Raw genomic sequence first — 115,343 nt, 5'->3', positions numbered from 1 at the left:
AGGTATCGACCACGCGGCCATCGGGCGCGACGAAGCGTCTGACGAAGGTCGCATATTCGCGCCGGTCTTCGACGGATGGAGTCGTGAGCGAGGCGAGGCGACGCACCGGCTCGCCTGCGCCCTGGGCCATCGAGGCGGCAAAGGTCGAGCCGGACAAGGAGGAGCCGGCACCGATACCGGCGAAGGCCGAGCCGATCCCGAGTCCGAACAGCGCACGCCGGTTGATGGTCGATGCTCGTGCAAACACGTGGAAGCCTCACCCCTGTCCGGCTCACGGAAAAATCGGAGACCCGCACCGCACTCTTCTTCCAGAGTGCCGCTCAATCGTAAAAATCCGGTTATGGCCGCGCCTCGTATTTGACCGGCGCCAGAGGAGCGTCGTGGTGCAGCGTGAAATCGGTGATCGCAGCGCATCGAGATCAATTCCGGCATGCGATCCGCCTCACGCCGCGCCAACCGAATTTAAGCAATTATTGCATAAAACGAAGAGTGGGAGCGAATGCAAGTCATCGGCGACAATCATAACAAGATCTCCATTGATCGCGACCCCTGAACGCCGAAGTTAGATCGTGAAAATTCTCGGATCTCCTGGTGGCGCCATCGATGCTGGAGATCCCGTCAGCAGGACGGATCTTCGTCTCTTGGAGCTTGGAGAGAACAGCGAGCCGTGGCGTCGGCCGGGCCGTCGGAAGCATGGCGTCGTCGCCGGGCGTCGGACGATGCGGGCGGCGTCCGGCCCGACGAGATCGTCATCGGCGGGTGCGCGACGCGTCCGGTTTTCGAGGAGCGTGCCGCGCCGATCTCGGCGGAGGCATCCGACCCGGGTCAAGGTGGCTCCGGACTGCGACGCGTCATCGGGGAAACGGTCGCCCGTCGTATCGCGCCGAGTTAGCCGTGCAGGACCGGCCGTGTCGCGTATGCGACAGGCGAGTCTCCCACGACCTCTCGACCCTGCGCGGCTGGCCCGGGCGGGAAGCCGGAAACCGCCCGGCCATGCTTCCGAGACGGATCTCCGGGCGACCCCCTCTCGCCGGGCCGGCGGAGCGCCTATCTGTTGCTTCGCAACATGGGAGAGCGCCCGATGAGCGATCGCACCGAGTACGTGCCCCCGAAGGTCTGGACCTGGGACAAGGAGAGCGGCGGCCGCTTCGCCAGCATCAACCGGCCGGTCGCGGGCGCGACGCACGAGAAGCCGCTGCCCGTCGGCCGGCATCCCCTCCAGCTCTACTCGCTCGGCACGCCGAACGGGCAGAAGGTCACGATCCTGCTGGAGGAGCTCCTGGCGCTCGGCCATGCGGGCGCCGAGTACGACGCCTGGCTCATCCGGATCGGCGACGGCGACCAGTTCGGTTCCGGCTTCGTCGAGGCCAACCCGAACTCGAAGATTCCCGCCCTCGTCGACCGGAGCGGCGCGACGCCGGTTCGCGTCTTCGAGTCGGGCGCCATCCTGACCTACCTCGCGGAAAAATTCGGCGCCTTCCTGCCGACCGAGCCGGCGGCCCGGGCCGAGACGCTGTCCTGGCTGTTCTGGCAGATGGGCTCGGCCCCGTTCCTCGGCGGCGGCTTCGGCCATTTCTATGCCTACGCACCGACGAAGTTCGAGTACCCGATCAACCGCTACGCCATGGAGGCGAAGCGCCAGCTCGACGTGCTCGACCGGCGCCTCGCCGAGCATGAATTCGTGGCGGGCAGCGCCTACACCATCGCCGACATGGCGATCTGGCCCTGGTACGGCGGCGTCGTGAAGGGCTGGCTCTACGAGGCGGCCGAGTTCCTCGACGTCCAGAGCTACCGCAACGTCCTGCGCTGGGCCGACCAGGTCCTCGCCCGGCCGGCGGTGCAGCGCGGGCGCAAGGTCAACCGCCTCACCGGCGACCCGGCCGACCAGCTCCACGAGCGCCACGACGCCGGCGACTTCGACACGAAGACGCAGGACAAGGTCGGCGGCACGCAGGGGTGATGCGGGACCGGGCCGATCCATCGTGAGATCGGTCCCGCAGGGCAATCGCCCTCTCCCCGGACGGCCCTGCCGGGCGGGGAGGGGGCCGGGCTCCCCGGACGGAGCGCCGGGGCATGGCCCGCGACGATCGGGAATCCGGTCAGGCGTGGAGGTCGGCGCCCTCGTCCTCCTCGTCGGCGGGGCCGGTCTCGATGCTCTCGCCGCGGAGGGCGCGGGCCTGCGCCTCGGCCACCCGCCGGGCGCCCTGCGCGTGCCGGCCCGACACGCCGCCGTGATCCTCCGCGCCGTGCTTGATGGCGACCAGCGCCGGATCGCCCCAGCGCGCGAGCAGGACCTGGAACGCTGCCAGGCGCGCCGGATCGAAGGCGATGCGCCGCCCCTGCATGTCCTTGCAGGGATGGGCCGGGTGCAGGGCGGCGCAGGGCACGAGGCCGGCGGGGATCGGCGTCGTCGCCGAATGGGTCCGGCCGCTTCGCAGGAGCTTCGGCAGGACGTGGGTGTGCGGCCCCTCCGGGCTGGTGCCGCCGGCAGGCGGGATCGGGGCATAGACCTCGATGCGGCCGAACCGCGCGAGGAAGACCCGGTGCGGGCTCAGGGCGACGAGGCGCGGCCCGATCGGGTTGCCGGGCGAGAAGAGCGGCTGCCCGGCCCCTTCCCGCAGGCAGGCGATGACCTCGGGGTCGCGGCTGCGCAGGCAGGCGTCGATGGCGAAGAGGTCGAGGCCGAGATCGAACAGCACCCCGTCGCGATCCTCGGGGCGGGCCGCCTCGTGGTCGGGGCCGAGCTCCGTCACGACGCCGCGCCGGTTCATGGCGCAGGCCCCTTCGGGCAGGCAGAGCGCCACGGCGTGGTTCCAGCCCGAGGCGCTCGCCGTCTCGTAGGCGACCGGGCGCAGGTCGGGATCGGGCCGCATCGCGATGGCGCCCCGGGCCGTCGCCATCCCGAGGCGATCGTCGGGCAGGGCCGAGACCGGTTCGTCGGGATCGCGCATGAACTCCGCGATCGCCCCGAAACTGCCGAGGCTCCAGGCGGTGCCGGGATCGCGCAGGGCGTCCCGCAGCAGCGCCGCGACGGCGTCGCGGTCAGGAACGGTCTGGCGCTCGAACGGGGTCTCGGCCGGATGGGTCATGGTCGTCCTCCCGGGGGTGCCCGGCGCGATGCCAGGGCAGGATGTAGGGTGAGCCGTCGGCATGGGTGCCGCGCAGGACCGCGATGCCGAAGGCCTGCCGCAGCAGCGGGTCCGTCAGGGCGAGGGCGGGCGCCGCGTCGGCGACGATCCGGCCCCCATGCAGCACCACGAGCCGGTCGCAGAAGCGGGCGGCCAGGGTGAGGTCGTGCAGGACCGCGACGATGCCGGTCCCGGTGCGGCTGGTCGCCCGCAGGAGGTCCATCGCGTCGAGCTGGTGGGCCGGGTCGAGGGCGGTGATCGGCTCGTCGGCGAGCAGGATCTCGGCCTCGACCGCGAGGGCGCGGGCGAGCAGCACCCGCATCCGCTCGCCCGACGACAGGCTCGGCTCCGTCCGCTCGCGCAGGTGGGTGACGTCGACCCGCGCCATCGCCCGGGCGACCGCCGCGTGATCGGCCTCGCTCAAGGGGGCGAAGGCCCGGCGATGCGGCAGGCGCCCGAGGGCGACGACCTCCGAGACCCGCATCGGCCAGCCGATCCCGGCCGACTGGACCAGGAGGGCGAGGCGGCGCGCCCGCTCGTCCCGGGAGACCGCGCAGAGGGGCCGGCCGTCGAGGAGAACCCGGCCGGCGGAGGGCGGCACGAGGCCGGCCAGCGCGCGCAGGAGCGTGGTCTTGCCCGCGCCGTTCGGGCCGACGAGCCCGACGAACTCGCCCTCTCCCACCGACAGCGACACCCCGTCGAGGATAGGGCGGCCCTGCACCCGGACCCGGAGATCGTCGGCGGACAACCTCATCGGCCGTCCCCCCGCCGGACCAGCAGCGCGATCAGGAACGGGGCCCCGACCAGGGCCGTGACGACGCCGAGCTTCAGCTCGGGCCGCGTCGGGACGAGGCGCACGAGGAGGTCGGCGCCGAGCACCAGGGCCGCGCCGAGGAGCCCGCTCGGCCACAGGCTCGGCGTCGGCCGGGCCCCGACCAGCGGCCGCACCAGATGGGGAACGACGAGGCCGACGAAGCCGATCGCCCCGCTCACGGCCACGCCGCTGCCCACCGCGAGCGCCGCCCCGGTGACGATGCGGAGGCGGACCGAGACGAGATCGAAGCCGAGGCTCGCGGCCGTGTCCTCGCCGAGCGCCAGGGCATCGAGGGCGCGGGCGGTGGAGAGCATCAGGACCCAGCCGATCGCCATCAGCGGCAGGCAGAGCCGGACGTGATCGAGGCTGCGGTCGGCGAGCGACCCCATCAGCCAGAACACGATCTCCAGGGCGGCGTAGGGGTTGGGCGCGAGGTTGAGGACGAGCGCCGTCAGGGCGCCGGCGAGGCTCGACAGGCCGATCCCGGCGAGGATCAGCCCCTGCGTGCCGGTGCCGCGGGCGGCCAGCACGACGATGCCGAGCGCCGCGAGGGCGGCCCCGGCGATGCCGCCGAGCGGCAGGGCCAGCGACAGGCTGCCGGCGAGCCCGCCATGGAACACCATCACCGCCCCGAGGGCGGCGGCCGAGGAGACGCCGAGGATGCCCGGATCGGCCAGCGGATTGCGCAGGTAGCCCTGCATCACCGCCCCGGTCAGGCCGAGGCTGAAGCCGACGAGCGCGCCGAGGAGGGCGCGGGGCAGGCGCAGCTCCATCAGCACCAGGGCGGGAAGGGTGGGCCGGCCGGCCCACGCATCGCCCAGGGCGGCCGGGAGATCGAGGGCGGCGTAGCCGACCGCGACCGAAGCGAGCGTGAGGAGGCCGACGAGGAGGCCCAAGCCCGCGACGAGGCGCCGGCTGCGGGTCTGCGGCGTCATGCGTGTCACGGGGGGCGTCATGGGGGGCGTCATGGGGCGCGCTCCCTCGCCGCCGCCGCGAGCCGGGCGACGAGTTCGGCGATCTGCGGTCCGGGACAGGTCCACAGGCGGTTGGGAATCGCAACCATGTGCCCCTGCCCGCGCAGCCTCTCGAGGATCGGGTGGTGCAGCAGGGCATCGGCGAGGGACGGCGTGCCCGTCTCATTGGCGTCGACCACGACGAGATCGGCATCGGCCAGGGCCGCGGCTTCGAGCGGCACCGATCCGGTCCGGTCCCGGCCGATCGCGGCGGCGACGTTGACGAGGCCGGCGGCCCGGATGATCGCGTCGCCGAGGGTCCCGGGCGAGACCGTGAAGGCGTTCGGGCGCAGGACCAGGACGCGCAAGGAGCGCGCCGCCGGCACGACCCGCGCGAGGCCGGCGTCGAGCGCCGCCACCATGGCCTCCCCACGATCCGGATGCCCGACGGCCGCCGCGACCTGGCGGATCTGGGCCCGCACGCCGTCGAGATCCGCCGGCACGCCGAGTTCGAGCGGCGGGATGCCGATCCGCTGGAGGAGCCCCACCGTGGTGCGGGTGGTGAAGGCCCCGGCGACGACGAGATCGGGTTTCAAGGCGACGATCTCCTCGGCGAGGCCCCGTGTGACCGGCACCCCGGCGGCCTCAGCCGCCACGGTCGAGCCGCGGGAATCGCCCGCGAAGGCGGTCACCGCCGCGACCTGCGCCCGGTCGGCGAGCCGCAGCACGAGCTCGTCCGCGCAGAGGTTCAGCGAGACGATCCGCATCGGCCGGACCGGCGCGGCCGGGTTCTCCCGGGCCACGACCGGAAAGGCGGCGAAGGCGGCGGCCAGTCCGGCCGCGGCCCCGAGGCGGCGCAAGGCCCGCATCCGCGCCCTCTAGAACGCGGTCACGCGCACGCCGCCATAGACGGCAAGGCCCGCGCCGAGGAAGCCGGTCGGGTTCTGGTAGCGCTGGTCGAACAGGTTATCGATGCGGGCAAACAGCGTCAGGGTGTCCGAGTAGGCGTAATTGGCCGAGAGGTTGACCAGGGTGAAGCCAGGGTTCTTCAGCCGGGGCACCGAGAAGTCGCGGTTACCGTCGACGAACGCGCCGATCGCCACCAGGGTGCCGGTGAGGGTGAGCTGCGGCACCGGGTTCCAGATCGCGGTGGCGCTGACCTTGTGCCGGGGCCGGCGCAGCAATTCCTGGTGGGTGATCTCGTCCTTGGTGACAGTGTTGGTGTAGTCGACCCGGCCGCTCAGGGTATCGGTGAGCGTGACCGCAACGAAGCTCTCCGCCCCGTACGCCACGGCGCGGCCGACATTCACGCTGGTCGAGAAGGTCGGGAAGTACGCGGTCTGGATCAGGTTGCGGAAATCGGTCTCGAAATAGGTCGCGCCGACGAGCACCCTCTCGCCGAGGGGCTGCTCGAAGCCGGCGTCGAACCCGAAGCTCTCCTCGGGCCGCAAGGCCGGGTTCCCGAAGAACCGAAAGTCCGGATAATCCTGGTAGAGCTGGCTCAGGGTCGGCGGCTTGAAGCCGGTGCCGACGCTGCCCTTCAGGCGTGTCTCCGTGGTGGGCAACGTGTAGCTCGGCGCGATCCGAAAGGTGGTCGCGCCGCCGAACTGGTCGTTCGCGTCGTGGCGGATGTTGGCGACCAGGAAGGCGCGGTCGGTGATCGCCGATTGCAGCTCGGCGAAGCCGCCGGTATTCCCGTTCGATCTGTCGATGCCGGTGGCCTGGAAGCGCTCGTCCTCGCGCTGGGCCCCGAACAGCAGCTGGTGGCCGGGGGCGAGCTGGACGTCGCCACGATAGTCGAAGCGGGTGCGCTCGCCGAGCGTGGTCGAGGACGTCGGCGGCGCGAGCGGGTCGAGCGGTCCGGCGAACAGGCGGTCGAACGTGGCGTAGTTGGCCCCGAAGACGTTGTGGAAGCCCGGCAGCGGCGTCCACTCGGCCTCGCCGCGCATCAGGAGCTGCTGCTGGTCGTTGAGGTTGCGGTAGGGCGTCGGCCGATAGGGAAAGCCGCCATCGGCCTGGTCGAGATAGGCGCTGTCGGAGAAGCGCAGCAAATAGTTCAGGCGGAAGGTGTCGGTGAGTTGCGCGCCGAGCTTGGTCGAGACGGATCTGATGTCGGTGAAGGCGGTGCGCAGCGGCACCCCGGGCGGCAGCACGTCGAACGGCGTGACCGGCAGAGCGGCTTGGCGCAGGTGCTGCACGGAGAACGCGTAGTCGACGATGCCCGACGCGCCCGACAGCCGGCCGCCCTGGTTGAACGTGCCGTACGATCCGGCCTCGGCAAACGCCGTGACCTTCGGCGGTCCCTCGCCGCGCCTGGTCACGAAGGAGATGACGCCGCCGATGGCGTCGGCGCCGTAGAGGCCGCTCTGCGGCCCGCGCAGCACCTCGAGGCGGGAGAGGTCCTCGGTCTGAAGCTGGCTGAAGTCGAAGGAGCGGTTCGGCGTCGAGGGGTCGTTGACGTCGATGCCGTCGATCAGGACCTTGACGTGGTTGGAGTTGGTGCCGCGGATGAACACGGAGGTCTGGCCGCCTGCACCGCCGGTCTGGACGACGGTGAGGCCCGGCACCTGCCGCAGGGCCTCCGGCGCGGTGCGGATCTGCTGGGCCTGGAGCACGTCCGAGGTGAGCACGGTGACGCTCGATCCCGTGGTGGCGATCGGCGTCGGCACACCCGTGGCCGAGACGGTGATTTCGGAGAGCGCGATCGTCCCGTCACGCGTAGGTGGGGCATCGGCGAAGGGAGCAGCGACCTGCTGCGCGAGGGCGGGCCTGCAGAGCAGGCCGGGGATCGCGCAGGACAGCGCGAGCGCACGCCAGAGGGCGGGGCGGACGGGACGGGACACGGGCTTCGAGCCTCGGGAGACGGCAGTGGCACGTCACCGCGAACGAGGCCTCGAACCGTCATCCCGCGACAGGATAACGGCCTTCGGACACCCATCAGAACACCCCGTCTGACGCGTTTCGCGTGTGACCACGGCTGACGGCAGGTCTCCTGGCTCGCGGGTCAGTGCCTGCCACCGTCTTCCCAGGTGTGAGTCACCCAGTGACGTAAGGTGGTGGAAGGCTCGCCGCTCACAGTTGCGGGGGCAGCCGCGGATTCGGCTCGCGCCTCACCGCATTCCCTTTCTCGTCCCCCGAAAGGGAACCGTCACCCTCGTCCTCCCATCTCGTCCTCGGGTGGTCAACCGTCATTCCGACAGAACCGTGCCGTTGTTGCGCACGGGGCGCATCGTGCATCCCCTGCGAGATTGCGTCGATTCCGATGTCATGTCGCAAGGTTCGTGGGACGACGTCAATCATGCCGGACATGCCCACGGTCGACACATGGCGGGTTCGGAGTGTCTGTCGGCAGGTTCGGGCTGTCGATTCGGGCTTGGATCCTATCGATCCTTGGAAATCGGGTGTCGCCGGCCCCGCTCGCGCACGGGGTACGCGGATCCTGCGGCAAGGCCCGGTGTCGACCGGGAGTCGCATCCGGCCGAGATGGATCGTCCGCGGCGCCCGTTATTGTCCGACAGGCACCTTTCCCGTATCGGACGTTCAGGCCGATGCCGGGCCAGGCGCATCGAGTTCCATAACCTACCTTATGCGAATGACCGATGGAGGGCGAGGCTGGAACGCTTCTGCTGACGCGATGAATGGCTTACGCTCCGGTTGTCCGGCGAGCGGGAGACCGTCATCGGCTGCTCAAACCCTCGGGCTCGGTGCTGCGGCCGGCTCGGGGCCCCCGCCCTTCCGTCGTGTTCCGGATCGCCGGTGCCGGGCCCGGCGTGCGGTCACGCCATGCCGAAGGCCGGCAGGAGCGCGTCCATCTCCGCCGCCCAGGCGGCGGCCAAGTCCTCGTTCGTGCGGCGGCGCAGGCCGAAGCGGCGGAGGGTATCGAAGCGGGCCGATCCTTCGCGGCCGAAGCTCGCGGCGATGCGCGGGCGCCAGAAGGCGACGCTCCGTCTCGCCTCCGCGCACCCGCTCTCGGTCGCCACGATCCGGATCAGGCCTTCCTCGCCGAGCCCGGCGTGCCGCGCCTCGCGCGGGGCGATCTGGCGGAAGACGTCAGCGAGCGGCGCGTAGGACAGGTGCGAGAATTCCTGCAGCTGGACGCCGACGGCCCGGCCCATCAGCACGTTCATGACCACGGCATCGACCCAGCCCTGCAAGGGATAGTGGAACACCGAGAGGCGCATGTCGGAGCCGTGACGCGCCGCCCCGAGATCGGCGTCGCGCGGGAGGCGGGCCGCCCAGGGATGGTGCACCGCGTAGCGGGCGGTGTCGGCCCCGAAGGTCCCCATCAGGGTCAGCACGCGCTCGGCGTGGTCGGTCTTCTCGAGCACGATCCGCGCGGCCGCGATCCGCGCCTTGAGGCCCGGTGCCTCGTTGATCATCGCGGCGAACCCGGCCGAGCCCGCGAGCTCGCTGTCGACGAAGGTCGCCATCAGCCGGAGCAGCTCGCCCCGGTAGCGCGGCGGGACGTTGGACGGGTTCGTCAGGACGCCGCCCTGCCGGAGATATTCCTCGATGTCCATCGTCTCCGGCACGCCGTCCTCCCGGCCCGTGATCTACTGGTCGAAGCTCACGACGAGCGTGTCCGTCGTCGGATAGCACTGGCAGGCCAGGACGTAGCCCTGACGCACCTCGTAATCCTCGAGGGCGTGGTTCGTGAGCATCTCGGCCTCGCCCTCCAGCACCTTGGCGCGGCAGGTCGAGCAGACGCCGGCCTTGCAGGCGTAGGGAGCGTCGATGGTGTTGGCGAGCGCGGCATCGAGCAGGCTCTCGCCCTGCTTCGGCATCCGGAACGTGCGCGTCGCCCCGTCGAGGGTCACCGTCGCTTCGCATTGCGCGTCGGCGGCCGAGGCCGTGCTCGACGCCGCGCGCGCCCGGGCCCGGCCGGGCTGGCCGGAGGCGAAGAGCTCGAACTTGATCTGCGCGTCCGACAGCCCGTGCTCGCGGAGCGACGCCGCGATCGCCAGCATCATCGGTTCGGGCCCGCAGATGAAGGCAGTGTCGACCGAGCCGATATCGATCCAGCGCGAGAACAAGGCGGCGCATTTTTCAGCGTCGACCCGCCCGGTGAACAGGTCGATCTCCTGGGTCTCGCTCTCGAGGACGTGGACGATCGAGAGCCGGCCGAGATAGGTGCTCTTCAGGTCGTCGAGCTCCTCCCGGAACATGATCGAGGAGATCTGCCGGTTGGCGTAGACCAGGGTGAAGCGCGCGTGCGGCTCCCGCGCCAGCACAGTCTTGAGGATCGACAGCAGGGGCGTGATGCCGCTGCCGCCGGCAAAGCCGAGGTAGTGGCGGGCCGTCTCCGGCTCGATCGGCGTGTGGAACGCCCCCATCGGGGGCATCGCCTCGATCACGTCGCCGGGCTTCAGCTCCTGGTTGGCCCAGGTCGAGAACGCCCCGCCCTCGACCCGCTTGATGCCGACCTTGAGGGCGCCCTCGTCCCGGCCGGCGCAGATCGAGTAGGAGCGGCGCAGCTCGATGCCGTCGAAGGCGCGCCGGAAGGTCAGGTACTGGCCCTGCGTGAACGCGAAGGCCTCGGCGTCGCCCTCGCGCGGCTTCAGGGTGAGGACCACCGCGTCCCGGGTGTCGCGCCGGATCTCGGCGACGTCGAGGGGAAAGAAGCGTGCCATGGCGGCCAGTACTCGTAGGTTGGATCGACCCCGGACGGGTCAGATGCACTTGAAGTAGTCGAACGGCTCGAGGCAGTCGGTGCAGCGCCAGCTCGCCTTGCAGGGGGTCGAGCCGAACTGGCTGACGCGTTCCGTCCGGTTCGAGCCGCAGCGCGGGCAGGCCACGGTGAGATTCGAGCCGCCGGTGAGCCGGCCGATCCGCCCCAGCAGCCGGCCGTCCGCCGCCGTCCCGTCGATCGGCGGGGCGATGCCGTAGGCCCGCAAGGCCTCCCGGGCCTCCGCGGCGATCCAGTCGCTGGTCCAGGGGGGCGTCAGCGACCGCTCGATGCGCAAGCGCTCGATCCCGCGGGCATGCAGGGCCTCCTCGATCGCCAGGTTGATGACCGCGGTGGCGGGACAGCCCGAATAGGTCGGCGTCACCGTGACCACCAGGGTGTCGTCCTCCCAGGCGAGGTCCCGCACGATCCCGAGATCGACGATCGAGATCACCGGAATCTCGGGATCCGGTACCTCGGCGAGCCAGTCCCGGATCGTGCCGATCTCCGGACGGGCCTGCGTCTGCGCGGGGGAAAGGGCTGTCACGGACACCACGACGGCCCCCTACCAGGTCGCGCCCGGATAGGCGCGCTGGAGGAACTGCATCTCGGCGAGCATGCGCCCGAGATGCTCGGTGTGGATGCCGCGCCGCCCGCCCTTGTGGGCGAAGGTCCCGTCCGGGACCCGCAGCGTCGCCTCGGCGAGGATCGGCCGCACCGTGGCATCCCAGGCGGCGCGCAGGCTTGCCGGATCGGGCGCGATACCGGCCTCGGCCAGGACGGCGTCCACGGCGTCGCCCAGGAAGAGCTCGCCCGCATAGGGCCACAACACGTCGAGGGCGGCCTGCATCCGTCGACGGCTCTCCTCGGTGCCGTCGCCGAGGCGCACGACGAGGTCGGCGGACTTCTCGAGGTGGTAATGCGCCTCCTTCACCGCCTTCGCGGCGATTCCCGCCACGCGCGCCTCGGTCGAGGCGGCGAGCGCCCGCAAGGCCTCGACGTGCCAGGCATCGAAGAGGAACTGGCGCATCAGCGTGTGGCCGTAATCGCCGTTCGGCAGCTCGACCAGGAGGACGTTGCGGAACTCCCAGACGTCGCGCAGGAAGGCGAGGTCGTCGGCCTTGCGCCCCCTGCCCTCGACCTCGCCGGCGAGCCCGAGCCAGAACTGGGTCTGCCCGATCAGGTCGAGGGCGATGTTGGCGACGCCGATATCTTCCTCGAGCGCCGGGCCGTGGCCGCACCATTCCGACAGGCGGTGCCCGAGGACGAGGGTGTTGTCGCCCATCCGGATCAGGAACTCGACCAGGGCGGCCCGGGTCGGTTCATGAACCGGCTCACGCCCCATCTCATGGGCCGGATCGTCGGGGGCCGGATCGTCGGGAGCCGGACGGGCCGCGGCCGCGGAGGCCGCGAGGGCGGCGGCGTCCCGGGTCATCACGTCGGGGAGGGACGGCATCACATGTGCCCCACGTCGCCCGGGATGTCGTAGAAGGTCGGGTGGCGGTAGACCTTGCTGTTCGAGGGCTCGAAGAGCGGGCCCTTGTCGCTCGGGCTCGACGCCACGATGTCGCTGGAGCGCACCGCCCAGATGCTCACCCCCTCGTTGCGGCGGGTATAGACGTCGCGGGCGTTCTTGATCGCCAGTTCCGCATCAGGGGCGTGCAGGCTGCCGACATGGCGGTGGTTCAGGCCGTGCTGGCCGCGGATGAAGATCTCCCATAACGGCCATTCGCTCGACATGTCCCGACTCCCCGATGCGTCTTGCTGGTTGGTGTACGCCCGTCGCGGTCACTCGGCCGCGACCGCCATCCTGGCGCGGGCCGCCTTGTCCGCATGCGCCTTCAGCCCGTCGCGGAACCAGGCGCCGTCCTCCCAGGCCTTCACCCGGGCGCCGAGCCGCTCGCGGTTGCACGGGCCGTTGCCGGCGATGACCTCGAAGAACTCGCTCCAGTCCGGCTCGGAGAAGTCGTAGCCGCCCTTGTCCTCGTTCCAGCGCAGCCCCTCGTCCGGGACCGTCAGTCCGAGGCGCTCGGCCTGCGGCACGGTCTGGTCGACGAACTTCTGGCGCAGCTCGTCGTTCGTGTTCATCTTGATCCTCCAGGCCATCGATTGGGCCGAATGGACCGAATCCTTGTCGGAGGGGCCGAACATCATCAGCGCCGGAAACCAGAAGCGGTTGAGCGCATCCTGCGCCATGTGCTTCTGGGCCGGGGTCCCGCCGGCCATCTTCGTCATGATGTCGTAGCCCTGGCGCTGGTGGAAGCTCTCCTCCTTGCAGATGCGGATCATCGCCCGGCTGTAGGGGCCGTAGGAGGTCCGCTGCAGCGGCACCTGGTTCATGATCGCCGCACCGTCGACCAGCCAGCCGACCGCGCCCATGTCGGCCCAGGTCAGGGTCGGGTAGTTGAAGATCGACGAATACTTCATCTTGCCGGCGTGGAGCAGCTCCATCAGCTCGTCGCGGCTGACGCCGAGCGTCTCGGCGGCGCAATAGAGGTAGAGGCCATGGCCCGCCTCGTCCTGCACCTTGGCCAGCAGGATCGCCTTGCGCTCCAGCGTCGGGGCGCGGGTGATCCAGTTGCCCTCGGGCAATTGCCCGACGATCTCGGAATGGGCGTGCTGGCCGATCTGGCGGATCAGGGTCTTGCGGTAGCCCTCGGGCATCCACTCCTTGGGCTCGATCTTCTCGCCGCGGTCGATCCGCTCCTGGAAGGCGCGCTCCTCGGGTGGCATCTCGTCGAGACCGCGGACCTGGGTGGCGTCGGTCTTCACCAGCTGCGCGTACATGCCGGGTCTCCTCCTGCCGCGTCGCGGGCCGGCCGGCGGGGCCGTACCCGGAGGATGCCGGCCCTCGCCCGGGCACGTCGCCCAGTCTGTTGGCACTAATCTGACAGGCGAAGCATCACACTTCAAGAGCCATTATCGGAAAATGTGTGATGCTTTGCGGCGCCGCTTCGCGACGGCCGTCCGATCGCGGGAAGTCAGGCGCCGTCGCGGATCCGGGCGAGGGAGGCCAGCCGGCCGAGCGTGTCGGGCGTCTCGGGCGGCAGCGCGTCGCTCCCGCTGAGGAAGTGCCGCCCGACGTGACGGTCGGCGGCGGGGGAGAGGCGCAGGTAGAGGTCCGCGAAGAGCCGGCGGGCGCGATGACCGCTCCAGGTCTCCGGCAGGGTGCCGGCCGGCAGGCGCGGGTCGCGCAGGGCGACCTGGCGATAGGCGTGAACGAGAAGGAGCCGCAGCTGCAGGGCTTCGGCATCGGCGAGGCGAAGCCCGGCATCGAGCGCGTCCGTGACGCCCCCGAAGGCCGCCAGGACGGCGTCGTAGCCCGCCGCCACCGCCGCGAGGTCCCAGTGCGCGGCGACGAGACGCTGCAGCATCGGGAGCGGTGCGGTGGTGCCGGCCTCGAACGTCACGTGGGCCGGGTCGGCGGGCCGGTCCCGGGCCGGGCCGAGCCACCAGTGGGGAGCGAGCCGCACGAACCCGTCCCGGTCCAGGGCCGGACTCGTCTCGCCGGCCTCCTCGGCCCCGAGCCAGACGAACCGCCAGCCGGCGTCGGGCTGCGGCTCGAACAGGGTCCGGGCGGCGGCCAGGAACTCGCGCCGCGCCGCCTCCGTGAGACGGTAGAAGCTGCGCCGTCCCTGGCGCTCGCCGGCGAGCTGCCCGGCGGCCACGAGCCGCGACACGGCGGTGCGCACCAGCGTCTCGCTGAGGCCGAGGGCCCCGCAGGTCTCGATGATGGAGCCCATCCACAGCTGGCCGCCGCGCGGCTCGACGACGTCGCCGTAGAGGGTGACGATGACGCTGCCGGCACGCAGGGGGATCGCGTCGACGAGGTGCGGGAGCAAGGCTTCCACTCGATCCTCTCCCCGGGCCTCTTCCCGCTTCTCCCGGTCGCGATCCGCCGAGGATCCGTGCGCGTCGCTCACGCCGCCTCTCCATCCCGGGCGAGCGCGGTGCCGCCATCCGTCCGCCGTCCCCGCCCGGCCGTCGACCGGACCGGAACGGGCATGGCGGCTTATGGCCAAACCCCCTGCCGCACAACCGGGCGGGGCGGAGCGCCCGATCCTGCTACCCGGGGCGGGACGCCGGCGTGGAAGAATGATCGGGTCCGGCCCCGAACGTCGGGCGTCGTCGTTCGTCCGCTGATCGGAACGAAGCCGAGGCGGTGACCGCGAGGGCGATCTCCCGGCCTGCCGGTCCTCCCGACCGAGGGGACGGGTCGCTCGCGCATCGGCCCGGGCCTACGAGTTCGGCTCGACGCCGCGCAGCCAGGTGACGTCGGGCGTCTACACCTCGACCGAGTCCCCGCCCTACCAGCACATCCCGCTTCACAACGAGCAGGCCTATGCCCGCGACTGCTGGCGCTGACGTCGCTGTCCTTCGACATCGCCGTGCTCGAACTCCTCCTGCCGCTCACCGTGGGCGCGCATCGTGCTCGCCTCGCGCGCGCAGGCCCGCGACCCGGACGCGATCGCGGCCCTGGTGCGGGACGAGACGTCGACGTGGTGCAGGCCACCCCCAACGACCCGGCGCCCGCTCGGCGGCGGGCGGGTCCTGCCGGCGTCGTGCCGGCGCTGGTGCGGCGGGGAGGCTCTGGCTCCCGACCTCGCCCGGAACCTCGCCGGATCGGCGGGGCCGGTGCGGGCCTGGACCCTGTAGGGCCCGACCGAGACCACCGTGTGGTCGGCCCGCGCGGATTTCGAGCCGCACGTCTACCTGCAGGGCGTCTCGGAGGCTTTGCCCGGGCTGAGCGACACCCTGGTGTCCGTCCTGGCGGTGCGGTCCGACGAGATCTCGCGCTCGCTCAGCGACAGGGTGCGGCGCGCCGACGCCAGAGATCAGGGCCCGGCGCGGCACAAACGCCCGGTCGCGCAGATGCCCCCGCGAGTCTCCTCGCGAGCGCTGTCACGCCGGTTCGCGACCGACAGGTGCATCGGCTTCCCGCGTCGGCAGCAGGACTTCCGATTGAAGTATAAATCCAAGGAGAGGCGGAGATTTTCTCCTCTCGCCGCGGGTGCAGGACTGTTAGGGGCAAAAATGGCGCGTCTCCCCTCTCCCGTGTGCGACAGGGGCCGGGGATCGAAGACCCCGCGTGAGGGTGATACGGTTCTCAATCAGAGCCTGCCTGATTTGCACGACAGTCTTGACGCCCTCCTTGTCATTCCGGGGCCGCGCAGCGGAGACCGGGATCCAGACGCGCAGGTGGAAAAAAACGAAGTGGTACGCCGTCGATCTTCCTGAAGAACGATCGGCGGTTCTGATTCCGGTCTCCGCTGCGCGGCGCCGTGATGACGATGAGGGTACGAAGACCGTCGATCAGGTCAAGCAGTCTCTCAGACTCGGAACGTCGTGCTCGCAGCAGACCGGCTCAGTCTTCTTGCGGTACCGTCTCCACCCTCTCCCTCTCCCTCTCCCTCTCCCTCTCCCACACGGGAGGAGGGATCCCGCGCTCTGATTTCAACTGGTTTTCCCCCGGACAGCCCTGCACCGATCGCGATCGATGCAGGGCGGAGGCCGCGATGCCTACCAGCGATAGGTCAGCGTCCCGAACACGCTCCGGCGGAAGCCCTCGAACACGTAGCCGGTGTAGAAGCCGGAGGTGTAGTAGCGCTTGTCGAACAGGTTCGTGGCGTTGACCGACAGGGTCGCGCCCTTCCAGTCCGGGTTGATCCGCGCGAGGTCGTAGCTGAGCGAGGCGTCGACGACGGCGTAGGACGGGATGGTGTCGACATTGGTCGAATCCGTCCGCGCGCTGAGGTAGCGCACGCCGGCCCCGGCCCGCAGCCCGCCGAACGGCGATCCGAGCGGGAAGGCGTAGTCGGCAAAGAGCGACACGGTGTTGGCCGGGGCATTGGGCAGGCGGTTGCCGATGAGCCTCGGATTCGTGTCCTTCGTCACCTTGGTGTCGAGATGGGCGTAGCCGAAGATGACGTTGAAGCCCTCGAACAGGCTGGCCTTGCCTTCGAGCTCGAAGCCCTTCGCCACCGCCTCGCCGGTCTGGACGAAGAAGCCGGGATTGAGCGGATCGGCGAGCGGGATGTTGGTCTGGGTGATGTCGAAGTAGGAGGCGGTGAAGAGCGCGTTGGTGCCGGTGGGCTGCCACTTCACGCCGCCTTCGATCTGCTTGGCCTCCCGCGGGTCGAGGGCCGCCCCGCTGGCGCGCTGCCCGGCGATCTGCGGGTTGAAGGAGGTCGAGTAGGACATGTAGGGCACCACGCCGCCGTCGAACTCGTAGCCGAGGGCGACGCGATAGCTGAGCGCCGAGAAGTCCTGCTTGCTGACGGTCGCCCGGTTCGCAGCGGCGAGCGGCAGGTTCGGGAAGCTGTTGACGGTGTCGATCTGCTGATCGACCCAATCGTTGCGCACGCTTCCAGTGAAGATGAAGCCGTTCCACTTCATCTGGTCCTGGAAATAGGCGCCGATCTGCCGTTGCGAAGCGCGCTTCGCGATGTTCGTCCGGTTAGGGAAGCTGAAACTGTCATTGTAGACTGGGATGTAGAGGTCGATCAGACGGGTTCCGGCGGCCAGCGGATAGCCGAGCGGGAAGGTCCGGGCATCGTCGCGGTGGTAATCCTGGACATCGATGCCGAAGACGACGCTGTGCGTGATGCCGAAAGTGCCGAACTGGCCCTCGACGTGGTTGTCGGCCAGGATGCCGTAGCTCGATTGCCGGCGCAGGTAGGGGACGACCGCTTCCGAGAGGAAGCCCGGCGGCGTGAAGCCCGGCACGGCACCGACGACGTCGGCCTTGGTCGAGGTCTCGTAGATCCGGAACGCCGAATGGACCAGCCAGCCGGGCGCGAAGGAGTGATCGAGGATGTACCCGATCTCCTTGTTTTCGAGCAGGAAGGTGTTGAAGTTCGGTTGGCCGACGAAGACGTTCGGTTGATAGAAGCCGCGGGCGCTCGGGATGATCGAGCCGATGATCGGCAGGCTCTGCTCGGAGCCGCCACCGCGGAACTCGGCGTACTTGGCCAGCACGGTGAGCGAGGTGTCGGCGTCCGGCCGCCAGGTGATCGCCGGGGCGAGGAAGGTGCGGTCGTCCGGCGTGTCGCGGACCTGGGTGTCGGAATTGCGCACCAGGCCGGTGATCCGGTAGGCGAAGTCCGGCGCTCCCTGGACCGGCCCGGACAGGTCGAAGCCGGCCTGGATCCGGTTGCGGTTGCCGCCCTGGATGAAGACCTCGTTGAACGGGGTGAAGCTCGGGCGCTTCGAGACCAGGTTGATGATGCCGCCGGGCTGGCCGGCGCCGTAGAGCACCGAGATCGGGCCCTTGATGACGTCGATGCGCTCGTAGGCGTAGGGCTCGACGTTCTGGTCGAACGAGTTGAAGCCGTAGCGCAGGCCGTCCTCGTAGACGTTGTCGAAGTTGTTGGCGCCGTAGCCGCGCAGCACGAAGGTCGGTCCGCCCTGGCCGGCCGGATAATCGACGCCCTGGACGTTCGGCGTGTAGGCCACCGCGGTGTTGAGGTCCTGCACGCCGCGGACGTCGAGCTCCTCCCGGGTGATGACGCTCACGGTCGCCGGCGTCTCGAGGATCGAGTCGTTGCCCTTCATGCCGGCCGTCGAGCGGGTCGCGACGAAGCCGTTGGTCCCGAAGGTCGGGTGCTGGGCCGCGACGGTGATCTCGTCGAGGGAAATGGCGCCCCCGTCGGCCGGCTGGGCCGGGGACGGCGTGTTCGATGCCCCGGGCGGTTTCGAAGCCTGGGCCTGGGCGTCGCGCAACCCGGCTGCGAGGCCCGCGATGGCAACTCCCGTCACGAGAGAGGCGCGCAGGCTCGCGCCTGCACGATCGGCCAACTGGGTCCAACGCATCGAATAGCCCCGGTAGAAGTGACGATGGGCCCCATCCTTCATGAACGTCAGGGAGAGGCATAGGATCGATTATGGGGCCACGTTTTCGACTGCAATCTCCTGAAAATTTGTAGATTTAATTTATTCTAGATGAGAATGAATCAAAATAACTGTCGATCCCCCCAAGCTTCGATAAAAGCATCGTCTTCGGCAAAAATTTTAAATTATCTAATTTGAATTAGAGCGTCGATCAAAGGGATTCGCCGTGGGAAAGTGTCCATTTTGCAACAATTTGCGAGGGTGTCTAACACGCGACTCAATCAGTCGCGATCATCTGTAGCGTGTGTCGCTCGTCACGCGGGGAGTCGTGACGTCCGCCGCGTCGGGCGCCGGCTGCGCCGGAAGCCCGAGAGAAACGGATGCCCCCTGTTCGTTCGGTCGGTCGATCAACCGGAACCTTCCCCAGCGAACCTCCGACAAAAATCTTACAATATGACTATTGCGTCCGGATGGGGGCTGCCGCATGTTCGAGTCACGCACGCAGATGCGCCGAAAAACATCGAGGGAGACGCCCATGCTCGCTGCCAGGATGCATCGCCTTCTTCTAGCCGCCACGGTCCTCACGGCCATGGCCGCCCCGGGCGCTTCGGCCGCCGGCCCGACGGTGGGGTTCTCGCAGATCGGGTCCGAATCCGGCTGGCGCGCCGCCGAGACCTCGGTCACCAAGTCCGAGGCGCAGAAGCGGGGCGTCACGCTCAAGATCGCCGACGCGCAGCAGAAGCAGGAGAACCAGATCAAGGCGATCCGGTCCTTCGTGGCGCAAGGCGTCGACGCGATCTTCCTGGCGCCCGTGGTGGCGACGGGCTGGGACGCGGTGCTGAAGGAGGCGCGGGAAGCTAAGATCCCGGTCGTGCTCCTCGACCGCGACATCGATCCCTCCGGCAAGGACCTTTATCTCACGGCCGTCACCTCCGACAGCGTCCACGAGGGCAAGGTCGCCGGCGAGTGGTTGGCGAAGACCGTGGGGTCGAAACCCTGCAACGTCGTCGAATTGCAGGGCACGGTGGGCGCCAGCGTCGCGACCAATCGCAAGAAGGGCTTCGAGCAGGCCATCGCAGGCACGCCCACCATCAAGATCGTGCGCAGCCAGACCGGCGACTTCACCCGTTCCAAGGGCAAGGAGGTGATGGAGAGCTTCATCAAGGCCGAGGGCGGCGGCAAGGCGATCTGCGCGGTCTACGCCCACAACGACGACATGATGGTCGGCGCGATCCAGGCCATGAAGGAAGCGGGCTTGAAGCCCGGCCAGGACATCCTCACCGTCTCGATCGACGGCGTGCCGGATATCTTCAAGGCGATGATGGCCGGCGACGCCAACGCCACCGTCGAGCTGACTCCCAACATGGCCGGCCCGGCCTTCGACGCCGTCATCGCCTACAAGACCAAGGGCACGGTCCCGCCGAAATGGATCCAGACGGAATCGAAGCTCTTCACCGCCGCCGATAACCCGCAGGCGGTGTATGATTCGAAGAAGGGGCTTGGGTATTGAGGCGAGTTTTGCTCGGGGCTCTCGATTAAAATTTAGGTTTATATCCGCCGTCCCGTTCGGGCAGAGCTGTCCAGAGACAAGGATGGCACGGGTTTCTCCCTCCCCCCCTCTGCGGGTGAGGGTGCCCGGCTGCGATTGCGAAGCACTCGTGCGCCGGGCGGGAGAGGGGGCGACGCTTCCGGAGAAGTCGCGACCGCGATGACGGGCGCCAAACCCGGCATCGTCGCGCTGCCCCTCTCCCGGCTCGCTGACGCTCGCCACCCTCCCCCCGCAGAGGGGGAGGGAGAAACCCGCGCTATACTTGTCGGGATCGACTGCATGTCTTCGGCACACAGTAACGATGCGCCGCTTCTCGCGATCCGCGGGCTCACGAAGAGCTTCGCGGGCTTCCCGGCCCTCCAAGGCGTGGATTTCACGCTGAGGGCCGGCGAGATCCACGCGCTGCTCGGCGAGAACGGCGCCGGCAAGTCGACGCTGATCAAGACCGTGACGGGGATCGTGACGCGCGATGCCGGGACGGTGACGCTCGACGGCATGCCGATCGCGCCGCGCTCCGGCGAGGCGGCGCAAGCGGCCGGCCTCGCCACCGTCTACCAAGAGGTGAACCTGCTGCCGAACCTCACGGTGGCGCAGAACCTCTTCCTGAACCGCGAGCCGACCCGGTTCGGCCTCGTGCGCCACGGCGAGATGCGGCGGCGCGCGGCCGCGATCCTCGCCGGGTTCGACCTCGCGATCGATCCCGGCACGCCGCTCGGCGACCATTCGGTCGCCGTGCAGCACCTCGTCGCCATCGCCCGCGCCGTCGACCTGTCGGCCCGGGTGCTGATCCTCGACGAGCCGACGGCGAGCCTCGACGCGCACGAGGTCGAGATCCTGTTCCGCGTCATGCGCCGCCTGGCCGCCAAGGGGCTGGGCATCGTCTTCGTCACCCACTTCCTCGATCAGGTCTACGCCGTCACCGACCGGATCACGGTTTTGCGCAACGGCCGACTCGTCGGTTCCTGGGCGACCGCAGACCTTCCGCGCATGAGGCTGATCCAGGCGATGCTCGGGCGCGAACTCGGCGAGGCCACGGCCGAGGCGGCGCCCGCCGACCGGCACCGATCCGGCGCCACCGAGGGAAGCGAGATCGCGGTCTACGAGCAATTCGGGAAGCCCGGCTATGTCGCGCCCTTCGACCTGACGCTCCGGCGCGGCGAGGTCGTGGGCCTCGCCGGCCTCCTCGGCTCGGGCCGCACCGAGACCGCCCGCCTCCTCTTCGGCGCCGAGATGGCGCAGACGGGCCTGGCCCGCATCGACGGCGCGCCCGTCCGGCTGCGCACGCCGCGCGACGCCATCCGCCACCGCTTCGGCTACTGCCCGGAGGAGCGCAAGACGGAGGGCATCATCGCCGAGCTGTCCGTTCGCGAAAACATCGTCCTGGCGCTCCAGGCCCGGCGCGGGCCGTTCCGCCCGATCCCGCGGCGGGAGCAGGACGCGCTGACGCGCCGCTACATCGCGATGCTCGACATCCGCCCGCCCGATCCCGAGCGCCCGATCGGGCTGCTCTCGGGCGGCAACCAGCAGAAGGCGCTGCTCGCCCGCTGGCTCGCCACCGAGCCGCAGGTGCTGATCCTCGACGAGCCGACCCGCGGCATCGATGTCGGGGCGCATGCGGAGATCATCCGGCTGATCCGGCAGCTCTGCGACGGTGGGCTCGCCCTCGTCGTCATCTCCTCGGAGCTCGAGGAGATCGTGACTTACGCCGACCGGGTCGTGGTGATGCGCGATCGGACCCAGATCGCCACGCTCGAGGGTGAGGCCGTCGACGTCACCGCCATCCTCAAGGCGATCGCCGGCGACGAGCCCGCGGAGGCCGCCTGACCGATGCAAGCCCTGTCCCGTCGCCTCCCCGCCCTTCGCCTGCCCCGGCGCGGTGCCCCGCAGCTCCTCGCCTTCGCGGCGATCCTGCTCGTCGACTGGCTCGTCTCGCCGCAGTTCTTTGACCTGCGGATGCAGGGCGGGCGGCTGTTCGGCAGCCTCATCGACGTGTTCAACCGGGGCGCGCCGGTGGCGCTCCTGTCGATCGGCATGGTCCTCGTCGTGGCGACCCGCGGCATCGACCTGTCGGTCGGCGCCGTCATGGCGATCGCCGGCGCGGTCGCGGCGAGCCTCGCCGACACCCACGCCCTGCCGGTGGTACTGGCGGCATCGCTCGGCGCAGGCATCCTGTGCGGGGCCTGGAACGGGTTCCTCGTCGCAGTGCTGGGCATCCAGCCGATCATCGCGACGCTGATCCTGATGGTGGCGGGGCGGGGCATCGCGCAGCTCCTGACCGAGGGGCGCATCGTCACCTTCAGCGCCCCGGGGCTCGCCGACGTCACCAACGGTGCCGTTGTCGGCCTGCCCGCCCCCGTCGTCCTGACCGTGGTCGTTCTCGCCGTCACGGTGCTGGTCGTGCGCGGTACGGCGCTCGGCCTCCTCATCGAGGCGACCGGCGCCAATGCGCGGGCGAGCGCGCTTGCCGGCGTCAGCACCCGCACGACGACGCTTTCGGTCTATGTCTGGAGCGGGTTCTGCGCAGGCCTCGCCGGCCTCGTCACCACCGCCGACATCCTGGGGGCGGATGCCAACAATGCCGGCCTGTGGCTCGAGCTCGACGCGATCCTGGCGGTGGTGATCGCCGGCACCTCGCTCATGGGCGGCCGTTTCAGCGTGCCGCTCGCGGTGCTCGGCGCCTTCATCATCCAGGCGATGAACACCGGCATCCTGCTCTCCGGCTACCCGCCGGAGCTCAACCTTCTCGTCAAGGCGGTCGTGGTCCTCGCCGTGCTCCTCGTCCAGTCGCCCCGGCTCGCCGGCCTGTCCCTGCTGGTCCGGCGGAGGACGGCGTGACCCGATACCTCCCCGTCCTCGCCACGGCCCTCGTCTTCGCGGCGGCCTACGCGCTCTGCGCCGTGCAGTTCCCGGCCTTCCTGTCGACGCGCGTCGTCGGCAACCTCCTCACCGACAGCGCCTTCCTCGGCATCGTCGCGGTCGGCATGACGGTGGTGATCGTGTCGGGCGGCATCGACCTGTCGATCGGCTCGGTGATCGCCTTCACGAGCGTCTTCCTCGCCCTCGCGATCGAGCGATGGGGCCTGCCACCGCTCGCCGCCTTCGCCCTGGCGCTCCTGATCGCCGCCGCCTTCGGGGCGGCGATGGGCTGGATCATCGCCGCCCTCGACCTGCCCCCCTTCATCGTGACCCTCGCCGGCATGTTCCTGGCGCGGGGAGCGAGCTTCCTCCTCTCCACGGAATCGATCCCGATCACCGCGCCGTTCTATGCGGCGGTGGGCGAGGCGAGCCTGCGCCTGCCCGGCGGGGGCCGGCTCACCGTGGTGGCGGCGATCATGCTGGCGGTCTTCGTCGGCGGCGGCCTCCTCCTCCACCTGACGCGCTTCGGCGCGGCGGCCTACGCGCTCGGCGGCAACCGCGTCTCGGCCCGTCTCATGGGTCTGCGGGTCGGCGCGACCACGATCGCGATCTACACCCTGTCGAGCGTGCTGGCGGGGCTCGCAGGGATCGTGTTCTCGCTCTATACCTCGTCGGGCAATTCGCTCTCCGCGGTCGGGGTCGAACTCGACACCATCGCGGCGGTGGTGATCGGCGGGACGCTGCTCACCGGCGGGCAGGGCCTGATGGTCGGCACCTTCCTCGGGGTGATGATCCAGGCCTTGATCGGCACCTACATCACCTTCGACGGCACCCTGTCGAGCTGGTGGGCGAAGATCGCCACCGGGGGCCTGCTGTTCGTCTTCATCGCGCTCCAGCAGGGCCTGTCCGCCCTGGCCCGGCGGCCCCGCTCCGCGGGCCGGGTCCCGCCCCGTCCGGCCTCGGCGCCGGCCCCGTCTCCCGCCCGCGCGCGGCGCTGAGCGGCGGCCGGATCGCCGCCCGCCGGGGGGATTCGGAAGAAAATGCCGAATCCGCACCCCTCTACGGTGACCCCTGTGGCCGACCGTCGATCATCCTGAGACGTGCCGGCGCGCCCATCCTCTCGCGCCGACCCTCTCTCGGGACACGGACGCTCTTGCCGAACCTGCGCGCAATCCCGTCGATCGCCGCCGCAGCGCGGGGCGGGCGAACCGAGCCGGATCGCTGTCCCGGACGTCGGTCGTCGAAGCAGGACGAGGGCGGGCACGGCGCCCTGCGGACCGATGCCGGGGCGGACGCCCTGCGCATGTCCGGCCGGCGCGGTCCGCCCCGGCTCCCTCCTGGCTCCCGTCGCCGGTCGGCACTCGCTTCCCCATGAAGGACCGTCTCCCATGACCGATCCCCTCCGGCACCTGACCGAAGCCGGCCGCCTCGGCCGCTTCTACATCGACGGCGCGTGGCGCGAGCCGGCGGGCGCCGAGCGCGTGGGCGTCGTCTCCCCGGCGAGCGAGACGGTGATCGCCGAGATCGCGATGGGGAGCGCGGCCGACGTCGAGCGGGCGGTCGCCGCCGCCCGGCGCGCCTTCCCGGCCTGGTCGCGCACGGCCCCGACCGAGCGCGCGGCCTTGCTCGACCGCGTCCACGGGCTCGTGCTCGCGCGGCTCGAGTTGTTCGCCCAGGCCCTGAGCGCCGAGATGGGCGCGCCCATCACCTATGCCCGCCAGGCCCAGGTGCCGCTCGCCGTCGCGCATATCCGAGTCGCGCGCGACCTGCTGGCGACCTTCCCGTTCCTGTCGCGGCGCGGCACCACCGCCATCGCCCGCGAGGCGATCGGCGTGTGCGGCCTCATCACGCCGTGGAACTGGCCGCTCTACCAGATCACCGCCAAGGTCGCCCCGGCCCTGGCGGCGGGCTGCACCGTCATCCTAAAGCCGAGCGAGCTCTCGCCCCTGAGCGCGCTCCTGTTCGCCGAGGTGATGGACGAGGCCGGCTGCCCGGCGGGCGTGTTCAACCTCGTCAACGGCACCGGGCCGGTGGTCGGCGAGGGCTTGTCCACGCATCCGGAGGTCGACATGATCTCGATCACCGGATCGACCCGGGCCGGCGTGCTGGTGGCGCAGGCCGCGGCGCCGACCGTCAAGCGCGTGGCCCAGGAGCTCGGCGGCAAGTCGCCCAACGTCGTGCTGCCGGATGCCGACCTCGCCCGCTGCGTCCCGCTCGGCGTCGCCGCCGCGATGCGCAACCTCGGGCAATCCTGCAGCGCGCCCACCCGGATGTTGGTGCCCCGCGCCCGTCTCGCCGAGGTCGAGGCCCTGGCGCGGACGACGGCCGCGGGCTTCGTGGTCGGCGATCCGCGCAACGAGGAGACGACCCACGGCGCGATCGCCAACCGGGCGCAGTACGACCGCATCCAGCGGATGATCGCGATCGGCATCGAGGAGGGCGCCAAGCTCGTCACCGGCGGAACCGGGCGGCCCGACGGCCTCACGGGCGGCCTCTACGCCCGGCCGACCGTCTTTTCCGAGGTGCGCCGCGACATGGTGATCGCCCAGGAGGAGATCTTCGGGCCGGTCCTGGCGATCCTGCCCTACGACGGCGTCGAGGAGGCGGTGGAGATCGCCAACGACTCGATCTACGGGCTGGGCGCCCACGTCCAGGGCACCGACATGGAGCAGGTGCGGGCGGTGGCCGGGCGGATCCGCGCCGGCCAGGTCCATCTCAACTCCCCGGCCTGGGACCCGGAGGCGCCGTTCGGCGGCTACAAGCGCTCGGGCAACGGCCGGGAATACGGCCGGGAGGGCCTGGAGGAGTATCTCGAGACCAAGTCGATCCTCGGCTACTACAGCTGAGGCAGGGCCGACGCCTCGACCCCGCCGGGCGATCCCGGCGGCCGGCCGGGGGCGGACGGCAGAAAATGCCGCCGCGTCCGGCCACTCCGGCACACTCGGCGCGGAGGTCCCCGCTAGGCTGTCCCGGTCACAGGGAGCCCACGGATGCCAGCGCCACTCCTCCATATCGACACGACCCCGGACCTGCCGGCGGCCGCCGATGTCGTGGTGATCGGCGGCGGGGTCGTGGGCACCTTCACGGCCTATTACCTCGCGCGCCGGGGCGTCAGCGTCGCGCTCGTCGAGAAGGGCCGCATCGGCGCCGAGCAGTCGAGCCGCAACTGGGGCTGGTGCCGGCAGCAGAACCGCGACGCCCGCGAACTGCCGATGGCGACGAAGGCCATCGCGTTGTGGGATCGGCTCAAGGCCGAGATCGGCGAGGATCCGGGCTTCCGGCGCTGCGGCCTGCTCTACCTCAGCAACGACGAGGCCGAGATCGCCCGCTGGGCCAAGTGGCGCGACTTCGCCGCCGGCGAGGGCGTCGTCACCCACGTGCTCGGCGCCGCCGAGGCGCGCGAGCACGGCCGGGCCACCGGACGGGAGTGGAAGGGCGGGGTGTTCTCGCCCACCGACGGCATCGCCGACACCTCCCGCGCCGTGCCGGTCGCCGCACGCGGCGTGATGAAGGCGGGCGGGACCGTGCACCAGTTCTGCGCCGCCCGCGGCCTCGAACTCGAGGGCGGCCGCGTCAGCGGCGTCGTGACCGAGAAGGGCACGATCCGCACCAAGACTGTGGTGATGGCCGGCGGCGCCTGGGCCTCGTCGTTCTGCCGCCAGCTCGGCATCCGCTTCCCGCAGGCGGCGGTGCGCCAGTCGATAATGGCGGTCGGCCCCAACGTCGCCGGCCTGCCGGACGCGCTCTACACCGCGGGCGTCTCGCTCACCCGCCGCGGCGAGAGCGGCGGCTACAACCTGGCGATCAGCGGGCGCGCCCGCGTCGATCCCACGCCCCAGCAGATCCTGTTCGCCCGCGAATTCGTGCCGATGTTCGCCAAGCGCTGGCGCGTCCTGTTGCCGGGCGGCACCGAGGCCTGGCGCAGCGGCCACGAGACCGCGAAGCGCTGGGCCCTCGACAAGCCGACGCCGATGGAGCGGGTGCGCATCCTCGACCCGAAGCCCGACGCGCGGCTCATCGCCGAGACCCGCCGGCGCGCGCTCGAGCTGCTGCCGGCGCTCCGCGACACCGCGGTCACCGCCTCCTGGGCCGGCTACGTCGATTCGACGCCCGACGGCGTGCCGGGGATCGGCGAGGTGACGGGCGTGCCCGGCCTCGTCCTGGCGGCGGGCTTTTCCGGCCACGGCTTCGGTATCGGCCCGGGTGCCGGGCATCTCATCGCCGACATCGTCACGGGCGCCGAGCCGATCGTCGATCCGCGGCCCTACCATCCCGACCGCTTCCACGCCTCGGCCTGGGGCAAGGTCGCGGACTTCTAGAGCACTTCACGATCGCGCTGCAATCGCGAAGCTCTCCAAGTCTTTGTTCCGGCGCATTTTCTTCGACGAACCGGTATCCGCTTCGTCGGAAAATGCTCCAGCACCGGTCGCGACCCGCGCCAGGGTCGCTCACCGCCTTTCGTTCGACCCGGGCGACCGTGCTTGCGCGACGACCGCCCCCGAGGAGTTTCGGCTCGACATGACGGCTACGACTGAGATGCGCTCGATGACCGAGCAGGATTTGGCGCGCGGTCACGCCCTGTCCCAGGCGGTGCGCTGGCCGCACCGTCTCGAGGACTGGCAGCTGTTTCACGCCGTCGGCCAGGGCCGGGTGGCGACCGAGGACGGCGCGATCACCGGCTGCGCCATGTCGTGGCATTACGGCGAGCGGCTGGCGACGATCGGCATGGTGATCGTCGATCCCGCCCTGCAGGGGCGCGGGACCGGCAAGCGGCTGATGAACGACCTGATCGAGCGGGCCGGTGCGCGCGCGATCCGGCTGACGGCGACCGCGGCGGGACGGCCGCTCTACGAGAAGCTCGGCTTCGTCGTCACGGGGTCGATCACGCAGCACCAGGGTCCGGCGAGCGCGGGCGCGACGGTCGACGACGAGGCGGTCCGCCCGGCCGCCGACGCGGACTGGGCCGCGATCCGCCAGCTCGACGCCGCCGCGACCGGCGGGGACCGGAGCGGGCTCCTGGACGCCCTGCGGGTGCAGGGCCGGACCGTCGTCCTGGAGCGCGACGGCCGGATCGCCGGCTACGCGGTATGCCGGCTCTTCGGCCGCGGTCACGTCGTCGGTCCGATCGTCGCCCAGTCGGACGGCGACGCGATCGCCCTCGCCTCGGCCCATATGCGGGAGCACGACGGCGCGTTCCTGCGCGTCGACACCCGCCGCGACGACGGCCCGTTCGCCGAGTTCCTCGCGGCGTCGGGCCTCCCCAACGTCGATCGCAGCGTCGAGATGACCCGGGGCGAGGATGGACGCAGCGGCCCCGCGCAGGTCTTCGGCCTCGCGAGCCAGGCCCTGGGCTGAGACGCGTTCGCCTGAGCGGTGAACACCGGTCCGGCGAGGAGAGCGATGAAGGAACGCTCCCGGCGGAGCTGCCTCGTGCAGCTCCGCCGGGAGCTTTTTTTTGGCGATGCGAGGGGCCGCTCGCCGTGCGGATCGGCGCAACTCTGACGAGCGCGGCGACCGGCATCCCGACAGACGCGCCATGCGCGAGACGCCATCGCCGTGCCCGGGCCTCGTGCAGGACATGCCCGTAATCCCGCCATCGACGGGCTTGCGCTCGGCATAAAAATATCGCCACTATCTCACTCATGAGATTTTTCGATCACCTGAGCGGCATCCCCGGTCGACGCGCGAGGGGGACGGCGTGAGCGCGCCGGCCGACGGCGCCTCCGTCGCCCAGCGGATCGCCCGCAGCTTCCCGAGCCTGAGCCAGTCGCACCGCGAGGTCGCGCGCTACGTGCTCGACCACCCGCTCAAGGCCGCGACCCTGCCGGTTGCCGAGCTGGCGGACCTCGTGGGCGTCTCGGTGGCGACCGCCAACCGCTTCGCCCGGGCGCTGGGGTTCGAGGGCTACGCCCAGTTCCGCGCCGCCCTGGTGCTGGGCTTCGAGGGCGCGCTGGCGCCGGTGGAGAAGCTGCGCGGCGACCTCGAGCAGCCGGCCGATCCGGCCAGCGTCTTCGAGGCGACCTTCGCGGCGATCGGGCGCAACCTGGAGGCGACGCGGGCCGGCCTCGATACCGGGGCCTGCGAGCGGGCGGTGGCGGCGATCCGCGGCGCGCGGCGGGTCTATGTCCTCGGCTTCGGCAGTTCGGCCTGGCCGGCGGGGTTGCTCGCCCGCAACCTCGACCTCACGCGCCAGGACGTCCACCTGCTCGCCACCGTCGAGGGACCGGCCTTTGCCGCCCGCGTCCTGCGGCGGCTGAGCGCCGACGACCTCGTCATCGTGCTCGCCACGCCGCGCTACTTCGCCGACACGGTGCGGCTCGCCGGCCAGGCGCGGGACGGCGGCGCGGCGGTCCTGGCCCTCACCGACGGCCCGCATTCGCCGGTCGCCGCGCGCGCCACGATCACGCTCTGCGTGCGCACCGACAGCCGCTACTTCGCCGCCTCGGAAGCCAGCCTCGCCGCCCTGGTCGAGGCCCTGTCGAGCGCGGTGACGCACGCCTCGGGCGGGCTCGTCGCCACGGCGACGCGGCTCACCGAATCGGTCCTGCCCTGGCTCGAGGGCGACTACGCGGCCTGGCCGCCGGCCGCCGCGATGACCGAGCCCGCCCCCCTCTCCGACCCGGATTCCGAGACATGACCGACCTCCGCCCCGTCCTCGTCATCCATGGCGGTGCCGGCACGATCGCGCGGCCGGAAGCCGGCAGCGCCGGCGAGGCGCCCTATCACGCGGCTTTGGCCGACATCCTGGCCGCCGGCGAACGCTGCCTGCGCGAGGGCGGCAGCGCCCTCGACGCCGTCGCCGTCGCGGTCGACCTCCTGGAGGAATGCCCGCTGTTCAATGCCGGGATCGGTGCGGTCTTCACCAGCGCCGGCACCCACGAGCTCGACGCCGCGATCATGGACGGCGCGACCCTGCGGGCCGGAGCGGTGGCGGGCCTCGCCCGGGTGCGCCGGCCGGGCCGGGCGGCCCGCGCGGTGATGGAGGACGGCACGCACGTCCTCCTGGCGGGGGCCGGCGCGGAGGAGTTCTGCCGCGCCAAGAGCCTGGAGATGGTCGCGCCGGATTTCTTCTCGACCGAGACGCGCCGCCGGCAACTCGAAGCGGCGCAGGCCGGCGGGCGGGTCAGCCTCGATCATGACGAGAGGACGCCCCTCGACGAGCGCCGGAAATTCGGCACCGTCGGCGCCGTGGCGCTCGACCGGAACGGCCACCTGGCCGCGCTCACCTCGACCGGCGGGATGACCAACAAGCGGCCCGGCCGCATCGGCGATACGCCGCTGATCGGCGCCGGGACCTACGCGGACGATCGCACGGCGGCGGTGTCGTGCACCGGCACCGGCGAGGTCTTCATCCGGGCGGCGGCCGCCTACGACGTCTGCGCCCGCATGGCCTATGCGGGCTTCGATCTCGACGCCGCGGCGCAGGCGACCGTGCGCGACGGGCTGACCCCGCTCGGCGGCCAGGGGGGGCTCATCGCGGTCGATGCCCGGGGCCGCGTCGCCATGCCGTTCAACACCGCGGGCATGTATCGCGGCCTCGTGCGGGCCGGCGACACGCCTTCGACCGCCATCTTCTGAGTGCCGACCGTGTCGCCATCCTCTTTCCCTGCCCCTGCCTCTCCCCCGTCGCTGATCCTGCCCGACCGGCGCATCCTGTCGGTCTCGGACCTGACCGTGCGCTTCGCCACCTCCGAGCGCAATGTCGAGGCGGTGCGCGACCTGTCCTTCCACGTCGAGGCCGGGGAGACCCTGGCGATCGTCGGTGAATCGGGCTCGGGCAAGTCCGTCACCTCGCTCGCGCTGATGCGCCTCGTCGAGCATGGCGGCGGCAAGATCGCGACCGGGCGGATGCTGTTTCGCCGCCGCACGGGCGCGATCCTCGATCTGGCGCATGCCTCCAGCGCCGAGATGCGGGAGATGCGGGGCGCCGAGATCGCGATGATCTTCCAGGAGCCGATGACCTCGCTCAACCCGGTCTTCACCGCGGGCGAGCAGATCGCGGAATCGATCCGGGTGCACCAGGGCAAGGGCCATGCGGCGGCCCGGGCCGAGGCCCTGCGGATGCTCGACCTCGTGCGCATCCCGGAGGCCCGCAACGTGCTGACGCGGTTCCCCCACCAGCTATCCGGCGGCATGCGCCAGCGGGTGATGATCGCGATGGCCCTTGCCTGCCGGCCGCAGCTCCTCATCGCCGACGAGCCGACCACGGCTTTGGACGTCACCATCCAGGCCCAGATCCTCGAGCTGATCCGCAGTCTCCAGGACGAGATGAAGATGGGCGTCGTCTTCATCACCCACGACATGGGGGTGGTGGCCGAGATCGCCGACCGGGTGCTGGTGATGTTCCGCGGCGACAAGGTCGAGGAGGGCAGCGCGGCACCCCTCTTCGCCGCCCCGCGCCACGCCTACACCAGGGCGCTGCTCGCCGCCGTGCCGCGGCTCGGCGCCATGGCGGGCAGCGACCTGCCGCGCCAATTCGATCTCCTGCGGCCCGAGGCGACCGAGACCCCGGCCGCGGAGGCGACGCATGACGCAGCCCAGGACACCCGCCGGCCCGGCCCCCCGATCCTGCGGGTGCGCGACCTCGTCACCCGCTTCGATATCCGCGGCGGCCTGCTCAACCGGGTGCGCCGGCGCGTCCACGCGGTCGAGCGGATCAGCTTCGACCTCCAGGCCGGCGAGACCCTGGCCCTCGTCGGAGAATCAGGCTGCGGCAAGTCGACGACCGGCCGCTCGCTGCTCCGCCTCGTCGAGAGCCAGAGGGGGCTGATCGAGTTTGCGGGCGAGAACATCCGCGACCTCGCTCCCAACAAGCTCCAGGCCCTGCGAAAGAACATTCAGTTCATCTTTCAGGATCCCTACGCCTCCCTCGATCCGCGGCTCACCGTCGGCTTCTCGATCATGGAGCCGCTGCTGGTGCACGGCACGCCCCGGCGCGAGGCCGAGGCGCGGGTGGCCTGGCTCTTGGAGCGGGTCGGCCTGACCCCGGCGCAAGGGTCGCGCTATCCGCACGAATTCTCCGGCGGCCAGCGCCAGCGCATCGCCATCGCGCGGGCGCTGGCGCTCAACCCGAAGGTCATCGTCGCCGACGAGGCGGTCTCGGCCCTCGACGTCTCGATCCAGGCCCAGATCGTCAACCTGATGCTCGACCTGCAGCGCGAATTGGGGCTCTCCTACCTGTTCATCTCGCACGACATGGCGGTGGTGGAGCGGGTGAGCCACCGGGTCGCCGTGATGTTCCTCGGCCAGATCGTCGAGATCGGCCCGCGCCGGGCGATCTTCGAGAACCCGCAGCACCCCTACACGAAGAAGCTGATGGCCGCGGTGCCGGTCGCCGATCCGGAACGGCGCCACGCCAGGCCCCGCGGCCTCCTCACCGGCGAGATCCCGAGCCCGGTCCGGGCGCTCGGCGACGAGCCGGAGGTAGCGCCGCTGGTCGAGGTCGGTCCGGGCCATTGGGCGGCCCGGCACGACGTCGGCGGCCTCGCGGCGTGAGACTGCGCGAGGTGAACACCCGATCATCCGAGCGCCTGTTTGAGTGGGCCGGCTGAATTCAAATCCTCCATCGTCATCCCGGGGCCGCGCAGCGGCACCCGGGATCCATAACCGCTCACGGTTCAGAAGAATTCGGCATGCATTCCGCCTCATTCAGTATCGTCAGCGGTTATGGATCCCGGGTTCTCGCCTGCGGCGAGCCCCGGGATGACGCGAAGGGTTTCAATATTCTTGAGCACGTCAAGCAGACTCAGAGACTTCAACACAGGACTTTTCCGATGACCCGAGGCACATCGATGATCGCGCGCTCCCTCCTCGCCACCGGCCTGCTCTGCGGGCTCCTCGCCAGCCCCGTGGCCTCCGCGCTCGCCGCCGGAGATCCGGTCCTCGTCATCGGCGTCCCGCCCGAGACGCTCGACCCCTACAACACCAACACCACGCTCACGACCGCCGTCACCAAGTCGTTCTACGAAGGCCTGTTCGAGTTCGACAAGGACCTGAAGGTCAGGAACGTGCTGGCCGAGAGCTACGAGGTCACGCCCGACGGTCTGACCTACACCTTCAAGCTGCGCGAGGGCGTGAAATTCCATGACGGCACGGCGTTCGACGCCAATGCCGTGAAGGCGAACCTGGAGCGGGTGCTGAACCCCGAGAACCGGCTCGCCCGCTACAACCAGTTCAACCGGGTCAAGACGGTCGAGGTCGTCTCGCCCTTCGTGGTGCGCATCACCCTGAAGGAGCCCTTCGGCCCGTTCATCAACTCGCTGGCGCATGCGTCTGCTGCGATGATCTCGCCGGCCGCGCTCCAGAAATGGGGTAAGGACATCGCCTTCCATCCGGTCGGCACCGGCCCGTTCACCTTCGTCGAGTGGAAGCAGACCGATTCGGTCAAGGGCGCCAAGTTCGCCGATTACTGGCAGGCCGGCCTGCCGAAGGTCGACGCCATCACCTGGAAGCCGGTGCCGGAGAACGGCACCCGGGCGGCGATGCTCCAGACCGGCGAGGCCGACTTCGCCTTCCCGCTCCCCTACGAGCAGGCCAAGAGCCTTGGTGAGAACAAGAAGCTGAAGGTCATCGCACAGGATTCGATCATCGAGCGCTATGTCAGCATGAACATGCTGCAGAAGCCGTTCGACGACCTGCGCGTGCGTCAGGCGATCAACTACGCGATCAACAAGGAGGCGCTGGCCAAGGTGGCGTTCAGCGGCTACGCCAGCCCGGCCAAGGGGATCGTGCCGGCCGGCGTTCTGTACGCTCACCCGATGAACGCCTGGCCCTACGACCCGGCCAAGGCGCGCCAGCTCCTGAAGGAGGCCGGCTACGCCAACGGCTTCGAGACCACGTTGTGGAGCGCCTACACCACCAGCACGGCCCAGAAGGCGATCCAGTTCGTGCAGCAGCAGCTCGCCCAGGTCGGCATCAAGGTGCAGACCCAGGCGCTCGAGCCCGGCCAGCGCGTCGAGTGGGTGCAGACCGCCCCCGACCCGAAGACCGCCCGCGTGCGCATGTACTATGCCGGCTGGTCGTCCTCGACCGGCGAGGCCGACTGGGCCCTGCGGCCGCTCTTCGCCACCGAGGCCTGGCCGCCCAAGCTCAACAACACCGCCTATTACAGCAACCCCGAGGTCGATGCGCTGCTCGCCAAGGCGCTCGTCTCGACGAAGGACGAGGAGAGGGCCGAGCTCTACGCCAAGGCCCAGGAGCTGATCGTCAAGGACGCGCCGTGGGCGCCGCTCGTCATCGAGCAGAACCTCTACGCCACCTCGTCGCGCCTATCGGGCGTGGTGGTCATGCCGGACGGCAACATCGACAGCCGTCAGGTCGCGGTCGCGCCGTAAGGCCCGTTCGGGGGCCGGGCCGCGGCATCGACCGCCGCAGCCCGGCCCACTTCCTCATTCCCTCCCCGTACCGGCGCCATGCTGACCTTCTTCCTCAAACGGCTCCTCGGCCTGCTGCCGACGCTCGCGATCGTCGCGGTCCTGGTCTTCCTGTTCGTCCACATGCTGCCGGGCGATCCGGCGCGGCTCGCCGCCGGCCAGGATGCCGACCAGCAGACCGTGGAACTGGTGCGCGCCGAGCTCGGCCTCGACCGCTCGCTGCCGGAGCAGTTCGGCCGCTACTTCCTCAACATGGCGCGGGGCGATGCCGGCCTCTCGATCCGCACCCGCCGCCCGGTCGCGACCGAGATCGGCGAGCGCTTCCTGCCGACCCTGCTGCTCACGCTCACCAGCATGGCCTGGGCGGTGGCGTTCGGGCTCGTCATCGGCATCGTCTCGGCGGTCTACCGCAACGAGTGGCCGGACCGGCTCGGGATGACGCTCGCGGTCTCCGGCATCTCGTTCCCGGCCTTCGCGCTGGGGATGCTCTTGATGCAGATCTTCTCCGTGAGCCTCGGCTGGCTGCCGACCGTCGGGGCCGGCTCGTGGCAGCACTACATCCTGCCCTCGCTGACCCTCGGGGCGGCGGTGGCCGCCGTGATGGCGCGCTTCACCCGCGCCTCCTTCGTCGAGGTGCTCGGCGAGGATTTCGTCCGTACCGCCCGGGCCAAGGGGCTCAAGGAACGGGTCGTCATCGCCAAGCACTGCCTGCGCAACGCGCTGATCCCCGTCGTCACCATGATGGGGCTGCAATTCGGCTTCCTTCTCGGCGGCTCGATCGTCGTCGAGGCTGTGTTCAACTGGCCCGGCGTCGGCCGCCTCCTCGTCGATGCCGTCAATCAGCGCGACTACCCGGTGATCCAGGCCCTGGTGCTGATGTTCTCGCTCGAATTCATCCTGATCAACCTGGTCGTCGACCTGCTCTACGGGCTGATCAACCCGACCATCCGCTACAAGTGAGCCGGCCGTGACCCAAACCGCTCTCACCGCCACGAAGGCCGTCGCCGCGATTCCGACCGGCGTGCGCACGCCCTGGTCCGAGTTCTGGCGCAAGTTCCGCCGCCAGCACGTCGCCGTCGTGGCGCTGGCCTTCGTGGTCCTGCTCGTCGCCGTGGCGATCCTGGCACCCTGGATCGCTCCCTACGACGCGGAGACCTTCTTCGATTACGACCGGATCAACGAAGGCCCGTCCCTCGCGCACTGGCTCGGGGTCGACCCGCTCGGGCGCGACATCCTGAGCCGCATCCTGGTCGGCGGGCGCATCTCGCTCGCCACCGGCTTCCTGTCGGTCGCGATTGGCGGGCTCATCGGCACGGTGCTGGGGCTGCTCGCCGGGTATTACGAGGGCTGGTGGGACCGCCTCGTCATGCGCCTGTCCGACGTGCTGTTCGCCTTCCCCGGAATCCTCCTCGCGCTCGGCGTCGTGGCGATCCTGGGCAGCAGCCTCGTCAACGTCGTGGTGGCGGTGTCGGTGTTCAGCGTGCCGGCCTTCGCGCGGTTGGTCCGCGGCAACACGCTGGTGCTCAAGCGCGCCACCTATGTCGAGGCCGCCCGCAGCATCGGGGCCTCGGACCGCACCATCCTCACGCGCCACATCCTGCCGGGCACGGTCTCGTCGATCGTCGTATACTTCACGATGCGGCTCGGTACCTCGATCATCACGGCGGCGAGCCTGTCCTTCCTCGGCATGGGCGCGCAGCCGCCGACGCCCGAATGGGGCGCGATGCTCAACGATGCGCGGGCCGACATGGTCTCCTCGCCCCACGTCGCGATCTTCCCGAGCCTCGCGATCTTCCTCACCGTGCTCGCCTTCAACCTCCTCGGCGACGGGTTGCGCGACGCCCTCGATCCCAAGCTCGATCGCGCATGAGCGACAGGGTTCCCCGCGTCGGCGCGCTCCCGAGCGGCCCGCGCGACGCGATCACCGACGTTTCCGGCGTGACCGTCGGCCACTGCACCCTCGCTGAGGGCGCGATCCAGACCGGCGTGACGGTGATCCGTCCGCATGCCGGCGACCTCTACCACGACCGGGTGCCGGCCGCGGCCGCGGTGCTGAACGGCTTCGGCAAGTCGATCGGCCTGATGCAGCTCGAGGAGCTCGGCGTCATCGAGACGCCGATCGCGCTCACCAACACCTTCGGGGTGCCGGCCGTGGCCGCCGCCCAGATCCGGGCGGCGCTCGCGGTCAATCCCGGCATCGGCCGCGAATTGCCGACCGTGAACCCGCTCGTCTTCGAGTGCAACGACGGCCACCTCAACGACATGGCCCGGATGGTCGTGGCCGAGGCGCATTACCGCCAGGCGCACGATGCCGCCGACGTCGCGGTGCCGGAGGGCGCCGTGGGAGCCGGGCGCGGCATGTCGAGCTTCGGGGTGAAGGGCGGCATCGGCACCGCCTCGCGGCGGGTCGAGGTGGGCGGGCGCATGGTCACGGTCGGCACCCTGGTGCTGGCGAATTTCGGCCGGCCGGCGCAGCTCCGGATCTGCGGCCGGGCGCTGGGCCCGGTCCTCGCCGAGCGGCTGGAGGAGCCCGGAACGGTCGCGAAGCCCGAGAAGGGCTCGATCATCCTCATCGCCGGCACCGACGCGCCCCTCGACGCGCGCCAGCTCCGCCGCCTGGCTCTGCGGGCGGGCGCGGGCCTTGCCCGCACCGGCTCGGTCTTCGGCCATGGCAGCGGCGACATCGCGCTCGCCTTCTCGACCGCCTACACGTTGCCGCAGGACCCAGGCACCCCGATGCCGGCGGTGGCGATGCTGCACGACGGCCATCTCGACCCGCTCTTCGAGGCGGTCGCCGACGGGATCGAGCAGGCGATCCTGAACGCGCTCTGGCGCGCCGAGACGGTCACCGGCCGCAACGGTCATCGCCGGCGGGCCCTCGCCGAGATCCTGCCCGACTGGCAGACCCTCGCCCCCGGAGCGATGCCGTGAAGGTCCTGATCTCCACCGATATCGAGGGCGTGGCCGGCGTCACGCATCCCGACCAGACCCGCCGCGGCGGGCCCGACTACGACCGGGCGCGCCTCTGGATGGTGCAGGAGGCGAATGCCGCCATCGCCGGCGCCTTCGCGGCGGGGGCCGAGATGGTCCTCGTCAACGATTCGCACGGCGATTTCCGCAACATGCCGGCGGACCTGCTCGATCCCCGGGCCCGCGCCATCCAGGGCAAGCCGCGCCCGCTGGGCATGATGGCGGGGGTCGATCTCGGGGTCGATGCGGTGTGCCTGATCGGCTACCATTCCCGCGCCCATGGCCGGGGCATCCTCGCTCACACGATCAACGGCTTCGCCTTCGCGTCGATCGCGCTGAACGGGCGGGAGATGGGCGAGGCCGGGATCTACGGCGCGCTCGCGGGCGCGTTCGGCGTGCCGGTCGCGATGGCGAGCGGCGACGACGTCTTCGTCGCCGAGAACCGGGAATTGTTTCCCGAGACCGTCTTCGTCGAGACGAAACGCGCGACCGGCTGCCACAGCGGCATCAGCCTCTCGCCCGAGGCGTCCCGCGACGCGATCCGGGCCGGCGTCGCCGCCGCGCTCGCCCGGCCGCTCCCGGCGCCGCTGCGGCTCCCCGTGCCGCTCGTCGTCGAGATCCGCGCCCAGACCCCGGCGCTCGCCGACCTGTTCTGCGGGTGGCCGAGCCTGCACCGCCTCGATGGCAGCGCCGTCCGCTTCGAGGCCGACAGCGTCGCGAGCGCGGTGCGGATGATCAACGCCCTGTCGGCGATGTCGAGTTTCTTGCGCTGACGGCGCGGTCGGCCACGGATCAGGCCGCGTCCGCGGGGTGGCGAACGAGCCGTCCCGGCGGCATCGTCACGCGCGACCCGTGACACCGAGGCCCGAGCTGCGACCATGAACCCGCTCCGACGCATGCTGCCGTCCAACCACGCCCTGTTCGTGTTCGAGGCCGTGGCCCGCAACCGGAGCTTCACCCGGGCGGCGGCCGAGCTGAACGTGACGCAGCCGGCGGTCAGCAAGGCGATGGCGCAGTTCGAGCGCCATCTCGGCGTGCGCCTGCTCGACCGCTCGGGCGACGGCATCGCGCTCACCGACGACGGCGCGATCCTGTTTCGTCGGGTGGCGGACGGCTTCCGGGGCATCGAGGCGGCGTTGCGCGAGATCGACATCCGCCGCACCGGCATCGACACCGTCACGCTGTCCCTATCCTCGGCCTTCACCACCCACTGGCTGATGCCGCGCATCAACACCCTGCAGGAGGCGTTCCCCTCCGTCGATTTCCGTTTCCAGCTCATCCCGGGCGCGCTCGCCGGCCCGGTCGACGACGTCGATCTCGGCATGCGGTTCGTCGAGGGGCCCGACCTCGACCATGAGGCCCTCTTCCTGATGAACGAGGTGATGCTGCCGGTCTGCAGCCCGGCCTATCGCGCCGGAAGGCAGGCCGATCCCGCCGGCCGCACCACCTTCGTCAACCTCACGGCCATCTCGCCGATGTGGACCGGCGGGGTCGATCCGGGGCCCGACTGGAACGGCTCGCGCGCCTCGCTCAACTTCTCCGACTATGCCGTGGTGCTGCAGGCCGCCCTCCTCGGCCAGGGCGTCGCGCTGGGCTGGGCGAGCGTGGTCTCGCACTGGCTCTCGACCGGCGACCTCGTGCCGGCGGCCTCCCGCGTCACCCGCACGGCACGGATGTGCCAGCTCATCCACTTGCGCTCGCGGCCCCTGCGCCGCTCGGTCGCCGCCGTGCGCGACTGGCTCGTCGCCGAGATGCGCGCCGACGTCGCCAAGGTCGACCGGCTCTATCCGGAGCTCGGCTTGAGCCGGGCGTGCTTCGAAGCCCCATAACCTGGAGTTATGGGGCTGCGGATTCTTTCGACATTGAACGGAGGCGCTACTTTTGTGAGCTTTCCCCTGTCGGCGGCACCGGACGGGAAGGCAGCCCCACGATGGCAGCAGCATCGAGCCCAGGATTGAATCGGACGCTGCTCGCAAGCGGCAGCGTCGGCGTGTCGATCCGCAACGCCACCCGGCGCTACGGCGCCTTCAAGGCCCTCGACGACGTCTCGCTCGACGTCGCACCCGGCGAGTTCCTGTCCCTTCTCGGGCCGTCGGGCTCGGGCAAGACGACGCTGCTCGGCATCCTCGGCGGCTTCACCGTGCCCTCCTCCGGCAGCGTGCATTTCGGCGAGACCGACGTGACGTTCCTGCCGCCGCACAAGCGCGACATCGGCGTGGTGTTCCAGAACTACGCGCTCTTCCCGCACCTGAGCGTGGCCGAGAACGTCGCCTTTCCGCTTCGGGCTCGGCGAGAGCCCAAGGCCAGCTGGGGCAAGCGGGTGGCGGAGGCCCTCGCGATGGTCGAGCTCGCCGGCTACGAGGATCGGGCGATCTCGCAGCTCTCCGGCGGCCAGCGCCAGCGCGTGGCACTCGCCCGCGCCATCGTCTTTCGGCCGCGGCTGATCCTGATGGACGAGCCGCTCTCGGCCCTCGACAAGCAGCTGCGCGAGTCGATGCAGATCGAGCTGCGGCGCCTGCATCGCCAGCTCGCCGCCACCATCATCTACGTCACGCATGACCAGCGCGAGGCGCTGACCATGAGCGACCGGATCGCGATCCTGCGCGGCGGGCGGCTCGCCCAGATCGATACGCCCGAGCGCCTGCACGACCGGCCGATGAGCGCCTTCGTGGCGAGCTTCATCGGCGAATCGACCCTCGTCCCCGTCACCCGCGCCGGCGCCGACACGATCGCGCTCGGAGCGACGGCCTTGCGCAGCGCTCGGCCCCTCCCGGCAGGCGAGGCCCTGCTGCTGGCGATCCAGACCGAGAAGCTGATCGTGGCCGGCGACGCGACCGCCGACGGATACAACCGCCTGACGGGGCGCGTCACCGACGTCGTCTACCAGGGCGAGAGCCTGCGGGTGTTCGTCGCCCTCGATGGCGGGCCGGAGATCTCCCTGCGCCAACCGGCCCACCATGCCGGGCGCCTCGCGATTCCCTCCCCCGGCGGCGCGATCACCGCTCTCCTCCACCCGCAGGACACGATCGTCGTCCCGGCGGAGCCCACCTGACCTTCCCCGCGTCGGTTGCGAAAAGGAAAACCCATGCCCGCTCCCTCCCTCGATACCTTCAAGGTTCTCACCTTCGACGTCGTCGGCACCCTGATCGACTTCGAGAAGGGCATCCTCGACCATCTGCGCGCGGTGTCCGGCCGCAGCCAGGCCGAATTGAGCGACGCGACGATCTTCGCCTCGTACCTCAAGGGCCGCGAGCTGAACTACGAGCGCTCGAGCGAGGTCTTCGCCGACGTCTATCGTCACGTCGCCCGTGACCTCGGCTTCCCCAACACGGACGCCGATGCCGACGCGTTCCAGCTCTCCGTGCTGCGCTGGCCGGCCTTCGCGGATTCGGTGGCGGCGCTCAAGCGCCTGCGCAAGCATTACCGCCTCGTCGCGATGACCAATGCCGACCGCTCGGCCTTCTCGTTCTATTCCCATACCCTCGGGAGCCCGTTCCACGACGGCGTGACCTACGACGATACCGGCGTCGCCAAGCCCAACCCGCAATTCTTCGCCTTCAACCGCGGCCGGCAATCGGCTCTCGGCTACAAGCAGAGCGACATACTCCACGTCGCCCAGAGCCAGTACCACGACATCGGCATCGCCCGGGACCTCGGCTACACCGTCTGCTGGATCGAGCGTCGCCAGGGGCTCGAAGGGTTCGGCGGCACGCCCGAGCCCGAGCGGCTGACGACGCCCGACTACCATTTCCCGACGCTGGAGAAGCTCGCCGACGCCGCCGACGCGGCCTTCGCCGCGGCCGCCCGGCAGGCGGCCTGACGATGAACGCCTTCCCGAAGCCTCCGGTCGCCTCGCTCTGGGCCGCCGGCGCGGTGCCGGCCGGACGCTTCGGGCCGCTCGACCGCGACGTCCAGGCCGACGTCGCGATCGTCGGCGGCGGCTATACCGGGCTCTCGGCGGCCCTGGCTCTCGCCGCGCGCGGCGAGCGCCCGGTGGTGCTGGAGGCCAGCACGATCGGCTGGGGCGCGAGCGGGCGCAACGGCGGCGTCGTCTCGGCGAAGTTCCGCCCCTCGTTCCAGGCCATCGCCAGCCGGCACGGGATCGCGGTCGCCAAGCGCATGCACGCCATCGCGTACGCCTCGGTCGAGACCCTGGAGCGGCTGATCGCCGAGCACGGCATCGTGGAGGCCAACTACGCCCGGGTCGGCCAGCTCAAATGCGCCCATACCCCCGCGACCCTGGCGGCGACGATCGCCGACAGCGAGTGGATGCGCCGGGAGATGGGCGACGGCTCCGTCTCGGTCCTGTCCCGCGAGGCCGTGGCGGCCGAGACCGGCTCGCAGGATTTCGTCGGCGGCGTGCTCTCGCAGAAGGCCGGGGGGCTGCACCCGCTCAACTATGCCCGCGGCCTCGCCCGGGCAGCCGCGGCGAAGGGCATCGCGATCCACGAGGAGAGCCCGGCCCTGCGCCTCCATCGCGAGGCCGGCGGCATCCGGGTCGAGACGCCGGGCGGCTCGGTGCGGGCGCGCCAGGTGATCGTGGCGACGAACGGCTATACCGACCTCACCGCGGCGGCCGCGCCCTTGCGCACCCGCCTGATTCCTTTTCGCAGCGCGATCCTGGCCACCGAGCCGTTGTCCGACAACCTGCGCGCCGCGATCCTGCCGAGCCGGCGGATCTACGTCGAGACGCGGCGGATGATGCGCTGGTTTCGCATGGTCGATGACCGGATGGTGTTCGGGGGGCGCGGCGCCTTCGGGCGCTCCGATTCCGAGGCCGCCTTCGCGGCTCTGCACCGGGCGATGGTGCGCACCTTCCCGGCGCTCGCCGATACGCCGGTCGCCTATCGCTGGTCGGGCCTCGTCGGGATGACGCTCGATGCGCTCCCGCATGTCGGCCGGCTCGACGACCGGGTCAGTTTCGCCATGGGCTACAACGGCGCCGGGGTCGCGATGTCGAGCCATCTCGGGGGACTCGCCGCCGCGTTCGCCGTCGGCGAGAGCCCCGACGTGGCGTTGCTCGGCGGCGACGGCTTCCAGCCCGTCCCGTTCTACGGCCTGCGCGAGCCGGCGATCCGTCTCATCGCCGGCTGGTACCAGTTCCTGGACGCGATCGGCCGCTAGAGCCCGTCACGGTCGCGCTGCGATCGCGAAGGGCTCTAAGTCTTTGTTAAATCGCATTTTCTGTGACGAACCGGCATCCGCTTCGTCGGAAAACGCTCCAGGGTTGCAGCCTTCACAAGCAGAGGAGAAGTCGAGATGGCGTCGCGCATCGGAAACACCGTCCTGGCCTGCCTCCTCGGCGCGGCCAGTCCGGCTCTCGCCGCCGAGCAGGTCACCTTCGTGTCGCAGGGCGGCGCCTACCAGCAGGCCCAGACGGTGGCGATCCTCGATCCCGCCGCCAAGGCGCTCGGCATCACCATCAACCAGGACAGCGCCCCCGATGCCTGGCCGGCGATCCGCACCCAGGGCGCGACCGGCAAGCCGACCTGGGACGTCGTCGACACCCCCACCCAGGATTGCGTGCGCGGTGGCAAGGCCGGGCTGATCGAGAAGCTCGACTTCTCCAAGATCCCCAACGCTGCCGCGATCCCGGCCATCTACAAGACCGACTACTCGGTTCCCTACGAGTTCTATTCGAGCGTTCTGGCCTACAACAAGACCAAGTACGGCAAGAATCCGCCGCAGAGCTGGGCCGATTTCTGGGACGTGAAGAAATTTCCGGGCGCCCGGGCCCTGCGCAACCATCCCTTCGCCACCCTGGAAGCCGCCCTGATGGCCGACGGCGTGGCGCCCGACAAGCTCTACCCCCTCGACGTCGACCGCGCCTTCCGCAAGCTCGAGGAGATCAAGCCGCATATCTCGGTCTGGTGGACCTCCGGCGGCCAGTCGGCCCTGCTGATCCAGGGCGGCGAGGTCGACATGGAGATGATCTGGAACGGCCGCGCCGCGGCGGTGATGGAGGCGGGGGCGGAGGCCGACTTCACCTACAACCAGGGCATCTTGCAGAATACCTCGCTCTGCATCCTGAAGAACGCCCCGAACCTCGCCACCGCCGTGAAGTTCGTGAACCAGGCCATCGACCCGAAGCTCCAGGCCAACCTGCCGCTCAACATCCCGTACGGCCCCGGCAACCCGGCCGCCTTCGACACCGGCATCATCCCGGCCGCCCTCGCCGCCAAACTGCCGAGCTCGCCGGACAACGCCAGGAAGCAGGCGGTGCTCTCGGCCGAATGGTGGACCTCGGAGGCCGGCGACGCGGCGCTGAAGCGCTGGGCGGACTTCGTCCAGAGGAAGTGAGCGCGACGCCGCCTCGAACCCTCCCCCCTCTGCGGGGGAGGGTTCGCGGTGGCAACCTCCCGCTCTTTCCGTGACCCAGCCGAGTCCATGCCAACGGACACCCCGCCATGATTCCATCCAGCTCCGCCCTGCGGCGGCACGAGCGGCGCGAGCGGATGCTCGTCCTCGCGCTGCTCGGCCCCGCCCTCGCGGTCGTCACGGCGCTCCTCGTGGTGCCGCTCGCCTGGCTCGCCGTGCAGTCGGTGACCACCGACGGGTCGCTCACCCTCGAGCATTACCGGCGCTTCCTCACCGAGGACATCTACTGGCGCAGCTTCCTGCTCACCTTCCGCATCGCGCTCACCGTCACCGTGCTGGCGGTGCTGCTCGGCTATCCGGTGGCGTATGCCGCCGCCACCCTGCCGCGGCGCTGGAGCGTCGTGGTGCTCGGCCTGGTGATCCTGCCGTTCTGGACCAGCGTGCTCGTGCGCGCCTATGCCTGGATGGTGCTGCTGCAGCGGCGCGGCCTCGTGAACGGCCTACTCCAAGGGCTCGGCCTCACCGACCAGCCGATCGCGCTCATCAACAACGAGTTCGGCACGGTGCTGGCCACCCTGCACATCCTCCTGCCCTTCATGGTGCTGCCGCTCTACGCCACGATGCAGCGCATCCCCCGCGACCTGATGCTCGCCGGGGCCAGCCTCGGCGGTTCTCCGCTCCACGTCTTCCTCCGGGTGTTCCTGCCGCTGTCGATGCCGGGCGTGGTCGCCGGGACGGTCCTGGTCTTCGTGCTGGCGCTCGGCTTCTACATCACGCCGGAGCTGCTCGGCGGCGGGCGCACCTTCATGGTGTCGATGCTGGTGAGCCGCAACGTCGAGATCTACAACCAGTGGGGTGCGGCGAGCGCCATCGCGGTCGTGCTGCTCGTGTGCGTGGCCGTCCTGTTCTGGCTCGCCTCCCGGGTGGTCCCCTTCGAGCGCATCATGGGAGCACGCTGATGCCGACCGCCCTCCCCGCGCGCCTCGCGCTCGGCCTCGTCGTCGCCCTGGTGCTGCTGTTCCTGGTGCTGCCGATCCTGATCGTGGTGCCGATGTCGTTCTCGAACGCGCGGTTCCTCACCTTCCCGCCCCCGGGCTGGTCGCTGCGCTGGTACGAGGCGTTCTTCGGCAGCCCGGCCTGGATGCAGGCGGCCCGGGTCAGCCTCGGCGTGGCGTTCGCCACCGCGATCGGCGCGACGCTGATCGGGACGGCGGCGGCCTACGCCCTCACCTTGAGCGGGTCGCGGCTCGCCCGCAGCCTGACGGTGATCCTGCTCCTGCCGCTGATCGTGCCGATCGTCATCACGGGCATCGGCGTGTTCTTCGTCTTCGCCAAGACCGGGCTGCTGGCCACGCTGCCGGGCCTCGTCCTCGCCAACGTGATGCTGGCGACCCCCTACGTCGTCACCTCGGTGCTGGCGGGACTGCGCGGCTTCGACCCGGCGCAGGAGATGGTGGCGCGCAGCCTCGGCATGAACCGCCTGCGCGCCTTCCTCGCCGTCACCCTGCCGCAGATCCGCCCGAGCGTGGTCTCGGGCGCGCTGTTCGCCTTCATCTCGGCCCTCGACGAGACCGTGGTGGCGATCTTCATCGCCGGCGGCCAGAACCAGACCCTCACGAAGCGGATGTTCACGGCGCTCCGCGACGAGATCGACCCGACCATCGCGGCGATCTCCTCGCTCCTCACCGCGGCTTCCCTGATCGTCGTGGTGCTGGCGAGCCTCGGCGCCCGTAAAGCCCGCACCGGCCCGTGACCGCGATCCTGATCCTCGGCGGCGGCTCGGCCGGCTGCGTGCTCGCCGCGCGGCTCTCGGAGGAGCCGTCGTTTCGCGTCACCCTGGTTGAGGCGGGCGACGACCTCACCGCGGCCACGATGCCGCCCGAGATCCGCAGCCGCTATCCCGGCCGGGCCTATCTCGACCCGCGCAACATCTGGCCGGCCCTGACCGCCCGGATGGGCGCCCCCGTCGGCAATCGTCCGGAGAGGCCGGCGCCGCGGCGCTACGAGCAGGCGCGCCGCCTCGGCGGCGGCTCGGCGATCAACGCCATGATGGCCAATCGCGGCGCGCCCGGCGATTACGACGAGTGGGGCGCGCTCGGCGCCGAGGGCTGGTCGTGGGAGACCTGCCTGCCCTACTTCCGCAAGCTCGAATCCGACCGGGATTGCGGCGGCGAGCTGCACGGCCGGGACGGTCCCCTGCCGATCCGCAGGGCCACCCCCGACCGGCTCTCCCCCTTCGTCGCCGCCACGATGCGGGCGCTCGCGGCCCAGGGCCATCCGGCCGGGGCCGACCAGAACGGGCCCTGGCGGGACGGCGTCTATGTCGGCACGACCGCGATCTCGGATGAGAGCGAGCGGGTGCCGGTCTCGGTCGCCTACCTGACGCCGTCCGTGCGGGCGCGGCGAAACCTGATCGTGCGCACCGGCCTGATCGCCGAGCGCGTCCTGTTCGAGGGACGGCGGGCTGTGGGCGCCGTGGTGGCGCCGCTCGGCGGCGGCCCCTCGGAGACGCTGCCCGCCGACCACGTCGTGGTGGCAGCAGGGGCGATCCACAGCCCCGTCCTTCTCATGCGCAGCGGCGTCGGCCCCGGGGCCGCTCTGCGCCGGCATGGCCTGGACGTGATCGCCGACCGGCCGGGCGTCGGGCGGAACCTGATGGAGCATCCCTCGATCGCGGTCTCGGCCTACCTGACCCGGGCCGGCCGGGTCCGCGATCCGGGCGAGCACCACGAGCAGGCGATTCTCCGCTACTCCTCCGGGCTGCCCGGTACGCCGGACGGGGACATGCACGGCGCGATCCTGTCGCGGACGGGCTGGCACAGCCTGGGGCGGCGGATCGGCGGGATCTTCTTCTGGGTCAACAAGTCGTATTCGCGCGGCGAGGTCACCCTCGCCGCACCCGATCCGCGGGCCGAGCCGCAGGTCGATTTCCGCATGCTGTCCGACCCCCGCGACCACGCCCGACTGATGGACGCGGTCCGCCTGGGCGCCCGGGCCTTGCGCGACCCGTCGCTCGCGCCCGTCCGCGGCCCGGTCTTCCCGGTGAGCTACTCGCCCCGGGTCGCCCGGGCGGCGGCGCCAGAACCCTGGCCGGCGGCGCAGCGCGGGATCCTGTCGGGCCTCCTCGATATCGCCGGCCCGGCCCGGTCGGCGCTGCTCCACGGCCTCGTGACGAAAGGAGTCACCCTCGACCGCCTGCTCCGCGACGAGCGGGCGCTCGGCGCCTTCGTGGCCGCCGAGGTCGGGGGGACCTGGCATCCGTCGGGCACCTGCCGCATGGGGGCGGCGCACGATCCGATGAGCGTCTGCGACGGCACCGGCCGCGTGCACGGCGTCGAGGGCTTGCGCGTCTGCGACGCCTCCCTGATGCCGACGATCCCGCGGGCCAACACCAACATCCCGACCGTGATGGTGGCCGAGCGTATCGCCGACTCGATCCGGCACGGCGATCTCGGGTCGGCGGACGGCTGATCGATCCCGGGATGGGCCGCCGCGCGCCTCGGCCGCCCGCGCACGGATGTCACGCTGCCGACGGACGCGATCCGCGCGGAAGAGGCGCGCCGGCGATCCCACGAGAAACGCTTCCGGGGATCGCTTCGGGGGATCGCTTCCGGGGATCGCTCGGCGCGAGCGCGGATCGCGTGTCATGCCGTCTCGGGAACGGCCGAAGCGGGCCGCCGCCTCAGGCGGCGATCTTCCGGCACTCCGCGGCGCAGGCGCGGCATGCGTCGCGGCAGGCGCGGCATTCGGCCATGTCGGGGAACTTGGCGCATTCCGTCTCGCAGGCTGTGCAGATCTGCGCCACGGCCCGGGCCATCGCCGGCGTGTGGGGCGAGTCGACGGCGGCGAGCGTCTGCAGGGCGGTGCATGAGTGCACGAGGTCGTAGGTCGCCTTCATGCAGGCCACCATGCGGGTGTCGTTCATGGCGAGCATGCCGAAGCAGTGCCGCAGGCAGTCGTTGCCGGTCGCGACGCAATGGGCGCTCGACGCGGCGAGGGCGGCGAATTGCGCCGGATGGTCGTGCCCGCCGGCCGGGGCCGCGGCCTGTCCGGAGCCATGGTCGTGCATCGGGCCGTGGTCGGCCGCCGCGGCCTTCGTCGCCGCGCTGCCCGCAAGACCTGCCAACACGCCCGCGGCGATGAACTGACGTCGTTCCATGTCGATCCCTTCTCCCGAGAACGCTGCGGCATCCCGCGGGATGATCCACCCGCGATGGTGCGGCGAGCTCCTCCTACACGGTCGGCCGTCGCGAGACGACGGGCCTCGGCGCCGGAGCCCTGCATCCTTCCGCCTCACGGCTTGTCGATGCCGAACGCCTTGATGCGCGAGGCCAGCGTCGTCGGCCGCAGGCCGAGCAGGGCGGCGGCGCCTCCCGGGCCGAACACCTTGCCGCCGCAGAGCGCCAGGGCCTCGACGATCTCGGCCCGGTCGCGGGCCCGCCGCTCGGCCTCGCTCAGGGGACCGGACGAGGGCGGCGCCGGACGATCGGACCGGGAATCCGGGCCCGACGGGACGGGGGCGGCCTCGGGCAGATCGAGGCGCAGCCGTCCGCGCTGGGCCAGGATCACCCCGCGCTCGATCACGTTCTCCAGTTCGCGCACGTTGCCCGGCCAGTCGTGGCGCGTCAGGCGGCGGACGTCGCCCTCGCTCAGCCGCGGCTCGGGCACGCCGAGGCGGCGCGCCGCGCCCGCCAGCATGTGCTGGGCGATGAGCGGAATGTCCTCCGGCCGCTCCCGCAGGGGGGTCGCGCCGATCGGAAAGACGTTGAGACGAAAATAGAGGTCGCCGCGAAAGCGCCCCCGCCGCACCTCCTCCTTCAGGTCGCGGTTCGTCGCCGCCACGAGGCGCACGTCGACGGCGCGGGTGCGCTCCTCGCCGACGCGCTCGAAGGAGCGCTCCTGGAGCACCCGCAGCAGCTTGCCCTGGAGATCGAGGGGGATCTCCCCGACCTCGTCGAGGAACAGGGTGCCGCCATCCGCCAGTTCGAAGCGGCCGACCCGGTCGCGCAAGGCCCCCGTGAAGGCCCCGCGGGCGTGGCCGAAGAACTCGCTCTCGAACAATTCGCGCGGGACCGCCGCGCAGTTCACCCGGATCAGCGGCCGGTCGCGGCGGCGACTCGCCTCGTGGATCGCCCGGGCGATCAGCTCCTTGCCGGTGCCGGATTCACCGGTGACCAGCACCGTGGCATCGGTGCCGGCCACGAGATCGATCTGGCGCCGGATCGCCTCGATGGCGGGGCTCCGTCCGATGATGCCCTGGTGGTGGCTGCCGGCCCGGATCTCCTCCCGCAGATAGGCGTTCTCGAGCTCCAGCCGCTCGCGCAGGCTCTCGACCTCGGCGAGCGCCTGGCGCAGGCGCTCGTCCGCCTCGCGGCGCTGGCTCACGTCCCGGAACACGATCACCGCCCCGACGAGGGCGCCGCGGTCGCGGATCGGCGTCGAGGTGTACTCGACCGGGAAGGCGGTGCCGTCCCGGCGCCAGAACACCTCGTCGTCGACCTGATGCACGATGCCGTCCCGGAACGCGGCGTAGATCGGGCAGTCCCGGTGCGGGTAGTGGCCGCCCCCCGCATGCGTATGGTGCACGGCGGCATGCATGTCCGTGCCGACGAGGTCGGCGGCGTTCCAGCCCAGCATCCGGGCGGCGGCCGGGTTGACGAAGGTCGTGATGCCCTCGGCATTGACCCCGTAGATGCCCTCCCCCGCGGCGCGCAGGATCAGCTGGTTCTCGCGCTCGATATCGCGAAAGATCCGCTCCATGCGCTGCCACTCGGAGAGCCCGGCGCGCATGTGGCGGTCGGCTTCCCGGTCGACCTGCCGCTGGCGGCGCTCGTCGAGATCGACCAGGGTCAGGAGGACGAGGCCGTCCGGCATCGCCGTGCCGACGGTCTCGATGGCGAGAGCGCGGCCCTCGCCGTGGCGGGGCGTGAGCGCGTGGGTCCACCAGCGGCCCTTGGCCTGCACGCCCTGGGTGAACACGATCAGGGCCGGGAGCTGGCCGGGATGCAGGGCGCTCACCGGCTCTCCCCGCAGGGCGTCCTGCTCGCGGCCGAGGAGGCGCGCGGCGGCGGCGTTGGCCGCCACGATCCGGTCGGCATCGGGATCGATCACCAGCATGGCCTCGGCCCCGACCTCGAAGACGGGCCCGAAATCGGCGTTCGGATCGGCGGCGCTGACCGGCATCACGAGATCTCGTGGTTGTGCGACGAAATCTCATGTTACACGATATTTCGTAATTTTGCTCTACTGCCCCAACATACTGAAAAAGCTGCATTATCCATGTTGTTCGAACCTGGCACGCCCCTTGCGGATCCCTTCGCGATCCGCATTCCGCGAGGCGCCCATGGCCCTGTTCGACAATCCCTTCGATGCCAAACGCCGCCTCGCCCGCGGCGGCTGCGCCTGCGGCGCCCATGCGAGCCAGGCGGCCCACGATGCCGCGCAGGACGCGACGCCCACCGGCGAGGCCGCGCTGGAGCGGGCGGTGGAGGGCGCGGTGATGCGCGCGCTCTTTCCTCACGACGCCGAGCGCCGTGCCTTCCTGCGCAGCGTCGGGGCCGCCACGGCACTCGCGGCGGTGAGCCAGTTCCTGCCCACGAAGCTCGTCGCGGACGCCTTCGCGCAAGGGGGAAAGCCCGAGAAGACCGACCTCAAGGTCGGCTTCATCCCGATTACCTGCGCCACGCCGATCATAATGGCCAAGCCCATGGGCTTCTACGAGAAGCAGGGCCTGAACGTCGAGGTGGTGAAGACCGCGGGCTGGGCGGTGATCCGCGACAAGACCCTGAACAAGGAATACGACGCCGCCCACATGCTGGCGCCGATGCCGATCGCGATCTCGCTCGGCCTCGGATCGACCCCGCAGGCCTACACGATGCCGGCGGTCGAGAACGTCAACGGCCAAGCGATCACCCTGGCGATGAAGCACAAGGACCGGCGCAACCCGAAGGACTGGAAGGGCTTCAAGCTCGCCGTTCCGTTCGACTACTCGATGCACAACTACCTGCTGCGCTACTACCTGGCGGAAGCGGGCGTCGATCCCGACACCGACGTGCAGATCCGCGCCGTGCCGCCGCCCGACATGGTGGCGAACCTGCGGGCCGACAACATCGACGGCTTCCTCGCCCCCGATCCGGTGAACCAGCGTGCGGTCTATGACGGCGTCGGCTTCATCCACATCCTGTCCAAGGAGATCTGGGACCGGCACCCGTGCTGCGCCTTCGCGGCCTCGGAGGCCTTCATCAAGGAGACGCCCAACACCTACGCGGCATTGCTGCGGGCGATCATCCAGGCGACGGCCTACGCCTCGAACAAGGACAACCGCAAGGAGATCGCCGCCGCGATCGCCCCGGCGAACTACCTCAACCAGCCGCTGACCGTGGTCGAGCAGGTGCTGACCGGCACCTTCGCGGACGGCCTGGGCCAGGTGCGCAAGGTGCCCGACCGGGTCGATTTCGACGCTTTCCCGTGGCAGTCCTTCGCGGTGTGGATCCTGACCCAGATGAAGCGCTGGGGTCAGATCAAGGGCGACGTCGATTACGCGGCGGTGGCGAAACAAGTCTACCTCGCCACCGATGCCGCCCGCCTGATGAAGCAGGACGGCTTCACGCCCCCTGAGACGACCACCAAGAGCTTCGTCGTGATGGGCAAGACCTTCGACCCGGCAAAACCGAAGGAATACATCGAGTCCTTCGCGATCAAGCGGGCGGGCTAGAGCCATGACGCGCTCCCTCACCCTTCGCGCCGCGGTGCTCTCGCTGACGCTGCTCGCCGCGATCCTGCTCGCCTGGCAGGTCGCGGTGAGCGGGACCGCCAAGACCGAGGCGATGGACCCCGAATACGCCGCCCTGATGGGCGCCACCGCCACCACCGGCAAGTCCGCGATGCCGGGGCCGCTCGATGTCGGCGCGACGCTCTGGCAGCACCTGAAGGACCCGTTCTACGACCGGGGGCCGAACGACAAGGGGCTCGGCATCCAGCTCGCCTACTCGATCGGGCGCGTCGCCCTCGGCTACGGGCTCGCGGTGCTGGTGGCGATTCCTGTCGGATTCCTCATCGGCATGTCGCCGCTGATGAGCCGGGCGCTCGATCCCTACATCCAGATCCTGAAACCGGTCTCGCCGCTCGCCTGGATGCCGCTCGCGCTCTACACGATCAAGGATTCGGGGCTCTCGGCGATCTTCGTGATCTTCATCTGCTCGCTCTGGCCGATGCTGATCAACACGGTGTTCGGGGTGTCGGGCACCCGCAAGGAATGGCTCAACGTCGCCCGTACCCTCGAGGTCGGTCCGCTGCGCCGCGCCTTCACGGTGATCCTGCCGGCCGCTGCGCCCACCATCCTCACGGGCATGCGCATCTCGATCGGCATCGCCTGGCTCGTCATCGTGGCGGCCGAGATGCTCGTGGGCGGCACCGGCATCGGCTACTTCGTCTGGAACGAGTGGAACAACCTCTCGATCACCAACGTGATCACCTCGATCCTGTTGATCGGGCTCGTCGGCATGGTCCTCGACCAGTTGCTCGCCCGCGCTCAGCGCCTTGTCACATTCCCCGAATGAGGCCGGGCGCATGAGCAAGCTCCTTCCCTTCCGGCGGCGCATGCAGGCCGCCGCCGCCGATCAAGGCGCCAGGACCGGCCGCATGGCGAACTCCGAAAAATTCATCTCGATCGAGGGGATCGCCCGCCGCTATCCGGCGCCCGGCGGCAAGACCACCACGATCTTCGAGAACCTGTGGCTGCCGATGCGCCGCGGCGAGTTCGTCTGCATGATCGGGCATTCGGGCTGCGGCAAGACCACGGTGCTGAACATCCTGGCGGGGCTCGAGGCGCCCTCCGAGGGCGCGGTGATCGTCGACGGGCAGGCGCTCCAGGGGACCAGCCTCGACCGGGCGGTGATCTTCCAGGGCCACGCCCTGCTGCCCTGGCGCAGCGTGCTCGGCAACGTCGCCTACGCGGTGTCGTCGCGGTGGCGCAAGGCGTCGAAGGCCGAGATCGCGGCGCGGGCCAGACGCGCCATCGCCACGGTCGGGCTCGCCGGGTCCGAGCACAAGAAGCCGTCCGAATTGTCGGGCGGCATGAAGCAGCGCGTCGGCATCGCCCGGGCGCTCTCGATCGAGCCCAAGATCCTGCTGATGGACGAGCCGTTCTCGGCCCTCGATGCGCTCACCCGCGGCACGCTGCAGGACGAGGTGCGGCGGATCTGCGTCGAGACCGGCCAGACCGTGTTCATGATCACCCACGACGTCGACGAGGCGATCTACCTCGCCGACCGGATCGTCCTGATGACGAACGGGCCGGAGGCGAAGGTCGCGGAGATCGTCGAGAATCCGCTGCCGAAGGATCGCGACCGCACCCAGCTCCACCACGCCCCGGGCTACTATGCCCTCCGCAACCACCTGATCGACTTCCTCGTGTCGCGCTCCAGAACCCTGCGCGACACGATGCCGGCCGGCTACGACCCGCGCCATCCGCCGGTCGTCCGCCCGTCGCTCAGCGAGGCCGATGCCGCAGCGATCGCGGCCGAGCCGCCCTCCCGCCGGGCCTGACCGGCTCCCTTTCCGGTCCCCGGGCACGGGCCGCGCCGCCTCGCGACGGCCGGCGCCCGGGACCGCGCCCAGCGGGACCGGGCGGGGCGGCCGCTTCGCCCCGTCCGATCCCGAGCTTCGAGCCCCACGCCGCCCCGCCGGGACGGCACGTAACCCACGGAGAGACCCCATGAAGCGCGAAGACCTCACCGAGAAGCTCCTCGACATCAAGCGCGAGAAGGGCTGGACCTGGAAGTACATCCAGGACGAGATCGGCGGCATCTCGCCGATCCTGATCACCGCCGCCTGCATGGGCCAGATGAAGCTGCCCAAGGCCCAGGCCGCCAAGGCCGCGGCCCTGTTCGGCCTGACCCAGGCCGAGGAGCGGATGCTGAACGAGGCGCCCTATCGCGGCTCGATCCCCGCGATGCCCCCGACCGACCCGCTGATCTACCGCTTCTACGAGCTGGTGATGGTCTACGGCACCACCTGGAAGGAGCTGATCCAGGAGGAGTTCGGCGACGGCATCATGTCGGCGATCGACTTCAACATGACGATGGAGCGCGAGCCCAACAACAAGGGCGACCGGGTCAAGATGAACCTGTCGGGCAAGTTCCTGCCCTACAAGTACTACGGCAACGAGGAGGGCGTGCCCGAATACGGCTTCAAGGAGAGCTGAGCCGGGGATGGCCGGCCCTGCGCCGGCCGGTCCGGATGGCAGGCCTGTGGGATCGTGCCCGGATTGTGGATTTTGAACGCGTCCTGGGCAGCGTGACGCGGGGTTGCCCGTCCACTGCCCAGGGATGCCGCAGCGGGGCGACATCCGCGAAACGACGTGGAAACCCGGCCCGGCGTGAGCCGGGCCGGGACGCGCACGGGATATCCGGGATCACCCGGTTCTGTGCGTTCTGTGGGATTTGTTGGCATCGAACTTGAATGCTGCGGACAGGCCGGTCCGGCGACAGCCGCCCGGACCGGGCCCGCAGGCAGACGAGAGGGATGCGGACATGACCAGAGGGGCGATGAACCGCCGCGAGGCGCTGAAGCTGGGGATGGCGGCGGCCGCCGGCACCGTGTCGGCGCCGTTCGTGTCCCGCGCCGGCCTCGCGGCGGAGCCGATCAAGCTCGGCAGCCTGCTCGACGGCTCCGGGGCGCTCGGCCTCGAGGGCAAGCGGATGATCGAGACGACCGAGTACGCGGTCGAGCTCCTCAACAAGGCCGGCGGGCTCCTCGGCCGACCGATCCAGCTCATCGCCTACGATACCCAGTCGACGATGCAGCTCTACACCCAGTACGCCCAGCAGCTCGCCCTCAAGGACAAGGTCGACGTCATCCAGGGCGGCATCACCTCGGCCTCGCGCGAGGCGATCCGCCCGATCTTCGGTCGCTCCAAGACCCTGTATTTCTACAACACGCAGTACGAGGGCGGCGTCTGCGACCGCAACGTGTTCTGCACCGGCTCGACCCCGGCCCAGACCGTCAACCACATCGTCGATTACGGCCTCAAGAACTGGGGCAAGAAGGCCTACATCGTCGCGGCGGACTACAATTACGGCCACATCACCGCGAGCTGGATGACGAAGTTCATGAAGGACGGCGGCGGCTCGGTCGCCGGCACCGACTTCTTCCCCCTCGACGTCACCAACTTCTCCTCGGCGATCAGCCGCATCCAGCAGGCCCAGCCGACCCTCGTGCTCTCGGCCCTCGTCGGGGCCAACCATTCGGGCTTCTACCGGCAATGGGATGCCGCCGGCATGAAGGCCAAGATCCCGCTCGCCTCCAGCGTCTTCGGGCTGGGCGACGAACTGACCACGATGGACCCCTCGACCACCGACGGCATCGTCACCTGCTACGGCTGGTACAACGACCTCGACACGCCGGCGAGCAAGGCCTTCGTCTCCGGCATGCAGGCGAAGTTCGGCGCCGACGTCACCGACCTCAGCGAGCTCGACACCGCCACCTACGAAGGCATCATGTTCTGGGCCGAGGCGGTGAAGAAGGCCGGCTCGGTCGAGCGCGACAAGGTGATCGCGGCGCTGGAGGGCGGCATCAGCATCGAGTCGCCCACCGGCACGGTGACGATGGACGGGGCGACCCACCACACCATCCGCAACACCTACCTCGCCCGGCCGAAGAACCGGAAGTGGGAGATCCTCGCCACCTTCCCGAACTCCTTCCCGGCCGATACCGGCGGCGCCTGCGACCTCCTCAAGAATCCGCGCATGAACAAGCAGTTCACGCCGGACCTGAAGGGCTGACGGCCGATGGATCTCGCCGGCCTCCTCGCCTTCAACGTCCTGACCGGCATCGCCACGCTCGTGCTGATCACCCTCGGCCTCGGGGTGATCTACGGGATGATGCGGATCATCAATCTCGCCCATGGCGAGTTCATGATGCTGGGCGCCTACACCGCCGTGATGGCGAGCGGGGCGGGCGTGAACATCTGGATCGCCATGCTGGTCCTGCCGCCCCTGGTGGTGGGAGTGATCGGCCTCGTCCTCGAGCGCACCGTCATCCGCTTCCTGTACGGGCGGATGATGGACACGATGCTGGCCACCTGGGGCGTCAGCCTCGGGCTGATCGGGCTCGTCACCACGCTCTACGGCAACGTGGTGCGGGGCGTCTCGACGCCGGTGGGCAGCTTCGACATCGGGCGCTACGGGGCGAGCCTCTACAGCCTCGTCATCATGGCGACGGCGCTCGGCGCGCTCGCGGCGATGTTCGGGCTCCTGCGCTTCACCAAGTTCGGCCTCATCCTGCGTGCCACCATGCAGAATCCCCGCATGGCGGCGGCGCTGGGCGTCCAGCCGAACCGGATCTACATGGCGACCTTCGCGCTCGGCGCGGCGCTCGCCGGGCTCGCCGGCGGGATCCTGGCGCCGATCTCGGGCGTCTCGCCCGCCATGGGGGCGGCCTACGTCGCCCGCGCCTTCATCACGGTGCTCGGCGGCGGGCCCGCCATCATCACCGGCACCGGCCTCGCCTCGGGGCTGTTCGGCACGATCAACGAGCTCGTCTCGTTCAAGACGACGCCCGTCATCGGCGACGTGGCCCTGCTCGCCGCCGCGATCCTGCTGATCCGCCTCCTGCCGCAAGGCATCACCGGCCGCTACCTGAGGCGCAGCCTATGACCCCGACCGTCTTCCGCCCCTCCGGCGTGGGCCTGCGCTCCGCCGCGGGCTTCCTCGCCACCCTGGCCCTCGGGCTGGCGCTGCTGTTCGGCGCGCCCCACACCCTCGACACGTTCGGCCTCGTCCAGTGCACGGGCTTTGCCGCGCTGGCGATGTTCGGCCTCTCGCAGGGCTTCGTCTGGGGCTTCGCCGGGGTGATGTCCTTCGGCCAGGCCGCCTTCCTGGGCCTCGGCGGCTACGCCTACGCGGTCGCGGTGCTCAACCTCGGCGACAGCACCCTGCCGGTCCTGTGCGCCATCGCGGTGCCGATGCTGTTTGCCGCGCTGCTCGGCTACTTCATGTTCTACGGGCGGATCAGCGACGCCTATATCGGCGTCATCACGCTCACCGTCTCGGTGATGCTGTTCCAGCTCGTCAACGCGACGTCGGGCAGCCAGTACCGGATCGGCGCGGCCGAGCTCGGCGGCTTCAACGGCATCCCGGCGATCCCCGCCCTCAACCTGCCGGGCCATCCCGACGAACCCCTCGACACCGACGGCATCTGGTACGCGGCGATGGGCGCCCTGATCCTCGTCTACGTCTTCCTGCGGGCGGTGCTGGCGAGCCGCTTCGGCCGCGTCGTGGTGGCGATCCGCGAGAACGAGACCCGGGCCCAGCTCATCGGCTACGACCCGCGCCTCTACAAGCTCCTCGCCTTCACGATCGCCGCCGGGGTCGCGGGGCTGGCCGGCTGCCTCTACGCCAACTGGGGCGGCTTCATCAGCCCGACCGTCTTCGGCCTCCCGATGTCGGCCCAGGTCATCATCTACGTGCTGGTCGGCGGGCTGGGCACCCTGGTCGGGCCGATGCTCGGCGCGGTCCTGATCCAGGCGCTGATCATCACGGCGGGCAGCCAGTCCGTGCTCGATTCCAATCTCGGCCTCGGCCTCGTGCTGGTCGGCTTCGTGCTCCTGGTGCCGCAAGGCCTCGTCCCGGTCCTGCGCGGCCTGTCCTGGCGCCTGATCGAGCGGCGCGCAGGCAAGGCCGCCCCCGGACCCCTCGCGACGGAGACCGCCCGATGACCCTCCCGGTTCCCACCGGCCTCAACGGCGCGCCCCTGCGCCCGCTGATCGAGGCGCGCGGCGTCACGATGCGGTTCGGCGGCGTCACCGCGGTCGCGGGCGTCGACTTCACCCTCGGCGAGGTCGAGCTGCGCTGCCTCATCGGCCCCAACGGGGCCGGCAAGAGCACCTTCTTCAAGATCCTGACCGGCCAGCTCAAGCCGACCGAGGGGCGGATCGCGCTGCGCGGCACCGACATCACCGGAGCCGAGCCCCACGCCATCGCGCGCCTCGGGGTCGGCATCAAGACGCAGGTGCCGAACGTCTTCAACGGCCTGTCGGTGCACGAGAACGTCTTCGTGGCGGCCTCGCGGCGCAAGTCGCTGGCGCGCACCCGCGCCATCGTCGACGAGACCCTGACCCGGCTCGGGCTCACCGGCATCGCCCGGCGCGAGGTCGGCCAGCTCGCCCACGGCCAGAGGCAGTGGGTCGAGATCGCCACCGTGCTCGCCCAGGAGCCGGAGCTGATCCTCCTCGACGAGCCGGCCGCCGGCATGACCCACGAGGAGGTCCACCGCACCGCCGCTTTGATCCGCGAGATCAACCGCACCCATGCCCTGATCGTGGTGGAGCACGACATGCCGTTCATCCGGATGATCGCCAAGACCGTGACGGTGTTCAACCAGGGCCGGATCCTGGTCGAGGACGAAGTCGATGCCGTGCTGGCCGACCGCCGCGTGCGCGACGTCTATCTCGGCAAGCAGGCGGCCTGAGCGATGGGTCAGTCTCCCGCTCTCCTGTCCGTCGAGGGCCTGCATTCCGGCTACGGCCGGATCCCGATCCTCGGCGGCGTGGCGCTCGCCGTCCGCGAGGGCGAGTTCGTCGGCATCCTCGGCCATAACGGCATGGGCAAGACGACGCTCCTGCGCACGCTGATGGGCTACCTGCCGGCCACCGCCGGGCAGGTGCGCTTCGACGGGCGGGACGTCACCCGCCTGAGCCCGACCGCCCGGGCCCGGGCCGGGATCGGCTACGTCCCGCAGGGCCGCGAGATCTTTCCGGCGCTGAGCGTGCGCGAGAACCTGCGCATGGGCTGCCTCCTCTCCGCCAGGGGCGAGGACGAGACCATCGCCGGCATCCTCGCCGACTTCCCGCGGCTCAACGCCTATCTCGACCGGCCCGGCGGCGCCCTGTCGGGGGGCGAGCAGCAGCTCCTGGCGCTCGCCCGCTGCCTGTGCGGCGGGCCGCGCATCCTGCTCCTCGACGAGCCGACCGAGGGCATCCAGCCCTCGATCATCGAGGAGATCATCGAGACCCTGCGGCGGATCGGGCGCGAGCGCGGCATCGCGCTCCTTCTCGTCGAGCAGAACCTGAACTGCATCGCCGGCCTCTCCGACCGGGTCCTGATCCTCCAGAAGGGCGTGATCACCCGCGAGGTCCCGCCCGAGATCGCCCGCGACCGGGCCCTGATCGACGAGTTCGTCGGCATGCATTGAGGCCGGCGCCCTCTCCCCAAACGATCTCCCACGTCCCGACGAGCCCTCCGGAGCCCGAACGATGGCCGCTGACCCGATCCCCGCCCCCGCCCTGTCCGACGCCGCCGTCGAGATGACGGTCGCCGATGCCCAGGCGGCCTTCGCCCACGGCGTCACCGCCGAGGCCCTGGCGGAGGCCTTCCTCGCCCGCATCGCGACCTACAACCCGCGCTACAATGCGCTGATCTTCCTCAACCCCCACGCCCTGGACGAGGCGCGGGCGATCGACCGGCGCCGCGCCGCCGGCGAGGTTCTGGGGCCGCTCGCCGGCGTTCCGGTGGTGGTCAAGGACACGATGGACATGGCGGGCCTGCCGACCACCGCCGGCTGGCACTTCCTCTGCGCCAAGGCCGGCGGCACCGACCTGATGCCGGGCACCGATTCCCCGGTCGTCGCCCGGATGCGGGCGGCCGGCTGCGTCATCCTCGGCAAGACCAACGTGCCGGTGCTCAGCGCCACCGGCAGCCACGCCAACGACAGCTGGGCCGGCCCGACCCTGAACGCCATGGTGCCCGAGAGCCTGCCCGGCGGGTCGAGCGCCGGCACCGCCACGGCGGTCGCCGCGAGCCTCGCGGTGCTCGGTCTCGCCGAGGAGACCGGCGGCTCGATCCAGAACCCGGCCTCGGCCCAGGGGCTCGTCGGCATCAAGCCGACCTTCGCCCTGGTGCCGAATGCCGGCGTGGTGCCCCTCGCCGGCAGCACCCGCGACGTGGTCGGGCCGATCGCCCGCTGCGTGAGGGACGCGGCGCTCACCCTCGACGCGCTCGCCGGCTACACCGCCGCCGACCCGAAGACCGTGGCGGCGATCGGCCGGCGGCCGAAGGGCGGCTACGCGGCCGGCCTCTCGACGACCGCGCTCCAGGGCAAGCGGCTCGGCCTCTACGGGCCGGGCTGGCGCGACCGGCCGCTCAGTCCGGAGACGGCCGACCTCTACGCGCGGGCGCAAGGCGAGATCGCCGCCCGCGGCGCCGCCCTGGTGGCGGATCCCTTCGCGGGGAGCGGGTTCGCCGCCCTCGGCCGGCCCGTCGCGGGCCTCGACCATTACGACGCCAGCGGCATCGAGAGCGTGGTCCACGACCTGCATCACTACCTGCAGCGGCTCGGGCCGGACGCCGCCTACCGCACCTTCGCCGAGTTCGCCGCGGCCACCAAGGCGGAGGACCCCTTCGCCCCGGGCGGCGTGCTCGACTGGATGAACCAGGTCCCGGCCTTCGCGCCCTGCCTCGCCGACCCGCTGGCGCCGCCCGACCTGTCGGACTTCCTGTCGCTCCGCGAGCGCTACCTCGCGATCTTCGACGCGGTGATGGCCGAGCACGGCCTCGACGCCCTGGTCTTCCCGCAGATGCGCGACGCGCTGCCGCCGCTCCACGGCCCGGAGACCATCCACGAGACCACGGTGTGCGAGATCAACATCGCGGGGCTGCCCGGCGTGGTGATGCCGGCCGGCTTCTACGCCTCGGGCGCGCCGTTCTGCCTGATCTTCGTCGGCAGGCTGTGGAGCGAGGCGGACCTGCTCGCCCTCGCCCACGACTACGAGGCCGCCACCCGCCACCGGCGGGCGCCCGCCCTCTCGGCGGCGTGAGGGGCATCCCCGGCATGATGCGGCGTCCGACGGCGACAGAGGCTCCGGGCCTCCCCTATGGTCCGCGCCACCGACGGGGAGGAACGGACGCCGATGCTGACCGATCACCGCTACCAGGAGATCCTGTCGCGCCTGAACGGCACCGGACGGGTCGGCGTCGCGGAGGTCGCCGCGCACCTGCACGTCTCCGAGGAGACGATCCGGCGCGACCTCAAGGTGCTGGAGGAGCGCGGCATCCTGCGGCGCATCCACGGTGGCGCGGTGCCCCTGCGCCTCGACGAGGAGCGGCCGCTCCAGGAGCGCGGCAAGACCAATGCCCGCGAGAAGGCGCGGGTCGCGGCGCTCGCCGAGGGGCTGGTCCGCGACGGCATGTCGGTCTTCCTCGACACCGGCACCACGACGCTGGCGCTCGCGCGCCGGCTCACCAGCCGCAGCCTCACCGTCACCACCAACTCGATCGACATCGCGCTGCTGCTCGGCTCCGGCCCGGCCCGGATCAACCTGACCCCCGGCACCCTGCGGGCGCGCGACAACGCCCTCGTCGGCTACGAGACCGTCGCGTATGCGCGCCGGTTCTTCTTCGACATCGCCTTCATGGGGATCGGTGCCTGCGACCTCGTCCACGGCTGGATGGACTACGAGGAGCACGAATCCGCCCTGCGCAAGGTGCTGCGGGGCCAGGCCCGCGAGGCCGTGCTCCTCGCCGATTCCCGCAAGTTCGGGCGGCAGGCCAATCTCTGCACCTTCGGGCTCGAGGAGCGCCTGCGCGTCGTCACCGACCGTCCGCCGCCGCAACCCTTCCAGGATCGTTTCGCCCAGCATGACATCGCGATCGTCAGCGCCTGACGCCGCCGCGGCGGCGTCCTTCGACCACGAAAACGCCGCTGCGGCGTTCCACGACCTCTTCTCCCGCCTCTCGGCCTGCGGAGCGACGCCCGGCGGCGGCGTGACCCGGCTGTGCGGCACGCCCGAGGACGGGGCCGCCCGGGCCATCCTGGCCGATTTCCTGCGCGAGGCCGGGGCGACGCTCCGCACCGACGCGGTCGGCAACCAGTTCGGGCTCTTCAGGCTCGCCGGGGTCGCGGATGCCCCGGTGGTGATGCTGGGCTCGCATCTCGACAGCCAGCCCCGGGCGGGGCGCTTCGACGGAACCTACGGGGTCGCGGCGGCGGCGGCCATCGGGGCGGCGCTGATGCGGGCCCGCCGGGCGGGCGCCGCCTTCGACGCCGATCTCTGCGCGGTGAACTGGACCAACGAGGAGGGAGCCCGGTTCCGGCCGAGCCTCCTTGGCAGCGGAGTCTATGCCGGCCACCACGACGCGGAGACCGCGCTCGGCTGCCGCGACGACGCGGGCGTCGCGCTCGGCGAGGCCCTGGCGGCGATCCGGGCGCTCGGATCCGACGCCGCGCCCCCGCTCCCCGCCTGCTACCTCGAACTCCATGTCGAGCAGGGCACGATCCTGGAGGAGGCCGGGGCCCGGATCGGTCTCGTCACCCGCAACTGGGGGGCGGCCAAGATCGAGGTCGTGTTCACCGGCGAGCAGGCCCATACCGGGCCGACCCGGATGGGCCGGCGCCGGGACGCGCTCTACGCGGCGGCCCTGCTCATCACCGCGTTGCGGACCGTGGCGGAGGCCTGGCCGGACCGGGTCCATACCTCGGTCGGCCGCATCCTGGTCGCGCCGAACTCCGCCAACGTGGTACCGGCGGAGACGGTCCTCTCCGTCGAGGTCCGCGCGGACGACGACGGCGTCCTGTCCGAGGCGACCGCCTGGGCCGAGCGCGCCATCGCGGCGGCGGCCGGCGAGGCCCGCGTCGGGGTGGCGCTGCGCAGCCGTTCCCGGCGCCCGGTCCGGCCGCTGCCCGCCGAGGTCTGCGACCTCGCCGAGGCCTGTGCCGAGGCCGAGAGCCTGCATGCCCTGCGGATGGACACGGTGGCGGGCCACGACGCGCTGAGCCTGCTCGGCCTGTGCCCGACCGGCCTGATCTTCGTGCCGAGCCGCGACGGCATCGCCCATGACGAGGCCGAGTTCACCGCCGACGCCGACCTGGAGGCCGGCCTGCGCGTCGCCCTGCGGGCGGCGACGCGCCTGTGCCGGGCCGGGGGCTCTCCGGTGCGGGCCTTGCATGACGCGGCCGACCCTTCCCGCGGAGCGACGCGATGAATGCCGACGGCCCCGCCCCCACCGCCCTCGACCCGCGCGTCGCGGCTCTGCTCGCCGGGCGGCCGGACTGGCGGGCCCGGCGCCCGGCCCGGACGGTGGCGGTCGCCCCCCTCGCCTCGCCGACGCACCGCGCCACCGCCTCCGATTGCCTGCGGGTGAGCTTCGAGACCGGTCCCGCCCTCTTCCTGAAGCTCCGTCACCCGGACATGGCGGCCGACATCCTGCCGCAGGCCGGCACCGCCGCGCGGCGGGCGGCGGATCTCGGGATCGGGCCCGACGTCGTGTTCGAGGACGAGGCGGCGCTCGCCCTCGCCGACCTGCCGGCGCCCTGGCGCGAGGCGCGGGTCGGGGATCTGCAGGACCCCGGCCTCGTCGGGCGGGTCCTCGACGCCAAGAAGCGTCTGCACGCGAGCGGTCCCCTCGGCGCCCGGTTCTGTCCCTTCGCCCGCATCGCGGCGCTGGCCGCCGAGGCCCGGGCCGCCGGGGCACCCCTGCCCGACGGGACCGAGCGCCTCCTCGCGACCACCGACCTCGTCCGCGAGGCGGTGCATGCGGCGGGGTTCGACCTCGCCTTCTGCCACAACGACGGCATCGCCTCGAACGTGATGATCCGGGAGGCGCAGGAGTGCGGGGCGGCGGATCTGCGCCTCGTCGACTTCGACCTCGCCGGCGACAACGATCCCTGGTTCGACGTCGGCGCCCTCCTCAACGAGGCCTGCCTGTTCGAGGACCAGCGCCGGGCCACCATCGAACATTATGCCGGCAGCTGCCCGGAGCACCTCTACGGCCGCTGCCGGCTCTACGGCGCCGTCGACGACGTGATGTGGGGGCTGTGGGGCGTCGTGCGCGCCGTGACCTCGGCCCGCACCGGCATCGAATTCTACAAGTACGGCACCTGGCGGCTCCTCCACGCCCGCACCACCCTCGGCGCGCGGGAATGCGAGGCGTGGCTGCGGCGGCTGTGAGGCAGCGCGGGAGATCCGGCATGACCCAGATCTGGACATCCTTCGGACAGGCGGGCAGCGAGAGCGAGCGGGCGCTGGAAGCCATCCTCGCCCGGGTCCCGGCCTGGCGCGGCAAGGCCCTGCGCTACCGCCCGGTGCCCGGGGGGATCAGCAACACCAACTGGCGCATCGGCATCCCCGGGGAGGCCGATTGCTTCCTCAAGGTGCCGGGTCGCGGCACCGAGATGTTCATCGCCCGCGACGCCGCCAACGACGCCAGCCGCCGGGCCCAGTCCTGCGGCTTCGGCGTGCCGGTGATCGACTACCTGCCGGACGAGGGTGTCGAGATCTTCGCCTTCGCGGAAGGGTTTCGCGCCTCCTCGAACCTCGACTTCCTGCGCCCGGCGGTGCGCGGCAACGCCGTGCGGGCCCTGCGGGCCTTCAACGATTCCGCTCCCCTCGGCCTCACCAAGACGATCTTCGACATGATCGAGGAGCATGTCGCGCAGGTGGCCCAGGTCGGCGGCCGCCTGCCGCCCGACCAGGGCCACCTGATGCGCGCCTTCGCCGAGGCCAAGGCGGCGCTGACCGCCTCGGGCCTCGACCTCGTGCCCTGCATGAACGACACGCTCGCCGGCAATTTCCTGATCGACGACGACGACCGGGTGCTGCTGGTCGATTTCGAGTACGCCTCGAACAACGAGCGCACCTACGAGCTCGCCCTGTGGTTCGACGAGATGGCGTTTCCGCAGGCCGTCGAGGACGAGATGATCGAGGCCTATTTCGGCCGCTGGGACCGCAGGATCGCCGCCCGCATCGCCGTGCTCAAGGCGCTCGGCGACCTCAAATGGGCGACCTGGGCGATGATCCAGGAGGCGGTCTCGACCCTCGATTTCGACTATTACAAGTACGGCTCCTGGAAGCACCAGCGGGCGCGCACGCTGTTCCACCATCCCGACTGGCCGCTCTGGCTGCGGCAGGTGTGAGGACCCGTCATACGAAATCCGGTCGATCGCTTCGCGATGCGGATTTCGGCCTCGCTCAAGCGTGTGGAGCCTGCGGCTCCACCGCGCGGGCTGGTGATACCGCTTCCGGAAGGAATCTTCCGGAAGCGGTATCAGACCCTCGCGCCTCGGCGACGACGCACGGTCGGGCTCGGCTCGGCGCCTTCGAGCGGATCCGTTCGAAGGCGCTGCGGTCTCAGGCGGGCTTCACGAACTTGGCCTTCCCCCGCAGCGACCAGGGGCCCGCGAGCCCGTGCTCGGCGCAGAAGGCGTCGACCGCCCGGGCGACGCCGGGAAACTTGCCCCCCTGGCTGTCGTAATCGTCGGCGATGAACAGGCCGCCGGGGCGCAGGACCGGCCACCAGGCCCGGAGGTCGGCCGCCACCGAGGATTCCTCGTGGCCGGCATCGAGATGGATCACGTCGGCGGACAGCCCGCGCAGGCGCATCAGCTCGGCGGCGTTCACCGAATCGAGGGGAAGCGGCACCACCCGCTCGGCCAGCCCCGAGCGCAGGACGTTGGCCAGGAAGGTGCGGTAGAGGCTCGGATAGCCGTGTTCCGGGCTCAGTTCCGCGAACAGCGCCGGATCGGCCCAGTGGTCGACGGCGCCGAGCCAGGTATCGACGGCGATCACCGTGCCGGACACGGCGTGCTCGGCCATGACCTGGGCGAGGTAGAGTACGCTCGCCCCCTTCCAGGCGCCGATCTCGACGACGGTGCCGGGACGCCACTCGCGCACCGCCTCCTCGAGATAGGGATGGATGCTGCGCCAGCCCTGGAGGTCGAGGGGGCGCAGGGCCTCGGGCGGGTTCGCGAAGGGATCGCGGCCGTGCCACAGCGCGTCGATGATCGTCTGGCGGGTCATGGTGCGGCTCGGGATTCGGGAGACGGGGGAAGCGTGGCGCCGGCACGAGGTGCGGCGCCGGCATGGAGCGCGGCGTAGAGCGCCTCGCAGCGGTCGAGCCAGAGGTCGCGGGTGAACAGGCGCAGCACCCGCTCGCGCGGGATTCGTCGCGGGATGGCGAGTGCCGCCGGGATCGCCCCGGCCAGCGCCGCGGCATCCTCGGATGGGACCAGGCAGCCGGCCTCGCCCACGACCTCCCGGGCCGCGCCGCGGGCAAAGCCGGCGACGGGCAGGCCGCAGGCCATCGCCTCGATCGCCGCCAGCCCGAACGGCTCGTCCCAGCACGGGGTGAACAGGAAGACGGATGCGCGGGCCGTCTCGGCGGCCAGCGCCGCTCCGGCCAGGTGGCCGCCGTAACGGATCGCCCCGCCGAGGAGCGGGCGGATGCCCGCCTCCCAGTAATCCGGTTCCTCGATCGGGCCGAACAGGGTCAGGGGCAGCCCGGCGCTCCTCGCCGCCGCGATCGCGTGGTGCGCGCCCTTCACGGGCGTCAGGCGCCCGCTCCAGGCGGCGCTGCCGTCGCCGTTCGCGCCGTAGGGCCAGGCGGCGGGATCGATGCCGTTGGGGAGAACGGACGCCTCGGGCGGCGGACCGTCCGGCCACCAGGCGGCGAGGTGGGCGGAGGAGGTCGCGGTGAGGCGGTGGGTCGGGCATGGGCTGTCGTGCACGAACCACCGGAGCGCGTCGTAGGGCGGCGCGTGCAGGGAGGTGAGGGTGGGAACGGTGCTCGTGCGCCGCCGCTCCAGCGGCAGCCGGCTGAGCGAGTTGTTGTGCACCACGTCGAAACCGCCGGCCGCGATCCGGTCGAGGGCGGCCGCGTAGGCGGCATCGACATGGGCGCGCAACCCGGCATCGCCCCGGTGCTCGAGGCCCGGAAAGCGCTTCTCGTGGTGGACCGGGCTCACCGGATCGAGGGAAAAGCGCGGGTCGCTGTCGCCGGAGGCGAACAGCACCACGTCGTGGCCCCGCGCGGTCAGCCCCTCGGCGAGGTGCCAGCAATAGGCTTCGAGCCCGCCCGCGAAGGGCGGCGCGATCGGATGGCGCAGATGGGCGAGGAGCGCGATCCTCACGCAGGCACCGCGTCCTGCACCGGCGCCTCGCGGGCCTCGATGGCGCGGATGACCGAGGCGGAGTTGGTGTAGGGCTGGTGGCCCTGCTGGCCGGTGAGGGCGAGGTCGTCGGCGTCGGGGCGGCGCAGGATGCGGATCGGCCGGTCGGGCGTGTCGTCGATCAGCCCCATCACCCGGAAGGCGTGGAGCCAGTGCCCCATGGTGCGGTAGCCCCACTTGGCCTCGAACAGTTCCGCGTTGCGCACCACGCTGTCGAGGTGATGGACCGGCGGCATGTGGTGGGGGTGGTACTGGTGATAGGCGAGCCCGCCCTTCATCCAGGCGATCGGCAGGCCGCGCCGGTCGAGCGCCTTGCCGAAATCGGTGTCCTCGCCGCCATAGCCGGTATAGCGCTCGTCGAAGCCGCCGGTGGCCAGGAAGGTGGCGCGGCGGATCGCGAAGTTGAGCGACCAGAAGCAACGGTAATCGTGGCAGATCTCGAGCCCCGTGGCCGGGGGGCCCCGGCGGTCGGAATGCTTCTCGGCGACCCGGGCCAGGTCCTCGTAGGTCCAGTGGCCCAGCGTGGCGGCCTCGGGCAGGTGCAGCACCTCGCCCATCAGCAGGCCGTCGAGGGTGCCGAGGCCCTTGGCGTAATCGGCGACGAGGTCGGGTGCGGGGATGCAGTCGACGTCGAGGAAGACCACGGCCTCCCCGGTGGCCGCCGCGACGCCGCGGTTGCGCGCGGCGGCGAGCGGCAGCTCGGTACCGGAAACCCGGATCTGGCGCACGGGGACCGACGACGCGGGCAGGTCGTAGAGGTCGTCCTGCATCACCGCGACGATGAACTCGACAGGTGCTTGGGTCTGGCGCTCCAGGCCGCGCAGAACATTGGCGAGATGCGCCGGCCGGCCCTTGGCCAGGGTCACGACGGAAACGGTGGACATGCGGGCTCTCGGCTCCGGCAAGAGGGAAGCGGGCAGGCTCAGCCGGCCGCGACGACGCGCAGTGGGGCGGTGGCGGCTTGCGAGGGCTCGGCGGCGCCTTGCATGGGCTCGGCGGCGCCTTGCATGGGCTCGGCGGCGCCTTGCCAAAGCTCGTCGGTCAGCCTTTCGAGCCAGCCCGCGGCGCGGGCGGCGGCGTCCGGCGCGTAGAGGCTGCGCAACGCCGCCCCGTCGAGGGCGCGGGCGCGGGCGAGGAGGTCGCGCCAGCCCTGGAGGTCGCCGGGCCAGAAAGGCGCCTGGACGGCGGCGCCGAGGCGCACCAGGGCTTCGGCCTTGCGGGTCTGCTCGCCGAAATAGCGCCATTCCGGCATCACGATCAGGCGGCCGCCGACGCGGGCGACCTCGTGCACCGTGTTGTCGCCGGCCGAGGCCACCACGATGTCGGCCGCCGCCAGGTAGTCGGTGACCGAGGGCACCCAGCCGAGTTCGCGCAAATTCGAAAAATCGGTCTCGTGGCCCTCGCGGTGGGTCGGCCCGAGGGTGAGCCACAGGGCGTCGGGCGCGGCGCGCGCCGCCACCGTGAGGGGGGCGTAGGGCGTACCGCTGCCCCCGCCGCCGGTCACCGCCACGACGATCTCGCGGTCGGGATCGAGCCCGAGCCTGGCCCGCGCCTCGGCCCGGTCCGGCACCCGGTCGACGCTGGTGCAGAGCCCGCCGCTGTAGAAGGTCTTGGCGCGTAAGTGCGCCGGATAGTCGTCCTGCTCCATCCGGGGATCGAACGGCGCCAGCATCCCGACGCAGGCCTCGTAGGACCCGACATGGCCGATATCCTGGCGGTCGCCATGCATGCGGATCTGCACCGCCGGCACGCTGGCGATACGGGCGAGCAGCGCGATCTCCGCCGAGACGTCGACGACGAACAGGCCGATCCCGCGCTCGTCGAGATGGTCGAGGATCTGGCGCATCGTCCGGCGCATCTCGGGCAGGCCGAGCGGCACGCAATGCATCACCTGCGGCGTCGGCTCGGCGTAGAGGCGCGGCGTCGGCACCGCGGCGCCGATCATGTTCGGCAGGGCCACGATCTCGATGTCGCGGGAGAACCCGTCGAACAGGTGGGGGCCGGCGGTCAGCACCGAGACCGGGCGGTCGCGGGCGAACTCGGCCGCCACCGCCATCGTGCGGTTGGCATGGCCCCGTCCCTGGTGGTGGACGAAGAACGCGATCGGCTTCTTCATGGTCTCTCGGTCGTCAGGAGAACAGGGCGTCGGGCCGCGAGGCGGCGGCGATCTCGGGCGCGGTCGGGGCGCGCAGCAGGCGGATGCTCTCCGCCTCCTCGTCCCAGGCGATCAGCCCGGCGTCGCGGAACTGGCCGAGCCAGTAGGTCATGCACCAGCGCCCGTGCCGGGCCCGGAAGCGCGCCGCGTTGGCGAGGATCGGCGCGAAGTGCTGCAGCGGCGGGACGTGGACCGGATGGTGCTGGTGGTAGGCCCGCGCGCCCCCGACCCAGAAGGTCGGCAGGCCGCTGCCCGCAAGGCGTGCCGCGAGGTCGGTCTCCTCGCCGCCATAGCCCGCGTAAGATTCGTCCATGCCGCCGACCGCGTGCCAGGCCCGGGCGGGCAGGGCGAAGGACAGGCCCCAGAGCTGGCCGGAATCCGGCTCGGGGTGGAGTCCCGCCTCCGGCACCGGCGGGCGCGCCGGGTGGGCGCGGCCGATCCGGTCGAGGGTCGCGTCGTCGCTGTCGGCAGGCAGGCCACCGGGCGGCAGGTACAGGACCTCGCCCAGAAACAGCCCGTCGGTGCGCGCCGCGGCCCCCGCATAGGCGGCGACGAGGGACCGTCCCGGGATGCAATCGACGTCGAGAAACACCAGGAGGTCGCCGCAAGCCGCCTCCGCCGCCCGGTTGCGGGCGGCGGCGAGCGGCATCGGCTCGCCCGGGACGTGCAGGTGGCGGACCGGGCAGCCGGGATCGGGCAGGTCCGGCTCGGCCTCGGGCTGCATCCAGGCGATGACGAGTTCGCGCGGCGATGCGGTCTGGCGGGCGAGGCCGCGCATCAGGTGGCGCAGCCGGTCGGCCCGGCCGCGCACCAGGGTCAGCACGCTGACGGCCGCGGCGGTCTCAGCCGGCATGGGACGCGAGCGCCTGGCTTTGGAGCGCCCGGCGGAAATGCCCCACGCCCTCGATGATGCCGCGGGCATGCGAGGCCCGGGCGACGTAGGAATGCTGGAGCGCCGCGTGGCCGGCGAGGTCGTCGGAATAGTTCGCCACGATGATCGACTGGGTGCGGGCGCGCAGCATCTCGATGTCGTTGCCCGAATCGCCGGCCACGAACACCGCCCGCTCGGGCAGGCGGTAGAGGGCGCGGACGTGGTCGACGGCGGTGCCCTTCGAGGCCCGTTCCGGCAGGACGTCGAGGTAGCGGCCGTGGCTGTGGATCACGCTGCCCCGCAACCCCGCCCGGGCGAGCCGGGCCCGGACGCGGGCCGCCGCCGCGGCGTCGCCGAAATAGCTGAGCTTGAACGCCCGCTGCTCCAGGGGCCCCTGGGGCACGAGGCCGTCGAGGCCGGCGAGCGCCGCGCGCAAGGCCTCCCGCTCCCAGCCGGCGGAGACCGTTTCGCGCCAGGCGGCATCGGCCGTGTAGGTCACGCCGTTCTCGTCGAGGTGGTAGATCTCGGAGCCGACCGAGGTGATCATCACCTGCGGTCGCGGGCTGTCCTGCTGCTCCAGGATCGCCATCGCGCTGTGGAACGAGCGCCCGGTCGCGACCCCGAAGGCGAGGGCTTCCTGCCGGCTGCGCCAGCGGCGGAAGGTGCTCAAGCCCGCCTGGCAGCCGACGAGCGTGTTGTCGATGTCGCTGATCAGGAGCTGGCGCGGCGCCCGCATCGGCGGCACGGGGGCGTGCAGCGCCCGCAGCAGGGCGTGGTAGCGCGCGGCGTGCCGGTCCCAGTCGTAGGCTGCCGCCGCCCGCGCCCCGCCGGCGACGCAAGTCGCGTAGAAGCTCGGATCGTCGAGGATCGTCACGCAGGCCGCCGCGATGGCGTCGGGCTGGCGCGGATCGACCAGGATCCCGTTGCCGCAGGTCTCGACGATGTCGTTGGGCCCGCCGCTGTCGGTCGCGACGAGGGGCAGGCCGGCGGCGGAGGCCTCGAGCAGCGTCAGGCCGAACGGCTCGTTCAGCGCCGGGTTGACGAACAGGCCGCCGCGCACGCGGGCATGGGCGTAGAGCGCCGGCACGTCCTCGGGCCGGTGGGTCTTGGGATAGGCGACCCGGCCGTAGAGGTCGTAGCGGTCGATCAGCACCAGGAGGTCGCGCATCGTCGCGGCCATGTCGCCGTCGAGCGCGTCGATGTCGTCGCGGGTGCCGGCGACGAGGACGAGGTTCGCCCGCGCCTGCAAATCCGCGCTCTCGCCGTAGGCCCGCACCAGGGCCGCGAGGTTCTTGCGCGCCACCGGGCGGGCGAGCGCCAGCAGCACCGGCTTGTCGGGCTCGTGCAGGAAGCGCGCGATCGTGGCGTCGACCCGCGGGTCGGGGCGGCTGTCGGCGAAGCGGGCGAGATCGCTGCCCGGCGGCAGCACCCTGATCCGGCCGGGATCGTAGGCGGCGTAGCCCGCATACTGCACCTCCGCCTCGTCGCGGGAGGACGCGACGACGAGGCTCGCGCGGGCGAGCGCCTGTTCCTCGGTGGCGATCCGGCGGGCGAGGTCGGGACGGGTCGCGGCCCCCTCCCCCAGCGTCGCGGCCTTGACCCGCCCGAGCGAATGGGCGGTGAACACGAACGGGAGGCCGAGGCGCTCCTCGACGATCGCCGCCACCGCGGCGGCATCGGCGTAATGGGCGTGAATCAGGTCCGGGGCCCGCGCCTGCAGGCCGATCCAGGCGATCAGGCTCTCGGCAAAGCTCGCGACCTCCGCGTGCATCTCCTCCTTGGTGCGGTAACCCGGGGACGTGCTCGCCAGCCGCACCAGCGCGACCTTGTCGCCGAGCCGCTCTTCGGGCACGGCGTAATCGGGGCCGGGCGGGCCGTCGAACAGCCGGGTCGCCACCACGATCCGGTCGATCCCGGGATCCTGGGCCGAGGCGGCGACGAGATCGAGCAGGTAGCGGATATGGCCGCCGGTATCGGCGGTGAGCCCATAGACGACATCCCGGCCGCGCAGGCAGCCCTGCAGGGCGACGTGCAGAACGAACATCAGGCCGCTGCCACAGCGGACAAGCCGCAAGCACAGGACGGTTCGAGTGAGGTGTCTTCTTTGATCCGCGTCGCGCAAGTCGCCCCGAACATCTTTCCCATCCCCCCGGACCATCACGGCGGCACGGAGCGGGTCATCCACGACCTCAGCACGGCGCTGCGAAGCTTGGGGGTGGAGGTAACGCTGTTCGCCCCCTCGGACAGTGCGACACACTTACCCCGTATCGGTAATTACCCGAGCCTCGCGGCCCTGGAACGCCGGCACGGCCCCGTCGCGCCGGGCGTCCCGGCCGCCCTCGACGCGCTGCAGCTCGACGCCCTGCGCCGGCATCTCGACGCCTTCGACATCGTCCATTGCCACGGCGAGTTCGCGCATGCCGCGCTGCTCGGCGAGCGCCGGTCCCACAGCCTGACGACGATCCACTGGCGGGTCGACGAGCTCGACCGGGCGTTGTTCTTCGAGGGGTTCCCGGATCTGCCGGTGGCGGCGATCTCGGCCGCGCAGGGCGCCGGCATCCCGGCCTCGAACCGCGCCGGGGTGATCCATCACGGCATCGACCGGGATCGCTACGCGGCCTCCCCGGCGCCGGGCCGCCACCTCGCCTTCGTCGGCCGGCTGACCGACCAGAAGCGGCCCGACACCGCGATCCGCGTCGCCCGCGCCGCCGGCCTGCCGATCCGGCTCGGCGGCACGATCGACGTCGGCAATCCGGGCTATTTCGACCGGGCGGTGCGGCCGCTGCTCGGCGAGGACGCGGTCTATCTCGGGCCGGTGGACGACGCGGCTAAGGGCGCGCTCCTGCGCGAGGCCGTCGCGCTCCTCTTTCCGATCGACTGGCCCGAGCCGTTCGGCCTCGTGATGATCGAGGCGATGGCCTGCGGCACCCCGGTGATCGCCTGGAACCGCGGCTCGGTGCCGGAGATCGTCGAGGACGGGGTGACGGGCTTCGTCGTCTCCTCCGAGGCCGAGGCCGTGGCGGCTTTGGCCCGGATCGGCACCATCGACCGGGCGGGGGTGCGCCGCCGCTTCGAGGAGCGGTTCACCGCCGAGCGCATGGCGCGGGACTACCTCGCCCTCTACCGGCGCCTGCTCGGCCGCTGATGCGCACCGCCCTCCTCGCCTGGGACTATCCGCCGGCCCCGAGCGGCCTCTCCACCGCCGCCCGGGAGATCGCCGAGAGCCTGGCCGGATCCGGTGCCGACGTGACGGTCTTCACCCTCGACCGCGCCGGGACCGCGTGGGCCGGGGGCGTCCGGATCGTCGGCCTCGCCCTGCCGCCGGGAGGCCCCCTCGCGCGGCTTCGGCTCTGGGGCTCGCTCGGCCATCTCGCGGCACCCCTCGCCTTCCGCCGCGCGGTGCTGGCGGCCCATCGTGACAGCCCCTTCGACGTCGTCGAGGCGACGAACTGGTACGCCCCGGCCGTCCTGCTCGCCGGGCGCCGGGATCTGCCGCTGGTGACACGCTCCTCGACGCCGGCCGCCTTCACCCGCGGCTCGGCGCCCACCCTGCGCGACCGCCTCGACGGGGCGAGCGCCGACGCCCTCGAACGGCGCCAGGCGCGGGGCAGCGCCGGCCTCATCGCCAACACCGCCGCGCACGCGGCGGTGATCGACGCGGCCTACCGGCTTTCGGGCGGGCAGCCGGCCGCGGTGATCGGGCTGAGCCTGCCGCCGGAGATCGTGGCCGGTGCGCGCGCGGCTCCCTATCCGGAGACGGAGGATCCGGTGCAGCTGCTCTTCGTCGGCCGGGCGGAGGCCCGCAAGGGCTTCGACGCGCTCATGGCCGCGCTGGCGATCCTTTCCGACGAGCAGGAGCGGGGCGCCCTGCCGCCGTTCCGGCTCGACCTCGTCGGGGTGCCGCAGGGGGACCTGCCCGCCGACCTGCCCGCCCCGGCCCGCGCCCGGCTCCAGCCCCGCGGCCGGATCGACGCGGCGGCGCTCGCGGAGGCCTATCGGCACGCCCACATCGTCCTCGCGCCCTCGCGCTACGAGAGCTTCGGGCTCGTCTACCAGGAGGCCATGGCGTATGGCCGCCCGGTGGTGGCCTGCGCGGAGGATGCCAGCGCCCGCGCCTTCGTGGGCGATCCCGGGGCGGGGCCTCTCGCCGCGGAGGCGACCGGCCCGGCGCTTGCCGACGCCCTGCGCCCGCTCCTGCGCGATCCGGCCTTGCGCCGCGCCTACCGCGCCCGGGCGCTGGCGGCGGCCGGACGGTTCGACCGGGCGAGCCTGGGGCGCGAGACGCTCGACCTGTACCGGCGGGCGATCGCGGCGGCGCGGAGCTGGCCTCAGGCCCGGTAGGGCCGCAGCAGCGCCGCCTCCTCCTCGGGCCGCCCCCGCCCCGGATCGAGGGTCTCGTAGGTCCGCGAGCGGGCCCGCACATGGGCGAGGCTCAGGGCGTGGTCGATCGCGCCGGTGAGGGCGAGGAGGCTGCGGGGCCAGCCGCCGTCGAGGACCGGCCGCTCGTGGACGCGGCCGGCATAGCGGGTCCCGGCCCGGTTCAGCCGGTACTGCACGTCCGGGTAGACGTCCGAGAGCATACCGTCGACCCGGTTGCGCCGGGGCAGCCCGACCGAGACGACGTCGCCGTCCTCGGCGAGCGCCGCGAGCGCGGGCAGGGCCCGGCCGAGTGCGGGGTCGATCGTTTCGTCGGTGTCGAGCTGCAGCATCCAGGGGTGTCGCGCCAGGTCCTGAAGGGCGTTGCGCTGGGCCGCGAAATCGCCCGAGAGCGGCCGGGCCGCGACCCGCACGGCCCCGTCGGAGAATCCCGGGACCGAGACCGGGCGGGGCGGAGACCGTTCGCCGTCGAGCAGCACCACCACGTCGTCGGTCCAGGCGGCATGAAGCGCGAGCGCGGCCAACACCGCGTCGCACTCGGCCGCCCGGCCGATCAACCCGAGGGAGACCGGGCGTCCCCCCGCGAGGTCGTACAGGACGGCCTGCGCGGCGCGGACCGCGTGGGGCCGCAAGAGGGCGGCGCGGTCCTCCGGCCCGAGGGGGTGCAGGCCGCGGCCGAGCCGGGTCGCGGCGCTGCGCAGGGTGTAGACGTCGAGGCCGTAAGCGGCGTCCGGATCAGGTACGAAGAGGTCTTGGCCGAGGCGCCGGGCGAGGTCGTCCCAGCAGCGGGCCGGATCTGCACCACGCTCCGTCAGAACGCCGCAGGACTCGCAGGCAATCGGAAAGGTGCGCCCGCGCCCGCCCGGATAGGCGAGGCGCCGCGCGCTCGGCGCCGGCATGGCGGCGGCACAGAGGAAGCAGCGGCGGGCAGGCCCGGTCTCGGCTGTCATCGCGGGGGGCTCCGGCATGTCGGGGCTGGTCGCCCGGGGCCGGGCGCCATACTTCCCCGTCCTATCCGCAAAAGCGTTGCCGCAAGACCCCGAACTTCGCCGCCTCGCGCGACCATCCTTGTCGAGAAGCCTCGTCCTCCATGCTCGCCCCCGATCCCCTCCGCGCCGCGTGGCCGGGTCCATCCCTCCACGGCCCGGTCGTGGTGGTGGGCAACGCGCCGGGCGTCGATGCGGCGGCGGCCATCGATGCGGGGGGAAGCGTCGTGCGCTTCAACAACGCGGCGGGCTTCGGGGGCCGAGCCGGCACGCGGGTCACGCATCTCGTCCTCGTCAACCGCGGCGGGCAGATGCGCGAGTGGCTGGACGATCCGGGCTTTCGCGACCGCCCGGTCGTGCGGCAGGCCGGGTGCTTCGTCCTGCCCTTCCCGATGCTGCCCGAGGCCCATAACCGCCCCGAGCCGATCTGCTTCACCCGCGAGGCGCTGGCGATGCTGCGCGCCCTCGGCAGGCCGGTCCACATCCTGCCCGAGGAGCTGCACGAGGCGGCGAGGGCCGATCTCGGGCCGCTCGCGGGCGAACGGCCGAACCCGAGCACCGGCTTCCTGACCGTGCTCGCCCTCCTCGCCGGGCGCCCCGCCGCGGCGGACCCGGTCGAGGCGTACGGCTTCGGCTTTGCCGGCTGGCCCGGCCACCCTTGGGCCGCCGAGCGGGCCTGGTGCAGCCGCGCCGCCGCCGCCGGACGGCTGCGCCTGCACCCTCCCCCGACCGACGCGTGAGATCCTGAATGGCGACCCTGATCACCGTCCTCAAGAGCGGCGGCCGCTACGACGCGGCCTGGGTCGAGCGCCTCGCCCGCGGCGTGCGCCGCCACGCGCCGGGCTTCACCCGGATCCTCTGCCTCACCGATACGCCGCTCGCCCTCGCCTCCCTCGCGGCGGCGGGCGTCGAGGCGGTGGGCCTTCGCCACGACTGGCCGGCCTGGTGGGCGAAGATGGAGGCGTTCCGGCCCGGCCTCGCGGTCGATGGCCCGACGCTGCTCTGCGACCTCGACACCGTCTTCACCGGGCCGGCCGATGCGCTCGCAGAGCCCGGCCTCGCCGCCATGGAGGACTATTTCCACAAGGGGCGCGTCTCGAGCGCGCTGCTGCGCTGGCAGGGCGACGAGCTCGCCTTCCTGTACGAGACCTTCGCGGCCGAGCCGGAACGCTGGATGACGGCCGGCGCCTGCGGCCCGGTGCCGAACGCGGTCCACGGCGACCAGGTCGTCATCGACCACCTGATGCGCCGCCGGGGCCTGCGGCCGGACTTCCTCCAGCACCGCGACCCGCACCTCCTCGACTTCTACGACCCCCGCCGCGACGCGCACGGCCCGGTCGTGATCTTCATCGGCGAGGCGAAGCCGGACACGGCCTCCGGCGCGGTCCACGCGGCCTGGACCGGAGCAGCGGCTTGAGGCCGGACGCCGGTTACGCGAGCGCGGCGCGGATCCGCGCGAGGCGGTCGGTGCGCTCGCGCCGCGCCGCGAGCGCGCCCGCCATGTCGGTGCGGGCGAACTGGACGGGCTGGTGCGGCTGGAGCTGTCCGATCAGGTCCATGTCGGCGGAGATCACCGTGCCGATCATGAAGTAGCCTCCGCCCGACACCGCGTCGCGGTGCAGGACGATCGGCTCGGTGCCGCCCGGCACCTGGATCGAGCCGTAAGGATAGCCGCTGTCGACGATGTTCGAGGGGTCGGAGCCGGCGCCGAAGGGCGGCTCGCGCGGCACGAAGGCGAGGGGCTGCCCGCCGCGGAAGCGGTAGCCGATCCGGTCGGCTTCCGGGGCGACCTTCCAGGTCTCGGCGAGGAACCGCTCGGCGGCCTCCGGCGTGACCCGGTGGTCGTAGAGGCCGGGCAGCATCCGCAGCACCGGCTCGGGGATGCGCCGCAGGTCCGCCGGCAGGGAGCGCCCCTCCGGCACCGGGCGCGCGGGTCCGAGGGGGAGACAGTCGCCGGCCTTGAGCGGCCGTCCCTCGTGGCCGCCGAGGGCGCCGAGCGCGTAGGTCGACCGCGAGCCCAGCACCACCGGCACGTCGAGGCCGCCCGCGACCGCGATGTAGGCCCGCGCGCCCGCCTTCAGGAAGCCGAAGGACAGGACCTGGCCGGCTCGGACCGGAAAGGCGGTCCATCCCGGCTGCTCGATCCCGTCGACCTTGGGCGGCATCTCGGCTCCCGTCACCGCCACCACGGCGTCGGCGGCGAACCGGATCTCCGGCCCGAGGAAGACCGCCTCCAGGGCGGCCGCGCCCTCGTCGTTGCCGACGAGGAGGTTGGCGGCGATCAGGGCCTCCCGGTCCATCGCTCCGGAGAGCGGGATGCCGAGATGGTAGTAGCCGGGCCGGCCGAGGTCCTGCACCGTCGTCGACAGGCCGGGCTTGACGATCTCGATCATGGATGCGGCCTCAGCCATGGAGCCCCTCCAGCAGCGCGGCGTTGGTGCCCGCCGGATCGGCCTGGAACGCGGCGAGCGAGAAATCGGCCGGTCGGATCACCGGGCTGAACCGCCCGGCCGCGACATCCTCGACCGTCGCGTCGTATTCGTCGCGCCCGATGGATCGGAATTTCACGATGTCGCCGGGCCGGAACAGGATCATGAACTCGCGCAGGTAGCTGATGATCTGCGCCGGATCGTAGATCGGCATCGGGGTGATGCCGAACATCTGGTAGCCGCCTGCCCCCCGCACCGAGTAGATCGCCCCGAAGCAGCCGCCGTGGCCGACCGTCAGCTTCGGCGTGTCGGTGCGCGGGCGCAGGTATTTCGGCACCTGGATCTGCTTGTCGCGCGCGACCATCTGGGTGAGGAACGGCAGCCCCGCCACGAAGCCGACCATCGAGACGAACCACGGCGAGCCGGCATGCGCCGCGACGAGGGCCGGCACGTCCGGGTAGCCGTTGATCCGCGCGGCGTATTCGAGGTCGGTGGCCTGCGGGTCCTGGTGGCGCTCGCGGAAGCGCATCAGGGTCTCGCGGGTCCAGGGGTCGTCGTAGAAGACCGGCATCTCGATGATCCGGGTCTTCAGGTCGGCCCCGCCGCCGCCGGCGCCCTCGAGGCTCCGCAGCTCCCTGAGCAGGTCGTCCGGGGCGATGACGTCGGGATCGAACCGGATCTGGAACGAGGCGTTGGCCGGGCAGATCTCGGTGACGCCGCGGATGCGGCTGTCGCGCACCGCGTTGGTGATCGAGAGGCTGCGGAAGAAGGCGTCGAGGGACATCGCCTCGTCGACCTCGACGAAGACGTGCTCGTCGCCACCGAACGTGTAGCGCATGATCGCGGGGCCCCCTTTGTCAGGTGTCGAGCGGATGGGCGTCGAGCCAGGCTTCGAGCCAGCGGGTATGGGTGTCGCCCGCCCGCACGGCCGGGTCGGCGAGGAGCGCCCGGTGCAGCGCGAGGGTGGTCGGCAGACCCTCGACGGCGCATTCCCCGAGCGCCCGGCCGAGGCGGGCGAGCGCGGCCTCCCGGGTCTCGTCGTGGACGACGAGCTTGGCGAGCAGCGAATCGTAGAACGGCGGCACCGCGTAGCCGGGATAGAGCATCGTATCGACCCGCACGCCCGGACCGCCCGGCAGGCTCAGGGCCTTGATCGTGCCGGGCGCCGGCCGGAAGCCGTCGGCCGGATCCTCGGCGTTGATCCGCACCTCGATCGCGTGGCCGCGCGGGCGGATGTCGGCCTGGCCGAGTCGCAAGGGCTCGCCCCCGGCGATCCGGATCATCTCGCGCACGAGATCGATGCCGGTGATCATCTCGGTGACGGGGTGCTCGACCTGGATCCGGGTGTTCATCTCGATGAAGAAGAACTCGCCGGACTCGGAATCGTACAGGTATTCGAGGGTGCCGGCGCCGCGATAGCCGACGGCCCTGGCGAGCCACACGGCCGAGGTGCAGAGCGCCTCGCGGGCATCCGCCGGCAGGCAGGCGGCGGGCGCCTCCTCCCACACCTTCTGGCGGCGGCGCTGGAGCGAGCATTCGCGCTCGTAGAGGTGGATCGCCTCGCGCCCGTCGCCGAGCACCTGCACCTCGACGTGGCGGGCGCGCGCGACGAAGCGCTCCAGGTAGAGCCCGCCATCGCCGAAGGCGGCCTTGGCCTCGGCCGCGGCCTGCGGGATCAGGACGTCGAGGTCGTCCGGCCCCTGCGCCACCCGGATGCCGCGCCCGCCGCCGCCGGCCGCCGCCTTGATCATCACCGGAAAGCCGATCGCCTCGGCGGCCGCCCTCGCCGCGTCCAGCCCCTCGACCCGGCCCTCGCTGCCCGGCACGGTCGGCACCCCGGCCCCCGCGGCGACCGCCCGGGCGGTCGCCTTGTCGCCCATCTGCCGGATCGTCTCCGGCGCCGGCCCGATGAAGGTCAGGCCGGCCGCCTCGACCATGGCGGCGAAATCGGCGTTCTCGGCGAGGAAGCCGTAGCCGGGATGGACCGCGTCGCAGCCGCTCTCGACCGCGGCCCGCAGCATCGCCTCCTTGTTCAGGTAGGATTTTCCGGCATGGGCCGGCCCGACCTCGACGACCGCGTCGGCGAGGCGGGCGGGCAGCATCTCCCGGTCGGCCGCGCTTACCGCCTGCACGGTCTCGATCCCGAGCTCGCGGGCGGCGCGCCCGATCCGCAGGGCGATCTCGCCCCGGTTGGCGACGAAGATCCGGCGGAGCGCCATGGGGCTCAGGCCTCGATGTCGTAGAGCGGCTGGCCGGCCATGACGGCGTCCTCGTTCCCGACGTGGAACGCCCGCAGGGTGCCGGCCTCCTCGGCGATCACCGGCGTGAAGGTCTTCATCACCTCGATGAGCCCGACCGTGTCGCCGACGGCGACCGCGTCGCCCTCGGCCTTGAACGGCGGGTCGCCCGGATTGGCCGCGCGGTAGAAGGTGCCGGGAATCGGGGCCTGGATGGTCTTGAGGGCCATGGTCGTCCTCGTGGTCGTGTCGGTGTCGTCTCGGGGCCTTGCCGGGGGCGATCCGGGGGATCGGTCCTGCCCGCTCCGGGCGGTGTCGCCGGGCCGGCGCGGTCTAAGCAGATTGCGCCGAAGTGGATACCGGTTCGGCGCCAAAAATCTGCGACAAAACAATAACCTAAGCGGGCGAAGCGTTGGCCTGCCAACGCAAGTCTGCTTAGGCCGCGTCGTCGCGCCCGTCCCGGCGCGGATCCCGGTCGAGGGCCCGGCGAAGGGTACGGGCGAGGTCCGCCGCCCCCGGCGTGTCGGAATGGATGCAGATGCTGTCGCGGCCGGCCGGCACGTCGCGCCCGCCGATCGCCGCCACCACGCCCTCGCGGATCGCCCGCAGGGCCCGGGCGGTGCCGGCCTCGGGATCGACCGGCGGGTGCTCGCGGGTGATGATCAGGCCGCCGTCGTCGGCGTAGTCGAGGTCGGCGTAGAACTCCGCCACCAGGGCGTGGCCACGGGCCCCGTAGACGCGCTCGTGCTCGGTCCCGCGCAGGCCGAGGATCGGCACCCGGTAGATGTCGGCGGCGTCGCAGACCGCCGCGGCGATCTCGGGGTCGCGCGCCGCCATGCCGTAGAGCGATCCGTGCGGCTTGATGTGATTGAGGGCGAGCCCTTCCGCGTCGAGGAAGCCCTTGAGCGCGCCGATCTGGTAGATCAGGCAGTTCGCCAGCTCCTCGCGGCCGATCGTCATCTCGCGCCGGCCGAAGCCCTGCCGGTCGGGCAGCGAGGGGTGAGCCCCGACCGCGACGCCGTGGGCGCGCGCCAGCCGCACCGTCGCCCGCATGTGGTTGAAGTCGGAGGCGTGGAAGCCGCAGGCGACGTTGGCGACGTGGATGTGCGGCATCAGGGCCGCGTCGTCGCCCAGCCGCCAGATGCCGAAGCCCTCGCCCATGTCGCAGTTGATCGAGACCATCGGGGGTGCCTCCGACCGGAACGCGTCCGGAGAGTTGCAGCCGCCCCGTCCATTGTAAAATCGGAAATCTGCGTGGCAGCATTCGAGAAATCCGATACCCATGGGCCGACGGGGGCCAGGGCATGTCGATCTCGCTCAAGCAGATCCGCTACTTCATCGCGGCGGCGGAATCCGGCCGCATCTCGCAAGCCGCCGTCGAGCTGAACGTGTCGCAATCGGCCGTCACGGCGGCGGTGCAGCAGCTCGAAGCGCTGCTCGGGGTTCGCCTGTTCGAGCGCCACGCCGCCGGCGTCGCGCTGACGCGGGAGGGCAGCCGGTTCCTGCTGCATGGCCGCAACATCATGGCGGCGGTGGCGGAGGCCGTGCGCGAGCCGCGGGCGGCGGGCGCGGCGGTCGCCGGCACGGTCCGGGTCGGGGTGACCTACACGGTGGCGGGCTACTTCCTGCCGCGCCACCACGCCCGCTTCGCCTCGAGCTTCCCCGGGGTGACGCTGAGCCTCCACGAGGCGCCGCGGGACGCGATCGAGCAGGCGCTCCTCGACGGCGCCCTCGACATCGCCGTCATGCTGGTCTCGAACCTGGAGGCCCGCGAGGCGCTCGCCTGCGAGACCCTGATCCGGTCGCGGCGCCGGCTGTGGCTGCCCGCCGAGCACCCGCTCCTGCGCGAGGAGCGGGTCGGCCTCGCCGAGGTCGCCCGCAACCCCTACATCCTGCTCACCGTCGACGAGGCCGGCGACACCGCCGGGCGCTACTGGGCCCGCAGCCCGCACCGCCCGGAGGTGATCTTCAAGACCTCCTCGGTCGAATCGGTGCGCAGCATGGTGGCGGCCGGGATGGGGGTGACGATCCTCTCCGACCTCGTCTACCGACCCTGGTCGCTGGAGGGCCAGCGCCTGGAGCGGCGCGAGCTCGCCGACGACGTCCCGACCATGGATGTCGGCCTCGCCTGGCGGGCGACGGCCGAGCTCACCCCCGCCGCCCGGGCATTCCGCGAGTTCCTGAACCTCGCCTGCGCCGGCCAGGGCTGATCCACGTCCCTGGGCCGGGCTCGCGCCTCACCGCGGCGCGGCGGAGGCGAGGGCCTCGCAGCGCGTCGTCGAGGCGGCGGCCCGGGCGGGGTCGGGGTCGACGCCGTTGATGCAGTCGGTCTTGAGGAACTCGATCAAGGCCATGCGCTCGTCGACCGAGAGCGCCCGCCCGATGATGCCCTTCCCCTTGCCGTCCGCGAATTCGTGGCCGGTGTTGAGGTTGCCGCGCTGCGCGGTGTCGAGGGTGAACAGGCCGCCGAGCCGGTTGGCCTCGGCGCCGGCCTCGGCGTTCAGGCACGCGCGCGGGTCCTTGCGCGAGGCCGCGACCGCGGTGAGCTGATAGCCGAGGCAGACCGGGTCGAATTCCCGCCGGCCGAGAGTGAAGCTCTTGGGGCGCTCCGCCACCGGCGACAGCAGGGCGAAGACGTTCGGGACCGAGCCGTTATGCAGGAAGGGCGGCGTCGCCCAAACCCCGTCGAGGGGGCGGGCCTTGTAGGCGGCCGGCGCCTGGATGCCGTTCGGGCGGTATCCGTTCAGCCTGTCGCGGTCGGGCGTCGGGGTCGGCGGGGTCTGGGTGTCGTACCAGCGGTCGACCGTGCGCTTCACCGTCACGCCGAGGGCGGGGCCGAACGCGTAGCGGCCGTCCTTGTCGGGCTCGCCGAGCGCGACGTCGCCGGGCCCGTCCTCGCGCCGGTCCTTGAGCGCCTGCACCAGCGGGGCCGGCAGGGCGACCGTCCGGGCGATCATGTCCTCGGCCTGGGCCGGGTCGGTCCCGATCGTGCCGATCGGCAGCGTCTTGACCACGAGGTAGCGCTGGCCGGACGCGTTCGGCGGCAGCCACGCCTTGGAATTCCAGAACGCCGTGCTGCCGATCGGGGCCTGGTGGCAGCCCTGGCACAGCTCGCCGTAGAGCCCGGCGCCCCTGCGGGCGCGGTCGGGGTCGATCGCGTTCGCCGTGTCGACCTCGGCGAACAGGCTCGGCCAGCGCGGGGCGCGCAGGCCCGTGAAGCCGGCCTGCGCGTCCGGCTGCTCGCCGGCGATCTGCTTCTCGATGCGGGCGATGTTCTCGACATGCACCTGCGAGGCGAACAGCCCCTTCCCCGGATCGGTCAGGTTGACGGGAGCCGAGACGCCGAGGGCCTCGCCGGCATTGCGCACCATCGGCTGCTCGATGGAGGCGTTGTATTGCACCCAGTCGAACCAGGACGTGTTCCAGACGTGGGGGAAGTTCACCGGCGCGGTGGTGGCGGCGTAGTTCGCCTCGCGGGACGCGTCGTCGAGGTCGAGGGCGAAGACCGTGTTGCCGATGCGGTTGAGGGCGTCGAGCCGGCCGTAGCCCTCGTCGACCGTCGCCGACGAGACCTTCTTGTCGAGCTTGCGCACCGCGTCGAGCCGGTCCCACAGCGCGTCGAGCTGGGCGCGCAGGGCGGCCTTGTCGGCCTCGCTCGCATCCTCGCCGAGCACGTTCATGGCGAACCGGTCGAAGCGGCCGGGCACGTACTTGGTGAACAGGACCGACAGGCCGAGACCCTGCCGGAACTTGCCGAGATCGGTGAGCGCCGGCCCGCCATCGACGAGGAGTGCCGTCTCGCGATAGGTCAGGCGCCCGGTATGGCAGGCCGCGCAGGTGAAGCCGATCTTGTGGGTCGGCTTTCCCGTGCGCGGGTTGAGCCAGGGCTGGCCGTCGGGCAGCAGCATGGTGCCCTGGTCCCTGGCCTTGTCGCCGCCCCGGGCAAAGCCGATCGGCAGCTGGATCTCGCCGCCGCGCGTCGCGCCCGGGATGAAGCCGTAGCGGTCGAGATAGGCGGGATCGGCGAGCCGGCCGACATCGCCGACCAGCGTCAGGCGCGGCTGCTCGAGGGCGATGAACCACTCGTAGGGGATGTTGAGGGTCTGCGTGCCCTGGTCGGCGTGGTGGTACCAGTCCTGCTCGTCGTTCGACCAGGCGTGGCCGAGCCAGCGCGCCGCCTTGACGGGTGGATAGTCGGGCAGCGCGACGTACAGCTTGTCGCGGTAGATCTTGAAGCCGATGCCGACGGCGATCAGCACGACGGCGACGAGGCCGACGATGATCTTGGCGAGGCGCCCCGTTCCCACGTTCGTCGTCTCCACTCGAATGGATTGTCGTCAGGACGGTTCGCGATCGCGCCCGGCCCATCTGCTGCACCTGGTCGTTTGAACGTCAGGGTGCGTCGGTGTCGTGCGCCGGAAAATCGGCTTTCAACGCCGTGATCGTCCTCGCGACGATCGCGTCGACCTTGCGCGAGGCGACGCCGACGCCGAACGTCTTGGCGCCCTGGCGCGCCAGATAGCCGAAGATCACGCCCATATCGTCGGTTTCCTTGCGGAAGTCGATGTCGACGAGGGTCGCGACCACCTTCTCGATGCGCCGCTTCAGGTCGCCGCGCAGGAGATCCTGCCGGACATCCTCGGGGCGGGCCCGGTCCGCCTTTCGGATCTCGATCGGCGTCTGCAGCTCCGGCGTCAGCGGGATGATCGGATAGAGCGCCACGCCCTCCGGCGGGCCGCCGTCGAGCCGGAGCGTCCGAACCCTGAACCCGCTCTCGCCGCCGGGGGCGACGGAGCCGGTCGCCGCGCTGGCGTCGCGCACCTTCCAATGCTCGGCGATGGTCGGGCCCTTGAACAGGTCGTTCGTCGCCGGCAGCACGAAGTTCCAGCGCAGGAAGGCCTGGGCGTTGCGGCGCCCGAGGAGGTAGTCGTGGCGGCGGAAGCTCTCGTGCAGGAAGCCGCTGAACCCCCCGAGCGCGCCGCTGGCAATCGGGAACATCACCGGCTCGCCGTCCGCCCGCTGGCGCACCGGCGAGACGATGAAGCGGGAGAAGTCCGAGCCGTCATGCGCCCGGGCGAGTTCCTCGGGCTTGAACCGCGCCTGGTTGATCAGGGCCGAGAACAGGCCCGGCAGCGCCGTCGCGAGGGTGCCGGTGACGGGGTCGGCCGGCAGGGCCTGGTAGTTGGGGAACGGTGCGATCAGCACGACCGAGCGGCGGGCCCTGTCGCCGGCCGGCTCGTCCGGATACCCGTTGGTGAGGTAGCGCCGCGCCTGTTCGAGCGGCTCGTTGTCGATCGTGCCGCCGTCGACCGCCCAGTACCGGGCGGTGCCCTTGACGTCGTAGCGGTCATCCGGCGGGATGACCACGAACCGGCCATCGGCGTCGAGGCGGCCCACCGTGCCCCAGGTCAGGAGCTCGGCGCCCGGCCGGCTGACGTGGCGGGGCGCGAGCCCGACCGGGAAGGCCCCGGTCGCGAGCGCCGCGACCTTGAAGAAGTCCCAGGCCGGGTCGTCCGTCCGCGTCACGTCGAGCCAGGGATCGCCGGTCGGGGCCCGGCCGCTGCCCAGCTCGAACGAGGCGACGTCGGCGTGGTTCGTCATGCCGAAGGCCCGGTTCGCCCCCGCCCCGACGAGGCCGAAGGAGTACGGGACCCCCCGCAGGTTCGTCAGCGTCAGCATCACCCGCAAGGCCTCGCGCCCGCCCCGGCCGATCCAGGGCCGCCGGACGGGCGGTCCATCGATCGCGAAGGCGCGGCCCAGGATGTCGTCGAGGACGGCGCTGCACAGGACCGACCGGAGGCCGGTCGTGCCGTCGAGGTCCCCGGTCTCGAGCAGGCGCTCGATCGCGATGTCGCGGACCCAGCTCGCGTAGAGCCGGTTCTGCGGCTCGGGCGGCGGCGGGGCCGCCGGCTGGACGTGGTCGAGGCGGCGGAACATGTGCAACGCCGCCATGCCGGCGGTCATGCCGCCCGCCGAGGCGCCCGCCAGCACGGGCACGCGCACGTCGTGGGTCGGGCCGTCCCAGCCGGGCGCGTCGCGGGCGGCGTAGTAGCCGTCCAGCGCCTCGATCAGGAAGTCCATCACGCCGGCCGAGTAGCAACCGGCCGAGATGGCACCGGCCAGCACCAGGCCGACCTCGTAGACGGGACGTTCGGGCATGGCTCCCCCGGGATTCTCGATGTCCCGGCTCGTGGTCTTGCCCGCATCGGCACAAGATCTCACCGCTCGACGACAAGACGACGGAAGCGGCCGGTTTCCGGGTCGGTCAAAATTGATCCGTGATGCAAAATCATACCGAGTTGCGGCCGGTGTCAAGGTTGTGTTCTGGGAAACATATTTTCGATCGTCCGTCATGATTGTGGCCGAGACACGCCTTTCTAGATTTTTTTATCAATTTTCATATGATCTCCGCAGATCGTATCGACTGATTGCGAGCGTAAAAGAAAAAATTTAACGATTGTTGGATATATAAATAATCAAATTCCAAGTGTTTGTGCGAGTAATTATTTCGGCATATGAGCATTGGTGTAGAATGCGCATCTCTGGACCGTCGCAGATGCGCCGCAGGCGGGTTCGGGACGGTTGCTCGGCGGACCGCCCCGACACATGCCGGATCGAGGTCGCGGATCGACGAGGAAGGAAGGGCCCGCGGAAATGACGCAAGGTCATATCGGCCGATGTGCCGAAAGGGCAGTCAGCATCTGCACAAGACAGTATCACCCGTGCCGTCGACGATGCCAATATTGCGCTGCACAAGCATGATGAGGTTGTCGCGTTCCACAAGGGTCGTTTTTCCGGCAGAAAGCGTCGCCGCGCGACAAGCCCTCCCGTGCGGCCCCACTAGCTTTTCATCATCCCAGATCGAAGGCACCGCGTCGCCGGCGGTGCCGGGTGATCGATCGGGGATTGCGTCACTCCCGGGGAGTCGTGAGCAGATGGGCCGCATCACTCTGCAGGGCATCGGCAAGATCTTCGGTCACGACCCGGCCCGGGCGATGGATCTGATGGCCCAGGGCAAGAGCAAGGCCGAGATCGCCGCGCTCTGCGGCGCGGTGGTCGGCCTGCGCGACGTCGCCGTCGAGGTGCCGGAAGGCGAGATCCTGGTCCTGATGGGCCTCTCGGGCTCGGGCAAGTCGACCCTGCTGCGCTGCATGAACCGGCTCGTCGAGCCGAGCTGCGGGCGCATCGTCGTCGACGGCACCGACGTGACGGCGCTGAGCCGCCGCGACCTGCTGGCCTTCCGCCAAAAAATGTTCGGCATGGTCTTCCAGCATTTCGCGCTGCTGCCGAACCGCACCATCCTGGGGAATGTCGGCTTCGGCCTCGAGATCAAGAAGGTCCCGGCCGCGCAGGCGCGCGAACGCGCGATGCGGGCGATCGAGCTCGTCGGTCTCAAGGGCTGGGAAGCGAAGTATCCGAACGAGCTCTCGGGCGGCATGCAGCAGCGGGCCGGCCTCGCCCGGGCCCTCGCGGCGGATGCCGAGATCCTGCTGATGGACGAGGCGTTCAGCGCCCTCGACCCGCTGATCCGCCGCGACATGCAGGCCGAGCTGCGCGAATTGCAGAAGACCCTGAAGAAGACCATCGTGTTCGTGTCGCACGATCTCGACGAGGCGATCGCGCTCGGCGGCCGCATCGTGCTGATGAAGGACGGCGAGGTGGTCCAGGCCGGGCGGCCCGAGGAGATCGTGGCGGCGCCCGCCACCGAGTACGTCGCCCGCTTCGTCGCGCATATCGACCGGGTCGCGGTCCTGCGCGCCGGACAGGTGGCCGACGGGACCGCCCCGGTCCTCTCCCCCACCCAGACGGCCGCCGAGGCGCGGGCGGTGCTGGCCGGGCGTGGCGGCGAGGCCTGGCTGGTCGCCGGGCCCGACGGCCGCTTCGCCGGCCGCCTGCCGGCCGCCCGCCTCGCCGCCGCCCGCCCCGACGAGACCCTGGCGAGCCTCCTCGACCGGGATCCCGGTACCGTCGAGGCCGGAGCCGGCCTTGCCGGGCTCCTCGGCCGGGTCGCCGCCGAGGGCGTGCTCGCGGTGATCGACACCGAGGGGCGCCTCGTCGGCAGCCTCACGAGCCGGGACGTCGTGCGGGCCCTCTCGGCCCGCCCGGGCGCCGGCGGATCCGTCCCCGGCGGCCCCGAGGCCGCGATTTCCTCCGAGCCGGCAGGAGCTGAGCGATGGACTGGACAATCCCCAAATTCCCCCTCGACACGCTCAGCGACGAGGGCCTCGATTGGCTCACCGACCATGGCAGCTGGCTGACCCGGGCGGTCAGCCGCCACGTCGCCGACTGGATCGACGCGCTGACCTCGGCCCTCGTGGCCGTGCCGCCCTGGATCGTGATCGCGCTCGCGGCGCTCGCCACGTGGAAGATCGGCGGCCGGCGGGTCGGGCTCCTGACCCTGTTCGGCCTTCTGTTCCTGTGGAACCTGCGGCTGTGGCAGGCGACGGTCGAGACCCTGGTGCTGGTCATCCTGGCGACCGCGGCGGCCCTCGTCATCGGCATCCCGGTCGGGATCTGGTTCGCGCTGAGCCGGCGGGCCTGGCGGATCTTCTCGCCGGTCCTCGACATGATGCAGACGCTGCCGAGCTTCGTCTACCTGATCCCGGCCCTGCCGTTCTTCGGCCTCGGGGCGGTCTCGGCCTGCTTTGCCACCATCGTGTTCTCGGTGCCGCCGGTGATCCGGCTGACGGCGCTCGGTATCCGCAACGTGCCGGCCGAGCTCGTCGAGGCTTCGGACGCCTTCGGCGGGTCGTCGGCCCAGAAGCTCTTCAAGGTCCAGCTGCCGCTGGCGCTGCCGACCATCATGGCGGGCGTCAACCAGACCATGATGCTGGCGCTCTCGATGGTGGTGATCGCCGCGATGATCGGGGCCGGCGGCCTCGGCCGGGTGGTGTGGCAGTCGATCCAGCGCCTGGAGGCCGGCGCCGGGTTCGAGGCCGGCATCGGCATCGTCATCCTGGCGGTGATCCTCGACCGGGCGACCCAGGCGCTCGCCGCCCGCGCCCGCCCGCACGGCACCGCCTGACCTCTCTTCCAAGCCCCCTTGCTCAAGCCCCTTCGCCACTGCTCGTCCAGAAAGGTCCCTCGATGCGCGCATCCACCGTCGGCGTCGTCCTCTGCCTCGCGCTCGCCCAGACGCCCGCCGAGGCGGCCGGCAAGCAGGTCCGCCTCGCCTATGTCGAGTGGGCCGACGCGGTGGTCGCCACCAACATCCTCAAGCTCGCCCTGGAGGAGAAGGGCTACGAGGTGAAGGCGATCCCGCTGGCCGCCGCCGCGATGTGGCAGGCCGTGGCGACCGGGGACGCCGACGCCAGCGTCGCCGCCTGGCTGCCGGTGACCCAGGGCGCCTATTACGAGAAGCTGAAGAACCGGCTCGAGCTGATCGGCCCGAACGTGACGGGCGCCAAGATCGGCTGGGCGGTGCCCGCCACCTCGCCGCTGAACTCGATCGAGGACCTGAAGACCAAGGCCGCCGAGGTCGACGGCAAGGTGATCGGCATCGATCCCGGTGCCGGCGTGATGAAGACCTCGGAGGCGGCGATCAAGGCCTACGGCCTGCCGGTCAAGCTCCTCGACGGCAGCGACGCCACGATGACGAGCGCGCTCAAGGACGCGATCCGCCGCAAGCAGGACATCGTCGTCACCGCCTGGACGCCGCACTGGATGTTCGCCCGCTACCAGCTGAAGTACCTCGCCGACCCCAAGCAGGTCTTCGGCGGCGAGGAGAGCGTCAACACCCTGGCCCGCAAGGGCCTGAAGGAGGACATGCCGGAGGTCTACGGCATCCTCCAGAAGTTCAAGCTCGGCATCAAGGACGAGGAGGCCGTGATGGCCGAGAACGAGGAGAAGGGCGCCAAGCCCGCCGAGACCGCCGCCAAGTGGATCGCGGCCAACCGCGCCACCGTGGACGGCTGGCTGAAGTAAGCCGCAGCCCCAACGCGTCCCGAACCGCCGCCGCCCCGCCGGGCCGCGGCGGTTTTCGTGCGTTCGGGGGATGCCGACGCACCGGCTCGACGTCGCCGCCCGCGTGGCGCCCGCACCGGCGTGACTTGGCGGCACGACCTTGCGACAAGGAGCGACAAACACCGAAAACCGGAGGGACGCCGCGCCATGGCACACGAGGACATGCAGGAGGCCGACCGCGCCCGGCGCGACACGGTCTCGGACGCCCTGCGCCGCGCGGCGCGGCGCTACCGGGACCGCAACGCCCTGTCCTTCGCCGATCGACGCTGGAGCTTCACGGCCCTCGACCGCGCCGCCGACCGGGTCGCCGCCGGGCTCCTGGCGGCGGGGCTGTCGCGCGGCGACCGGCTCGGCGCGCTCGGGCGCAACTCGGACGCCTACCTGATCCTCTGGCTCGCCTGCGCCCGGGCCGGGATCATCCACGTTCCGGTCAACTACGCGCTCACCGGGCGCGAGCTGCGCTACGTCGTCGAGCAATCCGGCGCCGCTTGCCTGATCGTCGATCCGGCCCTCGAGGGGAATGCCCGGGAGGCGCTGGGCGCCTCCGCCGCGCCCTGGTTCGGCACCCTGTTCGGCGGGACCGGCCTCGACGTGCTGCACCTTGCGGGCGACGGCGGTCCCGCCGAGCCGGTCGAGGTGCCGCTCGCCGAGGACGACGTGGTGCAGCTCCTCTACACCTCCGGCACCACGGCGGCGCCGAAGGGCGCCATGATGACGAGCCGGGGGCTGCTGGCGGAGTACCAGAGCTGCATCCTCGCCCTCGATTTCGGGCCGCACGACCGGGCGCTCGCCGCGCTGCCGCTCTACCACACGGCGCAGATGCACGCCTTCACCATGCCCCAGCTGCTGGCCGGGGCCGAGACGGTGCTGATCGAGGCGCCCGCGCCGCAGACCTGCCTGCAGCTGATCGAGGCGCACCGCCTGACCTCGTTCTTCGCCCCCCCGACGGTGTGGATCAGCCTCCTGCGCTCGCCCGACTTCGCGACGCGGGACCTGACGAGCCTGCGCCACGTCTATTACGGCGCCTCGATCATGCCGGTGCCGGTCCTGGAGGAGCTGCGGGCGCGGCTGCCGGGGGCGCAGCCCTACAATTGCTACGGCCAGAGCGAGATCGCGCCGCTCGCCACCGTCCTGCGTCCCGAGGAGCACGACGCGCGCCCGGCCTCCTGCGGCCGGCCGGTCTTCAACGTCGAGACCCGGATCGTCGACGACGCGATGCGGGACGTCGCCCCCGGCGAGCGGGGCGAGATCGTCCACCGCTCGCCCCAGCTGATGGCCGGCTACTGGGACAAGCCGGAGGAGACCCGCGAGGCGTTCCGCGGCGGCTGGTTCCATTCGGGCGATGTCGGGATCATGGACGAGGCCGGCTACATCACGGTGGTCGACCGGGTGAAGGACGTGATCAAGACCGGCGGCACCATCGTGGCGAGCCGCGAGGTCGAGGAGGTGCTGTTCACCCATCCCGGCGTGTCGGAGGTCGCCGTGATCGCCCTGCCCCACCCGAAATGGATCGAGGCCGTGACCGCCGTGGTGGTGCGCCGCCCGGGCGCCGCCGTCGACGCCGAGGAGCTGGTCGCCCATTGCCGGGCCGGCCTGGCGCCGTTCAAGGTCCCCAAGCGCATCCTGTTCCAGGACGACCTGCCCCGCAACACCGCCGGCAAGCTCCTCAAGCGCGCGCTGAGGGACACCTACGCCGCCCTCGACTGGAACGAGGAGGCCGACGCCGCCCGGGGGCGGTGAAGCGCCGTCGCACGCGCGGGCCGGGCGGGCTTCCTACCCGCCCGGCCGGACCATCAGCGCCATCCGGACCAGCTCGGCGAGGCTGCCGGCCTGCATCTTCGCCATGACGTTGGCGCGGTAGATCTCGACCGTGCGCGGGCTGATGCCGAGCGCCTGGGCGATGACCTTGTTGGGGCTGCCGGCCATCAGCTCGTCGAGCACCTGGCGCTCGCGCTCCGAGAGCGCGGCGATGCGCCGGCCGGTCTCGGCGACGGCGGCGTGGCGCTCGGCGGCCCGGCGCCCGCTGTCGAGGGCGGCGCGCACGGCGGCGAGCAGGACCTCGTCGTCGAACGGCTTCTCGATGAAGTCGAACGCGCCCTCGCGCATCGCCGCGACGGCGAGCGGCACGTCGGCGTGGCCGGTCATCACGATCACCGGGCGCCCGTCGCCCTGCGCCTTCAGGCGGCGCAGCAGCTCGATCCCGTCGAGGCCCGGCATGCGCACATCGGTGACGATGCAGCCCGCGGCCTGCGGGGGGGCGGCGAGAAAGGCCCTGGCGGAGTCGTGCAGGCGCACCGGGATCCCGTCGGAGGCGAACAGGAAGGCGAGGGACTGACGAACCGCGAGATCGTCGTCGACCACGTCGACCGGCACCTCACCCGACATCGTCCAGCTCCCCTGTCTCGACCGCCCGCAGCGTGAAGCGGAAGCAGGTCCCCTGCCCCGGGCGCGACTCGGCCAGGATCTTGCCGCCATGCGCCTCCACGATGGTACGGCAGATCGAGAGCCCGACCCCCATCCCGTGCGCCTTGGTGGTGACGAAGGGCTGAAACAGCCGCTCCAGCACCTCCGGCGCGAGGCCCGGCCCGGTATCGGCGACGCCGATCTCGACGAGCCCTTCTCCGGGCAAGGCCCGGCTGGTGACGCGCAGCTCGCGCCGAGGGGCGTCCTGCATCGCCTCGATGGCGTTGCGGATCAGGTTGAGCAGGACCTGCTGCACCTGGATGCGGTCGGCCAGCACCAGCGGCGCCTGCGGGTCGAGCGCGAAGGTGACGTGGACGCCCCGCTCCTTGGCGCCCACGAGGGCGAGCGCGCTCGCCTCCTCGACGAGCTTGGGCAGCCCCTCGATGTGGCGCTCCCCCTCGCCGCGGGCGACGAACTCGCGCAGGTGGCGGATGATCTGGCCGGCCCGCAGCGCCTGGTCGGCGGCCTGGCCGACCGCGTCGGCGAGCATCGCCACCTCGGGCCCCTCCATCCGCTGGAGCAGGCGGCGGCAGCCCTTGAGGTAGCTGGCGATGGCGGTGAGCGGCTGGTTGATCTCGTGGGCGAGCGTCGAGGCCATCTCGCCGAGCGCGGTGAAGCGCGACATGTGGACGAGCTCGGATTGCAGCTCCTGCAGCCGGGTCTCGGTGCGCTGGCGCTCGGTGAGGTCGCGGATGAAGCCCGTGAAGTAGCGCGCGCCCGACGAGCGCATCTCGCCGACCGCGAGCTCCATCGGGAAGGTCGAGCCGTCCTTGCGCCGGCCGACGACGACGCGGCCGATGCCGATGATGCGCCGCTCGCCGGTGGCGAGGTAGCGGGCCATGTAGGAATCGTGCCGGCTGCGATAGGGCTCGGGCATCAGGAGGCTGACGTTCTGCCCCACCACGTCCTCCGGCGCGTAGCCGAACTGGCGCACCGCCGTCGCGCTGAAGGACTGGATGCGGGCCTCCTCGTCGATGACGATCATCGCGTCCGGCACCGTCTCGAGGATCGAGCGCAGATGCGCCTCGCGGGCGCGCAGCTCGGTCTCGGCCTGGCGCTGGGCATGGATGCTGAACACCACGCCGCGATGGCGCACCGGCCCGCCCTGCGGGTCGATCTCGATGGTCCCGCGCGAGCGCAGCCAGTCGCTCCGGCCGTCGGGGCGCACCACCCGGTAATCGACCTCGTAGCTGCCGCCGCGGTCGAGCGCGCGCCGGATCGCCGCCGCCCGGGCCTCGCGGTCGTCCGGGTGGACCAGGGCCTGCGTCGCCTCGAAGGTGGTGAGCCGATCGGGCGGGACGCCGAACAGCCGCGCCCCGCTCGCCGAGACCGAGATCCGCCCGGTCGGCACGTCGAGCGACCAGAAGCAGATGCCGACCTCCTCGAGCGTCTGGCGGAGCTCCTCGGCGTTGGGCGCGGCGTCGGGGGGCGGGATCGCGGTGGAATCGGGCTTCGTCATGCGGGCCGAAGGGCGCGACGCGGGATCGGATCGCCGTGGATAGCAAAAACCGGGCGCGGCGTCCGCCCCCGGCGCCCTCAGCCGTCGAGGCGCCGCAGGGCCGCCCGGTCGCGCAGCTCGACCGCGCGCCGGTGGGCCGGCAGGGCGATGAGCCCGTCGCGCTCCAGCTGGGTGAAGGTGCGCGAGACGCTCTCGACCGTGAGACCCAGGTGGTCGGCGATGTCGGCCCGCGACATCGGCAGCGCCAGGACGCCGTCGGCCCCCGCCCGCTCGGCGAGGCCGAGGAGGAAGCTCGCCACCCGCTCCCTGGCGGTCTTGCGGCCGAGCAGCAGCATGTGATCCTGCGCCCGGGCCAGCGCCCGCAGCATCGCCGCCACCACCTCGCACGCCAGCGCCCCGGCATCGCCCGTGAGCGCGGCCCGGTCGCTCCGGCGGTGGGCCGTGAGCACCGTGTCGACCACCGCCTCGGCCCCGGTCCTGCGCTCGTCGCCGGCCTCGAGGCCGAAGATGTCGCCCGGGAGGTGGAAGCCGTCGATCTGCCGGCGCCCGTCGCTGAGAAGGCGGTAGGTCCGCACCGCGCCCGACACCACCTTGTAGAAGTGGAGCGGGCGGTCGCCCTCGGCGTAGATCTCCTCGTCGGCCTCGACGCGGCGGCGCGCGCCCGGCTCCTCCGGATGGAGATGGGCGTGGACGGGCCCGGGGTTCAGCGCGGGGCCGAGGCCGGCGGTGGCGAGAGCGAGCTGCATCGGATGCCTCGTCGGGCGATCGTTCGGGCGGTCTTGACGAGGTCCATGGCTAGGCGATCGAGGACGGCGGCGACATTCCGGTTCGACGCGTAAGGGATTCCCCTTAGGCCCGAACGCGTCCTTATCGGTGATGGACCGGGGGGGCCTGGCTTCGCCAAGGTCCCGATCACGGCCTCGGTGGTCCCGGTCTTGCGGCGCCGGGCCAGCTCGCCGACACGGGGATTGCGGACGTTCGAAGTCATCGCCAAGGCAGCGCCTCCGTCGCGAAGTAACGGCAAAAACTTGGAGAGCCTGCTTGATTATGACTGGCAAATACCAGCAGCGATCTTGGGTTATCATACCCTTTCACCGCATCCTGAGGTGCGAGGCGATCGAAGATCGCCGAGCCTCGAAGGAGGGATCGAGTGATCTCGGAGACTTCTGGATCCCTCCTTCGAGGTTAGTCGATTTCCAATCGACTAACACCTCAGGATGAGGTTGCTGGTAGGATAGAGTATGTCGATCGGTCAAACAGGGTCTCGGACGCAAGCGTGCGGCGTCGGTCCGATGCGGGCTTCCACCGAATGGCGGGGGCTGCCCTACGACGTCGTCCCGGGCACCCGGGTCGAGCGCGAGTTCAGCTTGCCCAGGCTGCCCGCAAGCGCGGCGGATGCCCTGGCGACCTCCTCCGCCACGCTCCCGAAGCCGCGTTCCTCCAAGGCCGAGGCCAGGTCGTGCAGGGCGGCTTCGAGCTGCCGCGTCAGGACGTGCTCGCCCAGGCTCGACAGCGCCCGGTGGGCGACATCCGCCAGTCTCCCGGCCGTCGGCGCCTCGACGTGGCGCAGCAGGATGGCGAGCGTGGCGACGGCCTCGGTCAGGGTCTGGGACTGGATCGATTCGGAGGCGACGACGATCACGGCCTCGAGGGCGTCGGTCGCGATGACGGGAGCGGCGTCGCCGTAGACGATGCGGGCGCCGTCATCGCCCCGGATCTCGATCTCGCCGCGGCTCCACTGCGCGATGATGTCCCGCAGCGCCTGGATCACCGTGAGGCCCGGATTGGGGTTCGATTTCGAGGTCGAGACGGACGTCCAGGCGATGGTCGCGAGCTGGTGCAGGCCGTAGGCGGTGCTCGTCTGGAGATCGCGCCCGTCGTCATACGCGAAGGCGGCGAGCGTCTCCTCGGCGATGCGCTCCTGCGCCTCCGCGTCCAGGACGACGCCGGGGCCGCACCGGAGCCGGAACACCGGGTCGCCGACGGCGCGATACGTCCCGAGGGCGATGAGGACCTCGACCTCGACGTCGCCGTGCCGCTCCAGGGCCGTCTCGACCCGAGCGAGGTCGAGCCCGACGACGTAGCCGCTCTCCCGGGAGCGGACGAGGGCGCGGTCGGCCCAGTCGCGGCGCGTCGTCCTGCGGGTCGCCGCCAGCACGTCGAGATCCGTGCCGCGCGCTTCGAGCACCTTGTCGTGGATGAACTGGATGATCTGTTCCGGCCGCATCTGGTCGATCGTGTTGTAGATCATCACGATGATCAGGCACAGCGCCAGGGCGGTGAGCAACAGACTGAGCGCCGCCGCGAAGACCGGGCGGTGGTAGTCGGTATTGGTCACGAGCGTCGTCAGCACGAAGACCGACAGGCCGACGAAGTAGCCGAAATAGAGCTGGTTGGTCCGCCGCGCCATGAACTGGTCGGTGACCTGCGCCGTCAGGGCGCCCGCGCCCTGCTGCACGGCGAGAAGCAGGAGCGAGAAGGTGATCGAGGTGACCGTGACGATGCTCGATGCCACGGTCGCGAGCAGGCTGCCCAGGGCCGCGCGATCCCCCGTCAGGGCCCCGAGCCAGGCAAAGCCGTGGGGCGCCCGGTCGCCGGACCACGACCCGTCCGCCAGATAGACCAGGGCGCTGAGGCCGACGAAACCGATCACCGTGGCGAGCGGCAGAGCCAGGAACTGCCGGAACGACCGTCGGATCGCGCTGACGACGCGGTTCGGAACCGATGCAATGGCTTTCATCGACGACTGTCACCACGCGGCACTGCCTGTCCGCCAGGCTTAGCATGGGGGCGACGGGCCATGCAGGACGGTCTCGGGGCCTTCACCGTCGCGCTGCGCCGCAGCGTCCGCTCCCGCGATCTGCGTACGAAGCACGCTTCGGCACAGGTCCGTGTCATCAAGCGGCGGCATGCGGCGGTCCCGGCGTCGGGCCTTACCCGGCCCGACGAGCCTGCGCGTCGGGAACCCGTCGGAACAGGCCACGCCCGCGCGGGGAACGCGGCGGTCGGATCGTCGTTGTCCGGCGGGAAGCATCACGAGCCCGTGAGGAAGACAGAGCCCATGACCGTCTCCAGACTGACCGTTACGGCAAGCGCCGGCATTCTCGGTGCCGTCCTGATGTCGATCCCGGCCTCCGCGGCGCCGCTGCCCGCCCCGAGCGCCGGGCAGACCGGCACGAGCGCAACGATCGACGGCAACTCCCTGGTGACCCCCGTCCGCAACATGGGCAACGGCAAGCATCCGTCCCGGCCGAGGGGCCAGAAGCGTCGCGGCATGACGTCCGGCGGCTCCCGCCACTGAGCGTCGGTCCGCTCCCTTGAAACAGGCGGACCGCCTGCCACACGGCCCGATCGCGAGGCGCGGTCCGTCACGCCTGTTCGACACGACCCGATCCCGGTGACGCTCCGGAGCATGAGCCGCTCCCCATCTCGGCGGCGGTGACCGGGATCGAGACCCGGGTGGACCGCGCAGTATCGTCAGCCGCTGGCCGACGCGGGGGTGCCCGGTGCGTCTTCACGCCGAGGCGGACAGCGCATCGTGGATGCCGGAGAGCAGCGATCCGTCCTCGAAGGGCTTTTCCACCACCTGCCGGAAGCCGGCCCGCGCGGCGCGGTGGCGCAGATCTTCGGTGAGGCGCCCGGTGACCAGGATGGCGGGCAGGCTCACGCGCCGGGCACGCAGGTGCCCGACCAGCTCGACCCCATCCATGCCCGGCATGTGATAATCCACGACGAGGCACCCCGACCGGGGAAGCCCCGCCTCGCCGAGCAGCTGGCCGGCATCCTCGTAGAGGCGCACGTCGAGCCCTTCGAGCTCGAGGGCGAATTTGAGCGAGCGTCGGACGGCCTCGTCGTCGTCGACGACGAGGACCGGTCCCGTGGGAGCGGGCATGGCGGCCTTGGACCCTGTCTTGCGGTATCGTGGTCCGGCCCGGCGCGGGCCGCCTTGATCTTGCTCAAGCGGGGTCCGTCGGGGCTCCGGCCGGCGCGCCGGGGGCCTGCGCCGTCCCGGGCGGGATGTCGCGCAGCGAGATCATCCCGACCACCTCGCCGCCGCGCATGACCGGGAGGTGGCGGAATCCGCCCACGCGCATCAGCGCGTGCGCGTCCGCGAGGCTCGCCTCGGCGGCGATGGTCCGGGGATCGCGGGTCATCACCTCGCGCACCAGGGTCAGGTGCGGGTCGCGGTGGCCGGCGATCACCCGCACCGCCACGTCCCGCTCGGTGACGATGCCGACGAGGCGGTGCGCCTCGACCACCACCAGGGCGCCGATACCGTCATCCCGCATGCGGTGGCACGCGCTCGCCACCGTGAAGCTGCCGCTCACGCCCCGCAGGGGCCGGTCGGCCAGGAAGGCGGCGACGGTCGTGTCGAGCCGGATCGTCTCCGAGAGGGCGGTCGCGTCGGTCATGGGGCTGTTTTCCGCTGGTGGGCAAGGGAGGACCATGGCCGGCGCTCAGTCGTCCGACAGGGCTCGCAGCTCGGCCCCCTCGACGTCGTCGTACTGGCCGGAGCGCAGCGCCCACAGGAAGGCGCCGAGGCCCAGGCCGCCGAGGCCGAGGGCGATCGGGATGACGAGGAGAAGCACGGCCATGGCAGGGTCCGGAGGCGGTCAGGGGGTGGCGATGGCCGGATCCGCCGGCACCTCGGCGGTCCCCTCCGGTCGGGGAGACGGCGTGGGCCGCGGACGGGCGCGGGCGCGCAGCGCGTTGAGCGTGACGACGACCGAGGAGCCCGACATCGCCAACGCGGCGATCAGCGGCGTGAGGAGCCCCGCGGCGGCGAGCGGCACCGCGACGAGGTTGTAGGCGCCCGCGAGCCACAGGTTCTGCCGCATCAGCCGCCGGGCCCGGGCGCCGACCGCGATCACCGAGAGCACCGGCGCGAGGCTGCGGCCGAGGAAGAGCGCGTCGGCGGCGGCCTGGCTCACATGCGCGGCGGTGACCGGCGAGAGCGAGGCGTGGGCGGCGGCGAGCGCCGGTGCGTCGTTGAGGCCGTCGCCGACCATCAGCACCCGACGGCCGGCGCGGCCGAGGGCCTCGATGCGAATAATCTTGTCCTGCGGGGTGAGACCGGCCTCCCACTCGCTCACGCCGAGCCGCGCGGCGACCGCCGCGACCGCGCTCGGCCGGTCCCCCGACAGGATCGCGATCCGTCGTCCCTCCGCCCGCAGCGCGGCCATGACCGCCGCCGCGTCCGGGCGAAGCGCCTGGGCGACCGGGTAGGCGACCGGCTCCCCGGCCCCGGCGCGAAAGCAGATGACCGAGGCCTCCGGCGCGGCGGCGAGGGCCGCTTCGGCCTGCGCCTCGGCGCCGCAGAAGGTTGGGGAGCCGAGGCGCAGCTCCACGCCGTCGACGGTCGCCCGGACGCCGAGGCCTGCCGCTTCCTGCGCCCCCGGATAGGGCTCGGCGCCCTCCGCGGCCTGCCGCGCCAGGGCGGCGGCCATCGGGTGGCGGCTCGACAGGGCGAGGCGGGCGGCCCGGGCCAGCGCAGCGGCGTCGCCGGCCTCGGCGGCCAGGACCGGCTCCGGCAGGGTCAGCGTGCCGGTCTTGTCGAACACCACGGTGTCGATCTCGCCCATTCGCTCCAGGGCGGAGCCGTCGTTGAGAAGCACGCCGTCGCGAAACAGCGCGCCGGCGGCGACGACCTGGACGGCGGGGATCGCGAGGCCGAGCGCGCAGGGACAGGTGACGACGAGCACCGCGACGGCGGTGAGGAGCGCGGCGTGCGGACCGGCCCCGGCGACGAGCCAGCCGGCGAAGGTCAGCGCGGCGGCCGCATGGACCAGCGGCACGTAGAGGCGGGTGGCCCGGTCGGCGAGCACCAGCGCCCGCGAGCGGGTTTCGAGGGCACGGCGCATCAGCGCCTCGACCTCGTCGAGGAAGCCCGCCCCGGCCGCCGCCGTGACCGCGACGACGAGCGCGCCGTCGCCGTTGAGGGCGCCGGCCTGGACGAGGGCCCCCTCCTCCACCGGCACCGGTGCGGTCTCGCCGGTGACGAGGCTACGATCGAGGTCCGAGCGCCCGCGCTCGATCCGGCCGTCCATCGGCACCCGCTCGCCCGGGCGCACCAGCACGCGGGCGCCGGGCGCGACCTCGGCGAGCGGAACGTCGCGCACCGACCCGTCGGGCTCGATCCGCGCCGCGGTCTCGCAGCGCAACGCCGCGAGATTCTCGGCCAGCGTCCGGGTCCGCCGCCGCATCGCCTGTTCGAGCACCCGCCCGATCAGCAGGAAGAACAGCAGCATGATCGCCCCGTCGAAATAGGCGTGGGTCGCCCCCAGAGCCGTCTCGACCACCGACATCACGAGGGTCAGCACCACCCCGAGGGTGATGGGGAAGTCCATGGTGATCCGTCCGGCCCGCAGGCCGCGGAGCGCCCCTTCGTAGAACGGCCGGCCCGCATAGGCGGCCGCCGGCAGGGCGACGAGCGCTTGGATCCAGTGGAAGAGGTCGCGGTTCTCGGGCGTCATGTCGGAGACGCTGCCGGCCCAGACCGAGATCGCCAGCAGCATCACGTTCATCGAGGCGAAGCCCGCCACCGCCAGGGCGCGGATCAGCCGCTCGCTCTCCGCCGCCTCGGCATCGGCCGGCCGGTGCGGGTCGAAGGGATGGGCGGCGTAGCCGAGGGCGGCGAGCCGCGCCCGGATCAGTCCCACATCGGGCTCGGCCTCGGGTGCCCACTCGACCGCGAGGCGCCGCTCGGTGAGGTTCAACCGCGCCACGGCTACGCCCGGCACCTCGGCGAGGCCGCGCTCGATGGCCGCGAGGCAAGAGGCGCAGCGCACGCCCTCGACGGCGAAGTCGGCCCGGGCCGCGCCCGCCCGGGTGCGGGTGACGAAGGCGTCGTAGTTGCGCTCCCGGGAGGGCCGGGTGTTCGCCTCGCTCCAGGCGGCATGGGCCTCGACATAGGCGAGCGCCGCATCGGTGCAGCACATCGAAATCCGCCCCTACTCGATGGTGACGCGGCGCTCGCGCCGAAGCTCGATCCCGCCCGGTCCCGTCACCTCGACGACGAGCCGCCACTGGCCGGCCGGCAGCGCATCGAGGTTGCCCGCATAGGTGCCGGGGGCGGTCGCCGCGAGGGCCAGGGCCCGGTCGAGGCGGGCATCGGTCGGGCGCTCCAGCCGGGCGCGCAGGTCCTTGCCGGCGAGCGGCGCGCCGTCGGGCCCGCGCAGGGAGACGATCAGGCCGATGCCGGCGCCGTCGCGCGCGATCGTGCCGTCGAGGTGCCATCCCCGGGCGGTCTGGGCCCGGGCCCGGGCGCGCTCGGCGGTGTAGACTTGCCCGGCATGGTAGGGCGAGGCCGCCTCGAGCCCCGTGAAGGTGCGAAAGGCCGAGGTGACCAGGAGGGCGTCGGCCGCCGCGATGGTGCCGAAGAAGCCGATCAAGGCGAGGAGGACGTGCCGCCCGGTGAGGCGGAACGGGGCGACGAGGCGGGCCTGCATGGTCCTAGGGTGCCTTGAAGTGGTCCTGCGCCAGGGCGGTCTCGCCGCTGGCCGGATCGGTGACGCGGAAGGCGAGCGGCGCCGAGCCGGCGCGGCCGGGCGGGGCGAAGACGAGGACGCGGTATTCCCGCGTCGTGTCGGCCGGCACGACGAGGTCGTCGGCGGCGCCCACCACCTCGAGACGGGCGCCCGGCAGCCCCTCGAGGCCGAGGACGAAGCGCCGCTCGACCGGGCGCTTGTTGATGACCCTGACGGCGTAGCCGTTGCGCACCCCGCCCTCCGACAGGACGACGAAGAGCGGGTTGCGGTCGTGCAGGACGCTGATGCCGGTGAAGCTCCGGGTCGCGAGGCTCGCGAGCATGAAGCCACCGATTCCCACCACCAGGAGGCCGTACGCGACCGTGCGCGGGCGCAGGATTCGCTGAACCGGCGGCAGGCCCGCGGCCCGGCGCCGGCCATTCGCCTCGGTGTCGTAGGCGATGAGGCCGGTCGGCCGCCCGAGCCTCGTCATCACGGCGTCGCAAGCGTCGGCGCACAGGCCGCACTGGATGCAGGCGAGCTGGAGCCCGTCGCGGATGTCGATCCCCGCCGGGCAGGCGGTGACGCAGGCGTAGCAATCGACGCAATCGCCGGCCGGCCGACCGGCGGCGCGCAGGGCGGCTGCCGTCTTGACCGAGGCGCGGGGCTCGCCGCGCTCGACCCGGTAGCGGATGTTGAGGGAGTGGGCGTCGGTGAGGGCGCCCTGGATGCGCGGCCACGGGCACATGTAGGTGCAGACCTGCTCGCGCAGGTGGCCGGCGAGCAGATAGGTCGTGGCGGTCAGCGTCAGGATGGCGAAGCCCGCGACCGGCGGGGCCTGGAAGGTCGCGAGCTGGCGCACCAGGGTCGGCGCGTCGGCGAAGTAGAGCACCCAGGCACCGCCGGTCCACCAGGCGATCAGGAGCCAGATCGCGTGCTTGAGGGTGCGCAGGGCGATCTTCTCGACCGACCAAGGCGCCGCGTCGAGCTTGAGCCGCGCCCGGCGGTCGCCCTCGACCAGGCGCTCGACCGCGAGAAAGAGATCGGTCCAGACCGTCTGCGGGCAGAGATAGCCGCACCAGATCCGGCCGGCGACGGCGTTCATCAGGAAAAGGATCAGGGCCGCCAGAATCAGCAGGCCCATCACGTAGGTGACCTCCTGCGGCCACAGCTCGATGAAGAAGACATAGAGGCGGCCGCGGTCGAGGTCGATCAGCACCGCCTGCGACGGTGCCCCCGGGCCGCGGTCGAATCGCAGGAACGGCACGAGGTAGTAGACCCCGAGCGCCACCGCCAGGATGATCCACTTCGTGGTGCGGAACCGGCCCCGCACCGCCTGCGGGTGGATCTTCCGGCGCGCTTCGTAGAGATCGCCGGTGACCGCCGGCACCGCCGGCCGGATCGCGGCGGTGCCGAACTTCGCCTTGCGGCCCTCACGCGGAGCCGTGGACCGTGCCGTCGTCGCAGGTTCGCTCAAGGCCATCGCCGCCTGTCCAGCCGCCCGGGCGCGGGCAGGAGCCGTTCTCAGGCGGGGGGTGGCCCGCGTCATTGATCTCTCGCAATCGCAGGGCTGTCGTGGGAAGCGGAGGGGCGCCTTGTCCCCTCTCCCCCGCGGGCGGCTAACGTGTTCAAACATCTCGGTTTGGGCGCGCTTCCACGTGGAAGTCGCGCGCCTCCCCTCTCCCGTGTGGGAGAGGGGCCGGGCGATCGAAGATCGCGCGTGAGGGTGCTACGGTTCTTATTCAAGCACCGAACGTCGTGCTGGCAGCGTGACGCTCAGTGCTTAATCCTGACGCGTGTCACCCTCGCGCGATCTTCGATCACCCCTACCCCTCTCCCACACGGGAGAGGGGATCCCGCGCCTTTTTCTTTCCCCGGGCAGCCCTGCGGCGATCGGCCGAGCATGGCCGATGAGGGCCGGCCCGGCGGCTGCGGAACTACCGCGCCGCCGCCGGCCCCGGGAAGGCGCCGAGCGACACCCGCGCGACCTCCCGCAAGGCCTCCCGGTCGGCGCCCGAGGAGGCCAGCACGCCCATGCCCGACGCGACCGTCGAGAGGAAGCGCGCGAGCGCCGCCGGGTCGGCGTCCACGCCCAGGTCGCCGTCGCTTTTGGCCGCGGCGAAGCGCTCGCGCAGCTCGGTTTCGGACTGGGCGCGCCGGGAGGCGAGCTCGAACGGGATGTTCTCGGACCCCTCGCCGCAGGCCAGCCCGCCCTGGACCAGCAGGCAGCCGGGCGGGTTGGCCGGATCGGTGTGGCTCTCGGCGATGCTGGTGAGGAAGCGCTCGGCCACCTCGCGGGCGGTGGCGCCCGCCAGCACGTAGCGCATATGCGCGGATCGGCGCTCGGCGTAGCGATCGAGGGCCGCCTTGAGCAGACCTTCCTTGCTGCCGAAGGCCGCATAGAGGCTCGGCGGCTTGATGCCCATGGCCTTCGTCAGCATCGCGAGGCTCGCGCCGTCGTAGCCGTGGCGCCAGAACACCTCCATCGCCTCGTCGAGGGCCTTGTCGGTATCGAACGACCGGGGTCGCCCCATCGCCATCGCCTGCCGGCTCCCATTTCTGTATCGAGTGTTAGATAAGGCTCTTGACGGGCCGCGTCCATGCCGACATGTGTATCGAACCATACAGATGTCGGAGCCGGCCGTGGACCCACGTCGCGACCCATCCCTAGGCCAATTCCTCGTCCGGCGCAGCGCCGGAATCGGCCTCGTTCTCGTCCTGCTGGCGGGGGCCTCCTACCCGTTCCTGTCCCCTTCGTTCACGCGAGGAACCGCCGCCAGCGCCGCGACGCCGCCGGCCGAGCAGGCGGTGTCCGCCCCGGTCGCCGCGATCACGCCGCGCGACGTGGTGCTGTGGGACGATTTTTCCGGCCGCCTGGAGGCGGTCGAGCGCGTCGACGTGCGGGCCCGCGTCGGCGGCGCGGTCCAGGCGACGCACTTCGCGGAAGGGGAACTCGTCAAGGCCGGCGACCTCCTGGTGACCATCGATCCGGCGCCCTACGCGGCGGAGGTCCAGCGCCTGGAGGCCCAGGTGGCCGGGGCCGAGGCCCGCGTCGCCCTGACGGCGAGCGACCTCGAGCGCGGGCGCCGGCTCTCCGACCAGCAGATCGTCACGGCGCGCGACCTCGACGTGCGGGCCAACGCCTTCAAGGAGGCGAAGGCGAGCCTGGACGCCGCGAAGGCGGCGCTGGCGGCAGCAAGGCTGAACCTCGGCTACACCGAGATCCGGGCGGCGGTGGCGGGCCGCGTCGGGCGCCGCGAGGTCACGCCCGGCAACCTCGTCACCGCGGGCGCGGGGGCGGCGGTGCTCACCACGCTGGTCTCGGTCGATCCGATCCATGCGAGCTTCGACGCCGACGAAACCGTCGTGCTCCAGGCGCTGGCCTCGATCGCCGGCCCGGCGGGCGGGCGCGGCCGGCTCGACGCCATCCCGGTCGAGATGACGACCGCCGAGGGAACGCCCGCCCGCGGGCACCTGCAATTCATCGACAACAAGGTCGACGCGCGCAGCGGCACGGTCCGGGTGCGCGCCAGCTTCGCCAACGGCGACGGTCGCCTCATCCCCGGGCAATTCGCCCGGATGCGGCTCGGCCGGCCCGCGCCCGAGCGGCTGCTCCTCGTCGACGAGCGGGCGGTCGGCACCGACCAGGACAAGAAGTTCGTGCTCGTGGTCGGGGCGGATAACCGCGCCGCGTTCCGGGCCGTCACCCTCGGCCGCGCGGTCGAGGGACTGCGCGTCGTGACCTCGGGCCTCTCGGGCGGCGAGCGCATCGTCGTCAACGGCCTGCAGCGGATCCGCCCCGGCACGCTGCTCAGCCCCGAGCCGGTGACGATGGGCGCCCGCGGCGCCCCCGAGACGCGCCGCCTCGCCGGGCGCTGACGCGCTCCACGGCGCTCGCTCGCACCTCCGATTCCGAACCGCGAGACCCCGCGACCGCACTCGGGCGGCCGCGCGGATCCCTCATGCCCGCGGCCTCCTTGCCCGCTCCCCTCTTGCCTGCTGCTTCCTTGCCCGCTGCCCCGCCCCGGAGGGCGCCATGACCCTGTCCAAGTTCTTCATCGACCGGCCGATCTTCGCGGGCGTGCTCTCGGTTCTCATCTTCATCGGCGGCCTGCTGTCGCTCCTGGCGATGCCGATCTCCGAGTATCCGGACGTGGTGCCGCCCTCCGTGGTGGTGCGCGCGACCTTCCCGGGGGCCAACCCGAAAGTCATCGCCGAGACGGTGGCGACGCCGATCGAGGAGCAGATCAACGGCGTCGAGGGCATGCTCTACATGTCGAGCCAGGCCACGACGGACGGCATCATGACGCTGACCGTCACGTTCCGCCTCGGGACCGACCCCGACAAGGCGCAGCAGCTCGTGCAGAACCGGGTCTCGCAGGCCGAGCCGCGCCTGCCGGCGATCGTGCGCCAGCTCGGCATCGTCACGGTGAAGTCCTCGCCCGACCTGACGATGGTGGTGCACCTCGTCTCGCCGAACGGGCGCTACGACATGACGTACCTGCGCAACTACGCGGTGCTCAACATCAAAGACCGGCTCGCCCGCCTCGACGGCGTCGGCCAGGTCCAGCTCTTCGGCTCCGGCGACTACGCGATGCGGATCTGGCTCGACCCGCAGAAGACCGCCGAGCACGGCCTGTCGGCGGGCGACGTGGTGCGGGAGATCCAGGCCCAGAACGTCGAGGCGGCGGCGGGCGTCATCGGCGCCTCGCCGGCGGTGCCCGGCCTCGACCTCCAGCTCTCGCTCAACGCCGAGGGGCGCCTGGCGAACGAGGAGCAGTTCGGCGACATCGTGGTCAAGACGGGAGAGAACGGCGAGATCACGCGGCTCCGCGACATCGCCCGCATCGAGCTCGGCGCCTCGGACTACGCGCTGCGCTCGCTCCTCGACAACAAGGCGGCGGTGGCGCTGCCGATCTCGCAATCGCCCGGCTCGAACGCGATCGCGATCTCCGACGAGGTCCGCCGGACCATGGCGGAGATCAAGCGGACGATGCCCGAGGGGATCGACTACCAGATCGTCTACGACCCGACGCAGTTCGTGCGCGCTTCGATCGAGGCGGTCATCCACACGCTGCTCGAGGCGGTCGCCCTCGTCGTCGTCGTGGTGATCCTGTTCCTGCAGACCTGGCGGGCCTCGATCATCCCGCTCCTCGCCGTGCCGGTCTCGATCGTCGGCACCTTCGCGGTGATGCACGCCTTCGGCTTCTCGATCAACGCGCTCAGCCTGTTCGGCCTCGTGCTCGCCATCGGCATCGTGGTCGACGACGCCATCGTGGTGGTCGAGAACGTCGAGCGCAACATCGAGGCGGGGCTGTCGCCGCGGGACGCCAGCGAGCAGGCGATGCGCGAGGTCTCGGGGCCGATCGTCGCCATCGCGCTGGTGCTGGTGGCCGTGTTCGTGCCGCTCGCCTTCATCAGCGGGCTCACCGGGCAGTTCTACAAGCAGTTCGCGCTGACCATCGCGATCTCGACGGTCATCTCGGCGATCAACTCGCTCACCCTGTCGCCGGCCCTCTCGGCGCTCCTGCTTCGCGACCACCACGCCCCCAAGGATCGGCTGACGCGGGTGCTCGACACCCTGCTCGGCTGGTTCTTCCGCCGCTTCAACCGGGCCTTCGGACGCGCCTCCGACGGCTACGGGCGCGGCGTCGGTGCCGTCGTCTCGCGAAAAGGCGCGATGATGCTCCTCTACCTCGTCCTCGTCGGTCTGACGGTCGGGCTGTTTCGCCAGATTCCCGGCGGCTTCGTGCCGGGCCAGGACAAGCAGTACCTCGTCGGCTTCGCGCAGCTGCCCGACGGCGCCACCCTCGACCGGACCGAGGAGGTGATCCGCCGGATGAGCGAGATCGCGTTGCGGGAGCCCGGCGTCGAGAGCGCGGTCGCCTTTCCGGGCCTGTCGATCAACGGCTTCACCAACTCGTCGAATTCGGGAATCGTGTTCTCGACCCTCAAGCCGTTCGACGAGCGCCGGGACCCCTCGCTCAACGGCGCGGCCATCGCGCAGTCCCTCAACCGCAAATACGCGGCGATCCCCGAAGCCTTCATCGCGATGTTCCCGCCCCCGCCGGTCAACGGGCTCGGCACCATCGGCGGCTTCAAGCTGCAGATCGAGGATCGCGGCGGTCTGGGCTACGAGGCGCTGAACGAGGCCACCAAGGCGTTCCTCGCCCGTGCCGCGCAGGCGCCGGAGCTCGCCGGCCTCTTCTCCAGCTTCCAGATGAACGTCCCGCAGCTCTTCGCGGAGATCGACCGGACCAAGGCGCGCCAGCTCAAGATCCCGGTCACCGACGTGTTCGACACGCTCCAGATCTATCTCGGCTCGCTCTACGTCAACGATTTCAACAAGTTCGGCCGCACCTACTCGGTCCGGGTCCAGGCCGATGCCCCCTTCCGCGCCCGCCAGGACGATGTCGGGCTCCTGAAGGTCCGGGCGGGATCGGGCGAGATGGTGCCGCTCTCGACCCTGCTGCGGGTGCGCCAGACCGCGGGGCCCGAGCGGGCGATGCGCTACAACGGTTTCCTCACCGCCGACATCAACGCGGGCGCCGCCCCCGGCGTCTCGTCGGGCCAGGCCCAGGCCGCCGCGGCCCGCATCGCCGCCGAGACGCTGCCGCGGGGATTCGCCTTCGAGTGGACCGACCTCACCTACCAGGAGTTCATCGCCGGCAATTCCGGGATCTGGGTCTTCCCGCTCGCACTGCTCCTCGTCTTCCTGGTGTTGGCGGCGCAGTACGAGAGCCTCGCCCTGCCCCTCGCGATCCTGCTGATCGTCCCGATGGGGCTCCTCGCGGCGATGACCGGGGTCTGGCTGTCGTCAGGCGACAACAACGTCTTCACCCAGATCGGCCTGATCGTGCTCGTCGGCCTGTCGGCCAAGAACGCCATCCTGATCGTGGAATTCGCCCGCGAGCTGGAATTTTCGGGCCGCAGCCCGGTCGAGGCGGCCATCGAGGCGAGCCGCCTGCGGCTTCGCCCGATCCTGATGACCTCGATGGCCTTCATCATGGGCGTCCTGCCCCTCGTCACCGCGACCGGGGCCGGGGCCGAGATGCGCCGCGCCATGGGCGTCGCGGTGTTCTCCGGCATGATCGGCGTCACCGCCTTCGGGCTTTTTCTGACGCCGGTCTTCTACGTGCTGCTCCGCCGCCTTTCGGGCAACCGGCCGCTCAAGCGGCACGGTGCGACGATGCCGGCCGCAGGACAAAACGGATTCGGGCCAGACGGAACCGCGCATGCCGGGCTCGCGCAGGACGGCGTCGGACAGAGCGCGTAGCGGATCCTCCGGCCGCGCGGACCGCGCGGCCGGCATATCGCCGTCTCGGCGACGTCCGATCGGTGGCGTCGCGACGGGGCATCCGCCTCGCTCAGATATGGGACGGCTGCAGCTCCACGGCGCGCGCCGACGACAGGGATGCCGGACGATCGCTTCCGGCATCCCTGTCATATGAGAGCCGATCGATCGCTTCGCGATGCGGGGTTCGACGCCGTTCACGCGCCGCGTGGGCTGGCGATACCGTTTCCGGACGGGTTCTTTTGAAAACGGTATCAGGCCCTAACGCCCGCCCCCGAGCCCGTGGACGTAGATCGCCAGCGACTTGATCGTCGCGGTGTCGAGCCGCCCCTCCCAGGTCGGCATCACCCCTTTTCGGCCGCCCTGGATCGTCGCGATCACGTCCTTGGGCGCGGAGCCGTAGAGCCAGACCGCGTCGGCGAGGTTCGGAGCCCCCATCTCCGGATTACCCCGGCCCTGCTCGCCGTGGCAGGCGGCGCAGTTTCGGGAAAAGAGCGCGGCGCCCGTCTCCAGGCTCAGGGCCGGTGCGAAGGCCTTGCCGGAGAGGGACAGGACGTAGTTCGCCACCGTCTCGACCTCGTCGCGCTTGAGGATGCCGTCGCGGCCGAAGGCCGGCATCTCGCCCGCGCGGGTGTCGGCATGGCCCGACCGGATGCCGACGCGGATCGTCTCCGCGATGGCCGCGAGGCTGCCGCCCCAGAGCCAGTCGTCGTCCTGGAGGTTCGGGTAGCCGGTCCGGCCGGTGGCGGCGGTGCCGTGGCAGGCGGCGCAGTTGTCGCCGAAGGCCGCCTTGCCGGTGGCGAGCGCCAGCGGCAGCAGCGCCGGATCGGCCGCGATCTCACCGAGATCCGCCACGGCGAGCGTCGACTGGCCGAGCGTCGCGCGGGCCGCCTTCGTCGCGGCGACGTCGGCCAGCACCGCGGCGCGGGTCGAGTAACCGAGCACGCCCCGCGTGTGGTCGAAGACCAGCGGCCAGGCCGGATAGAGGATCCAGTAGCCGAAGGCCCAGACGATCGTGGCGTAGAGCGAGGTCAGCCACCAGCGCGGCAGCGGGTTGTTGTACTCGGCGATGCCGTCCCACTCGTGGCCGGTGGTCTCGGGGGTGGAGGATTTCGGGTCGGTCACGAGGCTCACTCCTCGTCGAGGGGCAGGCGGGCGGCAGCGTCGAACCGGCCCTGGTTGCGAGGCCAGACGGCGTAGAGCGCGACCCCGGCGAACAAAGCCACGAAGTAGAGAAGCCCGCTCGTCTGGGCAAAGCGGGCGGCGAGGTCGTAGGTCACGGGCATCACCTCAAATTCTTGCCGTCGTCGTAGAGCTTGAAGTCGACCATCGTGCCGAGCACCTGGAGGTAGGCCACCAGCGCGTCGAGCTCGGTCGGGCGGCCCTTCTCGCCGGGGGCATGCGCGACGGCGCCGGGATAGCGCTGCGCGAAGCCGGCATCCGCGCCGTCGGGATCGAGCTGGGCGGTGAGGTCGCTGCCCGCCCGCAGGATCATGTCGCGGCTGTAGGGCACGCCGAGCCGGGCATTCGCCGTCAGGTCGTCGGCGATGGCCTCCGCGTCGAGGGGCCGGTCGAGGAAGGAATAGGCCGGCATGATTGAGCCGGGCACGACGGCACGCGGGTCCTTCAGGTGCTCGCGGTGCCAGGCGTCCGAGTACTTTCCGCCGACGCGGGCGAGGTCGGGTCCCGTGCGCTTCGAGCCCCACTGGAACGGGTGGTCGTACAGCGACTCGGCCGCGAGCGAGAAATGGCCGTAGCGCTCGACCTCGTCGCGCATCGGGCGCACCATCTGGCTGTGGCAGAGGTAGCAGCCCTCGCGCACGTAGATGTTGCGGCCGGCGAGTTCGAGCGGCGTGTAGGGACGGATGCCCTCCACCGCCTCGATGGTGCTCTTCAGGTAGAAGAGCGGGACGATCTCGATCAGGCCGCCGATCGCGACGACGATCAGGATGCCGATGAGCAGCGGAAACGAGTTCCTCTCGAAGAACTCGTGCCTCTTCCAGAGGCCGGGCTGGGCGGTGGCCATGGCCGGAATCTTTCGATGTGAGACGGACGAACGGGGCCCGCCGGCGGGCGGGCCGAAACGGTCACTCGGCCGGGACGAGGGTGGCACCGGACGCGGATGCCGGGTTCGACGCGGTCGCTTCGCGGCCCAGGATCGTCATGGCGAGGTTGTAGGCCATGATCAGCGCGCCGATCAGGAACAGGACGCCGCCTAAAGCCCGCACCAGGTAGTAGGGCTGCATCGCCTCGACGGTCTCGACGAAGGAGTATTCGAGGAAGCCGAAGTCGTTCGTGGCGCGCCACATCAGGCCCTGCATGATCCCGGCGACCCACATCGCCGTGATGTAGAGGACGATGCCGAGCGTCGAGACCCAGAAGTGCCACTCGACGAGGCGAAGGGAATAGACCTCGCGCCGGTTCCACAGCCACGGCACCAGGCAGTAGAGCGCGCCGAACGACACGTAGGCGACCCAGCCGAGTGCGCCGGAATGCACGTGGCCGATGGTCCAGTCCGTGTAGTGGCTGAGCGCGTTGACGGCCTTGATCGACATCATCGGCCCTTCGAACGTCGCCATGCCGTAGAAGGCGAGCGAGACGACCATCAGGCGCAGGATCGGATCCGTCCGCAGCTTGTCCCAGGCGCCCGACAGCGTCATCAGGCCGTTGATCATCCCGCCCCAGGACGGCATCCACAGCATGATCGAGAAGGTCATGCCGAGCGTCTGGGCCCAGTCGGGCAGCGCCGTGTAGTGCAGGTGGTGCGGGCCTGCCCAGATATACATGAAGATCAGTGCCCAGAAGTGGATGATGGAGAGCCGATAGGAATAGACCGGCCGCTCCGCCCGCTTCGGGATGAAGTAGTACATGATGGCGAGGAAGCCGGCGGTGAGGAAGAAGCCGACGGCGTTGTGGCCGTACCACCACTGCACCAGCGCGTCCTGCACGCCGGAGAAGATCGGGTAGGACTTCGAGCCGAAGACGCTCACCGGGAGCGCGAGGTTGTTCACCACGTGCAGCATCGCGATGGTGACGATGAAGGCGAGGTAGAACCAGTTCGCCACGAAGATGTGCGGCTCGCGCCGCTTGGCGAGGGTGGCGAGGAAGACCACGAGGTAGACGACCCAGACGACCGTGAGCCAGAGGTCGGCGTACCATTCGGGCTCGGCATACTCCTTCGACTGGGTGACACCCAGGAGGTAGCCGGTGCCGGCGATCACGATGAACAGGTTGTAGCCGAGCACCACGAACCACGGCGCGAGGTCGCCCGCGAGCCGCGCCCGGCAGGTCCGCTGCACCACGTAGAGCGAGGTCGCGATCAGCACGTTGCCGCCGAAGGCGAAGATCACCGCTGACGTATGGAGGGGGCGCAACCGCCCGAAGGTGGTGTATTCGAGACTGAGATTGAGCGAGGGCGCCCAGAGCTGGAAGGCGATGATGCAGCCGACCAGGAACCCGGCGATGCCCCAGCCCATCGACGCGATGGTCGCGAACTTGATCGGCCCGAGATTGTAGTTCGGCCGTCCCCCGATCTCCTGCGGCACCGGCTCGGGGTCGCGGGCGGCGTAGCGGCGCAGGATCGCCACGATCCCGGCGACCGCCGCGAACGAGAACAGCCCGGCATGGAAGCCGAAGGCGGGGTCCGCGGCCTTCGCCGAGGCGACGAGGCACAGGAGGGCGCCGAGGCCGAAGGCGGCGCACAGGCCCGCCTCCCCCTCGGTCATGTATTTGGGTGCGGGTGTGGCGGGCATGGCTGGTTTCGGTTCGCTCCACGCGCGGCTTCGCGTGATCGCCCCGTTAGGTCATGCGGCTCCCGGCCGGGCGTTGATCTGCGTCAACCGACCCCGGCCGGCCGGAGGATCACGGTCACGGCGGGATCGCCGGGGGCCGGCTTGATCCAGCGCAAGGCGATGCGTCCGATCGCCTGCGAGCGTCGGCCGGATGTCCCTCCGACGGCGATCTCCCGACCATGATCACGCCCGACCTGATCGACCGCCTCGGCGGCGAGCGCGTCCCGCGCTACACCAGCTACCCGACCGCGCCGCACTTCACGGCCGAGGTCGGTCCCGCCGAATTCGGCCGGTGGCTCGGGGATGTGGGGCCCGATGAGGCGGTCTCGGCCTATTTCCACGTCCCGTTCTGCGCCGCGCTCTGCCTGTATTGCGGCTGCCACACCCGGGTCGTGCGCCGCTACGCCCCGGTCGAGGCCTACGTCGCCGCGCTGACCCGCGAGATCGACCTCGTGGCGGCGCGCTTGGCCGGCCGGCCGGTCCTGCGCCACCTGCACTGGGGTGGAGGCACCCCGACGATGCTGCGCGGCTCCGACCTGCGCCGCATCGCCGGGCACCTGCGCCGGACCTTCGCGTTCGCGCCCGACATCGAGATCGCGGTCGAGATCGATCCGCGCACGCTGACGCCGGCCGACGTCGAGACCCTGGCGGCGATCGGCGTCACCCGGGCGAGCCTCGGGGTGCAGAGCCTCGACCCCGAGGTCCAGCGCGCGATCCGCCGCGAGCAATCGGTGGCGGAGACCGCCCGCGCCGTCGATTGGCTGCGCTTCTCCGGCATCGCGGCGGTCAATGTCGACCTGATGATCGGGCTGCCGCACCAGAGCGTCGCCAACGTCGTGGCGACCGTGGACCATGCGGTGGCGCTCGCGCCCGACCGGGTCGCGGTGTTCGGCTACGGGCACGTCCCCTGGATGAAGCCGCACCAGCGCGCCCTGCCGGAGGCCGCGCTGCCCGGCCCGCACGAGCGGCACGCCCAGTTCGAGGCGGCGGCCGGGCGCCTCGTCCGGGCCGGCTACGTGCGCATCGGCCTCGATCACTTCGCCGCTCCCGACGACCCCCTCGCCCGCGCCGCGGCGGCAAAGACCTTGCGCCGGAACTTCCAGGGCTACACCACGGACGGGACCCGGGCGCTCCTCGGCTTCGGCGCTTCGGCGATCTCCAGCCTGCCCGGCGGCTACGCCCAGGCGATGACCGACATCGCGGGTTACGCCGATACCGTGGCCCGGGGCGAGCTGGCGACCGCCCGCGGCCTCGCGCTGACGCGGGACGACCGCCTGCGCCGCGACGTGATCGAGGGCCTGATGTGCGACCTCGCCGTCGACCTCGACGAGATCTGCGGCCGGCACGGCGTCACCGCGGATTCGGCCTTCGCGCCGGAATTGGCGCGGCTCGACGCCATGGCGCGCCTCGGCGTCGTCGCGCGGTCGGGCCACCGCATCACGGTGCCGGATGAGATGCGCAGCCTGGTGCGCTCGGCGAGCGCCGTGTTCGACGCCCGGCTCGCCGGCGGGCCGGGCCGGCATTCGACCAGTCTGTGAGGCGCGCCGGCCGGAACGTCCGGGCGCGGCGGGTGCCGCGCCCTCTCAGAAGTCCATCGAGGCCGACAGAAGAACCGTCCGCGGTGCGCCCTGGCTCAGGATGCCGCGCCCGGTCGAGGCCCAGTAGTTGGTGCCGGTGACGTTGGCGACGGTGGCCCGCAGGGTCAGCGGCCGCTCCTGGAGCGTCGTGGCGTAGCGCAAGCCGACGTCGAGGGTCGCCCAATCGGGGATCTTCTGGCTGTTGGCGAGGTCGTAGTACTGCGCCGAGGTGTAGATCACCCGCCCGGTGAGGGTCAGGCCGGGGACGAGGCTCGGCGGCAGATCGAGTTCGCCGGAGAGGTTGAGCTGTACGTCCGGCACGCCGATCGCGGTCCGCCCGACATTGCGCGGATCCTGCGCGCGAACCTGGACCCCGTCGAGCAGGGTGATGCCGCCCAGGAGCCGCATTCCCGGCGCCGGCTCGCCGAACACCGTCAGCTCGACGCCGCTGTTGCGCTGGCGACCGTCGACGGAGAAGACCAAGGTGCGCGAATCGAGGAAGCCGGAGGGCTGTTCGATGTCGAAAGCCGCGACGCCGACGCCCACCGTGCCGAAATCGTACTTCGCGCCGACCTCGGTCTGGCGCGAGACGAAGGCCGGGAAGGCCGCGGTGGCATTGACGGCGTTGATCGGCACGGCCGGCGAGGTCAGGCCCTCGACGTAGTTGGCATATAGCGAGAGCCGCTCCCACGGCTTCACCACGAGGCCGACGCCCGGCGAGAAGGCGCCGGTGTCGCTCGTCCCCGTGCGGTATCCGGTGACGGGGTTGTAGGAATTGACGTCCAGACCCTGCCAGCGCCCGCCGATCGTGAGCAGCACCCGGTCGTCGAGGATCGACAGGGTGTCGGCGATGGCGATGCTGCGGTTGATCCGGCTCGAGGTGCGCGGGGTCGCATTCGACAGCCCGAAGGGCGAGCGCGGGGCGACGTAGGTCGGGTCATAGAGGTTCGAGGTGATCGTCGGGCCCACGGTCTGGGCCGGGGGCTGGGCGAGGTCCTGCCAGAACCCGACCGCGGCGAGCCCGAAGCTGTGCTTGATCGGCCCGGTCTCGACCGTACCGCGCAAGCCCGCCTCCGCCGTCTGGTTGACGATGTGGAACGGCAGGTAGCTGACGGGATCGCGGTAATCGCCCCGCGCGTTGAAGATCGTCAGGACGCCGCCGAAATACTCCTGGCGGAAGTTCGACACGCCGTAGGCGCCGTAGAGCGTCAGGTCCGGGGTGAGGTCGTACTCGACCCGCGTGGCGAGCTGCTGGTTGGCGCTGTCGCGGTATTCCCAGGGCTGCTGCTGGTTGCGCGTCAGGTCGGGCGCACGGGGAATGCGCACGCCGGCCGCCACGTTGCGGTTGCGCAGCGGCGAGGTGAAGTCGAGCTCCTGGTAGCCGAGGTCGAGGCTCGCCCGCAGCCGCTCGCCGCGGTAGTCGAGGGCGAGCGCGGCGACCCCGAAATGGACGCTCTGATTGTCGATCGGCGTCGCGCCGTTGTTGAAGGCACCGTTGAAGCGCAGGCCCCATTCCTTGGCGTCGCCGAAGCGGCGGCTGACGTCGACCGCCTTGTAGATCTGGGCGTCGGAGGCGTAGCCGATCGTGGCGCGGGTGAGCGGATCCTCGAGCGCCCGCTTCGGGATCAGGTTGATGCTGCCGCCGATATTGCCGAAGGGCGGCACGCCGGAGAGCAGGGTCGCGGGGCCACGCAGCACCTCGACGCGCTCGATCGACTCGATCGCCGGGTTGAAGGCGTCGGCGACGCCGTACAGCCCGTTGAACGCGATGTCCTGGGCGAAGACCGGGAAGCCGCGGATGAAGAAGCCGAGAATCCCCGAGAAGGCCGGCACGTTGGTGCGGATCGACGGATCGTTGTTGACCACGTCCTGAACGCTGCGC

General features: G+C 71.3%; 98 protein-coding genes and 1 riboswitch (2 of these 99 only partly in view). Of the genes, 52 read left to right on the top strand and 46 right to left on the bottom strand.

Features of this window, described 5'->3' with window-relative positions; translation table 11 throughout:
- A protein-coding gene (locus miv_RS28620; protein ID WP_058618095.1) for a family 8 glycosyl hydrolase crosses the window boundary here: on the bottom strand, positions 1-247 show its 5' end (the start). The gene continues 896 nt to the left of window position 1, outside the view; 247 of the gene's 1,143 nt are visible here — the first part of the coding sequence; the start codon lies at positions 245-247; the stop codon falls past the left edge of the window.
- Positions 248-1,081: 834 nt separating this feature from the next.
- Between miv_RS28620 and yghU the strand changes: the two genes are divergently transcribed.
- Positions 1,082-1,960, top strand: a complete 879-nt coding sequence (gene yghU, locus miv_RS28615; protein ID WP_207180329.1) for a glutathione-dependent disulfide-bond oxidoreductase — start codon at positions 1,082-1,084, stop codon at positions 1,958-1,960.
- A 139-nt stretch (positions 1,961-2,099) separates the two neighbouring features.
- Here yghU and miv_RS28610 read toward each other — a convergent pair whose 3' ends face one another.
- The 12 genes from miv_RS28610 to miv_RS28555 all read right to left on the bottom strand — a co-directional run bounded on the left by miv_RS28610 (position 2,100) and on the right by miv_RS28555 (position 14,411).
- Complete coding sequence (locus miv_RS28610) at positions 2,100-3,089, bottom strand: DUF6925 family protein (RefSeq protein WP_207180327.1); 990 nt, start codon at positions 3,087-3,089, stop codon at positions 2,100-2,102.
- Positions 3,043-3,882: an ABC transporter ATP-binding protein gene (locus miv_RS28605; RefSeq protein ID WP_207180325.1), complete on the bottom strand. Its 840-nt coding sequence runs from the start codon at positions 3,880-3,882 to the stop codon at positions 3,043-3,045. Before miv_RS28605 ends, miv_RS28610 begins: the two co-directional genes overlap by 47 nt.
- On the bottom strand, positions 3,879-4,910 hold the full coding sequence (locus tag miv_RS28600; RefSeq protein WP_207180324.1) for a FecCD family ABC transporter permease: 1,032 nt from the start codon (positions 4,908-4,910) through the stop codon (positions 3,879-3,881). Before miv_RS28600 ends, miv_RS28605 begins: the two co-directional genes overlap by 4 nt.
- Positions 4,907-5,764, bottom strand: a complete 858-nt coding sequence (locus tag miv_RS28595) for an ABC transporter substrate-binding protein (RefSeq protein WP_207180322.1) — start codon at positions 5,762-5,764, stop codon at positions 4,907-4,909. The genes miv_RS28600 and miv_RS28595 overlap by 4 nt, the downstream gene beginning before the upstream one ends.
- Before the next feature lie 9 nt (positions 5,765-5,773).
- Complete coding sequence (locus miv_RS28590) at positions 5,774-7,738, bottom strand: TonB-dependent receptor plug domain-containing protein (protein ID WP_207180321.1); 1,965 nt, start codon at positions 7,736-7,738, stop codon at positions 5,774-5,776.
- Positions 7,739-7,860: 122 nt separating this feature from the next.
- A riboswitch (cobalamin riboswitch) is annotated at positions 7,861-8,060 on the bottom strand.
- A gap of 611 nt (positions 8,061-8,671) precedes the next feature.
- Entirely contained in the window at positions 8,672-9,427 is a 756-nt protein-coding gene (locus tag miv_RS28585; RefSeq protein WP_244748761.1) for a Phenylacetic acid catabolic protein, read from the bottom strand.
- 21 nt (positions 9,428-9,448) lie between these two features.
- Complete coding sequence (locus tag miv_RS28580; protein ID WP_207180319.1) at positions 9,449-10,525, bottom strand: 2Fe-2S iron-sulfur cluster-binding protein; 1,077 nt, start codon at positions 10,523-10,525, stop codon at positions 9,449-9,451.
- A 39-nt stretch (positions 10,526-10,564) separates the two neighbouring features.
- On the bottom strand, positions 10,565-11,107 hold the full coding sequence (gene paaD, locus miv_RS28575) for a 1,2-phenylacetyl-CoA epoxidase subunit PaaD (RefSeq protein ID WP_280529459.1): 543 nt from the start codon (positions 11,105-11,107) through the stop codon (positions 10,565-10,567).
- An 18-nt stretch (positions 11,108-11,125) separates the two neighbouring features.
- Complete coding sequence (paaC, locus tag miv_RS28570) at positions 11,126-11,905, bottom strand: 1,2-phenylacetyl-CoA epoxidase subunit PaaC (protein ID WP_244749102.1); 780 nt, start codon at positions 11,903-11,905, stop codon at positions 11,126-11,128.
- A gap of 110 nt (positions 11,906-12,015) precedes the next feature.
- On the bottom strand, positions 12,016-12,300 hold the full coding sequence (paaB, locus tag miv_RS28565; RefSeq protein WP_048429926.1) for a 1,2-phenylacetyl-CoA epoxidase subunit PaaB: 285 nt from the start codon (positions 12,298-12,300) through the stop codon (positions 12,016-12,018).
- 48 nt (positions 12,301-12,348) lie between these two features.
- Positions 12,349-13,347 carry a 1,2-phenylacetyl-CoA epoxidase subunit PaaA gene (paaA, locus tag miv_RS28560; RefSeq protein WP_207180317.1) on the bottom strand — a complete coding sequence of 333 codons (999 nt, stop codon included), beginning with the start codon at positions 13,345-13,347 and terminating at the stop codon, positions 12,349-12,351.
- Between the two features lie 194 nt (positions 13,348-13,541).
- Positions 13,542-14,411 (bottom strand): PaaX family transcriptional regulator C-terminal domain-containing protein, encoded by an 870-nt coding sequence (locus miv_RS28555; protein ID WP_048429928.1) that lies wholly within the window; start codon positions 14,409-14,411, stop codon positions 13,542-13,544.
- A 577-nt stretch (positions 14,412-14,988) separates the two neighbouring features.
- On the opposite strand from miv_RS28555, the gene miv_RS28545 reads away from it, so the two are divergent.
- A complete protein-coding gene (locus miv_RS28545; RefSeq protein WP_125901081.1) occupies positions 14,989-15,216 on the top strand; it encodes a hypothetical protein in 228 nt (75 codons plus the stop codon).
- Positions 15,217-16,080: 864 nt separating this feature from the next.
- Here the strand turns inward: miv_RS28545 and miv_RS28540 are convergent.
- A complete protein-coding gene (locus miv_RS28540) occupies positions 16,081-18,372 on the bottom strand; it encodes a TonB-dependent siderophore receptor (RefSeq protein WP_244748760.1) in 2,292 nt (763 codons plus the stop codon).
- Between the two features lie 568 nt (positions 18,373-18,940).
- Here miv_RS28540 and ytfQ point away from each other — a divergent pair.
- The 23 genes from ytfQ (at position 18,941) to miv_RS28425 (ending at position 46,926) form a co-directional block, all read left to right on the top strand.
- Positions 18,941-19,900: a galactofuranose ABC transporter, galactofuranose-binding protein YtfQ gene (ytfQ, locus tag miv_RS28535; RefSeq protein ID WP_207183666.1), complete on the top strand. Its 960-nt coding sequence runs from the start codon at positions 18,941-18,943 to the stop codon at positions 19,898-19,900.
- A gap of 318 nt (positions 19,901-20,218) precedes the next feature.
- Positions 20,219-21,763 (top strand): sugar ABC transporter ATP-binding protein, encoded by a 1,545-nt coding sequence (locus miv_RS28530; protein ID WP_207180315.1) that lies wholly within the window; start codon positions 20,219-20,221, stop codon positions 21,761-21,763.
- A 3-nt stretch (positions 21,764-21,766) separates the two neighbouring features.
- Entirely contained in the window at positions 21,767-22,774 is a 1,008-nt protein-coding gene (locus miv_RS28525; RefSeq protein WP_207180314.1) for an ABC transporter permease, read from the top strand.
- Positions 22,771-23,793: a galactofuranose ABC transporter, permease protein YjfF gene (gene yjfF / locus miv_RS28520; protein WP_207180312.1), complete on the top strand. Its 1,023-nt coding sequence runs from the start codon at positions 22,771-22,773 to the stop codon at positions 23,791-23,793. Before miv_RS28525 ends, yjfF begins: the two co-directional genes overlap by 4 nt.
- 390 nt (positions 23,794-24,183) lie before the next feature.
- Complete coding sequence (locus tag miv_RS28515; RefSeq protein ID WP_207180311.1) at positions 24,184-25,641, top strand: aldehyde dehydrogenase family protein; 1,458 nt, start codon at positions 24,184-24,186, stop codon at positions 25,639-25,641.
- Between the two features lie 144 nt (positions 25,642-25,785).
- Entirely contained in the window at positions 25,786-27,114 is a 1,329-nt protein-coding gene (locus tag miv_RS28510; protein WP_048429059.1) for an NAD(P)/FAD-dependent oxidoreductase, read from the top strand.
- Between the two features lie 199 nt (positions 27,115-27,313).
- Entirely contained in the window at positions 27,314-28,150 is an 837-nt protein-coding gene (locus tag miv_RS28505) for a GNAT family N-acetyltransferase (protein ID WP_207180310.1), read from the top strand.
- 343 nt (positions 28,151-28,493) lie between these two features.
- Positions 28,494-29,432, top strand: a complete 939-nt coding sequence (locus miv_RS28500; RefSeq protein ID WP_207180309.1) for a MurR/RpiR family transcriptional regulator — start codon at positions 28,494-28,496, stop codon at positions 29,430-29,432.
- The gene (locus miv_RS28495; protein WP_207180308.1) at positions 29,429-30,373 is read left to right on the top strand and encodes an isoaspartyl peptidase/L-asparaginase family protein; all 945 of its coding nucleotides are present in this window, start codon (positions 29,429-29,431) and stop codon (positions 30,371-30,373) included. The genes miv_RS28500 and miv_RS28495 overlap by 4 nt, the downstream gene beginning before the upstream one ends.
- Before the next feature lie 9 nt (positions 30,374-30,382).
- Positions 30,383-32,290 carry a dipeptide ABC transporter ATP-binding protein gene (locus miv_RS28490; protein WP_425312948.1) on the top strand — a complete coding sequence of 636 codons (1,908 nt, stop codon included), beginning with the start codon at positions 30,383-30,385 and terminating at the stop codon, positions 32,288-32,290.
- A gap of 296 nt (positions 32,291-32,586) precedes the next feature.
- Positions 32,587-34,128 carry a glutathione ABC transporter substrate-binding protein GsiB gene (gene gsiB, locus miv_RS28485; protein WP_207180306.1) on the top strand — a complete coding sequence of 514 codons (1,542 nt, stop codon included), beginning with the start codon at positions 32,587-32,589 and terminating at the stop codon, positions 34,126-34,128.
- Positions 34,129-34,206: 78 nt separating this feature from the next.
- A complete protein-coding gene (gene gsiC, locus miv_RS28480; RefSeq protein WP_207180305.1) occupies positions 34,207-35,127 on the top strand; it encodes a glutathione ABC transporter permease GsiC in 921 nt (306 codons plus the stop codon).
- 7 nt (positions 35,128-35,134) lie between these two features.
- Complete coding sequence (gsiD, locus tag miv_RS28475) at positions 35,135-36,037, top strand: glutathione ABC transporter permease GsiD (RefSeq protein WP_048429052.1); 903 nt, start codon at positions 35,135-35,137, stop codon at positions 36,035-36,037.
- On the top strand, positions 36,034-37,098 hold the full coding sequence (locus miv_RS28470) for a DmpA family aminopeptidase (RefSeq protein ID WP_207180304.1): 1,065 nt from the start codon (positions 36,034-36,036) through the stop codon (positions 37,096-37,098). Before gsiD ends, miv_RS28470 begins: the two co-directional genes overlap by 4 nt.
- Entirely contained in the window at positions 37,095-37,910 is an 816-nt protein-coding gene (locus miv_RS28465) for a M55 family metallopeptidase (protein ID WP_058619554.1), read from the top strand. The genes miv_RS28470 and miv_RS28465 overlap by 4 nt, the downstream gene beginning before the upstream one ends.
- Positions 37,911-38,015: 105 nt before the next feature.
- Positions 38,016-38,966 carry a LysR family transcriptional regulator gene (locus tag miv_RS28460; protein ID WP_058619553.1) on the top strand — a complete coding sequence of 317 codons (951 nt, stop codon included), beginning with the start codon at positions 38,016-38,018 and terminating at the stop codon, positions 38,964-38,966.
- A gap of 101 nt (positions 38,967-39,067) precedes the next feature.
- Positions 39,068-40,189 carry an ABC transporter ATP-binding protein gene (locus tag miv_RS28455; RefSeq protein WP_207180302.1) on the top strand — a complete coding sequence of 374 codons (1,122 nt, stop codon included), beginning with the start codon at positions 39,068-39,070 and terminating at the stop codon, positions 40,187-40,189.
- Positions 40,190-40,222: 33 nt separating this feature from the next.
- On the top strand, positions 40,223-40,957 hold the full coding sequence (locus tag miv_RS28450; RefSeq protein WP_058619551.1) for an HAD-IA family hydrolase: 735 nt from the start codon (positions 40,223-40,225) through the stop codon (positions 40,955-40,957).
- Between the two features lie 2 nt (positions 40,958-40,959).
- Entirely contained in the window at positions 40,960-42,261 is a 1,302-nt protein-coding gene (locus miv_RS28445) for an NAD(P)/FAD-dependent oxidoreductase (protein ID WP_207180301.1), read from the top strand.
- A 135-nt stretch (positions 42,262-42,396) separates the two neighbouring features.
- The gene (locus tag miv_RS28440; protein ID WP_048429045.1) at positions 42,397-43,437 is read left to right on the top strand and encodes an ABC transporter substrate-binding protein; all 1,041 of its coding nucleotides are present in this window, start codon (positions 42,397-42,399) and stop codon (positions 43,435-43,437) included.
- A gap of 107 nt (positions 43,438-43,544) precedes the next feature.
- Positions 43,545-44,414, top strand: coding sequence for an ABC transporter permease (locus miv_RS28435; protein ID WP_207180298.1), 870 nt, complete (start codon positions 43,545-43,547; stop codon positions 44,412-44,414).
- Positions 44,414-45,208, top strand: a complete 795-nt coding sequence (locus tag miv_RS28430) for an ABC transporter permease (RefSeq protein WP_058618210.1) — start codon at positions 44,414-44,416, stop codon at positions 45,206-45,208. The genes miv_RS28435 and miv_RS28430 overlap by 1 nt, the downstream gene beginning before the upstream one ends.
- Complete coding sequence (locus miv_RS28425) at positions 45,205-46,926, top strand: GMC family oxidoreductase (RefSeq protein ID WP_207180296.1); 1,722 nt, start codon at positions 45,205-45,207, stop codon at positions 46,924-46,926. The genes miv_RS28430 and miv_RS28425 overlap by 4 nt, the downstream gene beginning before the upstream one ends.
- A gap of 211 nt (positions 46,927-47,137) precedes the next feature.
- Here the strand turns inward: miv_RS28425 and miv_RS28420 are convergent, their stop codons facing one another.
- Together miv_RS28420 and miv_RS28415 are read right to left on the bottom strand one after the other, a co-directional pair.
- Positions 47,138-47,614 (bottom strand): four-helix bundle copper-binding protein, encoded by a 477-nt coding sequence (locus miv_RS28420; RefSeq protein WP_207180294.1) that lies wholly within the window; start codon positions 47,612-47,614, stop codon positions 47,138-47,140.
- A gap of 134 nt (positions 47,615-47,748) precedes the next feature.
- Positions 47,749-49,638, bottom strand: coding sequence for a sigma-54 interaction domain-containing protein (locus miv_RS28415; protein ID WP_207180292.1), 1,890 nt, complete (start codon positions 49,636-49,638; stop codon positions 47,749-47,751).
- 160 nt (positions 49,639-49,798) lie between these two features.
- On the opposite strand from miv_RS28415, the gene miv_RS28410 reads away from it, so the two are divergent.
- The 14 genes from miv_RS28410 (at position 49,799) to miv_RS28345 (ending at position 64,362) form a co-directional block, all read left to right on the top strand.
- Positions 49,799-51,169: a CmpA/NrtA family ABC transporter substrate-binding protein gene (locus miv_RS28410; RefSeq protein ID WP_207180289.1), complete on the top strand. Its 1,371-nt coding sequence runs from the start codon at positions 49,799-49,801 to the stop codon at positions 51,167-51,169.
- A gap of 4 nt (positions 51,170-51,173) precedes the next feature.
- The gene (ntrB, locus tag miv_RS28405; protein ID WP_048429038.1) at positions 51,174-52,013 is read left to right on the top strand and encodes a nitrate ABC transporter permease; all 840 of its coding nucleotides are present in this window, start codon (positions 51,174-51,176) and stop codon (positions 52,011-52,013) included.
- Positions 52,014-52,023: 10 nt separating this feature from the next.
- Positions 52,024-53,001 carry an ABC transporter ATP-binding protein gene (locus miv_RS28400; protein WP_058618216.1) on the top strand — a complete coding sequence of 326 codons (978 nt, stop codon included), beginning with the start codon at positions 52,024-52,026 and terminating at the stop codon, positions 52,999-53,001.
- A gap of 169 nt (positions 53,002-53,170) precedes the next feature.
- Complete coding sequence (gene cynS, locus miv_RS28395; RefSeq protein ID WP_048429036.1) at positions 53,171-53,659, top strand: cyanase; 489 nt, start codon at positions 53,171-53,173, stop codon at positions 53,657-53,659.
- Positions 53,660-53,987: 328 nt separating this feature from the next.
- Complete coding sequence (locus miv_RS28390) at positions 53,988-55,238, top strand: urea ABC transporter substrate-binding protein (protein WP_082171508.1); 1,251 nt, start codon at positions 53,988-53,990, stop codon at positions 55,236-55,238.
- Positions 55,239-55,244: 6 nt separating this feature from the next.
- Entirely contained in the window at positions 55,245-56,111 is an 867-nt protein-coding gene (locus miv_RS28385) for a branched-chain amino acid ABC transporter permease (protein WP_048429034.1), read from the top strand.
- Complete coding sequence (locus miv_RS28380; protein ID WP_207180287.1) at positions 56,108-57,172, top strand: branched-chain amino acid ABC transporter permease; 1,065 nt, start codon at positions 56,108-56,110, stop codon at positions 57,170-57,172. Before miv_RS28385 ends, miv_RS28380 begins: the two co-directional genes overlap by 4 nt.
- Positions 57,169-57,924, top strand: coding sequence for an ABC transporter ATP-binding protein (locus miv_RS28375; RefSeq protein ID WP_207180285.1), 756 nt, complete (start codon positions 57,169-57,171; stop codon positions 57,922-57,924). The genes miv_RS28380 and miv_RS28375 overlap by 4 nt, the downstream gene beginning before the upstream one ends.
- Before the next feature lie 3 nt (positions 57,925-57,927).
- A complete protein-coding gene (locus miv_RS28370) occupies positions 57,928-58,647 on the top strand; it encodes an ABC transporter ATP-binding protein (protein WP_207180283.1) in 720 nt (239 codons plus the stop codon).
- A gap of 61 nt (positions 58,648-58,708) precedes the next feature.
- Complete coding sequence (locus miv_RS28365) at positions 58,709-60,268, top strand: amidase (RefSeq protein WP_207180281.1); 1,560 nt, start codon at positions 58,709-58,711, stop codon at positions 60,266-60,268.
- Between the two features lie 93 nt (positions 60,269-60,361).
- Positions 60,362-61,114: a DeoR/GlpR family DNA-binding transcription regulator gene (locus miv_RS28360; RefSeq protein ID WP_207180279.1), complete on the top strand. Its 753-nt coding sequence runs from the start codon at positions 60,362-60,364 to the stop codon at positions 61,112-61,114.
- The gene (locus miv_RS28355; RefSeq protein ID WP_207180277.1) at positions 61,089-62,432 is read left to right on the top strand and encodes an allantoate amidohydrolase; all 1,344 of its coding nucleotides are present in this window, start codon (positions 61,089-61,091) and stop codon (positions 62,430-62,432) included. The genes miv_RS28360 and miv_RS28355 overlap by 26 nt, the downstream gene beginning before the upstream one ends.
- A complete protein-coding gene (locus miv_RS28350; RefSeq protein WP_207180276.1) occupies positions 62,429-63,397 on the top strand; it encodes a phosphotransferase family protein in 969 nt (322 codons plus the stop codon). The genes miv_RS28355 and miv_RS28350 overlap by 4 nt, the downstream gene beginning before the upstream one ends.
- Before the next feature lie 20 nt (positions 63,398-63,417).
- The gene (locus tag miv_RS28345; RefSeq protein ID WP_048429028.1) at positions 63,418-64,362 is read left to right on the top strand and encodes a choline kinase family protein; all 945 of its coding nucleotides are present in this window, start codon (positions 63,418-63,420) and stop codon (positions 64,360-64,362) included.
- Positions 64,363-64,576: 214 nt separating this feature from the next.
- Here miv_RS28345 and miv_RS28340 read toward each other — a convergent pair whose 3' ends face one another.
- From miv_RS28340 to miv_RS28315, 6 genes are read right to left on the bottom strand one after another with little or no spacing between them, the layout of a single operon-like run.
- On the bottom strand, positions 64,577-65,245 hold the full coding sequence (locus tag miv_RS28340) for a class I SAM-dependent methyltransferase (protein ID WP_207180275.1): 669 nt from the start codon (positions 65,243-65,245) through the stop codon (positions 64,577-64,579).
- The gene (locus miv_RS28335) at positions 65,242-66,354 is read right to left on the bottom strand and encodes a glycosyltransferase (protein WP_207180274.1); all 1,113 of its coding nucleotides are present in this window, start codon (positions 66,352-66,354) and stop codon (positions 65,242-65,244) included. Before miv_RS28335 ends, miv_RS28340 begins: the two co-directional genes overlap by 4 nt.
- Positions 66,351-67,277 (bottom strand): glycosyltransferase family 2 protein, encoded by a 927-nt coding sequence (locus miv_RS28330; RefSeq protein WP_207180273.1) that lies wholly within the window; start codon positions 67,275-67,277, stop codon positions 66,351-66,353. The genes miv_RS28335 and miv_RS28330 overlap by 4 nt, the downstream gene beginning before the upstream one ends.
- Before the next feature lie 38 nt (positions 67,278-67,315).
- Positions 67,316-68,509: a glycosyltransferase gene (locus miv_RS28325; RefSeq protein ID WP_244748758.1), complete on the bottom strand. Its 1,194-nt coding sequence runs from the start codon at positions 68,507-68,509 to the stop codon at positions 67,316-67,318.
- Positions 68,510-68,522: 13 nt separating this feature from the next.
- A complete protein-coding gene (locus miv_RS28320) occupies positions 68,523-69,401 on the bottom strand; it encodes a glycosyltransferase family 2 protein (protein WP_207180272.1) in 879 nt (292 codons plus the stop codon).
- Positions 69,391-71,463, bottom strand: a complete 2,073-nt coding sequence (locus miv_RS28315) for an HAD-IIB family hydrolase (protein WP_207180271.1) — start codon at positions 71,461-71,463, stop codon at positions 69,391-69,393. Before miv_RS28315 ends, miv_RS28320 begins: the two co-directional genes overlap by 11 nt.
- Before the next feature lie 60 nt (positions 71,464-71,523).
- On the opposite strand from miv_RS28315, the gene miv_RS28310 reads away from it, so the two are divergent.
- Together miv_RS28310 and miv_RS28305 are read left to right on the top strand one after the other, a co-directional pair.
- Positions 71,524-72,564, top strand: coding sequence for a glycosyltransferase (locus miv_RS28310; protein WP_207183665.1), 1,041 nt, complete (start codon positions 71,524-71,526; stop codon positions 72,562-72,564).
- A complete protein-coding gene (locus miv_RS28305; RefSeq protein WP_207180269.1) occupies positions 72,564-73,760 on the top strand; it encodes a glycosyltransferase family 4 protein in 1,197 nt (398 codons plus the stop codon). Before miv_RS28310 ends, miv_RS28305 begins: the two co-directional genes overlap by 1 nt.
- Here miv_RS28305 and miv_RS28300 read toward each other — a convergent pair.
- Positions 73,748-74,746, bottom strand: coding sequence for a glycosyltransferase family protein (locus miv_RS28300; protein WP_207180267.1), 999 nt, complete (start codon positions 74,744-74,746; stop codon positions 73,748-73,750). The genes miv_RS28305 and miv_RS28300 overlap by 13 nt on opposite strands.
- Positions 74,747-74,886: 140 nt before the next feature.
- Between miv_RS28300 and miv_RS28295 the strand changes: the two genes are divergently transcribed.
- Positions 74,887-75,522 carry a glycosyltransferase family 29 protein gene (locus miv_RS28295; RefSeq protein ID WP_207180264.1) on the top strand — a complete coding sequence of 212 codons (636 nt, stop codon included), beginning with the start codon at positions 74,887-74,889 and terminating at the stop codon, positions 75,520-75,522.
- Between the two features lie 8 nt (positions 75,523-75,530).
- A complete protein-coding gene (locus miv_RS28290; RefSeq protein ID WP_207180261.1) occupies positions 75,531-76,199 on the top strand; it encodes a hypothetical protein in 669 nt (222 codons plus the stop codon).
- A gap of 13 nt (positions 76,200-76,212) precedes the next feature.
- Here the strand turns inward: miv_RS28290 and miv_RS28285 are convergent, their stop codons facing one another.
- The 5 genes from miv_RS28285 to pxpA form a co-directional block, all read right to left on the bottom strand.
- Positions 76,213-77,193 carry a 5-oxoprolinase subunit C family protein gene (locus tag miv_RS28285; protein ID WP_207180259.1) on the bottom strand — a complete coding sequence of 327 codons (981 nt, stop codon included), beginning with the start codon at positions 77,191-77,193 and terminating at the stop codon, positions 76,213-76,215.
- Positions 77,186-78,049, bottom strand: a complete 864-nt coding sequence (locus miv_RS28280; protein ID WP_207180257.1) for a 5-oxoprolinase subunit B family protein — start codon at positions 78,047-78,049, stop codon at positions 77,186-77,188. Before miv_RS28280 ends, miv_RS28285 begins: the two co-directional genes overlap by 8 nt.
- A 19-nt stretch (positions 78,050-78,068) precedes the next feature.
- Positions 78,069-79,430, bottom strand: coding sequence for an acetyl-CoA carboxylase biotin carboxylase subunit (locus miv_RS28275; protein ID WP_207180255.1), 1,362 nt, complete (start codon positions 79,428-79,430; stop codon positions 78,069-78,071).
- Positions 79,431-79,435: 5 nt separating this feature from the next.
- Positions 79,436-79,678 carry an acetyl-CoA carboxylase gene (locus tag miv_RS28270; RefSeq protein ID WP_091754850.1) on the bottom strand — a complete coding sequence of 81 codons (243 nt, stop codon included), beginning with the start codon at positions 79,676-79,678 and terminating at the stop codon, positions 79,436-79,438.
- Positions 79,679-79,883: 205 nt separating this feature from the next.
- Positions 79,884-80,630, bottom strand: a complete 747-nt coding sequence (gene pxpA, locus miv_RS28265) for a 5-oxoprolinase subunit PxpA (protein WP_207180253.1) — start codon at positions 80,628-80,630, stop codon at positions 79,884-79,886.
- 122 nt (positions 80,631-80,752) lie between these two features.
- Here pxpA and miv_RS28260 point away from each other — a divergent pair, with 122 nt between their 5' ends.
- Positions 80,753-81,658, top strand: a complete 906-nt coding sequence (locus miv_RS28260; protein ID WP_207180251.1) for a LysR family transcriptional regulator — start codon at positions 80,753-80,755, stop codon at positions 81,656-81,658.
- Between the two features lie 27 nt (positions 81,659-81,685).
- On the opposite strand, the gene miv_RS28255 is transcribed toward miv_RS28260, so the two are convergent.
- Both miv_RS28255 and miv_RS28250 read right to left on the bottom strand, forming a co-directional pair.
- Positions 81,686-83,755, bottom strand: a complete 2,070-nt coding sequence (locus tag miv_RS28255) for a di-heme-cytochrome C peroxidase (protein WP_207180249.1) — start codon at positions 83,753-83,755, stop codon at positions 81,686-81,688.
- Positions 83,756-83,840: 85 nt separating this feature from the next.
- Positions 83,841-85,607: a patatin-like phospholipase family protein gene (locus miv_RS28250; RefSeq protein ID WP_207180247.1), complete on the bottom strand. Its 1,767-nt coding sequence runs from the start codon at positions 85,605-85,607 to the stop codon at positions 83,841-83,843.
- Positions 85,608-86,383: 776 nt separating this feature from the next.
- Here miv_RS28250 and miv_RS28245 point away from each other — a divergent pair.
- From miv_RS28245 to miv_RS28230, 4 genes are all read left to right on the top strand, one after another.
- The gene (locus miv_RS28245) at positions 86,384-87,706 is read left to right on the top strand and encodes a quaternary amine ABC transporter ATP-binding protein (RefSeq protein ID WP_207180245.1); all 1,323 of its coding nucleotides are present in this window, start codon (positions 86,384-86,386) and stop codon (positions 87,704-87,706) included.
- A complete protein-coding gene (locus miv_RS28240; RefSeq protein ID WP_207180242.1) occupies positions 87,622-88,473 on the top strand; it encodes an ABC transporter permease in 852 nt (283 codons plus the stop codon). The genes miv_RS28245 and miv_RS28240 overlap by 85 nt, the downstream gene beginning before the upstream one ends.
- A 62-nt stretch (positions 88,474-88,535) precedes the next feature.
- Entirely contained in the window at positions 88,536-89,372 is an 837-nt protein-coding gene (locus miv_RS28235) for a glycine betaine ABC transporter substrate-binding protein (protein ID WP_207180240.1), read from the top strand.
- A 186-nt stretch (positions 89,373-89,558) separates the two neighbouring features.
- Positions 89,559-91,151, top strand: a complete 1,593-nt coding sequence (locus miv_RS28230; RefSeq protein WP_207180238.1) for a fatty acyl-CoA synthetase — start codon at positions 89,559-89,561, stop codon at positions 91,149-91,151.
- A gap of 33 nt (positions 91,152-91,184) precedes the next feature.
- Here the strand turns inward: miv_RS28230 and fixJ are convergent, their stop codons facing one another.
- The 4 genes from fixJ to miv_RS28210 form a co-directional block, all read right to left on the bottom strand.
- Positions 91,185-91,796: a response regulator FixJ gene (gene fixJ / locus miv_RS28225; protein ID WP_058618242.1), complete on the bottom strand. Its 612-nt coding sequence runs from the start codon at positions 91,794-91,796 to the stop codon at positions 91,185-91,187.
- Positions 91,786-93,333 carry a PAS domain-containing sensor histidine kinase gene (locus miv_RS28220; RefSeq protein ID WP_207180236.1) on the bottom strand — a complete coding sequence of 516 codons (1,548 nt, stop codon included), beginning with the start codon at positions 93,331-93,333 and terminating at the stop codon, positions 91,786-91,788. The genes fixJ and miv_RS28220 overlap by 11 nt, the downstream gene beginning before the upstream one ends.
- A gap of 77 nt (positions 93,334-93,410) precedes the next feature.
- The gene (locus miv_RS28215; RefSeq protein ID WP_207180234.1) at positions 93,411-94,079 is read right to left on the bottom strand and encodes a helix-turn-helix domain-containing protein; all 669 of its coding nucleotides are present in this window, start codon (positions 94,077-94,079) and stop codon (positions 93,411-93,413) included.
- 578 nt (positions 94,080-94,657) lie between these two features.
- Entirely contained in the window at positions 94,658-96,073 is a 1,416-nt protein-coding gene (locus tag miv_RS28210; RefSeq protein ID WP_207180232.1) for a DUF2254 family protein, read from the bottom strand.
- A gap of 60 nt (positions 96,074-96,133) precedes the next feature.
- Here miv_RS28210 and miv_RS28205 point away from each other — a divergent pair, with 60 nt between their 5' ends.
- Entirely contained in the window at positions 96,134-96,634 is a 501-nt protein-coding gene (locus miv_RS28205; protein WP_207180230.1) for a hypothetical protein, read from the top strand.
- 213 nt (positions 96,635-96,847) lie between these two features.
- Here miv_RS28205 and miv_RS28200 read toward each other — a convergent pair whose 3' ends face one another.
- From miv_RS28200 to miv_RS28170, 7 genes are all read right to left on the bottom strand, one after another.
- Positions 96,848-97,225: a response regulator transcription factor gene (locus tag miv_RS28200; RefSeq protein ID WP_048428236.1), complete on the bottom strand. Its 378-nt coding sequence runs from the start codon at positions 97,223-97,225 to the stop codon at positions 96,848-96,850.
- Between the two features lie 64 nt (positions 97,226-97,289).
- Positions 97,290-97,745, bottom strand: a complete 456-nt coding sequence (locus miv_RS28195; protein ID WP_207180228.1) for a CBS domain-containing protein — start codon at positions 97,743-97,745, stop codon at positions 97,290-97,292.
- 45 nt (positions 97,746-97,790) lie between these two features.
- A complete protein-coding gene (gene ccoS / locus miv_RS28190) occupies positions 97,791-97,928 on the bottom strand; it encodes a cbb3-type cytochrome oxidase assembly protein CcoS (RefSeq protein WP_048428234.1) in 138 nt (45 codons plus the stop codon).
- A gap of 18 nt (positions 97,929-97,946) precedes the next feature.
- Positions 97,947-100,271 (bottom strand): heavy metal translocating P-type ATPase, encoded by a 2,325-nt coding sequence (locus miv_RS28185; RefSeq protein ID WP_207180218.1) that lies wholly within the window; start codon positions 100,269-100,271, stop codon positions 97,947-97,949.
- A gap of 12 nt (positions 100,272-100,283) precedes the next feature.
- The gene (locus miv_RS28180; RefSeq protein WP_207180216.1) at positions 100,284-100,781 is read right to left on the bottom strand and encodes a FixH family protein; all 498 of its coding nucleotides are present in this window, start codon (positions 100,779-100,781) and stop codon (positions 100,284-100,286) included.
- A gap of 4 nt (positions 100,782-100,785) precedes the next feature.
- The gene (gene ccoG, locus miv_RS28175) at positions 100,786-102,348 is read right to left on the bottom strand and encodes a cytochrome c oxidase accessory protein CcoG (RefSeq protein WP_244748754.1); all 1,563 of its coding nucleotides are present in this window, start codon (positions 102,346-102,348) and stop codon (positions 100,786-100,788) included.
- Positions 102,349-102,736: 388 nt separating this feature from the next.
- Positions 102,737-103,339, bottom strand: a complete 603-nt coding sequence (locus miv_RS28170) for a TetR/AcrR family transcriptional regulator (protein ID WP_207180214.1) — start codon at positions 103,337-103,339, stop codon at positions 102,737-102,739.
- An 88-nt stretch (positions 103,340-103,427) separates the two neighbouring features.
- Between miv_RS28170 and miv_RS28165 the strand changes: the two genes are divergently transcribed.
- Positions 103,428-104,678 (top strand): efflux RND transporter periplasmic adaptor subunit, encoded by a 1,251-nt coding sequence (locus miv_RS28165; RefSeq protein WP_207180212.1) that lies wholly within the window; start codon positions 103,428-103,430, stop codon positions 104,676-104,678.
- Between the two features lie 157 nt (positions 104,679-104,835).
- Entirely contained in the window at positions 104,836-108,075 is a 3,240-nt protein-coding gene (locus tag miv_RS28160; protein WP_058618998.1) for an efflux RND transporter permease subunit, read from the top strand.
- Between the two features lie 279 nt (positions 108,076-108,354).
- Here the strand turns inward: miv_RS28160 and ccoP are convergent, their stop codons facing one another.
- From ccoP to ccoN, 4 genes are all read right to left on the bottom strand, one after another.
- Positions 108,355-109,218 carry a cytochrome-c oxidase, cbb3-type subunit III gene (ccoP, locus tag miv_RS28155; RefSeq protein ID WP_244748753.1) on the bottom strand — a complete coding sequence of 288 codons (864 nt, stop codon included), beginning with the start codon at positions 109,216-109,218 and terminating at the stop codon, positions 108,355-108,357.
- Between the two features lie 5 nt (positions 109,219-109,223).
- Complete coding sequence (locus miv_RS28150; protein ID WP_420865467.1) at positions 109,224-109,379, bottom strand: cbb3-type cytochrome c oxidase subunit 3; 156 nt, start codon at positions 109,377-109,379, stop codon at positions 109,224-109,226.
- A complete protein-coding gene (gene ccoO, locus miv_RS28145; RefSeq protein WP_048430320.1) occupies positions 109,379-110,119 on the bottom strand; it encodes a cytochrome-c oxidase, cbb3-type subunit II in 741 nt (246 codons plus the stop codon). The genes miv_RS28150 and ccoO overlap by 1 nt, the downstream gene beginning before the upstream one ends.
- A gap of 61 nt (positions 110,120-110,180) precedes the next feature.
- Positions 110,181-111,845: a cytochrome-c oxidase, cbb3-type subunit I gene (ccoN, locus tag miv_RS28140; RefSeq protein WP_207180209.1), complete on the bottom strand. Its 1,665-nt coding sequence runs from the start codon at positions 111,843-111,845 to the stop codon at positions 110,181-110,183.
- A 218-nt stretch (positions 111,846-112,063) separates the two neighbouring features.
- Here ccoN and hemN point away from each other — a divergent pair, with 218 nt between their 5' ends.
- Positions 112,064-113,422 (top strand): oxygen-independent coproporphyrinogen III oxidase, encoded by a 1,359-nt coding sequence (gene hemN, locus miv_RS28135; protein WP_207180208.1) that lies wholly within the window; start codon positions 112,064-112,066, stop codon positions 113,420-113,422.
- A 45-nt stretch (positions 113,423-113,467) separates the two neighbouring features.
- On the opposite strand, the gene miv_RS28130 is transcribed toward hemN, so the two are convergent.
- A protein-coding gene (locus tag miv_RS28130; RefSeq protein ID WP_207180207.1) for a TonB-dependent receptor crosses the window boundary here: on the bottom strand, positions 113,468-115,343 show its 3' portion. It continues 335 nt past the right edge of the window; 1,876 of the gene's 2,211 nt are visible here — the last part of the coding sequence; its start codon lies beyond the right edge, outside the window; its stop codon occupies positions 113,468-113,470.

Source organism: Methylobacterium indicum (assembly GCF_017347565.1).
GTDB lineage: Bacteria > Pseudomonadota > Alphaproteobacteria > Rhizobiales > Beijerinckiaceae > Methylobacterium > Methylobacterium indicum.
Note: the sequence above shows the minus strand (reverse complement) of the source record. Positions and strands in the feature narration are given on the sequence as shown.

Bases quoted from the DNA above. Each gene is read 5' to 3' on its own strand.
- yghU (WP_207180329.1), top strand. From the start codon at position 1,082: ATGAGCGATCGCACCGAGTACGTGCCCCCGAAGGTCTGGACCTGGGAC.
- miv_RS28610 (WP_207180327.1), bottom strand. From the start codon at position 3,089: ATGACCCATCCGGCCGAGACCCCGTTCGAGCGCCAGACCGTTCCTGAC.
- miv_RS28605 (WP_207180325.1), bottom strand. From the start codon at position 3,882: ATGAGGTTGTCCGCCGACGATCTCCGGGTCCGGGTGCAGGGCCGCCCT.
- miv_RS28600 (WP_207180324.1), bottom strand. From the start codon at position 4,910: ATGACGCCCCCCATGACGCCCCCCGTGACACGCATGACGCCGCAGACC.
- miv_RS28595 (WP_207180322.1), bottom strand. From the start codon at position 5,764: ATGCGGGCCTTGCGCCGCCTCGGGGCCGCGGCCGGACTGGCCGCCGCC.
- miv_RS28580 (WP_207180319.1), bottom strand. From the start codon at position 10,525: ATGGCACGCTTCTTTCCCCTCGACGTCGCCGAGATCCGGCGCGACACC.
- paaC (WP_244749102.1), bottom strand. From the start codon at position 11,905: ATGGGGCGTGAGCCGGTTCATGAACCGACCCGGGCCGCCCTGGTCGAG.
- paaB (WP_048429926.1), bottom strand. From the start codon at position 12,300: ATGTCGAGCGAATGGCCGTTATGGGAGATCTTCATCCGCGGCCAGCAC.
- paaA (WP_207180317.1), bottom strand. From the start codon at position 13,347: ATGTACGCGCAGCTGGTGAAGACCGACGCCACCCAGGTCCGCGGTCTC.
- miv_RS28540 (WP_244748760.1), bottom strand. From the start codon at position 18,372: ATGCGTTGGACCCAGTTGGCCGATCGTGCAGGCGCGAGCCTGCGCGCC.
- ytfQ (WP_207183666.1), top strand. From the start codon at position 18,941: ATGCATCGCCTTCTTCTAGCCGCCACGGTCCTCACGGCCATGGCCGCC.
- miv_RS28530 (WP_207180315.1), top strand. From the start codon at position 20,219: ATGTCTTCGGCACACAGTAACGATGCGCCGCTTCTCGCGATCCGCGGG.
- miv_RS28525 (WP_207180314.1), top strand. From the start codon at position 21,767: ATGCAAGCCCTGTCCCGTCGCCTCCCCGCCCTTCGCCTGCCCCGGCGC.
- miv_RS28515 (WP_207180311.1), top strand. From the start codon at position 24,184: ATGACCGATCCCCTCCGGCACCTGACCGAAGCCGGCCGCCTCGGCCGC.
- miv_RS28510 (WP_048429059.1), top strand. From the start codon at position 25,786: ATGCCAGCGCCACTCCTCCATATCGACACGACCCCGGACCTGCCGGCG.
- miv_RS28505 (WP_207180310.1), top strand. From the start codon at position 27,314: ATGACGGCTACGACTGAGATGCGCTCGATGACCGAGCAGGATTTGGCG.
- miv_RS28495 (WP_207180308.1), top strand. From the start codon at position 29,429: ATGACCGACCTCCGCCCCGTCCTCGTCATCCATGGCGGTGCCGGCACG.
- gsiB (WP_207180306.1), top strand. From the start codon at position 32,587: ATGATCGCGCGCTCCCTCCTCGCCACCGGCCTGCTCTGCGGGCTCCTC.
- gsiC (WP_207180305.1), top strand. From the start codon at position 34,207: ATGCTGACCTTCTTCCTCAAACGGCTCCTCGGCCTGCTGCCGACGCTC.
- miv_RS28470 (WP_207180304.1), top strand. From the start codon at position 36,034: ATGAGCGACAGGGTTCCCCGCGTCGGCGCGCTCCCGAGCGGCCCGCGC.
- miv_RS28460 (WP_058619553.1), top strand. From the start codon at position 38,016: ATGAACCCGCTCCGACGCATGCTGCCGTCCAACCACGCCCTGTTCGTG.
- miv_RS28455 (WP_207180302.1), top strand. From the start codon at position 39,068: ATGGCAGCAGCATCGAGCCCAGGATTGAATCGGACGCTGCTCGCAAGC.
- miv_RS28450 (WP_058619551.1), top strand. From the start codon at position 40,223: ATGCCCGCTCCCTCCCTCGATACCTTCAAGGTTCTCACCTTCGACGTC.
- miv_RS28445 (WP_207180301.1), top strand. From the start codon at position 40,960: ATGAACGCCTTCCCGAAGCCTCCGGTCGCCTCGCTCTGGGCCGCCGGC.
- miv_RS28440 (WP_048429045.1), top strand. From the start codon at position 42,397: ATGGCGTCGCGCATCGGAAACACCGTCCTGGCCTGCCTCCTCGGCGCG.
- miv_RS28435 (WP_207180298.1), top strand. From the start codon at position 43,545: ATGATTCCATCCAGCTCCGCCCTGCGGCGGCACGAGCGGCGCGAGCGG.
- miv_RS28430 (WP_058618210.1), top strand. From the start codon at position 44,414: ATGCCGACCGCCCTCCCCGCGCGCCTCGCGCTCGGCCTCGTCGTCGCC.
- miv_RS28420 (WP_207180294.1), bottom strand. From the start codon at position 47,614: ATGGAACGACGTCAGTTCATCGCCGCGGGCGTGTTGGCAGGTCTTGCG.
- miv_RS28415 (WP_207180292.1), bottom strand. From the start codon at position 49,638: ATGCCGGTCAGCGCCGCCGATCCGAACGCCGATTTCGGGCCCGTCTTC.
- miv_RS28410 (WP_207180289.1), top strand. From the start codon at position 49,799: ATGGCCCTGTTCGACAATCCCTTCGATGCCAAACGCCGCCTCGCCCGC.
- ntrB (WP_048429038.1), top strand. From the start codon at position 51,174: ATGACGCGCTCCCTCACCCTTCGCGCCGCGGTGCTCTCGCTGACGCTG.
- miv_RS28400 (WP_058618216.1), top strand. From the start codon at position 52,024: ATGAGCAAGCTCCTTCCCTTCCGGCGGCGCATGCAGGCCGCCGCCGCC.
- cynS (WP_048429036.1), top strand. From the start codon at position 53,171: ATGAAGCGCGAAGACCTCACCGAGAAGCTCCTCGACATCAAGCGCGAG.
- miv_RS28390 (WP_082171508.1), top strand. From the start codon at position 53,988: ATGACCAGAGGGGCGATGAACCGCCGCGAGGCGCTGAAGCTGGGGATG.
- miv_RS28385 (WP_048429034.1), top strand. From the start codon at position 55,245: ATGGATCTCGCCGGCCTCCTCGCCTTCAACGTCCTGACCGGCATCGCC.
- miv_RS28380 (WP_207180287.1), top strand. From the start codon at position 56,108: ATGACCCCGACCGTCTTCCGCCCCTCCGGCGTGGGCCTGCGCTCCGCC.
- miv_RS28375 (WP_207180285.1), top strand. From the start codon at position 57,169: ATGACCCTCCCGGTTCCCACCGGCCTCAACGGCGCGCCCCTGCGCCCG.
- miv_RS28370 (WP_207180283.1), top strand. From the start codon at position 57,928: ATGGGTCAGTCTCCCGCTCTCCTGTCCGTCGAGGGCCTGCATTCCGGC.
- miv_RS28365 (WP_207180281.1), top strand. From the start codon at position 58,709: ATGGCCGCTGACCCGATCCCCGCCCCCGCCCTGTCCGACGCCGCCGTC.
- miv_RS28360 (WP_207180279.1), top strand. From the start codon at position 60,362: ATGCTGACCGATCACCGCTACCAGGAGATCCTGTCGCGCCTGAACGGC.
- miv_RS28355 (WP_207180277.1), top strand. From the start codon at position 61,089: ATGACATCGCGATCGTCAGCGCCTGACGCCGCCGCGGCGGCGTCCTTC.
- miv_RS28350 (WP_207180276.1), top strand. From the start codon at position 62,429: ATGAATGCCGACGGCCCCGCCCCCACCGCCCTCGACCCGCGCGTCGCG.
- miv_RS28345 (WP_048429028.1), top strand. From the start codon at position 63,418: ATGACCCAGATCTGGACATCCTTCGGACAGGCGGGCAGCGAGAGCGAG.
- miv_RS28340 (WP_207180275.1), bottom strand. From the start codon at position 65,245: ATGACCCGCCAGACGATCATCGACGCGCTGTGGCACGGCCGCGATCCC.
- miv_RS28330 (WP_207180273.1), bottom strand. From the start codon at position 67,277: ATGTCCACCGTTTCCGTCGTGACCCTGGCCAAGGGCCGGCCGGCGCAT.
- miv_RS28325 (WP_244748758.1), bottom strand. From the start codon at position 68,509: ATGAAGAAGCCGATCGCGTTCTTCGTCCACCACCAGGGACGGGGCCAT.
- miv_RS28320 (WP_207180272.1), bottom strand. From the start codon at position 69,401: ATGCCGGCTGAGACCGCCGCGGCCGTCAGCGTGCTGACCCTGGTGCGC.
- miv_RS28315 (WP_207180271.1), bottom strand. From the start codon at position 71,463: ATGTTCGTTCTGCACGTCGCCCTGCAGGGCTGCCTGCGCGGCCGGGAT.
- miv_RS28305 (WP_207180269.1), top strand. From the start codon at position 72,564: ATGCGCACCGCCCTCCTCGCCTGGGACTATCCGCCGGCCCCGAGCGGC.
- miv_RS28300 (WP_207180267.1), bottom strand. From the start codon at position 74,746: ATGACAGCCGAGACCGGGCCTGCCCGCCGCTGCTTCCTCTGTGCCGCC.
- miv_RS28295 (WP_207180264.1), top strand. From the start codon at position 74,887: ATGCTCGCCCCCGATCCCCTCCGCGCCGCGTGGCCGGGTCCATCCCTC.
- miv_RS28290 (WP_207180261.1), top strand. From the start codon at position 75,531: ATGGCGACCCTGATCACCGTCCTCAAGAGCGGCGGCCGCTACGACGCG.
- miv_RS28285 (WP_207180259.1), bottom strand. From the start codon at position 77,193: ATGGCTGAGGCCGCATCCATGATCGAGATCGTCAAGCCCGGCCTGTCG.
- miv_RS28280 (WP_207180257.1), bottom strand. From the start codon at position 78,049: ATGCGCTACACGTTCGGTGGCGACGAGCACGTCTTCGTCGAGGTCGAC.
- miv_RS28275 (WP_207180255.1), bottom strand. From the start codon at position 79,430: ATGGCGCTCCGCCGGATCTTCGTCGCCAACCGGGGCGAGATCGCCCTG.
- miv_RS28270 (WP_091754850.1), bottom strand. From the start codon at position 79,678: ATGGCCCTCAAGACCATCCAGGCCCCGATTCCCGGCACCTTCTACCGC.
- pxpA (WP_207180253.1), bottom strand. From the start codon at position 80,630: ATGGTCTCGATCAACTGCGACATGGGCGAGGGCTTCGGCATCTGGCGG.
- miv_RS28260 (WP_207180251.1), top strand. From the start codon at position 80,753: ATGTCGATCTCGCTCAAGCAGATCCGCTACTTCATCGCGGCGGCGGAA.
- miv_RS28250 (WP_207180247.1), bottom strand. From the start codon at position 85,607: ATGCCCGAACGTCCCGTCTACGAGGTCGGCCTGGTGCTGGCCGGTGCC.
- miv_RS28245 (WP_207180245.1), top strand. From the start codon at position 86,384: ATGGGCCGCATCACTCTGCAGGGCATCGGCAAGATCTTCGGTCACGAC.
- miv_RS28240 (WP_207180242.1), top strand. From the start codon at position 87,622: ATGGACTGGACAATCCCCAAATTCCCCCTCGACACGCTCAGCGACGAG.
- miv_RS28235 (WP_207180240.1), top strand. From the start codon at position 88,536: ATGCGCGCATCCACCGTCGGCGTCGTCCTCTGCCTCGCGCTCGCCCAG.
- miv_RS28230 (WP_207180238.1), top strand. From the start codon at position 89,559: ATGGCACACGAGGACATGCAGGAGGCCGACCGCGCCCGGCGCGACACG.
- fixJ (WP_058618242.1), bottom strand. From the start codon at position 91,796: ATGTCGGGTGAGGTGCCGGTCGACGTGGTCGACGACGATCTCGCGGTT.
- miv_RS28220 (WP_207180236.1), bottom strand. From the start codon at position 93,333: ATGACGAAGCCCGATTCCACCGCGATCCCGCCCCCCGACGCCGCGCCC.
- miv_RS28215 (WP_207180234.1), bottom strand. From the start codon at position 94,079: ATGCAGCTCGCTCTCGCCACCGCCGGCCTCGGCCCCGCGCTGAACCCC.
- miv_RS28210 (WP_207180232.1), bottom strand. From the start codon at position 96,073: ATGAAAGCCATTGCATCGGTTCCGAACCGCGTCGTCAGCGCGATCCGA.
- miv_RS28205 (WP_207180230.1), top strand. From the start codon at position 96,134: ATGCAGGACGGTCTCGGGGCCTTCACCGTCGCGCTGCGCCGCAGCGTC.
- miv_RS28200 (WP_048428236.1), bottom strand. From the start codon at position 97,225: ATGCCCGCTCCCACGGGACCGGTCCTCGTCGTCGACGACGACGAGGCC.
- miv_RS28195 (WP_207180228.1), bottom strand. From the start codon at position 97,745: ATGACCGACGCGACCGCCCTCTCGGAGACGATCCGGCTCGACACGACC.
- ccoS (WP_048428234.1), bottom strand. From the start codon at position 97,928: ATGGCCGTGCTTCTCCTCGTCATCCCGATCGCCCTCGGCCTCGGCGGC.
- miv_RS28185 (WP_207180218.1), bottom strand. From the start codon at position 100,271: ATGTGCTGCACCGATGCGGCGCTCGCCTATGTCGAGGCCCATGCCGCC.
- miv_RS28180 (WP_207180216.1), bottom strand. From the start codon at position 100,781: ATGCAGGCCCGCCTCGTCGCCCCGTTCCGCCTCACCGGGCGGCACGTC.
- ccoG (WP_244748754.1), bottom strand. From the start codon at position 102,348: ATGACGCGGGCCACCCCCCGCCTGAGAACGGCTCCTGCCCGCGCCCGG.
- miv_RS28170 (WP_207180214.1), bottom strand. From the start codon at position 103,339: ATGGCGATGGGGCGACCCCGGTCGTTCGATACCGACAAGGCCCTCGAC.
- miv_RS28165 (WP_207180212.1), top strand. From the start codon at position 103,428: ATGTCGGAGCCGGCCGTGGACCCACGTCGCGACCCATCCCTAGGCCAA.
- miv_RS28160 (WP_058618998.1), top strand. From the start codon at position 104,836: ATGACCCTGTCCAAGTTCTTCATCGACCGGCCGATCTTCGCGGGCGTG.
- miv_RS28150 (WP_420865467.1), bottom strand. From the start codon at position 109,379: ATGCCCGTGACCTACGACCTCGCCGCCCGCTTTGCCCAGACGAGCGGG.
- ccoO (WP_048430320.1), bottom strand. From the start codon at position 110,119: ATGGCCACCGCCCAGCCCGGCCTCTGGAAGAGGCACGAGTTCTTCGAG.
- ccoN (WP_207180209.1), bottom strand. From the start codon at position 111,845: ATGCCCGCCACACCCGCACCCAAATACATGACCGAGGGGGAGGCGGGC.
- hemN (WP_207180208.1), top strand. From the start codon at position 112,064: ATGATCACGCCCGACCTGATCGACCGCCTCGGCGGCGAGCGCGTCCCG.